Genomic DNA, 85,330 nt, shown 5'->3' with positions numbered 1-85,330 from the left:
CTCCCCCGGCATAGCAGCCGCCCCCGGAGCGGCCCCACGAGCAGCGAGTCTCTCTTCCGGCAGGTCAGCAGCTCACTGCGAACTGCTCCCCGAGCCGGTCGAGGTCTCCGAGGAGGAGATCGAAGGCATCCTCGCCCTCCTGTAGAGCATGACGCGCGGAAGGCGAGTGCACGGCAGCCGAGCAGCGCCTGAATAAGCCCTCCAGGATGCCGAGCGCGGTGTCCGGCCGGCAGGGCGGGCAGGCTGGTGCACCACCCTCGGTGAGTGCGCGCAGCGCCGTGTCCCTCGTGACGCCTTTGGAGCGCTTCCCCGCGTTCCAGCAGTCGCCAGTGTGGACGTACATCGAGTCCTGGCCGGACGGGCCGTGCTCGATCAGCCAGTCCGGTGCGGGAGGGCGGGCCGCGAGGCCGTGCTGACGCTCCGCTTCCCGCCGTTCTTCCGCAGCGATCCACCGGTCGATCTGGGTGAGCTGCTGTTCAGCGATGCGGCGTGCGAAGTGCAGCATCTCCAAACGCGACGGCGAGTTATCGTTCACCTGTTCGATCCTAGGGGGTAGGCTGCCCCTCGGCGCCCAAGAGGTGGGTGTCTTGTGGCGGCCAACCATGGCCTCGTGTTGGCCAAGGTTGACGCCTGGGACCTGTGGTCAGGCTAGAGCCGGATACCTCTGCTGCCACTCAAGCGAGAGCAGGTCGACCAAGGTGAACCGTTATCACCTCCGGGAGGGGGGTCGTCCGCCTGAGCGGGAACGACCGTGCCGAGAAGAGCAGCGAGGCTGAGCGCCGTAACTGCAATCAGTTTCTTCATGACTTGATCAACGCCACGCGCGGCGATCTGTCGCTGCATCTCACCGGTCCGACTTCGCTGGCAACCGGTCGAAGAGGCGACCGCCGCCACCCGGCAAGGCGGCGAATGCGAAGTAGGAGCCGACCGTCAGCCCGGAGAAGGTCACCAACTGGCGGGGCTTGAGGCAGGTGAAGGCCGCGTGCAGTTCGAGGGCAGCGGTCGCCTCGCCGGCGGTGTTGGTGGCGACAGGTCAGCCGCATTCCGTCGGCATCGGTGAAGCGCAGTTGGGCGCCAGGGTGCGGCCGTTCCTTGCGCACGATCAGTCGCATCCTCCTCGGCCAGCCGGTCAGGCAGTCTCCGGCGAGTTCGGCGACCCAGGCGCCGTCGCGGATGTCGCCGTCGGGTTCCACGGCCGGTGTCCCAAGCCGGGGCAGGGACCTTCAGGTTGGCCCCACGATCGTGGACCCGTGGCGACGGTGCGACCACCATCGCTGGCTTGGAGCAACTGCTAGGCGACCTGGCGTCATACCAGGTCTTGGACCCCGTAATAGCTACGCGTCGTCGCGCTTGAGGGCTTTCAGGGCCCGTTGCGTGATCTTGTCCACGGGGCCCAGGGAGGAGATCGTCACGACCAGGCCCTGCGCCTTGTAGTAGGCGATGATCGGCTCGGTCTGCGTGTGGTAGACCTCCAGCCGCGTACGTACCGTCTCCTCGGAGTCGTCTTCGCGCTGGTACAGCTCACCGCCGCAGACGTCGCACACGCCCTCCTTCTTCGGCGGGCTGTACGTCACGTGGAACACGTGGGAGGAGTCGTTACGGCAGATGCGCCGGCCGGCGATCCGCTTGACGACCTCGTCCTCGGGGACCTCCAGGTCCAGGACCGCGTCCAGCTTGATGCCCTTGGTCTCCAGGAGCTGGTCCAGCGCCTCCGCCTGCTGCACGTTGCGCGGGAAGCCGTCCAGCAAGAAGCCGCCCTCGGCGTCCGGCTGCTCCATGCGGTCCTTGACCATGGCGATGGTGACCTCGTCCGGGACGAGGTTGCCAGCGTCCATGTAGGACTTCGCTAGCTTGCCCAGCTCGGTCTGCTGGCTGATGTTGGCTCGCAACAGGTCGCCCGTGGAGATGTGCGGGATGCGCAGCTTCTCAGCGAGGCGAACGGCTTGCGTTCCCTTACCGGCGCCCGGCGGCCCGACGAGGACGATTCGCATCAGCGGAGGAACCCTTCGTAATTGCGCTGCTGGAGCTGGCTCTCGATCTGCTTCACCGTCTCGAGACCGACACCCACGATGATCAGGATGCCGGTTCCGCCGAACGGGAAGTTCTGGCTTGCCCCGAAGCCCACCAACGCCATTGTCGGTACGAGAGCGATCAGACCCAGATAAAGCGGACGCGGCCAGGTGATCCGGTTGAGCACGTAACTGAGGTACTCAGCGGTCGGCCGGCCAACCCGGATGCCCGGGATGAAGCCACCATCCTCGGGCGACCGGCGCTCCGCCATCGACATCGTGCTCTATCTCCTGTTGCTGACCGCCGTGATGTCGCGCTGATCCGGCCGGGCGTGCACAGCGCGTCGCTGTCGGCGGCGGTGCCGGACAACGCCTCCGGACTGGTCGACCCGCGGTTGATCGTGCCGGTCATGGCGCTGCGGGCTGGACCTCGATCATCCAGGGAAGCTGCCCGTATCACCACGCACCGTCATCGACGACAACGTCTGCTTCCGACAGAGGAAATGAGAGTCAGCAACGGAAGGCGGATACGTCGGCATTCTTCAAGGGCGTATCCGCTCCCAGGATGTCCCAAGCGCCCAACAAACAGCGAACGCCGGAGCGACAGGGGTCTGCTCTCCGCGGGCCAGCTCGACAAGGGGATCCATGACCGTACCTCCAACGTAGGCGGCATACACCCGTCGGACGCCTTTCACGGACCAAGAACCGGACCATCCCCGTGCCAGCGGCCCGCCCCGGCGCCTCGATGCTGGTCAGCAACGTGCATGACGTGTATCACCAGCAGACGAGGGACCTGCTGGGTGCTCCACACATGTGGCTGAGCAGACCTCTTGGCACCACGAAATTCCCGGCAACCTGCCGCCCCCACGCAGCCAGCAGACCGCCTGACCAGCGACGCAAGGTGCCTGACGACCCATCAGATCGAGTGTCGCAAGCGTCATTTCAGCGTCAAGATTTCGCCCGCAACGCCCACAGTGCACCTAACGCACATCCGTAAAAGCGGAGTTCAGGAGCCCTTCACAGCGGATTCGCCTGCCTCCGAGCGGGCGAACTGAGCCCCGGCGAGGGTGGACCACCGCCTTCCCGATACCCGCCCGCGATGCCGGTGCCGGTGGCAACGGGAAGCGCCCAGGCACTGTTCGTACGGTGCGGCTGGGTTCGTGGCGCAGGGTGAGCCAGGTCCAGTACGCGGTGTCGGCCCAGGTGTCGGCGTAGACACCGAACGGGGAGACGGCGCCCTGGCGGCGGGCCAGGCGGCCGCCGGCGAGGTCGAGGACGATCGCCAGCGGCCCGGACCAGCGGCTCGCCCTGCCGGGCAAGGCCGGCAGGATGGCGCGGATCAGCGTGAGGGTGTCAGCGCGGTGAGCTGTTCGCGCCGCTCCAGCAGGCCCAGGTGTGTCACGGCGAGGGCCCAACTGGTTGCCACCCAGCGGCGCCCGGGGCGTGTGCCTGCGGCCGGGGCGAGCAACAGACCGTGCAGGCGGGTGAGCTCGGTCAGGGCGCGTAGGCGGTTGTCTGCTTGCCGTAGTGATCTGTGGGCGGCCTGACCGATGAAGCGTGCGACCACAGGAGGGGACAGGGAGCCTTTCCTCAGGGCAGTCAGGAGGGGGTCCGTACTCCCCGCCCAGCATCACCAGGAGGTCAGTCCTGTGGATCGATGGAGCCGTGGCCGTCGACGAGATTGATCTTGCGGTGCCGGGGCAGGGCTGGACCGGTCCCGCCGTGGTCAGGATGTTTCGGCTACAGCACGCGTCAGGGGATCGAGGTCTCCGTACAGGGCGGAGTGCAGCGCGGCGGCCAGGTCACGGGCCCGCTGCTCGCTCTCCACGTCGTACTGCACGAAGTAGACCGGGCCGGCCGAGGAGTCGGCGCGGATCTGGTGGGAGCGGATGAGCCGGATGACGGCCGCGCGGATCGCGTCGTACTTGCTGTCGACGACGGTGTCCCGCGGTGAGTGTGTCGGCCTTCACCGTCCACCGCCGGCCCTGCTCCTCGACGGCGACGAACACCTGGTGCTGCCGCTTGGCCCGCCGGTAGGCGGCGTTGAAGGCGTCGACGTCGGTGGCGTCCGGGACCAGTCCGGGCGGACACGGTGTGGGCAGCGGCTGCATAAGGATCACAGTGCCAGGACCAGGAAGTACGCGGGATACCCGATGCCGGAACGGTCGCCCGCTCCGACGCGGGTGTTCGGTCAGTCGGGTGGGGGCGGGGCCGTGGCGGTACCCGTGAGGGTGTCGAGTTGGGCGGCGAGGTCGGGGTGGGTGGTGGTCAGGTGGGGGCGGGCGGCGTTGAGGGGGTGGATGAGGTCGGCGGGGTCGTTGTGGGCGAGGGCCGCGTGGAGTTGGTCGAGCGGATGACGGGCGGCGGTGGGGAGGTCGGTGAGGGCGGTGATCTGGCCGGCGACGCGGCGCAGGTCGGCGGCGTTGCGGCGGGCCCATTCGGCTTGGGTGCGGTCGGCGGCGCGGCGTTCGCGGGTGGCCTGGACGCGTTGTTCGCCGGTGGTTCCGGCGGGGCCGGGCCGGCCTCGCAGGTAGCGGCGTTCAGCGGCCTGACGGCTGGCGACCCCGAGAGGGTGGGCGAGGTCGGCCCAGCTGGCTCCCGCGTGCCGGGCCGTTTCGATCAGGCCAGTCTCCCATCCGGCGAGCTGCTCGCGGACCTGCCGCAACAGGAGCAGGGAAGCCAGGGCCTGCTCCGCACCGGGGCTGGCGGCGGGGTTGTCGGAGGTCTCCTGCCCGGCGGCGCGCAGGGCGTCGTCTATGGCGTGCAGGGCCGCCGCGGCGGCGAGGAACGAAGCCGGGCTTCGGCCGTCGGCGCTGGACGGGGCCGGCTGGTCGGCTGCTGTCACGGGCACCTCCCTCGAGCTTGTCATCGACTGGACGACACCGTGTTTGTCATCCATTGGATGACATGTTACAACGGTTTCAGTGCAGCGCATTGGCAGCAACTGCCCGAACCCGCTGGAGGTGTTTTCACGATGTTGATGCGCACTGACCCCTTCCGTGAGCTGGACCGGCTGGCGCAGCAGCTGATGAGCCCGGGCACCTGGTCGCGGCCGTCCCCTATGCCGATGGACGCCTACCGCGAGGGCGACCGGTACGTGGTGGCCTTCGACATCCCCGGCGTCAGCGCCGACGCGATCGACATCGACGTCGAGCGGAACATGCTGACCGTCAAGGCCGAGCGCCGGCCCGTGGCGAAGGCCGACGACGTGCAGATGGAACTGTCGGAGCGGCCGCTGGGTGTCTTCTCCCGCCAGATCGTGCTGGCCGACACGCTGGACACCGAGCACATCGAGGCGGACTACGACGCCGGCGTGCTCACCCTGCGGATCCCGATCGCGGAACGTGCCAAGCCCCGCAAGATCGCCATCGGCGGCGGATCCGGCCGCAGGGAGATCTCCGGCTGACCCGAGGACGACAAAGGCCGAACAACGACGGAGGACGGGGCACCGATCTCCCCCTCTCCCGTCCTCCGCACCCCATCGACCGAAGAAGGTGGCGGCGGTGAACCTGCGACGCGAGGCGTTCCTCGACCGGGTGAAGGAACGCGGTGAGTACGACAGCCTGCAGGAAGCAGAACGCGCGGCCCGTGTGGTGCTCGCCCTGCTGGGGGCGCACCTGGTCGGCGAGGTGCGCGCCCAGCTCGCGGCGCGCCTGCCGGAAGACTTCGCCCTGATCCTCCTCAACCCGCTGCAGAGCGCCGAGCCGCTGCCACCGGAGCGGTTCGTTCGGGCGACGGCGGCCTGGATCGAGGGGGCCACCGAGCAGACCGCGGCCTGGGACGTCAGCGCCGTCCTCTCCACCGCCGCCGATGCGGCCGGTGACGACCTGCTGGGGCAGATCCTGCTCCAGCTCCCCGCAGGCTACGACCTCCTCTTCGGACGCCCCCAGCCCGCCTGATCACCCGCCCACTCACCCGGTGACCACCACCCCGCCGACAGAAAGGCAACCACAGCAAGTGTTCCCCGACCCGCGCGTCCCGCTGCAGCCTGTGCCCGCGATGTCGTACGAGCAGATGCTGGAGAAGGTCCGCTACGAAGGCGCCTACCCCACCCGCGAGCGGGCCGAGGAGGCCATCCGTCTGGTCGTCGCAGGACTGGAGCGCCAGCTGACGGGAGACGAGCGCGTCGAGCTCGCCGCCCGTCTCCCCCTCGAAGCCGCACGCCTCCTCATCGCTCAGATCCCCGACACCCAGCCCTTCACCGGCTGGGCCTTCGTCAAGGACCTCGCCGCCCGCGCCGAAGCCTCCCTGGCCACCACCCACTGGGACACCGGAGCCGTCTTCGCCGCCATCGCCGCCCTGGCCGGCCCCGACCTCCTCACCCGCATCCTGCGCCAGCTCCCTTCCGGGTTCGCGCTGCTGTTCGGCCGTGCCGAACTCACCCCCGCCGCCTGAGCGCACCGTGCCCATCCGGCGCCGGGCGCGTTCGTCACGGTGCCGCGTACACGGGTTGCAAAGACCCCCACGGGACTCGTGCCACGGGCGCCGGGGCCGCAGATACCCGTCCCCCCCTTCCTGGCCGTCGATCGAGGCCCGGGTCCGCCCTGGACCAGGGCCTCGTGCTGACCCCGCGCCGCTGGGACGCGGTGGGGGCGGGGCGGGTGCGGACGTGACGCTGCCGGGCCGGCGGCAGCCCAGGACGCGGCGCCCCCACCGCGCGGTCAGCGACCAGGCCAGGGATGACCGCGCGCAAGGATCGCCCACTCCTCATCCGGCCGGCCCGGTACGAAACGGCCGTCCATCTCCCACCACAGGGCGAGTTCGGTGAAGGTCGGCCTTCAACACGCTGAACTCGACAGGGAACGCACCTGGTCCAACGACACCACCCACGATCCGCGAATCACAGACTCTGCGCATCGAGCGCGTCCACGCAGCCCACCCACGCGAGACCCCGTCCTCCCCGGTTGCCGGACGGACGACGACGGGCCGGCGGCTCTTCGTCCTGCTCGGCCTGTTGCCTGACGTCGCCGACCACCACCTGCCGCTCCCAGCGCCGCAGACGCCCGGAGCCGAGGGCGGGCAGTGCGACAGTGCTCGGGTTCGACCTCGGTGCTGACGGGGTTGCGCTCCAGCGGGCTTGGCAGGCCGATGAGGAAGACGCCGATGTCCCGGTCGCCTTCCGCCAGACGGGTGCCAGCCACGTCGGACACGTCGACCCGCTCGTCCGCCACCAGGGGCGCCGTCACGGTGTCCGCCTGCCGGCGGATGCCCCTGGCGATGCGGCGGCGCAGATCCTCCGGCAGGCGGGGGGCGACGTCCCGGGCCATCTCGGAGGGCAGGCCCGGGTCGGCGACCAGCACGAACCGCAGGTTCCTGCCGTTCGTGTCCGCGTCGGGCTGCCTCATGCACTCTCGTCCTGCCGCCGGGTAGGTCTAGGTGATGTCGTGCCTCGCCGCTTCCCCCAGGCTGTCACCACAGGGAGGGATCCGCTCGTCCACCCGTTCGTCCACCCGTTCGGCAGCACGACGCGCCCGCGGACCGGGGCACCCCTAGCATGCTGACTGTGCGACCCACTCTCCCGAAGATCGAGGGCGGCCGGGTACAGGGCCTCCTGCAGCTCATCGAGGACGGCATCCACCTCGTCGTCGCGGCGCTCCTCGTACTGCTCGCGGGGCTCCTGACCGTCGGGGTCGTCCACGACGTCATCAGGTCGATCCAGGGTCCGTACCGCGAGGAGACGGTCGTTCTCTCCGCCCTGGACAACGGCCTTGTGCTGTTCATCGTGGCCGAACTGCTCCACACCGTCCGCCTCACCATCAGGAACCAGACCCTCGACGCGGAGCCGTTCCTCGTCGTCGGCCTGATTGCCGGCATCCGCAGGGTGCTCATCGTGACGGCCGAGGCGGAGAAGTCCTTCCGGTGGAACGTCGAGGGGATCGAACTGCTCATCCTGGCAGGGCTGATCCTCGTGATGGCGACAGCGATGTACGTGTGGCGGCGCTCCACGCGGCCGGGAGACTACTTCCCGCTTCAGGAGGCGCAGCGCTCCCCGTCGCCGTCACCCACCCCGGTGCGCGGGTCCTGATCCGTACCTTCCGCCGCCGCGGCCGCCCGCACCCGCTGCTCCTCGCGAGCGGAGCCGACGTCCCGTTCCAGGGGTGTGCGGCTCACGACCGTCGCGAGGTCCTCCAAGGCTTGCTTCTGCAGTTCCGCCCCGCGCCGCACCACCGGGCTCCGGTCCCCGGCGGCGCCCTCCCACGCGTGGAGCGCCTCCTCCACGCGCCCCCAGTCCGGATTCCTGTGCTCGCGCAAGTCGACTGCCGCCTGCGCGGTGTCCGCCTCCAGGGCCTCGGCGAACCGCTCCGCCTCGGGGACGAAACGGCTGTCGGCCCGCGGGACGTGGCTCTCCATGAGCATCGCCGCCCGGCCGAACCCCTCGAGCGCCTCCTGCGCCTCCTGCGCCTCGCGCGACGTCAGACCCCTGGGGCGCACCGGTTCCTGCCTTGCCCGGTCGTATGCCTCCTGCCAGGCGGCACGTGCCTCCCTGCTCGCCAGCAGTGCCCTGCGCATGTCGGCGTGATGCTCCCGGGTCGGTTCGGCGTAGCTGCGGAGCACCGCGGCCGCGTAGCGGCCGTTGGCGGCGAGCCAGTCCGCAAGCCGGCCCGGCAACCGGGGTGTCTCCCATGCGGGGAACACCACGTACGCCAGCATTGCCAGGGCCCCGCCGAGCAGGGTGAGCACCACCCGCTCCGGGACCGTCTGCTCCCATGCCTGGCCGCCCATGCCGAGCAGGAAGACGACGTACGCGGCAGTGAAGCACTGGGAGTAGGCGTAGCCGGTACGGTTCAGCGTGTACGACAGACCCGCCGAGACCACCGCCAGCGCGCCGAACACATGGGCGTCCGGGCCCAGGGCCCGCACCAACCCGGTGGCGAGCGCGACCCCCGCCAGGGTCCCGGCGAGACGGGCCACCGCGCGCGCGTACGTCCGGTGGAAGTCCGGCCGCATCACCATCACCGAGGTGATGGGCGCCCAGTAGCCGTGGCCCAGGGGTAGCCGGGCGGCGATCAGGTAGCCGAGCGTGGCCACCGCCGCCAGGCGGACGGCGTGCCGGAACACGGGCGAGTCCCGGCGGAGCTCACGGCGGACCGCCCGGACGACGACCGGGACCAGCCGGAACATTGTCGGGCGCAGCAGGAACTGGGCGCTCGTCGAGCCGGGCGGGGTGTGCGTCCTCCCGGAGACGCTGCCGCTCCCGGCGATCTCCAACGCCTCGCCGAGCAGTTCCACGAGCCGCTCGGCGGCCTGCCGCGCAGGGCCCTCCAGCACCTCGTGCTCCTCGTCGACACGCAGGACGTCCGTGCTCCCGGGCCGCACCTCGGCGGGAGTGCCGCGGCGGATCGAACGAGCGGCCGCATCCAGGACGTCGGCGGCCGCGTCGAGCAACTCCCGCGCGCGGTCCCTCCCGGGTCCCTCCGCCGGGGCGCCGACGTCCGGGTCGGCGAGCGCGGCGACGACCGGCCGAATGCGCTCGGCGAGTCCCCGGGGGCCGTGCAGGACGGGGGGACGGGTGCGGGCCTGTGACGGCGTCACGGCGGCCGCGTCCCGGGCCGTCATCAACGGCTCCGGGTCGAACGGGGCCGCCGGGTCGTGCCGCAGTCGGCGGGCGTAGTCCGCCACGGCGGCCAGGGCGTCGGCGAGCGCGTCACGATGCGCCCCCCAACGGCGGATCGGGAACAGCAAGATCAGCACGGCCTGCACCACGCCCCCGAGCGCGATGACCCCGGCGTGCTCCAGCGCTCGCCCGACGCTCGTGGGCAGGGTGATGGTCACCAGCATGCTGCCGACCGTCGTCGCTGCGACGATCCCAGCGGTCGATCCGACGGCCCACGCCATTCCCGCGGCAAAGGCCCATACGGCCAGCAGCGGGAGGAACGTCACGAGTCGCCCCGCGGCCAGGTAGCCCACGAAGGTGCTGAGCGCCAGACCCGCGCCCGCGCCGAGCGCGATCACCTTGCGTGGACGCCAGGTGCGCTGGAAGGTGGCCCCACCCGCGGAGTAGGCACCGAGGGCGGCGGACGCGGCATACGCAGGGGAGACGAGCCACAGCGCCGGCCCGACGACGATCGCCACCCCAGCGGCCGTGCGCAGCGCGAGCAGGGGCTCCAGCCGCGTCTCCTCGATCGTGAGCCCGGATCGCACGACCTCACCGAAGGCCCGCAGCCACGTCACGGGTGTGAGCCTAGCCGGAACACCCTGCCGGGTCGCATCGGCCTGGTTGAGGTGCGGCAACCGTCGAGCAGGGAAGCCTCCCACACGCCCCGCGAACAGGCCGGGGGCCGCAGCCGCTGGACGGGGTGCAGCCACTGCGGACACTGCTGAGCGTCCGCAGTCCGTCCTACCGGGCCGGAGCGCGGGCAATCGCCGTTGGTTCAGGTCCGACCGGAGCGCGGGCCATTGCCCCCAGCCCCGGCCGGAGGACGGGCGGGACGGCGGCCCCGGGTCGCCTACCGCTTGTGGCCGTTCCCGTGTCCGTTCGGATGCAGGACCACCTTGGTCCAGCCCTCGTCACGGGCGTCGAAGTGCTCGTAGGCGGTGGGGGCCTCGTCCAGGCTGAGTTCGTGGGAGACGACGAAGCTCGGCTTTGCCTTCCCGCCGGCGATCAGATCCCGCAGCGCCCGGTTGTACCTCTTCACCGGCGCCTGCCCGGTGCCATGCGTTGGCCCTTGAACCACATCATGCCGAAGTCGATCGGGACCTTGCCTTGCGCCTCCAGTTCCCCCTGGGCCTCCGCGCCGCCAGGGTCCTGGGGCAGGAACACGCCCACCACATCGATGTCGCCCGTGAACCTGACCGAGTCGATCAGTCCGTTGAGCGTGAGGCTGGCGTCCTCATGTCCCTCGGGGTCATGTGCCTGGTAGCCGACGCACTCACAGCCGTTGTAGGCGCCCAGACCGAGGGTGGCCTCCTTGACGACCTCCGCCGGCTTATGCTCGGCGGTGTTGATCGGGATGGCCCCGATCTCCTCCGCCTTGCGCAGCCGGTCGGGCTGGTGGTCGACCACCCAGACGCGCCCGGCGCCCTTGAGGAGGGCGGAGTAGGCCGCCATCAGCCCGACGGGGCCGGCCCCGAAGACGATCGTCTGGTCGCCCGGTTTGACGTGGGCCATCTCGGTGGCGTGATAGCCGGTGGGGAAGATGTCGGCGAGCATCACGTAGTCGGTCTGCCGCTCGGCGGCGTCCTCACCCAGACGCAGCGCGTTGAAGTCGCCGTAGGGCACGCGCAGCAGTTCTGCCTGGCCGCCCTGGTAGGGGCCCATGTCGGCGAACCCGTAGGCGGCTCCGGCGAGAGCCGGTTCCGACTGCATGGTCAGGCAGTAGTTGGTCAGACGCCGCTCGCACTGCTTGCAGAAGCCGCAGGCGATGTTGAAGGGCAGGACCACATACTCGCCGACCTGGACCTTGCGGACGGCCGAGCCGACCTCCACGACCTGGCCCATGTTCTCGTGTCCCAGGGTGCGGCCGGACTCGAACGAGGTGCGGCCCTCGTACATGTGCAGGTCCGAACCGCAGATGTTGGTAGTGGTGATCTTGACGATGATGTCGCAGGGGTGTTCGATCTTCGCGTCCGGTACGTCCTTCACCGTGACCGTTCGCGGGCCTTCATATACCGCTGCTTTCCTGATCGCTTCCTTCGGTGCCGCGGCATGACCGCAGCACGGGTGCGATGGAGACGGCGTACCGAGCCTGACTCCCGGGAGTTGGTGCGACGGGGTCCATGGCTCCGGCATGCCTCTGTGGGCCGTTCACCCGGTTCAGGTGGAACGGCGGTGCCGCCGTGGGCCTGCCCGGCGGAGCTTCGACGCTCCGGCGGCGTGCCTTCCGAGTCCCGTCGGCCCTTGACGCGAAACAACCACGCACCGGTCGATCAGCGGAGTCTTCGTACACGGACGACCACCAACCACCAACCAGCAACCACCGACGACCACCAGCCACCAGCCACCAGCCACCAGCCACCAGCCACCAGCCACCAGCCACCAACGAATCTCCGACTCGGGTCACCAGCTAGTCGCCGTCGTCGTCTTGGAGTATTCGGCGGCGCTCCTGTTCGCGCTTGGAGTAGGCGGCTGCCCGGATCGCCTCGTCGCTCTCCAAACCTGATCCCAGCGCCCCGCCCACCGTGGCGACCGAAGCGACGAACCAGGACAACGTCCAGTATTCCGCGGCGTGAAGCGGGGTTCGTGTCGTGGAGGCGAACACTTGGTCGTTGAGGATGAACAGGGCCAACACCAAATTGATGACGATCAAACCCACGTAGCAGACGAGCACCCCGATACCCACGGTCATGACCGTCGAGGCGTTGTAGAGCCTCGCCCTCTGCCTCGCCTCCCGCGAGACCTCTGCTGATCGATGCCACAGCTGCGCGTCCACGATCAGCCAGCCGATCATGAGCGCGACGGACCCGACCGTGGCGATCACGAGGCGTGGCGCGCTCAGGGACTCGGCCAGGTTCCAGATGGTGGAGTTCACAGTGGCGACTGCTCCCGTGGCGAGTGCGGCCGCCAGGGCTTTCGACAAGCCCGGCACCAAGCGCCACGGCCGGTTGGCGCGGACCATACCGACGAGCACCCTCAGGTAACCGCGCGGTCCGCTGACGACGTACCGAAGATCAGCGGTCTCCTCCTCACCGACCTGGCCCGGGTGAATAGGCGCGAGGCGACTGACGAAGGGCCCCAAAAGCGGCTGACTCCGCGGAGGCCCCTCAGCCCCGGTGGCCCGCGGGCCCGCCAAGCTGAGCACGGCTTCTTCCACGGCCCGCCGGGCTCTCGTCTGCAGACGCAAGCCCCCCAGCGGAGGAAGAGACAGCAGGGCCAAACCGTGTTCGTGGCTCAGATCCACAACGAGCTTACGCCCGTGTGAGTGCAGCGGAAGGTCGGTGAGGGCCACGACGATGTCCCAACTCTCCGCTCTTCCACGGTCCATGATCCGGCGCATCAAGGTGGGCGGGTCCTCAGTCCTTGCGGTGAAGGGCTCACTGACCACCTCGACGTCGAACCGTCGTCCCTGGCCTGACTTGTCGGCGAGCCGAGCAGGAAGTGTCCGGGCCATGCGCTGCGCGATCTCCGTGGGCGCGTCCGGATCCGCCAGGAGAGCCACGACCGTAACGCCCTGAGACGACACCCGCATGACTCCTTCTCGTCGGCTGCCCCCGCGATCGCCCGTGCCCACAGGATGCCCCCGAGGTATCGCCGACGCCGCGTGACACGCTGGCCCCTGCCAGCAGGTGCAGGCGGTACGGTCAGGTCTCCTCGTCCTCCCCGCACAGGGCCTGCTCCACCACCGGGCCACGGTTGCGTGCGCCACCGCGAACACCAGCTCCGCGCCACCCCGGGCACCACGACGAGATCGATCGGCAGCAGGCCCGCCTCCTGTTCAACCTCGTCCCCGTGATCACCTTCATGGGCATCACTGCCTCTACGCCGCGCTGTTCCTGCTCGGCCATGTCACTGCGGCGTTCCTGCTCACACCGCAGTCGTTGCGTCCCCTCGTCCGACACCAGCACGATGCCGAGTGCCTCTCTACGGCCCGCCACCGCTCGGGGCCCTCGGGGCCCGCGGTGCGGTCCAGGTTGCCCGTCTTTTCCCGGTGCTCGTGCACGAGGCGGATAGCCACGGCACCCTCACCGGCCGCCGACGCCACCCGTTTGACCGAGCCGCCCCTTACGCCGCCGGCGGCGAAGACCCCGGGAAGGGTGGTCTCCAACAGCAACGCCACCTTGTCGGCATCCGCCAACAGCGGAGTGTGCGCCGCCTGGGCTATATAAAGGGTGTTGCACAACCCTCTGAGCTGGGCATCTCCCTTGTATTGCCGGGGTGTTGAGTGCTGAACAGGTGTGGGTGGAGACGTTCACAGGACTGCGGTTGACGCAGTTTTCGCGGCTGCTCAAGGCAGTGCGGGAGCGCGGTGGCAATGGCACGATGCAGGGCCGGCCGTGGAGCCTGCCGTTGGCCGAGCGGGTGCTGCTGGTCGCGGTGTACTACCGGACGAACTTGACGATGCGGCAACTGGGACCGCTTTTCGGAGTGTCCTCATCCACCGTGTGCCGGGTGATCCAATGTCTCGGGCCGCTGCCGGCGCTCGAGCCCGTCTCGCGTCCGGCCGACCCTGCGGACCGGCTGTGGATCGTGGACAGCACCCTGATCCCAGTCCGCGATGGGCAGGTCGGTGCGTCCAGCCGCAACTACCGTTTCTCGGCAAACGTGCAGGTCATCGTCGACGCCGACACCCGCCTCGTGATCGCAGCGGCCCGACCGGCACCAGGCACCACAGCCGACGCCCACGCCTGGCGCGCCTCGGACCTGGCACAGCACCGCCAGGACGTGACCGTCCTGGGTGACGGCGCCTACCTCAACTGCGGGATGGTCGTGCCGCACCGCAAACGCCCGCGCCGGGCCCTACTGGCAGGCGAAGAAGCGGACAACGCCGCCCACCGCAAGATGCGTGCCCGGGTGGAGCATGTGATCGGACGCATGAAGAACTATAAGATCCTCCGCGACTGCCGACAGCACGGCGACGGCCTCCACCACGCCGTCCAAGCCGTCGCTCACATGCACAACCTGGCCCTCGCATCATGACCAGAAGACTGTGTTCACACACTCCGACCGGCCCAAACACAGCCTTGTGCAACACCCTTTATAGGCCGTGTATCGAAAATGGATCCGGGATACTCCGAACGCTCGTGTGAGCCAGGCCCGGTGACGGCGCCTGTCGCGCGGTTCCCGGTGCGATCAGGTAATCAGGAACGGTGAACAAGGACGCGACCGACCCGTTCGTGCATGTCCGGGGCGCCAGTGAGAACAACCTGCGGAACATCGATGTCGACGTTCCGCGGGACGCGATGGTCGCCTTCACCGGCGTCTCCGGTTCGGGCAAGTCCTCGCTCGCGTTCGGCACGCTCTACGCGGAGGCCCAGCGGCGCTACTTCGAGTCCGTAGCACCGTACGCCCGAAGGCTGTTGCAACAGGTCGGCGCACCGCACGTGCAGGAAATCACCGGACTGCCACCGGCTGTGGCCCTGCAGCAGCGACGCGGGTCGCCCAGCTCGCGCTCGACGGTCGGCACCATCACCACGCTGTCCAATCTGCTGCGCATGCTGTACTCCCGCGCCGGCACCTATCCGCCCCGGGCCGCACGGCTGGAGGCCGAGTCGTTCTCACCCAACACCGCGGCCGGGGCCTGCCCGGAGTGCCACGGACTGGGCGTCGTGCACGACGTCGCCGAGGACCTGCTCGTCCCGGACCCCTCGCTGAGCATCCGCGAGGGGGCGATCGCCGCCTGGCCGGGCGCCTGGCAGGGCGCCAACCTGCGCAGTGTCGTGAGCGGCCTGGGGATCGACATCGACCGGCCGTGGCGCAGGCTCAGGAAGAAGGACCGTAACTGGCTGCTGTACACGGACGAGCAGCCCTCCGTGTACATCGAGCCGGAGGAGGACCGCGTCGACTACGGCTACCAGGGCAAGTTCTGGAGCGCCCGCAAGCACGTCATGCACGTCCTCGCCGACTCCAAGAGCGAGAAGATGCGCGAACGGGCGCTCCGGTTCGTCAGGAGTGTGCCCTGCCCCGAGTGCCACGGCAGCGGACTACGGCCCGAGGCGCTCGCCGTGACCTTCGCCGGACGTTCCATCGCCGAGATCAACGCGATGCCGCTCACCGAGGTCGTGGCGCTGCTGCGGCCCGTCGCGGGGCGGTCCGAGGCCGACGCCACCACGTCGACCGCCCGATCCGGGGAGACGACCGAGGTCGCGGTCCGGATCTGCGGCGATCTGGTCGCGCGGGTCGACGTACTGCTCGACCTGGGCCTCGGATATCTCAGCCTCGGGCGCCGCTCGACGACCCTGTCGCCCGGCGAGGCGCAGCGCCTGCGGATCGCCACCCAGCTGCGCTCGGGGCTGTTCGGCGTCGTCTACGTCCTCGACGAACCCTCCGCGGGCCTGCACCCGGCTGACGCGGAACCGCTGCTGGACGTGCTGGACCGCCTCAAGGCGGCGGGCAACTCGCTGTTCGTCGTGGAGCACGACATGGACGTCGTACGGCGGGCGGACTGGGTGGTCGACATCGGCCCCGGCGCGGGCGAGGGCGGCGGACGCGTGCTGTACAGCGGCCCGGTCGCCGGTCTTGAGCAGGTCAGGGAGTCGGCCACGAGCCAGTACCTGTTCGGGCGCGCCCAGCCGCTCGATCACCGCCCGCGCACACCGCACGGCTGGCTGCACCTGAGCGGCGTCTCCCGCCACAATCTGCACGACGTGTCCGTCGACGTACCGCTCTGCGTACTGACGGCGGTGACAGGCGTGTCCGGTTCCGGAAAGTCGACGCTGGTGACGCAGGTGCTCGCCGAGGTCGTCCGCGGCCACCTCGGACTCGTACCCGAGGAGCCCGACGAGGCGCAGCTGGAGGTCGACGTCCAGGACGCGTCGGGGGTCGAGTCGTTCGACCGGCTGGTCCGGGTCGACCAACGGCCCATCGGCCGAACTCCCCGGTCCAACCTGGCCACGTACACGGGGATGTTCGACGCGGTGCGCAAGCTGTACGCGGCGACGGACGAGGCCAGGGCGCGCGGCTACTCGGCCGGGCGGTTCTCCTTCAACGTGCCCGAAGGGCGGTGCGAGACCTGCCAGGGCGAAGGATTCGTCGCGGTCGAACTGCTGTTCCTGCCCGGCACCTACGCGCCGTGCCCGACCTGCCAGGGCGCCCGGTACAACGCGGAAACGCTGGAAGTCACCTACCGCGACAAGAACATCGCGGAAGTGCTGGAGCTGTCCGTCGACGCCGCCGCCAAGTTCCTGTCCGCCGTCCCGGCCGCCTCCCGCAGTCTGGAGACGTTGCGCGAGGTGGGACTGGGGTACCTGCGGCTGGGGCAGCCCGCGACGGAACTCAGCGGTGGTGAGGCGCAACGCATCAAACTGGCCACCGAACTCCAGCGAGCCCGCCGCGGTCACGCGCTCTACCTGCTCGACGAGCCGACGGCGGGGCTGCACCCCTCGGACATCGCGCTGCTCCTGCGACAGCTGCACCGGCTCGTCGACGCCGGCAACACGGTCGTCCTCGTCGAGCACGACCTGGACACGATCGCCACCGCCGACTGGGTCATCGACCTCGGGCCGGGCGGCGGCGACGCGGGCGGGCGGGTGGTCGCGGCGGGCCCGCCGGCCAAGGTGGCGAGGGCCCGCCGCAGCGTTACCGCGCCCTATCTCGCGGCCCGGCTCGCGCGCTCATGACGACGGCGCGAGGGGCTGAGCACCGGTCAGCCGGGTTCGGGGCGCAGGGTCGCGCGCGTCGATGATGCGTTCCAGCTTGTGGCGGATATCGCTCGCGAGGTGCCCCGTCTGGGCCCATTCCGCCGGGTCAGCTGGGCATGGGGTGGTGCGCCCGGGCGAACTGCTCCACGACGGCGGCGCAGGAGGCGGGCAGGTCGGCCGGGCTGCGGCTGGTGACCAGCTGCCCGTCGACGACCACCTCCTGATCGGCCACGACCTCCGCGCCGGCGTTGCGCAGGTCGGTGCGGATGCTGGGCCAGGACGTCAGGCGACGGCCGCGCACGGCGTCGGCTTCCGCCAGGGTCCACGGGCCGTGGCAGATCGATGCGACCGGTTTCCCGCTGGCCATGAAGTCCTTGACGAACTGCATCGCGTCGCGGTCCATGCGCGGCTGGTCAGGGTTCATGGTGCCGCCGGGCAGGAGCAGGGCGTGGTAGTCCTCGACGGAGGTGTCGGCGACCAGGCGGTCCACGGGGAAGGTTCCGGCCGCGTTGAGGTCGAACTGGCGGGCCTGGATCTCGCCGGGGTGGAGCGAGACGATCTCGGTCTTCGCCCCTGCGCCCTGCAACGCACCGCGCGGCTGGTCAAGTTCCACGCGCTCGACGCCGTCGGTGGCCAGAATCCCCACCCGCATCCCCCGGAGTTCCTGTGTCATGGGACGGCTCCCTTCACGAGTCGCTGGTTGTACGACGCGAGCGGTAGGGACATCCGGCAGGGCCTGTCCGCATCTCTTTTCCGGACCGGGGACTGCGAGGCCCGGCCGAAGGTGCCCCGAGCACTGTCTGCGCGCGGTCAGTGAAAGCTGCCGTCCGAGTGGGGACGACCTTCGTCCAGCCGTCGTCGCGGGCGTCGAAGTGCTGGTATCCGTGTATCCGTCTGCTGCCTTGTCCAGTATGAGTTCGTGGGAGACGATCCAGGACGGCTCGGCCTTCCCGACCTGGACCAGGCCGCCGGGCGAGCTCGGCGGCGTGCCAGACGGTGGGGAACATGCCGGAGAGCATCACGTAGTCGGTTCGCCGCTCCCTGGCCTCTTTTCGCCGCTCCCTTGCCTCTTCCGGCAACACCAGGCAGTTGTGGTCGCCGCAGGTAACGCGCAGCAGTTCGGCCCGCCCGCCGTTGTAGGGACCCACGTCGGCGAAACCGTAGGCGGCGTCGGCCATCCTCGGATTTGTGGGGAGTGGTCAGACAGAACGCGGTCAGGCCCTTCTTGGGCCTTCGACATGCGTATCGGGGACATTCTTCACGCTCACGGCGCGCGATCCCCCGTAGACAACAGCTTCATGAGTCTTCCCTCGGCGTGTCAGAGCATCGCGGGACGAGACAGACCCTCGAAGCGACCTTCCGAGTCAGACGCCGTTACGTGAAGGCAAGGGGGTGTGATTTTCCTGGCCAGGCGACCAGCCGCGCTGAAACCGCGATCGCGAATCCCCGAGCGCCTGCGGCGCGACCCGGGCCTCGGTGAAGGTTCCCAGTCTCCACCTTCCGCCCCCCGTCCGGCATCTCAGTTCAGTCCGGCGACATGCACCGGGGCGCGACTGCTACAGCAGCCGGTCGAACACCGCGGTCACGCCCTCCCAGTGACTGGTCTGCGGGTTCTTCACATCCGGATACATGATTTTGAACGTCTCGGCGAGGGCGACGCTGAGACCGCCGATGATCTCGGGGTAGCGCTCTTCGGCCTCCTGGGTAGGTGTCCTGTCGAGGGGAGGATGCGTGGCGAGCTGTTCCAGGATCGGCTTCAGCTCGACCTCCTCGTCGAGCCGCCGGAACCGGTGGATGCACTCCTGGAGGCCCTTGGTGATCGGCAGGTCCCACGGTTCGACGGTGTCCCTGCCGTTGGCCTTGGCCGACGCCTGGCCGACGACCAGGAGGTCGTAGAGCTTGGCGTCGACGAAGTCGCCGTACCGCTTCAGGTCGTTCCTGTCCACGTCGAGGCTTGCGGCGGCGCGGAAGAACCTCTCGAACTTCGACACACCCATCACGGTCATGCCTCTCGCCTCCTCACCGGGAACGGACGACGTCGTTCGCTCCCGCCCGCGCCGCCATCGGCTGTTACCCGGTCGAGATTCGCACAGCCCCCTGCTGAGCGCCTCCGCACCCCAGGCCGAAAAAGGGCACCCCCGCTTCCCCTGGCAGAGCAGCATGAAGTGCGCAGGCATCCCTCGGCCAGCCGTACGGCCGTCCGTCCGCAGGAGGCTGCACGGCGTTGCAACGCCTCGAACGAGAATTGCTGACCGGACGACACGACCAGCTCGGGGAAGCGGGACTGTATTAGGGCACCCCGCCGAGATTGGAACAGGACCGGGCCCGGCGCAGGGGCCGGGCTGAAGAGTGGGCAGCGGTAGCCGTCCTTCTTCAGACTGCCGGCCTCTTGGGACCCGAAGCTCGAGGACGGCTGGGACGAAGGCGTGATTCCTCGGCTGCGCCGTCGCCGTACATCTCCGCCGTGTCGACGACGGTCATGCCCAGGTCCACGCCCAGCCGCAGCGCGGCGATCTCCTGTTCACGCCGGGCCGGGTCCTGGCCCAGGTACCAGGTGCCCTGCCCGAGCGCCGCGATCTCCTCACCGGAGGGGAGTGCGACCGTTCTGGCCGATTCCGCAGACATCTCGTGCCTCCCGTCTGCCGCGGATCCGTGTCACGCGCGCCCGCACCGAGTGCCCAGGTCCGCGCCTCGGCAACCGGTGTCGCATGCGCCGCAGGGATGAGGTCAGGAGGGGCGAGCGGACTGCGCCGAGAGCGTGCCGGGACCGGGTGCGCGGTCGCGCAACGCGACGGCGACCGACACGACGGCGCCACAGGAGAGGACCGCCGCGAAGCCGATCATCGCGGTCTGCACGGCGAAGTGCCGCAGGGCGATGCTGAACAGGACGGAGGGCAGGCCCATTCCCAGGTACGCGACGACGAAGAACACGGCGAGGACCCCCGCGCGTGAGGCGGGCTCGGCCACTGAGACGGCACGTTCGACGCCTCCCTTGAACAGCAGCCCGGAGCCGGCTCCCGACAGGGACACGGCGACCAGGTAGAGCCAGAGCGCCGGGTGGTAGAGGGCGACGGCGCACAGGACCAGGCCGACCGGGAAGACCACTGCCCCCACGGTCAGGAGCCGGGGCAGTGGGAGGCGGCCCAGCACCAGCTGGGCGGCCGCCGCGGAACCGAACATGAGGAAGGCAGCCAGGCCGACCACGAGGTGCGAGTCGGTGTGCAGGGTGCCGTGGAGCACGCTCGCCCCGAGGGAGGAGATCAGGCCGAGGATCGCGAAGGCGAAGGCGCCCAGCGCGCCGGCCGCGCCGAACGTCCGTCGGCCGCCGGGGCGCAGGACGAACCTGCTGGGCGGTTCGGCCGCGGGCAGCTCCAGGTCCACGGTTTCCGGGGTGGACAGCACCAGCACCAGGCACACTGCCATAGCGAGCGTGAAGATCGCCTGGGTGGTGATCAGGGGCGTGGGAAGCCACTCGGCGGCGGCTCCGGCGACCAGGGGGCCTGAGGCCAGGCCGCCGAGGTTGGCGGCGGTGGCCACGATGCCGGGCAGCACCGAACCCGTCCGATCCGGACGGGCCTCGTGGTGGAGGTCGTGCAGGTACGTCGTCGCGGTCGAGGCCATCAGCCCCAGTCCGACACCGTTCAGGATCCTGCCCGCGATCAGCCCCGGCAGGTCCCGCCACGCGATCAGTACGACCGACGCGACGATGCCGACCAGCAGCGCCGGGACGATGATGCGCCGCCGGCCGAGCCGGTCCGACAGGTGTCCCAGTCCGAGGAAGGCGGCCGCTGCGCCCACGACCATCGAGGCGTACGCCACCGTGACCGTGGTCGCGCCGAAGTGGTCCCGGGCCTCGTACAGCGGCCACAGCGGGGTCGGCGCGGTGCCGAAGGCCATCAGCACGGTGAAGGCCACCGCCACGAACCAAAAGCCGGTCGTGTGCGAGGCACGGCGCCGGGCGGGGGCGCGGGGCGGCAGGTCGGCGGGAGCGGGTGCTGGGATCCGGTGGGTCGGGTCGTCGGAAGCGTCGGCTGTGGGACGGCTCAGCGGCGTCGGAATGGCAGGCAGGGGTACCCCTCCTCGGGCGGAAGTGGATGGCGCTTTCCATCCTCCTCACCAGCCGGGATCAGTGCCAACGAATGTTTTTGCTGGGCTCGAGCAATGCGAGTGATACTTCTCGTGTGGAGCTACGTCAGCTGGAGCACTTCATCGCGGTCGCCGAGGAGCTGAGTTTCACGCGTGCCGCCCGTCGGCTGCACGTGGTGCAGTCCGGGGTGTCCGCCGCGATCCGCTCCCTGGAGCGCGAGCTCGGCTGCTCGCTGTTCGAGCGCACGTCGCAGCAGGTCCGGCTCACCGGGGCGGGCGCGGCGCTGCTGCCGGAGGCTCGGGCCACCCTGCACGCCGCCCAGGCGGCCCAGGACGCCGTGCGTGCCGCACAGGACACGCTGCGCGGCACGGTGAACGTGGGCGCCATGGCCTCGGTCGAGGTGGTGGACCTGCCTGCGCTCCTCGGGCAGCTGCACGCGCGGCATCCGGCGATCGACGTCCGGCTACGGCTGGCGACGACCGGGTCGGCGGGACTGGCGCACGCACTGCTCAGCGGGGACCTGGACGTGGCCTTCCTGTCGCTGCCCGAGCACAAACCCGCCGGGATCGACGCACGGGAGCTGGCCACCGTGCCGCTCGTCCTGGTGGTGAGCACCGCCCATCCGCTCGCGCAGCGGGGAAAGGTGGCACTTGCGGACCTCGCGGGGGAGCCCTTCGTGGACTTCCCGCCGGGCTACGGCAACCGCGAGGTGGTCGACCGGGCGTTCGCGGTGGCGGGCGTCGTACGCCGGGTGGCACTGGAAGTGCCCGACATCGACATGGGGGCGGCACTGGTCCGGCACGGTCTGGGCATCGCCTTCCTGCCCGCGTTCGCCGTTGCCCGCACCCCCGGCCTGCACGTCCTGGACGTCCACGGCACCATGCTCCGCTGGAGCATGCATCTCGGCACGTCGTCGACCCGGCGGCCCAGCTCGGCCCTGCGGGCGCTGCTCGACCTGGTCGACCTCCACGTCATCGCCCTGTGACGCCCGGGTCGCGGCCCGGGCGTCACCCGTCAGTGGTGTCCGGCCCCCTGCCTTCGCCTCGCTCCGGCCGCGACATCTGCCGCAGCATCCGCTGACGCTCAGGCTGCCGTGGTCCACAGGCGGCGTCGGACACCTTCCCGGCCCCTTCGAGGCTGGTGCCGAAGGCCCCGCCGATCATCGCGATGGCGGTGATGAACCAAGGCCCCCGTCTTCTGGCGCGACGTTGATCAACCGAGGAAGGGCCACCCACCCACTGCAGCTCTGTAACAGGGCAGCCCGCCCAACTGCCGCTGGCATCGCTCGCACAACGGTTCTAGCGAGGCATCAGCCGGGGCCGCCCAGCACGATCTTCCACACTCGGGTCGCCACCTGGAGGTTCAGCCGGTCCTCGACGTTCGCGAGGTCGTTGCCGCTGATGTCGCGGATGCGCTGGAGCCGATAGCGCAGCGTGCTGCGGTGGATGGCTAGGGAGTCCGCGGTCTCGTCGTAGTTGCCGCCGCAGTCGAAGTACCGGGACAGGGTCTCCACCATGGCCGTGTGGTGCCGGGAGTCGTAGTCGATGAGCTGCCCGAGCCACTCCTGGACGAACGTCTCCAGTTCCCGGTAATCGTTGCCAGGCCCCAGGATGCGGTAGAGGCCGAGCTCGTCGAAGAACGTCGTGCCGTAGTGCTCGCGGGAGTGGCGGCGTACTTCCAGGGCGCGCTGCGCCTCCTGGTAGTGGTGGGGGATGTCGTCCAGGGAGTCGCAAGGGGCGCTCACCCCGATCGTCCCGGACCGTGTCCCGGTCTCCCGGGCGAGCGCCTCGTACAACGCGCGGGCGTGCGGCCTGTCGTCGGCGACCAGGACCACGTGGTCGGAACGCCGGGTCAGCAGCGAGCGCATGCCCACGGCGGAGGCCGCCCGTCCCACGGTCTGCGCGAAGGAATCGTCCGCAGTCCGGTTCGGCCACTGCACCACGACGATGTAGTGGCTGCGGTGCAGGTCGTGTCCGACTGCCTCGGACCGGGCGTAGGCGCTCCCCCCGTCCGTCCCTGCCAGGAGGTCGTCGACCAGCCCGCGGTGCAGCCTCAGCTCCACTTCGGCCAGATTGCGCAGGTGCGCCAGCTCCGGGGCGAGCGACGCGGCGGCGTGTTCCAGCGCGAGGACGGTGTGCTCGTCGGCCTCGTCCCGGGCATCGACCAGGGCGAGCACGCCCAGGATCTCGCCGTGCGGGCGGACCAGGGTGATCAGCCGGTCCTTTATCCGCGCTGGCCCGGCCTGACGGGCGACGGCGTGCAGCATTTCGTCCTGGCGCACGGGGTCAGGCTCGGGATAGGGGTCCGGGCGGCTGGGGCCGGTCCAGGACCTCAGCCGACCGAAGCGGTCCTCGACCAGCGCGGGGAATCCAGTGAGCCTGTGCAGCGCGCGGGTGATGGCTTCCTCGCCGCCGCTCGAGGCAGTGACGTCGGCCATGAGCGCGTGAACGGCCCGCTGGTACTTCAGCTCGGCCACGACGGAGATCAGCTGCCGCTGGAGGGTTGTGCGTTCGTCCCTCAGTCGGTGCAGCTCAAGCGCGTCCTCGCGTTGGCGTCGGTATGCGAAGGCGACTGACAGCGCAGCAGCGGTGTGCCGGACGAGTGTGGCGAGCAGGGAGCGCTCGGCCTCGGTGGGCCGGGAGCGGGACGTCACCACGAGGTAGCCGTGGAGTCTGTCAAGTCCGCGTAGCCCCAGGGCCCGGCCCCAGGGTCTGCCGGGTACGGTCACAGGGCCGTCCTGCCCGGCCAGCTCCCGCACCCTCCGGTTCACGGCCGAGGCATGCGTCTGCCGGTTCCTCGGGCTGGGGACCAGGTCGCCGTCCACCTTGAGGTATCCGGCCTCGGCGCTGTATGGCCCTGCGGCGGCTATGTGGTCCATGGCCAGGCGCAGGATCTCGCCTTCGTCCGGGGTGTCGAACAGGGCGCGGGAGAGCACCATCAGTTCGCGGAGGGCATGATCGGCCGGGGTTGGAGCGGGTGGCCGGGGCCCTCTCCGCGCGGCCGTGGGGTGCCGCCCACTGCTGCCCCGCGGAAGGCTGCCCTCCCGGTCGGAGCAGCGGCGGTACAGCTGGTGCGCCCGGCTGCCGGCCATGGGATCACTCCGTTCTACCCGAGCCTACAGGCGAGCGGTGGTACCCGCTCCCGGGCCGGCTCATCCGAGATGTTCGGATTCTTCCTCTCGTACTCGCAGGGCGACCGGACCCGTGCATTCCTGACTCGCCAGGCGCAGGCGTGGAGGCACCCGGTTCGTCACCCTGGGGAGTGCTCGAGACCCTCCGTGCGCACGGGTGGGAAACCGGCGGACCGCATACATCGGCGTGCGCAGCGCATCCGGCTGGCGGGCGAGGGCGGCCGCGGCAGCGGTGACGCCGCCGCGGGCGACCTTGTACCTGCGAGTGCGTATCCAGCCCCACCCCCGGTTCCGGCTGGACGGCCGCGACGTACACGTCCAGGTCCCGGTCGCCCCCTGGGAGGCGGCCCTGGGCGCGACCGTGCCGGTGCCCACGCCCGGCGGCGGCACGGCCAAGGTCACAGTGCCCGCGGGCTCGTCCAGCGGCCGGCGGCTGCGGCTGCGCGGCGAGGGCATGCCGAACCCGCGCGGCGCGAACGGCGACCTGTACGCCGAACTCCGCGTCATGGTGCCGCCCACCCTCGGCGACCGGGAGCGCGAACTGTTCGAGGAGCTCGCCGCCACCTCCTCGTACGACCCCAGGAGGACTCGATGAACGACCGACCCGCGGGAGCGGCAGGCATCGACTGGGCCGGCGTGGGCAACCGTCCGGTACGAACGGGCGCCGACGTGAGCGCCTCGACGGCTGTCCGGTACGCGCTCGTGCCCGCCCCCAGGCTCTCCCTCGACGCCGTGGCCCGTCGCTCGGGCCTCCACCCCGATCTGATCCGCCGGTTCGTCGCCCTCGGCCTGATCGACGCCGAACGCGACGCCGCGGGGCGCCTGGTGTTCGACCCCACGGCCCCGGCGGTCCTTGCCCGCATCCAGCGGCTGCGCACCGGACTCTGCCTCAACTACGCATCCATCGGCCTGGTGCTCGACCTGCTCGACCGCATCAGCCTGCTCGAAGCCGCCCTGCGCGGCTGCGGCATGAGGAGTGAAACACCCCCATGGACATGAACCGTCTCACCCAGAAGTCCCAGGAAGCCCTCCAGGAGGCCCAGACCGCGGCCGGCCGCATGGGGCACGCCGAGGTCGACGGGGAACACCTGCTGCTCGCACTTCTCGATCAGGAGGACGGTCTGATCCCGCGGTTGCTGCAACAGGCCGGCACCGAGCCGAAGGAACTGCGCGCGTCCGTCAGCGAGGAACTCTCCCACCGCCCGAAGGTCACCGGCCCCGGCGCGGCACCCGGCCAGGTCTTCGTCACCCAGCGCCTCGCCCACCTGCTCGACGCCGCCGAACGGGAAGCCAAACGCCTCAAGGACGAGTACGTGTCCGTGGAACACCTCCTGCTCGCCCTGGCTGAGGAGAGCTCTTCAACCGCCGCCGGGCGACTGCTCAAACAGGCCGGCATCACCAGGGACTCGTTCCTGAGCGCGCTCACCCAGGTCCGCGGCAACCAGCGCGTCACCTCCGCCAACCCCGAAGTGGCCTACGAGGCTCTGGAGAAGTACGGCCGCGACCTGGTCCTCGAGGCTCGGTCCGGGCGGCTGGACCCGGTCATCGGCCGTGACGCGGAGATCCGCCGCGTCACCCAGATCCTCAGCCGCAAGACCAAGAACAACCCCGTCCTCATCGGCGACCCCGGCGTCGGCAAGACCGCCATCGTCGAGGGCCTCGCCCAGCGCATCGTCCGCGGCGATGTCCCCGAGGGCCTGCGCGACAAGACGGTGTTCGCCCTCGACATGGGCTCCCTGGTCGCCGGAGCCAAGTACCGCGGCGAGTTCGAGGAACGCCTCAAGGCCGTGCTGTCCGAGGTGAAGGCCGCCCAAGGGCGCATCCTGCTCTTCGTCGACGAACTCCACACGGTCGTCGGCGCAGGCGCCGCCGAAGGGGCCATGGACGCGGGCAACATGCTCAAGCCGATGCTCGCCCGCGGCGAACTCCACATGATCGGCGCCACCACCCTCGACGAGTACCGCAAGCACATCGAGAAGGACGCCGCCCTCGAACGCCGCTTCCAACAGGTCCTGGTCGACGAGCCGAGCGTGGAGGACACCGTCTCCATCCTGCGCGGACTGCGCGAACGCCTCGAGGTCTTCCACGGCGTGAAGATCCAGGACACCGCGCTGGTCTCCGCGGCCACCCTCAGCCACCGCTACATCACCGACCGATTCCTGCCCGACAAGGCCATCGACCTCGTCGACGAGGCGTGCGCCCGGCTGCGTACCGAGATCGACTCGATGCCCGCCGAACTCGACGAGATCACCCGCCACGTCACCCGCCTGGAGATCGAGGAGGCGGCCCTGTCCAAGGAGAGCGACCCCGCCAGCAGAACCCGCCTGGAGGAGCTGCGCAGGGAACTGGCCGACCTGCGCGGCGAGGCCGACGCCAAACATGCCCAGTGGGAGGCCGAACGGCAGGCGATCCGCCGCGTGCAGGACCTGCGCCAGGAACTGGAGCAGGTCCGCCACGAGGCAGAGGAGGCCGAACGCGCCTACGACCTCAACCGCGCCGCCGAACTCCGCTACGGCCGACTCCGGGACCTGGAGCGCCGGCTCGCCGCAGAAGAGGAGCAACTGGCTACCAAACAAGGGCAGAACCGGCTGCTGCGCGAGGTCGTCACCGAGGAGGAGATCGCCGAGATCGTCGCCGCCTGGACCGGCATCCCCGTCGCCCGCCTCCAGGAGGGCGAACGCGAGAAACTGCTGCGCCTCGACGAGATCCTGCGCGAGCGCGTCATCGGCCAGGACGAAGCCGTCGAACTCGTCACCGACGCCATCATCCGCGCCCGCTCCGGCATCCGCGACCCTCGCCGTCCCATCGGCTCGTTCATCTTCCTCGGCCCCACCGGCGTCGGGAAGACCGAGCTGGCCAAGACCCTCGCCCGGACTCTGTTCGACTCCGAGGAGAACATGGTCCGCCTCGACATGAGCGAGTACCAGGAGCGGCACACCGTCAGCCGGCTCATGGGCGCACCGCCCGGATACGTCGGCTACGAGGAGGGCGGCCAGCTCACCGAGGCCGTACGCCGCAAGCCGTACTCGGTCGTGCTGTTCGACGAGATCGAGAAGGCGCACACCGATGTCTTCAACACCCTGCTGCAGATCCTCGACGACGGCCGCATCACCGACGCCCAGGGCCGCACCGTCGACTTCCGCAACACCGTGATCATCATGACGTCCAACATCGGCTCCGAGCACCTCCTCGACGGCGCCACCGCCGAAGGTGAGATCAAGCCCGACGCCCGCGCCCTGGTGATGGGCGAGCTGCGCGGGCACTTCCGCCCGGAGTTCCTCAACCGCGTCGACGACATCGTGCTGTTCAAGCCGCTCGGCGAGCGGCAGATCGAGCGGATCGTGGAGCTGCAGTTCGACGAACTGCGGCAGCGGCTCGCCGAACGCCGCATCACCGTCGAACTCACCGACGCCGCCCGGGAAGTGATCGCCCACCAGGGCTACGACCCGGTGTACGGGGCCCGGCCACTGCGCCGCTACATCTCCCACGAGGTCGAAACACTGGTCGGACGCGCCCTGCTGCGCGGCGACGTCCAGGACGGCGCGACGGTCCGCGTCGACGCCGAACACGCAGAGCTGATGGTCACCTACGACCAGCCCGAGAACGTGAAGGGAGCGCGGGCGGCATGAGCACGATGCAGGCGACGACCGTCAGTTGTCCCCACTGCGGGCGCACCAACCGAGTGCCCGTGGCCGCGGAGGGCCGCCCCAAGTGCGGCCACTGCAAGCAGCCCCTACCGTGGATGGTGGACGCGGGCGACGACAACTTCACCGAGGTCGCCGAGCGGGCCGACGTCCCCGTCGTGGTCGACCTGTGGGCCACCTGGTGCGGCCCCTGCCGCATGGTCAGCCCCGCGCTGGAGAAGGTCGCCACCGATCTCGCCGGCCGCATCAAACTCGTCAAGGTCGACATCGACAAGAACCCGCGGCTGTCGCAGCGTTTCGAGGTCCAGGCGGTACCGACACTGCTCGTCCTCGACCAGGGCGAGACGGTCGCCCGGCAGGCGGGGGCGGCACCCGCCCCCGCTCTGCGCCAGTGGGTGGAACAGTCGATCACGGCCCGGGAAGGGCGATCCGGATGACCCTGCACGCAGACCCCCATCTCGCGCTTGTCCGGCCGGTCCAGCCGCTGACCCCAGAAGGGTGTCAGGAGTGTCTGCTGCTCGGCTCCCCGTGGGTCCACCTGAGGCTCTGCCTGACCTGCGGGCACGTCGGCTGCTGTGACTCCTCGCCGAACAAGCACGCGCGTAGGCACGCAGCTGCCGACGCCCATCCGATCGTGCAGTCGTTCCAGCCCGGCGAGGAATGGCGCTGGTGCTACGTTCACGAGGCGTTCGTCTGATGTCCGGCGACCAGTCGCTGCCGGGCGGAGAACCGGTGCCGGAGGAAGCGGACGAGGCCGTCTTCTGGGAGACCCCGGACATCTACGGCGCGTATCCGCGCCTTACGGAGGACCAGATAGCACGTCTGGCGGAGCACGGGCAACGCCGGAGTATGGCTCCGAACGACGTGCTGCTCCAGGAGGGGGAGCGCTGCGAGACGTTCTTTGTCGTCCTCAGCGGTACCGTCGCCGTCGTCGAGGACTACGGCACTCCCGAGGAGCACGTGCTGCGCGTGCACGGCCCCGGTCGCTTCATCGGCGAACTCGGGCTGCTGCACGGACAGGTGGCCTTCTACACCGCTGTCGCCAGGGAGCCGGGCGAGGTCCTCGTCATCTCCTTGGACCAATTGCGCCACCTGGTGTCCCAGGACTCCACCATTGGGGACGTCGTGCTGCGCGCCTGTCTGGGCCGTCGCGCTCTGCTCGTCGGACAGGGCGCCGGCTTCCGCATCATCGGCTCGCGCTACTCGCCCGACACCCGGCGGCTGCGCGAGTTCGCCATCCGCAACCGGCTGCCGCATCGCTGGATCGACCTGGAGACCGACGAGGAGGCCGAGGAGCTGCTGCGCCGCTTCGGCGTCGGCCCGGAGGAGACACCGCTCGTCATCTGGCGGGACACCACCCTGTTGCGCAACCCCAGCAACGCGGAACTGGCCCGGCTCATCGGCCTGCCGTCACTGCCCGCCGGAAACCGTCACGGCGACGTCCTCATCGTCGGCTCCGGACCCGCCGGCCTCGCTGCCGCGGTGTACGCCGCCTCCGAGGGCCTGAGCACCACCGTGGTGGAGGCGATGGCCACCGGCGGCCAGGCCGCCACGTCGTCCCGCATCGAGAATCTGCTCGGCTTCCCCGCCGGCATCTCCGGCGCCGAACTCACCGAACGCGCCGTGCTCCAGGCCGACAAGTTCGGCGCCAGGTTCAGCATTCCGGTGGAGGCGACCGGTCTCCGTCCCAAGGACGAGGACCACTACGTGGTGGCGTTCGCCGACGGCAGCGAGATCGCCGCCCGCGCCGTCGTCCTGGCCACGGGCGCCCGCTACCGCCGGCTCCAGGTGCCCGGTATCGAACGCCTGGAGGGAACGAGCGTCCACTACTCGGCGACCGTCTACGAGGCCCAGCAGTGCCGCACCGACCCGGTGGCCGTCGTCGGCGGAGGCAACTCCGCGGGCCAAGCGGTGCTGTTCCTCGCCGGGTTCGCGCCGAAGGTGCACCTGCTGGTCCGAGGACCCAGCCTTGAGGCCAACATGTCCCGCTACCTGGTCGACCAGGTCGAGCGCCATCCGCGGGTGGAGGTCATGCTGCACACCGAGGTCACCGAGGTCATCGGCCAGGAGGTGCTGGAGGAGCTCGACGTGGTCGACAACCGCACGGGCGGGCACCGCCGACTCGCGGTACGGGGCCTGTTCGTCTTCACCGGCGCCGACCCCCACACCGAGTGGCTCGCCGACATCATCGCCCTCGACTCCCGCGGCTTCGTCCTCACCGGCCCGGAGGCCCAGGAAGCCTGCGCCTACCCCGAGGTGTGGCACGGCCGTGGGCGCTCGTGCATGACCCTGGAGACCAGCCTGCCCGGGGTCTTCGCGGTAGGGGACGTCCGTAGCGGCTCGGTGAAACGGGTGGCCTCCGCGGTCGGCGAAGGCGCGATGAGCATCCACTTCGTGCACCGCTACCTGGGCCGCACGGCCGCGCACGGCGGCACCGACAGCTCACCGCACACCCGTCCGAAGGAGTCCGCTTGGCTCGCATGACGCCCAGGAGATGCGGGACCTGCGGATCTGACGCGGTCACGGGCAGCGATGACGCAGGAACGGGCTCGGATGATCCAGCGACTGGAGAAGGTGCTCCAGGACGCCGGGATCAAGCTGACATCGGTGACCTCCCAGGCGTACTCGAAGTCCGCGCGGGCGATCCTGGACGCACTGGTGGAGGAAGAGCGCGATCCAAAGATCCTGGCCTCGCTGGTCAAGGGCCGCTTGCGGTCCACAAGAGAGAGGCTGGAGGAGGCACTCGGGCACCGTTTCCGCGTCGAACACCGCGGGGTACTCGCCCGCCGACTGCTGGCGGCCGAGATCGGCCTGGACATGTCGGTCTTCCCCACCTCCGGGCACCTTGCCTCCACACCCCCCGACGGTCTGCAACGGCTGCTGAACGGGGCAACCTGGGATGCCGACGATGTCCGTGATGACCTGCAGACATACGTTGCCGAGAAGCTCGGTGAGGACGGCGGGGTGATCGCCCAGTCCGGCAGCAGACACCTTGAACCAGCTCACGCGCGATGGCGACGACGGCTGAACTGTCCCCGGGCTACGGGACGAGAGGCGTGTGCGCCGGGCCGTGGAAGCCGTCCGAGCCTCCTCGCGCCGCCTTGACGACCATGTACGGTCGGACCTCGTTCCAACTCCTCCGGACCCGCATCCTCACTCAACCATGACCTGGCGGCAAAGCCGTCTCGTCAGCCGTCACGATGCCGGGTACGTTCACCTCGTGTGCTACTACGCCGAGAATCCCTACAAGCTGCACTACGCGTGCGTGCCCTGCCGAGTCGCGTAAGCGGCATCCCGGGCCCGACGAGCACAGATGCCCCCGATGCTCAGGGCCAATGGCCTGTGCCGGCCACGACTTCGCCCCGCCACGGCGCCGAGACACCAAGGCGTGGACCGTCGTGGCTGCGGTACTGAACGCCGGACTGCGCTACGAGGGCCGCGAACTCTGCGGCTGCGGCAAGGAACCCAAGTTCCGCCCCCGTACCGGATCCGCTCCCGCGCGGGCCCCAGGGGGTCTTCGCCCCGAAGTCCTGGGCGCCGCTACCCTTTCGCGACCCCTTATTGCGGATCGCCGGGATTCCCTCGTGAAGAAGGCGCAATGGATCGGGCGCTGGTCCTCGACCACCAGGGGGGCGGGTGCGATGCGCGCAGGCAGGCGCCTGTATACCCGCACCGGTCGACATCGCCGTGACCCAATCCTAGTATTTATTCTGTTTCCTCACGTTATTCTGCCGTGCGTAGCGCCATAGCCACGACAAGTAGGAGGCAGGCTCCGTGGTTGAGTCGCAGTTCGTGATGGCCCCGCCCGCCAAAGCCGCCCTGTTCCTCGTGTGCACCATGGCACCTGGCGGCGAGCCCGCCGTTCGCGACCTGCTCCAGGATGTGGCCGGGTTGCGACGATCGGTCAGTTTCCGCGCTCCGGACGCGGGGCTGAGCTGCGTCGTCGGCATCGGCTCCGCCGCCTGGGACCGGCTCTTCGCAGGATCCCGCCCACGCGATCTGCATCCCTTCGTCGCGTTGACGGGCTCCCGGCACCGAGCCCCGTCCACCCCTGGTGACCTGCTCTTCCATCTGCGTGCCCACCACATGGACCTCTGTTTCGAACTGGCCCAGTTGATCGGCGAACGTCTCTACGGAGCGGTCGCCGTGGTGGACGAGGTACACGGTTTCAAGTACTTCGACGAGCGCGACCTCCTCGGCTTCGTCGACGGCAGCGAGAACCCCGAGGGCCAGGTCGCGGCCGACGCCGTGTTCATCGGTGACGAGGACCCCGATTTCGCGGGCGGCAGCTACGTGATCGTGCAGAAATACGTGCACGACCTTGCCGCCTGGAACGCGTTGCCCACGGAGGAACAGGAAAAGGTCATCGGCCGCACCAAGCTGGCGAACGTCGAAATGCCGGACGACATCAAGCCCGCGGACTCACATGTCGCACTGAACACCATCACCGACGAGGACGGAACCGAACGGAAGATCGTCCGTGACAACATGCCGTTCGGCAGCATCGGGCAAAGGGAGTTCGGTACCTACTTCATCGGCTATGCGCGCACTCCCGAGGTGACCGAACAGATGCTGAGGAACATGTTCCTCGGTGACCAACCCCATATCCACGACCGAATCCTCGACTTTTCCACGGCGGTCACCGGCTGTCTGTTCTACGTACCGAGCGCCGACTTCCTCGACGACCCGCCCGCCGCGCCCACCGGAGCGGCGGCGGCCGAGGGCTCCCTGGGGATCGGCAGTCTCAAAGGAGCCTGATCACGTGTCCACGCCCAACGGTATGAACAACCTGCACCGCGAACTCGCGCCGATCACGCCCGAGGCATGGGCACAGATCGAGGAGGAAGCCCGCCGTACCTTCCAGCGCAACGTGGGGGGCCGTCGTGTCGTGGACGTCACCGGACCCGACGGTCCCGCGCTTGCCTCGGTCGGCACCGGCCATCTCACCGGCATCGAAGCGCCGGGACCGGGCGTCACCGCTCTCCTGCGCCAAGCACAGCCCCTGGTCGAACTGCGCGTCCCCTTCAAGGTCGGTCGCGATGCGGTGGACGACGTGGAGCGCGGCTCGAACGACTCCGACTGGCAACCGGTCAAGGACGCGGCGCGCTCCATGGCGTTCACCGAAGACCGGGCCGTCTTCGAGGGGTACGGGGCAGCGGGCATCGACGGGCTGCGCAGGCGCACCTCCCATCCGGTGCACGGCCTGCCGGCGGAGACACGTGATTACCCGGATGCCGTCAGCCGCGCGCTGACGACCCTGCGCCTGGCCGGAGTCGACGGCCCGTATTCGCTGTTGCTGGGCGCCGACGCGTACACCCTGGTGAGCGAGACGTCCGACCACGGCTATCCGATCACGGAGCATCTCAGCCGGATGCTGGACGCCCCGCCCATCTGGGCGCCCGCGGTCGACGGCGCTTTTCTGCTGTCCACCCGCGGCGGGGACTTCGAACTGCGGCTCGGTGAGGACCTCGCGATCGGATACACCGCGCATGACGCGAACGAGATCGAGTTGTACTTCCGCCAGAGCCTGACCTTCCTGGTGTACACCGACGAGGCTGTGGTGGCACTGGGCTCGTGACCGCACGACGTCCGAGCGGACGTGGATTGCCCTGGGAGACGGCGATACGGGTCCTACGGGGCACCCAGGGACTGCACCGTCACGGTCGTCCGTCCGTCGGGCGCCTCGTAGCTGACGGAGTCACCCGCACGGCGGCCGAGCAGTGCGCGGCCGAGGGGACTGTCGGTGGTGACCAACGTCTGGTCCAACGGCTCGGCGACGTCGCCGATCTGGACCGTCTCTTCGCCGCCGTCCGCGAACCGTACGGTGACAGTGCTTCCCAGATCGACCACATCGGTGCGCGGCGGACCGGCCTCCACCGCCCCGTCCAGCCGCACGGTGATCTGGGTGATACGGGCGTCGAGGTGGTCCAACTGAGTGGCACGCTGCAACTCGTCGGCCTGGTCGGCTGTGTCTCCCGCCGAGTCTGTTCCGCCCAGGGTTGCCGCGACCGCGTTGCGTTCGGCGTGCAGATCCGCAAGCTCCTGTTCGAGCGCCCGACGGGCTTCGGCGCTGATCGGCCCGGCTTCACTGGTCATTCCTGCTCCCGTTGTGCGGGTGGAACAGCTGGGTGACGATGGGCGATTCCGCTGTTTGCGAGCATAGTCGCGAGCTCGCCGCACCGCGTGCCGGAGAGGGCGGCAGCCTGCTCGAGCGCACGAACCGCGAGAAGCGGAACTCAATGCCGGACGTGAACGAGCCGTCGCTCAGGAACGGCAGCGCGCACCGCGTGAACCGATGTGCCCCGGGTAGGAAACGGGGGCTCGGACGGGGCCGGTCGGCCGGTCGCGCGAGAAGGAAAGGGACGGTTGAGCCATGACGCTGGAGCAGGCTGCCCGGGGCGTGGTGGACGCGGTCGTCGTGTACGACGGGCGTCTGCTGATGGTGGCCGCGCAGGACAGCTGGGGGCTGCCGTCGGGCGCCCCGCAGCTCGCCGAGTCGGCGGAGGCCAGCGCGGCGCGTCTGGTGTACGAGCTCACCGGGTACCTGGTCGACGGCACATCCGTTCTACGGCCGCAGCCAGCGGCTGGAGAGGACGCACGGCCCGCTGTGGTGTGCCAGCTGTTGAGCCAGGCCCCCTCGGCGGAGGCGCGACTCGGCCCGGAGCAGATCCGCTGGACCCGGTTCGCCGAAGCCATCGACGCGGGGCTGCCCGAAGCCGTGCGGGACTACCTGGTAGGCCATACACCCGTGTAGGGATGTAGGCGCGGCGTTTATCAGGATCGGTTCCTGATTTCAAGTCACGCTGTTCCGTGACATGACGCGAAGCCCCTCGGTGAAGTTTTCTGGATGCAGAATTTCTCAGGTCAGGAGATTCTCATGCAGATCATCACCATCACGGCCGCCGTCATCGTCGGGGCATTGTCCAGCATCACTTATGTGCGGTACGCCGCGTCACGCAGCCGAGGACGACCGATCCCTCTGTTCTCCACCCGGCTCGCGCTTTTTCCACTATGGGCCGACGTGACGTTCACGACGGGCTGGATCGTCAGCTCGTTCACGCTCATTTTCATGCTGCCGATCTGGGTGGGAGTGGCCGCTTGTTGCGGGGCCACGGTACTCCCCTTCGAGGTGATGCGCCGCCGTCACAACCGCCAGGTCAGAGGCCGAATTCTCACTCCATGAGCGCGCCACGGACACCCAGGCCACGGACACCCAATGGGAGGACGCCATGTTCAGCAGGCCCAGCAGGTTCAGCGTCGCCGTCACCATCGCTTCCAGCGCTCTGGTGCTGGTCACCGGGACCGTATCGAGCGCGATGCCGGATACCACCGACACCGCGGTCGTGGCCCCGCCACCGGTGACGGCCCCCAGCCCGCCCCCTTACAAACAGCTCGCTCTCAAAACCCTCGACCAGGTCGTGAAGGGAAACTTCGTCGCCGTCTCGGCGCGCTTCGACGAGTCGATTCGACAAGAGGGAAATCCCGCGGTTCTCGCGAACGCGTGGAAGGAATACCAGGATCAGCTCGGTTTCGGTCGCTACCAGTCGCACAGAGAGCCCCGGCAGGTCGTATCCGGCGATCGGACGGTGGTCGACATACCCCTGCGCATGGCCGAGCAGCCCGGAGATCTCCGCGTCGTCTTCGACGGAAAAGGGCACATCGAAGGTCTGTGGTTTCTCAAGAAAGGAGTTCCGGTCCCGTAGAGCCTCGTGACACGATCGCGTGGCGTGGACGTCCCGTACGTCCGGCCGCAGGCGGGACATCGTCACCCCCTGGTCCCGCTCTCGCCGTGCCGAGCAGCCACGAAGCACTACCGTTGTGGCTTGTGAGCGTGAGCATCCGTTTGTCGCTTTCCGCAGTCCCACGGCTCGCCATCGCGGTCGCCGTCGGCGCGGCGGTCGGCGTGGCCGTCGCATTGTCCAGCGACACATCGATGGCCATTCTCGCGGGCATCGCCGCGACCCAGACATTCTTCGTGGTGGTCGGCTGGATCGTGCTGTGGCCGATGGACGCCGCCGCGACCCGAGGCAACGCTCGCCGCGAGGACCTGCGTCCCGTCCTCGAGGAAATCGTCGTCGTCACAGTCGCTCTGTGCGGTCTGGTCGGCATCGTGGTATTCCTGCTCGGCAACTCCGACAGCGGCCATGCCGCGACGGCACTGCTCGGCGTGTTCATGGCCTGGGCGGCACTGCATCTGATGTACGCCACCCGCTACGCGTACCTCTACTACGTGGATTCCGGGGGCGGCATCGATTTCAACTCCGACCAGCCGCCGGCATACCGGGACTTCTTCTACTTCAGCTACAACCTCGGCATGACCTACCAGGTCTCCGACACCGACGTCTCCAGTGGGATCATCCGCTCGATGGTTCTCCGGCACACATTGCTGTCGTACGTCTTCGGCACGAGCATCCTGGCTACCGCCATCAACCTCTTCGCAGGAATCCTCGTTCACTGATCTCGAAGAAGTGGGCAGAAGTGGCAATTCCACGAGTGGATCGCGCAATTATCATGGTGTTCCGGACGGTCTCGGTACCATGTCCCGCCATCACCGCACCCATGTGACGCGCGTACTCTCGCCGCGCGGCGCGCTCACCCTGCACGCGGTGGACGGAGCGCTCCTGTTCGCTCTGCGCGCGGCGCTGGCCATGGCACTGCCCGCAGTGCCGTTGGTGCTCTCCGGACGAACCGCCCTCGCCGTCTTTCCCATGCTGGGCGCGTTCACCACCACGTTCGGGCGCAACCTGCCCTACCGCCGTCGCGCCCGCGTCCTCGCTGTGGCCTCGGTGGCCATGACGATGTGCGTCGGCCTTGGTGCGACGCTCGCCGCACTGATCGATCCGCAAGCGGGAGGTCTCGGCGCTGCTGTGGTGATCGCCGCGATGGCGGTCACGGCCGGCCTGGCGAAGTTCCTCTGCGACGCCACACGGCTGAGTGGCCTCGGCGCCGTGCTGATGCTCTTCTCGTTCGCCGTGGCGGCCAACGGCCCAGCCGACGGGCTCACCGACGTGCTCACCCAGACAGGGCTCGCCGCAACGGGCGCGGCCACGGCCTGGGCACTGGCACTGGTGGGCTGGGTCGTGCACCCGGACCGCCCGCAGCGGCTCGCGGTGGCCGTGGCCCTCCGCGAACTCGCCGACCTGCTGGAACCAGGCGGAGGAGCCGATGGCACCGGGCACACACGGCACCGGGCCACCGCCGCCGTCCTCCGGGCGTATCAGTCGCTCGGCCTGAGCCCCCTGACAACCGATCAGCGGCGCGGCGAGCGGAGCGGGACATGTGTCTTCCTGACCGACCTCGCCTGGTCGCTCCTGATCACCTCCGCACGCCGACCGACTCCCGACGCCCCGACAGCGCGTTACCTGCGTGTGCAGGCTCGGTACCTGACCGTCAGATACCGCCGTCCCCCATCCCCGCTGCCGCACCCGATGTTCCCGTCCGCCCCGTCCGCCCTGTCCGCCCCGTCCTGCCCGTCCGCCCCGTCTGCGGATACGGCAACCGGCCATCCTGACGAGGCCGGTCCCGCGGCCCGGCGCGCCGCCGAACTGACCGTGGGGAGCGGTGCCGGCAGCCCGGGGCATGTCGCGGTGCTTGTCGTCCCCGCGTTCCGGATGGCTCTCGGCACCGGGCTGGCAGGTGGCCTGGCCGCGTTCCTGAGCTTCGGACACGGTTACTGGGCCGCACTCTCCGCGGCCGCCGTCCTGCATTCGGTCAACGTCCGCTCCACCTTGGAGCGTGCACTGCAACGCACCTTGGGCACGGCGGCCGGCCTCTTGATCGCGTTCGGCGTGCTGGCCACCCACCCGGCGCCGACGGCTCTGGTAGCCCTGATCGTGGTCTTCGAATTCCTGATGGAATACACCGTGGCCCGGAACTACGGCCTCGGCGTCGTCTTCCTCACGCCGCTCGCACTGCTGATGAGCGACCTGGCATCCCCGGCCCCTGTGGGAACGCTCGTCCACGACCGGACGCTGGGCAGCGTCCTCGGCATCCTCATCGGTCTGGCATGTGCCCTGCTGGTCGTCCACGGGCGCCCGGCAGCACGTGTGGAGCGAGCACTGACCGCGTGCGACGAAGCATCCGAGCACGCCGAATCGGCATTGGGCGACTCCGCCGCCGTACCGCACCCTGCCGTTCAGACACAGCTGGCCGTGGCAGTGGTGGAGCTGCGCGAGGCGGACGACGCCGCCGCCGGGGAGCTGTACGCGGCGGATGTCGACCCCGCCCGGCTGGCAGCCGCGGAGCAGCGCGCCTATGTACTGCTCGAGCGCCTGCATCGGACCACATGAATCCCGCACATACGACCGGCGCGGACGACCGCGCGGACGACCGGCGGGCGCCGCATGACAGCAGTGGAGTGCGTATGCGCCTGTGGCCCGTTTGAGGGTGCCATCGGATGGTTGTAGCGTTTCCACATACTCCTTCGGCGGCGGATACGAAGGGCTGACCAGCATGACTACCTCGGATGCCGACAAGGCTGTCGCGGACAACGAATCGCCGCACGACGCGGAGACACCGGCTGGGGGCGAGGGGCCCACCACCGAGAAGCAGCCGTCACAGCGGGCCTACCATCATCCGGCCGCCGGCTGGGGTGCCGCCAAGAGCGTCACGCACGTCCTCCTGCGGGAACACACGCTGATCGACGGGCCACGCGCCATCTTCAAGATGAACCACGAGAGCGGGGGGTTCGACTGCCCGGGCTGCGCGTGGCCCGACGACACCAAGGGTCTCAAGCTCGACATCTGTGAGAACGGCATCAAGCACGTCACCTGGGAGATGACGCCCAAGCGTGCCGGACGTGAGCTGTTCGCCGCGCACTCCGTCTCGGAGCTGGCGACATGGACCGACTTCGAGCTGGAGGACACGGGCAGGCTGACGGAGCCGATGGTCTACAACGAGGAGACGGACCGCTACGAGCCCATCACCTGGAAGGCCGCGTTCGAGCTCGTCGGAAGTGAGCTGCGGGCCCTCGACGACCCGAACGAAGCCGCCTTCTACACCTCGGGACGCCTCGGCAACGAGGCGACGTTCCTGTACCAGTTGATGGCCCGTGAGTACGGCACCAACAATCTGCCCGACTGCTCCAACATGTGCCACGAGGCGTCCGGACGCGCCCTGCAGGCGTCGCTCGGCACCGGTAAGGGCACGGCCGACCTCGCCGACTGGGAGAGTGCCGACGCCCTGTTCATCATGGGCGTCAACGCGGCCTCCAACGCTCCGCGCATGCTGACCGCGCTCGCCGAGGCATACCGGCGGGGTGCGCAGATCGTGCACGTCAATCCACTCATCGAGGCGGCCGCCACCCGGACCATCGTCCCGCACGAGTTCGTCGACATGGCCCTGTTCAAGTCGACGCGCACGAGCACGCTCAACCTCCAGGTCCGCGCGGGCGGCGACATGGCGCTCCTGCGCGGCATGGCCAAGGCGGTCATCGAGGAGTCGGCCTCGGACCCGAAGGCACTCGACCGCGAGTTCATCGACCGCCACACCCAGGGATTCGAGGAGTACCGGGCCCTGTGCGAGGCGACACCGTGGCAGAAGCTGGAGCGCCAGTCCGGGCTGACGCGCGCGGACATCCTCAAGGCCGCCGAGGTGTATTCGCGGTCCGACCGGACCCTGATCAGCTGGTGCCTGGGGGTGTCCCAGCACGAACACGGTGTGGACACTGTTCGGGAGATCGTCAATCTCCTGCTGCTGCGCGGGAACCTGGGGCGCGAGGGAGCGGGGCCATCGCCCGTGCGTGGGCACAGCAACGTGCAGGGGAACCGTACCTGCGGCATCGACCACCGGCCCACACCCGAGTTCCTCGACCGGCTCGCCGACGTCTGCGGCATCGATCCTCCCCGTGCGCACGGGCTGGACACGATCGGCGTGGTCGAGGGGATGCACCGGGGCACGGTCAAGGTGTTCGTCGCAATGGGCGGCAACTTCGCGATGGCCGCACCCGACACCACGTACACCGCGGAAGGCCTTCGGCGCTGCGGACTGACGGTCCAGGTCAGCACGAAGCTCAACCGCAGCCACGTGATCCACGGCAAGAAGGCACTCATCCTGCCGTGTCTCGGACGGACAGAGAAGGACCACCAGCGCCGTGGGCCGCAGGCCACGTCCGTCGAGGACTCCATGAGCATGGTGCACCTGTCGCTGGGCATGAAGCGCCCGGCGTCGCCCCATCTGCTGTCCGAACCCGCCATCATCGCCGGCATGGCGCGGGCGGCTCTTCCCCGCAGCGCCGTCCCGTGGGAGCAGTACATCGAGGACTACGACCGCATCCGGGACACCATGGCCCAAGCCCTGGACGGCTTCGAGGACTTCAACCGCCGCGTCCGGCTGCCGCTGGGGTTCCGGATCAAGCAACCGGCCCGCGAACTCGTCTTCCTCACCCCGTCCGGCCGGGCCGAGTTCTCCGCCGCCGTGCTGCCGGATGTCGTGCCCAGGGACGACATGTTGGTGCTGCAGACGATGCGCTCCCACGACCAGTGGAACACGACCATCTACTCCGACGACGACCGCTACCGGGGCATCAAGAACCTGCGCACGCTCGTCCTCATGAACCGCGCCGACATGCGTTGCCGCGGGATCATCCCCGGCAGCCTGGTCGACATCACGGCCACCTCCAAGGACGGCAGCAAGCGCTCCCTCACCGGGTACCGGGCGTTGAGCTACGACATGCCCCGGGGCTGCGCGGCGGGGTACATGCCCGAGATGAACGCCCTCATCGGTGCGGCCGACTACAGCACGCAGAGCGATCAGCCGCTGATGAAGAACGTCAACGTCCGTGTCACCCCGAGCCGACTGTGACATGGGGGAACCGGGACCGTCACGGGTCTGAGTCCGGCGGGTCACCATCGAGGGCTGCGGCACGCAGGGCGGCTGCCACACGCGTCACCGGTTCGCTCGGCGGGTGGGGAAGGCGGGCCAGGAACAGACGCCGCTGCTCCTGGGGCCCACCGCGCACGGGAAGGATGCGTACGCCCGGTGGTGCCGCCGGGATGAGTGCGGGCGGCACGGTCGTCAGCCCGCACCCGGCGGCGACGAGGTGAAGCTTGGCCAGCCAGTCGCGGGCGGTGTGGGCGATCTCGGGTCGTTCGTCCAGACCGGGCCACACCCCCATCAGGCGGTCCTCGCCGGAGGAGGATCCGGCGATCCAGCGTTGCCCGCGCAGATCCGCCACGTCGACGAAGTCGCCGCGGGCGAGCGGGTGGGTGGCGGGCAGCGCCAGACACAGCGCGCGTTCGGTGAGCGTGTGCAGCGCCAGTGGAGGCGATTCGGCGTCCGGCGGCCGGAAGGGCGGCGCCGACGCCAGAAGGGCGAGGTCCAGGCTGCCGGCTCGCAGGGCGCGCACGAGCGCCGGAGTGCTGCCTTCGCGGCTGACGATGTGCAGGCCGGGGTCCGTGCGGCGCAGCGCGACCAGGGCTCGGGGCAGCAGGACGGCCCCGGCGCTGGGGAACCATCCCAGCCGGACCGTCCCTGTCTGCCCCGGCAGACCGGACAGTTCGCGCGCGGTCGCGTCGATCTCGTCGAGCACGGTCGTCGCGCGGCGCATGACGACGAGGCCGGCCGCGGTCAGCCGTACTCCGTCGCGCCGTCGCTCCAGCAGCTCCGCTCCTGCCACGCGTTCGATCGCGGCGATCTGCCGGGACACGGCCGACTGGGTGTAGCCCAGCGACGCCGCGGCCGCGGTGAAGGTCCCCTGTTCGGCCACGGCGCGGAAGACGCGCAGCGCGGTCAGTGACACATCCGTGAAGTCCATGACGCTTCCAAATCCGTGATCACTGATCACTGATCACTTGCCCATGCCCCGTGCTCCATGCCGATTGCGCATACTAGCTGTGCGTGAATCTCGTTGGACTCATGGTCGCGGCGTTTCTAGCGTGGCATGTATGAACGCTTCGCGAATCGCCCTCGTCACGGGCGCCAACCAGGGACTCGGGCGTGCGCTCGCCGAAGGGCTGGCGGCCCGTATGGACCCCGACGACCTCGTACTGCTCACCGGCCGCAACCACCAGCGTGTCTCGGACGCCGCCCGCGAAGTGGCGCAACTGCCCGTCACACGCAGCCATGTCCAGGGCCAGGTCCTGGACGTCACCGACACCGACGACATCGCCGGACTCGCCGACGAACTCCGGGCACGGCACGGCGGCGTCGATGTCGTGCTCTCCAACGCCGTCGCCCGGCTGTTGCCCGAGGAGTCCCAGGCCGAGCGCGCCAACGAGTTCATCGACGTCTCCAACACCGCCACCCACGCGATCCTGCGCTCGTTCGGCCCCGTTCTGCGTCCGGGCGGCCGACTGCTCGTCGTGGCCAGCAGCCTGGGCACCCTCGGCCACCTCGATCCGCGGCTGCACCACCTGTTCGACGGGGCGAGCCTCGACCAGGTCGAGTACGCCGTCGAGTCCTGGCGCAGTGCCGTCCACAACAAGACCGCCGAGGAGGCGGGCTGGCCACGGTGGCTGAATGTGCCCTCGAAGGTGGCCCAGGTCGCCGCCGTCCGCGCGGTCGCGGCCGAACGCCGCGAGCGCGACCTCGCCGACGGCACCCTGATCGCCTCCGTGTGTCCCGGCATGGTCGACACCGCCACCTCACGGCCCTGGTTCAGCGACTTCAGCCAGGCCCAGCCGCCTTCCGAGGCCGCCCGTGCGGTGCTCGACCTGGTCTTCACCGAGCACGTCGATCCCGCCCTCTACGGCGAGTTGATCCGCTTCGGCAAGGCCCTGCCCTGGCACGACGGGACTCCGCCGGTGGAGCAGGACCGACTGCTCAGGCCCTGACCGCGGAAGGTCGCGTGCGGAACAGCACACGGCAACTTCAGAGCCCACACCCTCGCCGACACCGGTGCGGAAGTGACCCTGGCGGTCCGGGACATGGCGGCGGGCGAACGTGTCGCCAAGGACATCACCGGGTCGACCGGCACCAGTAGGTGCGTGTCGCGCACCTGGACCTGACCGACCCCGAGTCCGTCACCGCCGCCTGGGAGGGCCCTCTGCATGCGCTGGTGAACAACGCGGGCGTCATGGCCTGCCCCGAGAAGTACACCGAACAGGGCTGGGAGTGGCAGTTCGCCACCAACCATCTCGGCCACTTCGCCCTCACCACCGGCCTGCACGGCACGTCGGCCGCCGCCGGCGCCGCCCGTGTCGTCGTGGTCAGCTCCACCGGTCATCAGCAGTCCCCGGTGGTGTTCGACGACGTCAACTTCGCTTTCCGCCCCTACGATCCGTGGCTCGCCTACGGTCAGGCCAAGACCGCGGGTGTCCTCTTCGCGGTGGAGGCGACCCGTCGCTGGGCGAGGGCGTCGAGCACGGCGGGGCTGGGGTGGGTCTCCTTGCCGCGCTCCATGCGGACGTAGTAGTCGATGCTCATGGCGGCGAGCGTGGCCATTCCTCGCGGCGCAGGCCGGGGGGCCTGCCACCTCACCACTCTCATGGCCGACGCGACCGGGAGCAGCGGACGACAGAGCCTTGCGGCGAATCGGCGTTCTCCGGGGGTACTGAGCAACGTCGTCCGGGAGCGGCACACAGCCAGGCGCCGCGTCGTAGCGGATATTCGGTTGACCGCGGTGGTGCGGGACGGGCTAAGTTCCGCGCATGGCCGAGATTCAGGGTTCGTACGACGATCTCTTCTCTGCGGTACCCGGCGCACTCGCCGATCTGCTCGACGCCGGAGACGTGGGCGCCTCGGTGGCGGTCTTCGTGGACGGTGAGCCGGTGGTGGACGTCTGGGGCGGATTCACCGACACGGACCGCACGCTCCCGTGGCAGCGCGACACGATCGCGGGCGTCTGGTCGGTCACCAAGACGATGACGGCGCTGTGTGCCCTCGTCCTGGCCGACCGCGGCGAGCTCGACCTGACCGCGCCGGTCGCCCGGTACTGGCCGGAGTTCGCCGCGGCGGGCAAGGACGGAGTGCTGGTGCGGCACCTGCTCGCGCACACCGCGGGCCTGCCCGACTGGGACGGGCCGACGACGGCCGAGGATCTCTACGACTGGCCGTCCGCCACGGCACGGCTCGCCGCGCAGGCTCCGCAGTGGGAGCCGGGCACCGCGGCCGGATACCACTCGCTCACACAGGGGTTCCTCGTCGGCGAGGTCGTACGCCGGATCACCGGCCGCGGCCTGGGCGAGTTCTTCGCCGACGAGGTGGCCGGCCCGCTGGGCGCGGACTTCCACATCGGGCTCTCCGCGGAGCACGACCACCGGGTCGCGCTCTCGATCCCGCCGCTGTCTCGCGACGAGGACTACGTCTCCAGCGCGCCCGGCAAGACCGCACCCCCTACCGCCGGAGCTGGGATACGGGTCCGTGACGGGAACAGCGTCGCCTGGCGGCGCGCGGAGATCCCGGCGGCGAGCGGATTCGGCAACGCCCGCTCGGTCGCTCTCGTGCAGTCGGTGATGGCGTGCGGCGGAACGGTGCGCGGGGTGCGGCTGCTGTCGCAGGCCGGCTCTGCTCGTGCGTGGGAGGAACAGTTCCGTGGCGAGGACCGCCTCCTGGGCATGCCGATGCGCTACGGCATGGGGTACGGCCTGTTCGGCAATACCTACGGCTGGAGCGGCTGGGGCGGCGCGACAGTCATGATCGAACCCGACGCGCGCATGGCGGTGTCGTACGTGCCGAACCAGATGCGCGAGCCCGGGGAGGACTACCGGGGACTCGAGGTCGTGATGGCGGCCTACGACGGGCTCAAGGGGCTGCGCGCCTGACTTGCCGTCGGGCACGCACCAGGACCCGGCGGGGCCGAACTGTTCGCAGGAGGGGCCCGGGTACGCGGATGGGGTGACCGTCGGATTCTGGGTGCCTGTGCCGGGGAGCGTTCCCCTATGCGGGAAGCAGCACGATCTTGCCACCCAGATGCCCCGCCTGGCTGACCTGCAGCGCGTTCGCCGCCTCCGCCAAGGGGAAGGTACGCCAGAGCGGAACCCGCAGCCGTCCCTTCTCCATGAGGTTCAGAATGTCCCGAAGGGCTTGGGCACCGCTCTCTCCCGGCGCGCTCATGTGGACCTGGATGCCGGTGTCCGCGGCGTCGAACGCCACGAGGGTGAGGACGCGCGCCGGGCCGCCCGCGAGTTCGATCGAGTCCGGGATCTCACCGCGGCCAGAGGCGTCGAGGACCGCGTCGACGCCCTGGGGAGCGATGGCCCGTACGCGGTCGACCAGCCCCGCGCCATACGTGACAGGTTCCGCGCCGAGCGAGCGCAACTGTTCGTGGTTGGACTCGCTCGCGGTGCCGATCACTCGCGCGCCACGAGCCACTGCCAGCTGCACGGCGAACGTGCCCACGCCACCGGCGGCGGCGTGAACCAGCAACGTCTCCCCCTTGGCGATCTCGAGCTTGTTGAGCACCTCCCAGGCGGTGATGCCCGGGCCTGCCAGGCTCCCCGCCACCTCCCAGGGGACGGAGGCCGGCTTGGCGACCAGCACGGCAGGGTCGGCAAGCGCGGACTGGGCGTAGGAAGGGGTGATGGACGCCCCCAGCACCTCGTCACCCACCTCGAAAGCGGTCACCCCTTCTCCGACCTGGTCGACCACGCCGGCCACGTCGGACCCGAGACCCGCCGGAAGATCGAGGGGCATCACCTGGCTCATATAGCCACGCAGGATCTTCCAGTCGATCGGATTGACACCCGCGGCTCGCACCGCGAGCCGTACCTGGCCGGGGCCCGGGGTGGGCGGCGGCACATCCACAACACTCAGCACGTCGGTGCTGCCGTATTCGGAGAACTGCACTGTGAGAGACATCTGCTTCGGCTCCAAGCTGTCAGGGGTGACTACTCGTGCGGGGCGGGTACGACGGCGTCACTCACCGCACGGCCCCGAGTGATCGCAGTGCGGCTGGTGGCCGCTTCGCCCGCAGGTGCACAGGATCGCGCTGGTCTCGGCGCGCGGGCCTTCTGCGGTGTCCACGCTCAGCTCACCGGGCACGGTCAGCTGCCCTACACGGAAGCCCACCAGACCAGGCCACCACACTAACCTCATGCGGTTGATGCATCAACTTATTCCCACCCCCTGCCACCCCGATCCAGCAGACGAGTTCGACAGGACGGCCGAGCGGTCCACCCCGGCTGCCGGCGTCCTTGCCCGCCACGTCAGTCGCCGGCTCCGGCGTGGCAGGCGAGAAGCTCTACCTCCCGGCCGGGGGCGACAACGTCGTACTCCGCCTGGGCCTGGGCCACCACCTGCATGGTCTCCTCCCACGCCCCGTCGCGCTGGAGCTCATACGTCAGGGCCGACCAGGTGATCGGAACAACGCCCGCCCGGACCATGCGCCGGACGGCCACGTCGTGGGCCTCCTTCGACACACCGCCCGAAGCGTCGGTGACGACGTACACCTCGAAACCCTCACCCGCGGCCTGTAGCGCCGGCATCGCCACACAGATCTCGGTCCACAGGCCGGCGATGATCAGCTTCCTGCGCCCGGTCACCTTGACGGCCTCCACAACGCGATCATCCTGCCAGGCGTTGATAAACGTCCTGTCGATCGGCTTCCGCTCCGGGAACACGTCCTGCAAACCCTGTACGAGACAGCCGCCGCGCTCCTCCACCATGGTCGTCAGAATCGTCGGGACACCGAATGCCTTGGCGGTCTCGGCAAGACCGATGACACTGTTGGCGATCAGCGTCGGCTCATGACTGTTCACGTGGGCGAAATGGAGCGGCTGATGGTCGATCAGTACGAGAACGCTCTCCTCGAAGGTCGGCAAAGCCTGAAGTCCGGTCCCGGCTACCGCGCTCATGGGATCTCTCTCCGAGTGTCCGTGTCTGCGGGCATAGGCAGAACGCCGTCGATCTCGATGCCGGGAATGCGGTCAGCTGCGACCTGTCCGGCATGCGCGTGGTGTTCGGCCGACCACGCCCGGCTACGGTCCACTGAGGCCCATTAGGTGATGCGCCATCTACACTAACCCGGACATTTGACGTGTCAACCAGATCTCCCGGATGACCAAGCGCGGCCTGGTGACCCGGGAGGAGTGCCCCGACGGCGGACGCGGAGCGTTCGTCGTCGCCACCCCGGCCGGTTACGCGGCGATCGAAGCCCCCCCCCCCCCGACGTGCGGAATACCGAGGCGCGGCTCCACGTTCACGGGTGCAGTTGATACATCAACCATATGGAGATGGGCGCGATGCAGTTCGGGATCTTCACCGTCGGTGACGTGACCACCGATCCGACCACCGGCCGGACACCGACCGAGCACGAGCGGATCAAGGCGATGGTGACCATCGCGCAGAAGGCCGAGGAGGTCGGCCTGGACGTCTTCGCCACCGGCGAGCACCACAACCGGCCGTTCGTCCCCTCCTCCCCCACCACCATGCTCGGCTGGATCGCCGCACGCACCGACCGCATCATCCTCTCCACCTCGACCACACTGATCACCACCAACGACCCGGTGAAGATCGCCGAGGACTACGCGATGCTCCAGCACCTCGCCGACGGACGCGTCGACCTCATGATGGGCCGCGGCAACACCGGCCCCGTCTACCCCTGGTTCGGCAAGGACATCCGCCAGGGCATCAACCTCGCCATCGAGAACTACGCCCTCCTGCACCGCCTGTGGCGCGAGGAAACCGTCGACTGGGAGGGCCGGTTCCGCACACCCCTGCAGTCCTTCACCTCCACCCCCCGCCCACTGGACGACACACCCCCCTTCGTCTGGCACGGCTCCATCCGCTCCCCCGAAATCGCCGAACAAGCCGCCTACTACGGCGACGGATTCTTCGCCAACAACATCTTCTGGCCCAAAGAACACTTCCAGAAACTCATCAACCTCTACCGCGAGCGCTACGCCCACTACGGCCACGGCACCCCCGAACAAGCCATCGTCGGCGTCGGCGGCCACATCTACATGCACCACAACTCCCAGGACGCCGTACGCGAGTTCCGCCCCTACTTCGATCACTCCCCCCAGATGGGCGGCGGCCCCTCCCTGGAGCAGTACATGGACGAGACGCCGCTGACCGTCGGCTCACCGCAACAAGTCATCGAGAAGACACTCACCTTCCGCGAGCACTTCGGCCACTACCAGCGCCAACTGTTCAACGTGGACGGCATCGGCATACCCCTCAAAACCGTCCTGGAACAGCTCGACATCCTCGGCGAAGAAGTCGTCCCCGTCCTGAGAAAGGAATTCGCCAAGAACCGACCTGCCGACATACCCGACGCTCCGACACACACCTCACTGGTCGCCGCCCGCGACGCCGAACGCATATCCCCGGCTTCGACCGGCTGAGTCCTCGGACCGGGCGAGAGGCCACTCGCGATCAACACCAGACCGAAGTCCTGCGGACCGTCGCGGACTTCAACAGCGGCCGTCCGGCCTCGCGAACGCCGGACGGCCACCGCACACGACTCCAGGAAGGGAAACGTCGTGATCGACAACCTCAACGACTACCAGCCGAACGGCGACGTCGCGGCCGACCGCTGGGCAACTGCCCGGCACCTCTTCGACCATGGTGTCGGTGTCCCCCACGAGGAGACCACTGTCGAGCGGTGGGAGCGGGCCCAGGCGCGCTTCGAGGCCAAGGACTACGCCGGGGCCGCCAAGCTGCTCGCCGCCGTCGTCGAGGAAGTCCCCGAGCAGACCGGCCCCCGACTGCTGCTGGCCCGCGCGTACTACCACTCCGCGCAACTGCGGCGCGCCGAGGAGCAGTTGCGCGCGATCATCGACCGCGACCCGGTCGAGCACTACGCCCACCTGATGCTCGGGCGCACTCTGGAACGCCAGGCACGCCACGACGAGGCCGCCCCCTGGCTCCGCATGGCCGCCGCCTTCACGGGCGAACTCCCGGCCGACACCGCCTGACCGAAGTACGTCTCGCTGACTGATGTACGTCTCACCTCCTGCCCGCGGCGACGCGTGCCGTTCGAGGCGGCCGGCCCGCCTTGCGTCGGGTGAAATCAACCAACGCAAGGCGGTCGCCGCCGACCCGTCCACATATGATCTCGGCGCCGACCTGGCCGGGCGGCGGCTCGCGACGAGGGCGGGTTCGACGCGGCCCAGGCGGTGCCGCCCACGGCCAGGAAGACGCCCGCCGCGACAGCGACGACGCCCCGTGGACGGCCTCAGGCGCCGGGCGGAATCCGGCCAACTCACCTGTCGCACAAGCGTGCTGCGTTAATCTCGCGCTCACACGCGTCACGCGAGAGACCAGGAACCCCATGCCAGTGCAGCACCGCAGCCGGTCCGAAATATTGGCCTACGCAGCGATCGGTATGGAACCGCCGCCCTCGATCGCGCTGCGGAAGAGCGATCCGAGGCAGGCGGGCCCGTACCGGTTGGAGACGGTGCTCGGCAGCGGTGGCATGGGCCGGGTCTATCTCGGCCGGGACACCACCGGCGGGGCGGGTCTGGCCGCGGTCAAGGTGATCCGGCCCGAATACGCGGAAGACCCGCTGTTCCGGAAGCGTTTCGAGCGGGAGGTCGGCGCGCTGGACCGCGTCAAGGGGGCGCACATCGTGCGGCTGATGGGCAGCGGCTGCGATGAGGACCTGGTCTGGGTCGCCACCGAGTACATACCGGGGCCCACTCTCTCGGACGTCGTCACCGAGCGCGGCCCGATCGACGCGGCGGCGGCCTGGCGGCTGCTGGCGGACGTGGGGCGTGCGATCGAGGCCATGTGGCGTGCGGGGCTCGTTCACCGCGACCTCAAGCCGTCCAATGTGATCCTGGGGGCCGACGGTGCCCGCGTCATCGACTTCGGTGTCGTCCAGGCCGGTGACGGCACCTCCCTCACCGCCACGGGCCAGAACGTGGGGACCCCCGCCTACATGTCCCCGGAACAGACCAGGGGTCTGGTGGTGACCGCCGCCTCCGACGTCTTCTCGCTGGCCTCCACCCTCACCTACGCCGTCGCGGGGCAGGCGCCGTTCGGCGAGGGCACGGGGGTCGACGTCCTGCACCGGGTGGCCTTCGAATCGCCGCGGGAAGAAGTCCTCGACAAGGTGGCGGACGTCGATGCGGAACTGGCCGCGTTCATCCGCACCTGCCTGGACAAGGATCCCGAGCAACGGCCGTTACCGGAGACGGTGTTCAGGACCGCCATCGGGCACCAGTTGTCGGCGCCGACCGGCGGCCCCTCACAAGTCGCCCGCAAACGTCCCTCCAAGCGTGCGCCCCTCCACGGCGAGCGGTCCGAGGCGCTTCCCGCCGCCGCGCCCTCCGCCCCGCCCGCCGAATCCGCCGCACCCGGCGCGACAGCCGCCCCTGCCGCGTCCAGGAAGCGCAAACGGTTGATAGCGGGGGCCGCGACAGCGGCCGTCCTGGTCGCCGCGGGCGTCACCGTGACGCTGCTGGGACAAGGCGACAGCCGGACGTCGGCGGCTCCCCGGCCGGAGACATCCCCTGCCGTGTCCGGAAACCCGACCCCGACGCCCGGTGTCTCCAAGAGCGCGCCCACCTCCGCACCGCCGACGACGGACCGGGCGGCGGGCAAGCCGTCGAGTCCGGCCGAGACGCGCAATCCCACGACCCTGGACCTTCGGTCCGCCGCCTGCACCGCCGAGATCGTCTCGGGAGCCCACGGCGACTGCGTCAAGGCCCTGCAACTGCTGCTCGCGGGCTACGGACTGCACGTCACGGTCGACGGGCAGTTCGGGGAGGCGACGGTCACCGCGCTCAAGGCCTTCCAGGCCGAGGCCGGGATCGCCGTGAACGGGAAGGCCGGCACGGCGACCAAGAAGCTGCTGTACGGCATGGCGCGCGGGCCGGTGCGGGCCGGTTCGCTGACCGTGACCGAGAGCGTCGCCGGCGCCTCGGTCGCCAGGTGTCTCGCCGCCCGCACCGGGGCCACGGGCGGGGACGGCCCGAACGTCCAGGTGTGGACGTGCAACGGCACCGCTGTCCAGAAGTGGGCTCTGCATCGCGTGCCCGGTCAGAGCTCCCAGTACATCGTCGTCAATCAGGGCAACCACCGCTGCCTGGACGCCGACCTCGGCACCGTCGGCCAGAACGGCCAGAAGATCCGCGCCAGGAACTGCGACGGGCTGAGCGCCCAGCGGTGGCGCCTCGGCGACTCCGGTCCGTCCGGCGGCCGGACGCTGGTCAGCGTCCCGGACGGCTTTTGTCTGGACGCGGAGGCCACCTCTTCCGGGAAGGACGGTCAGACGGTCCAGGGCTTCGGATGCGCGGGCAGTACCAACCAGGTGTGGAGCTGGTCCTGATACACCGTCAGGAGGGGTGGCCCGCCCTTCAGCGGTCGTCCACCACGTCGGAGGAGACCTCGCACGCGTACAGGCCCGCCGAGCCTCCGAGGACGACGCGATGCTCGTACGGGTGGAAGGAACAGGAGGACAGATGGCCGTCCACCCTGAGTCGGCACACCTCGGCCGCCGTCCCGATGTCCCACAGATGCGCCGTTCCGTCCATGGTGACGGCCACGAGATTCATTCCGTCCCATGACACGGCCACGGACCACATCGCGGATCCGTCGCCCTCCAGGACATGGCGTGGCCGTCCCGTGGTGGGATCCCACAGGAGCACATGCCCGTCGTAACCGGCGGTGGCAAGATGCCGTCCGTCGTGCGACCAGCACACCGCGCTCACCGAACTCCTGTGTCCCGGCCAGAGGTCGATCCTCCCCGTGGGACGTCCTACGGGGTCCAGGTGGATGACACGCACCTCCATCGACGAGGTGGCCGCGATCAGCCGAGAGCCGTCGGGGGCGAACGACAGCGCGTTGACACTGGCCCCCAGCGGGGTGGTGTGAACTCGTTCCCAGGTCTCGGTCTCCCACAGCACCACGTCGGTGTCGGCGGCCGCGGCCCATCGTCCGTCAGGGCTCCAGGCGACCGCCGCCGCGTAGGTCAGCTTCCTCGCGAGGGTACGGATCACCTCGCGCCGGCCGGCGTCCCACAGCAGGACCCTGCCGTCGTCACCGACGCTGAGCAGCCGGCCTCCGTCCGGCTCCCAGGCCATGGCCCTGAGGTCGCCGTCATGGGCCCGCACGGCGTACCGCGGCCATGCGGGGAGTTCTCCGATCCCCCTGTCGGTCACCATCAGTTGGCCTCCGGCGTTCCCCGCGGCCAGCGCGCCGGTGGGTGACCAGAGCACGGTGTTCACCCGCTCGGCCAGTCCGGCGTCCGGGGCGGAGTGCCGGTCGAGGATCCAGAGCCGTACCGCCGGTTGACGGCTGCCCACGGCGATCCGGTCTTCGTTCGGTTGAGGCGCGATCGCCCGCACCTGGACGCCTCGGGCGGAGAAGGTGTCCTCGAGTTCCAGGAACGGTCCGTCGGGCTGCCGGGTGAACTTCCAGACGAAGACAGTCCCGTCGTTGTCGCCCGCGAGCAGCGCGTCCCCCGACGACGTCCAGCACAGCGACTGGAACCACGCCGCCCCGGGACGCGCCTGTCCGGAGATCCGGGCCACGACCGTGGCGCTGCGGCGGTCGATGACGGTCACGGTCGCCGAGTGGCCGATCACGGCCAACAGGTCGCCGTCGGGATGCCAGTCCAGCGCCTGTACCGACGGTCCGCCCGTGTCGACCGCGGTGGGCTCGGCCTCTGTCGCCGCCCGCTCCCAGAGGTGGACCCGGCCGTCGGCGAGACCGACGGCGAGCCCTCCGCGCTCGTGCCACCGCACAGCCGTACAAGAGGTGTCACGCGGGCCGGGGAGCGGCGGTCCCAGGCCGGCCTCGTCGTAGGGCTCGTGCCACATCCGTACCTCGTTACCGAGGACTACGGTGACGGCCCGGGAGTCGGGAGTGAAGGCGACCATCACGCGCTGCTGGTCCTCTTCGGAGAGGGCGAGCCGCCGTGTGATCCGGTGCTCGGAGGGATCCACCAGGACCACCTCGCCACGGTCCGTACCCACGGCCAGGGTGGAGACGTCGGGGCTCCAGGACAGGCTGACCACGGAGCCGTCGCCTTCGCCGGCCACGTCCACCACCGCGTCCGCTCGTTCGTCGTCGACGCGGCGGATCCTCAGCGTGCCGTCTCCGCTGCCGCTGACCAGCACCCGGCCGTCCGCCCGCCAGCACAGTGCGTGCACGGGTCCCGTGTGACCGGTCAGTACCCGCCACAGCCGCCCGTCCGGATCGTCGGGGAAGGGTTCCGTAGCGACGAGCCCGCCGCGCAGGACCTCGCGCGTGTGATGCAGTCGTCGCCCGACCTCCTTCCATGCCAGACAACGGCTGTGCAGGGTGACTGCGAGATCGAGGCGCCGCACGTGACCTGCCAGGAGATGAGCCTCTCCGTGGACCAGCGCGCCGAGTTCCATGGCGAAGCGGTCCATTCCCAGGACCGGGAACATCGAGTGGTAGCGCGCCGCTTCCGCCTCCAGGGCGGCCGGACCGCTGCGCCAGACCCGTTCGACGAGAAACCGGAAGTCGGTGGTGGTGTGGTGGAGGTCGGTGGAGGCGAGGGCTCCCGCGAGGTGGTAGGTGACGTTGTCCAGGAACGCGGGATCGGCGCCAGGTGCGGCCAGGGCGTGCCAGCCCGCCCCGCCGCACAGCGCGGCCTGCCCCTCCAGCAAGGTCTGATGTGCCTGCCGGACTGCTTCTGGGTCGCGGCGGCGCAGGACGTCACGGATGACGTCGTGCAGCCGTACGCCCTCTCCGTCGTGCTGGACCAGCAGGGAGTGCTCATTCAGCCGCTCGCACTCGAGGCGCGCGGTTAGTCTGCTCACTCCCCAGAGCCTGGCGAGCCAGCGGTAGGGGATGTGCTGGTCCTCCGGGAAGCAGGCCATGGCCGCCAGCCGCCCGAGTGAACCGCGGCCGGTGCGCGGGATCCGGGCCAGTTCGTGGAGGCTGAGGTCGACCGTGGCTTCCACCGTGCGGGTGCCGGGGGCCGGATAGGCGTCGAGGGGGCCGGCCAGACCGTACCGGTCCAACTCCTCGGCCATCTCGGACACGACGTCCGGCAGGGCCATCCCGCTGCGGTGAACCATGCTGCGCAGTACGCCGTTCAGCAGTCTCAACGCCAGTGGCCAGTTGCCGGAGCGCTCGAACAGCGGGAGCAGCGTGGTGTTGTCCGCTCCCTCGACTCCCGCTGCCAGCAGGTTCAGGGACTGCGCGGAGGACATGCGGTCGATGCGGATCAGCGGCGCCGACGCGTCCAGCACCCCGGGTCTGCGGGTGGTCACCAGCCGGACGCAGCCGCTGCCGCCCCGGAGGAAGGGTTCCACGTCCTCCCGCCGCCACACGTCATCGACCACGAGCAGTACGCGGCGGCCCTCCAGCGCCGCGCCCAGGTGTTCGCCGGCCGCCTCCACCGTGGCGTAGACCGGGGGTTCGGTGCCCGTGAGGAGCGTGATGAGGTCGCGCGCCCAGGCGATGATCCGCTGGCGCGGCGGGTCCTGGCCGAGCTGCGCCCACAGCACACCGTCCGGGAAGGCGGCTCGCACCTCCGGGTGGTGACAGACCCAGGCGGCGAGCGTGGTCTTCCCGAAGCCTCCGGTGCCGTGGACACCGGTGACGGAGGAGGTCAGGCCGACGGCACGGTGTCCTTCCGTCGGTACCCGCTCCCCCGCCGCGGCGGCCGCCAGGAGGGAACGGAGCAGGTCGGTGCCTTCCGCGGGCCGGTCGACGAAGTCGGTCGGCACGGCGGGGGCCATGTGCGGGACGGGGGGCCGGTTCACCGGTGGTGCGGCGGCGTTCGCCGATGGTACGGCGGCGTGGGCGTCGGGCTCTCGTACGGCGACGGTCGTGGCCGGGGTGGTCGTGGACGCGCGCCCTGCCGTACCTGCCTGCGACGGGGGCGAGACCGCGGGCGCGGACGAGGGCGGGATCACCCCGTGCCGCGACAGCAACTCGCCGCCCGCATGGGCCGCCAGACGGAAGAACCTCCACCTGCGGGCCTCGCCCAGGTCCTCGTAGGTCGTGAAGCGCAACGCCGTCGCCAGGACGGACAGCAGCAGTTGGTCCCACCACAGAGCCTGCCAGCCGCCCGATGCCACGTCGGTACAGGCGGAGTGCAAGTCATCGACGAGAAGCGCCAGTTCGGGCACGATGCGCGCCACATACGCGTCCCTCGGATCGACCACGTGGCGCAGCAGGGCGAGCTCGTGCTCGTCGATCAGGCCGGTCGGCGCTTTCTCGGCCAGGACCGACAGCATCAGTGTCGCCACGTCCCGGGTGAGCGGGGCGTCTTCGGCGAAGGTGGACAGGTCGATGAGCCGAAAGGCGTCAGGACGCAACGTGCCCCTGCGCGCGGGTACCAGGGCGTTGTGCAGATGCAGGTCGCCGTGGGCCAGCCCGTGCACGACCGGGATCCGCGGGTCGGGCAGTTCGGCATCGGCGACGGTCATGGTCAGCGGGTTCGGCAGGACGATGTCGCCGATCTGGATCCACGCCGTGCCGGGGCGCAGGTTCTCGATCCCGGCGCCGTAGGCCCGGGTCGAACCGCCCTCGGCGACCGACGTGTCGAGTTCTCGCCGCAGGAACTCGGAGACGCTCACGAGTTCGGTGTCCTTGGACTCGAGTCCCTGGTTCCAGTGGGCGACGAGGCCGGTGACCACGGTGCGAAAGGTCGACCGCAGGTCCTCGTCGTTCAGCTGCGCCATCGTGACGACGTTACGCAGGTCGTCACCGGCGGGGCTCTGGAACGTCAGCAGCCGTCCGTCGCCCACCGGGTGCGGCGGGTAGAGCTGCTGGGTGAGGTGTTGCCGGGCGAAGTCGCCCCGGAGTTCGGAGGCACGTCGCGCCCGCGTGTGGGCGGCGTGTTCCGCGCGCTGATCGGCGGGACACAGCTTGATCACGACGATTCCCGGACCCGGTGTGATCGTCACGGCTGCCAGCACCGCTCCGGTGTACCCCTTGCCGGACGGGGCCCACTTGGGGCGCAAGGGCCGCACGGTCGCCGGCACGTTCTCGGCCCACTCGGCCAGTGCCCGCGCCGAGCGCTCGTCGCCCAGGTACTCGCTGAGCTCCTCCACTCCGCTCTGGGCGTCCTGCGCCGAAGTGCGCGCTGGCCCCGGGGCCGGTTCAGGACTCATCGTCACCCCGCGAAGGCACCGGCAGGTCGGCCTCGGCCGCCGGACAGGACACGGTGAACATCAGATAGCCTCCCCCGCCCGCGAGGTACACCATGTCGCCCTGGACGGTGACGTCGTTGACGGTGAAGGGCAGCAGCAGCCGTACCGGTGCGGTGTCGTGGCTCGATCGGTCCAGCCGGAGCAGCTCCACGCCGTCCTCGACGGCGTAGACGACGAACGGCCGACCGTCGGCCGTCCGGCCGGCCCTGGGCGGACCGACAAAGGCGTCGTGTGCACGCGACCGGTGGACCACGGCGCCCGACTGGCCGCCGGTCTCCGGGTTCCAGACCTTCAGCCCGCAGGCGTCGTCGGCGCTGTGGCCGGTGACCACGACCGGAGGCGACGCCGCCACGACGGTGGCTCCGATGACGCGTGCGTCGTCCCTCGTCAGATCGTGCACGAGCGAGCCGTCGAAGGCGTCGTACACCACCAGACCACCGTGGGTGTCGCCCGCCAGTACCCGCATGCCGTCGCCGCCGGGCACGGGCATGACGACCGTGACCATGCCCAACTTCTCGGCGAGGGGCGGCAGTGCCCGGGCGGGCCCGTCGTCGCTCCATGACCAGCGGACCAGCAGGCCGCCCTGGGTGCCCGCGACCAGGACCGGGTCGGAGCCGGGCGTGGACACCCACGCGAGGCTGATCACGTTGCGGGCGGCCTCCGACAACGGCCGACCCGAGGGTGTCGCCGCGGGCACGTCCAGGTCATGCATGTCGCCGCTGGCCGGATCCATCACGCGGACCTGCCGGCGGTCGGCCACGGCCAGCAGTACCCGCCCGGGACGTTCGAGCACCGCGAGCCGGCCGGGTGCCGTCAACTCGCGTTCCAGCAGCACTCCCGTGCCGGGTTCGAGAGCGAAGACCTGCAGCAGCGTGGCCGAGGTCACGGCGATCCGGCCGCCGTCGGGCCCGCTCCACCCGACGACCGCGAAGGGGTGGCCCGTGGGAATGGGCAACGCGCCCACGGAGCGGCCGCTGCGGGCCGACCAGAGGTGGATGCGGCCGTCGTCGCCGAGCGTGGCGAAGTCGGGCGACACCCCGTCGACCGCGATCAGATGGGCGTCGGCGTCGTGCAGGTCGTACGCCTCCGGGTCCTGGCTGACCTCGTCGAGCCGCCACAGGTCCGCGCCGCTGTTGTGCCCGACCGCCACATAGCGTCCGCCTTGGCGCAGTGCGCCCATGGCGAGGGCGTGGGCGGTCGAGCCGACCAGTGTGGTCGAGTCCCGGCCCGGGCCCCATTCCCACACCCGGATACGGCCGACGGTGTCCACGGCCACGATCGCCGGCCGCGGCACACCGGCGGGGCCGATGTGCACGGCGTGGACGGACATGCCCGCGTCCTGCAAGCGGCGCGGCGGGGTGTGCTCGTCGCCGTTCCACAGGTCGACCGCGCCGCTGACGTACCCGAGCGCGATGCCGGATCCGTCCTCGCCCTCCCAGCTCGCGGTGCAGACCGGGACCTCCGGGAAGGGCCATGGGCGCGTGCCGGTCGACGACCGCCACAACAGGGCCTCCTTCGAGTGCAGGCCCGTCGTGATCAGCAACACGCCGTCGGCGCGGTCCGGTTGCAGTGCCGCGAGCTGGATGTTGAAGGCCGCGTCGAGGTCGATCGTGTGGCGCAGGCGACCGGTGTCGGGCTCCCAGACGGTGACCCTGCCACCGGCGGCCACCGCCAGCACGTCGGTGCCGTCGCGGTCCCGCACCACGGTCGCCGTGGTGATGGGTTGACGTCCCGGCTCCCACTCCACGGGCAGCACGAGCACCTCGTCGGTCCGGCCCGGGCGCCAGATGCCGACGTGTTCGTCCGTCCATCCGGCGAGGAACGCCTCGCCGTTGCCACCGACGCCGTGGACGAGGCCGCGGCGGAAGTCCACCGGGTGTTCGGCCCGCAGCGCGCGCGTCGTCGCGTCCCAGACCCGGACGCCGCCGTCCCGGCCGGCCGTCGCGACGACGGGGAAGCCGTCGTCGTCGAGGTAGGCGGTCATGGCCCACACCTCGGCGGCCCCGGTCAGTATCGTCTCGACGAGCGCGCCCGAGTCCGGGTCGCGCACGTCGAGGAAGCGGCCGCCCGCGATGAAGAGCAACGGGTCGCCGTCGCGGCTGTCCGCACACGCCAGGGCCGACACCGGCGCGCCCTCGGCCACCGACTGCCGCAGCGCCTCGTGACGGACCCGGACATGGGTGACGGACACCGGCATGCCGGCCGCCGCGGCGAGCGCGTCGGAGAGTCCGTGCCGGTTCATCACGGTCGCGGCGACCGACAGCAGAAAGCCCCGTCCCGACGGGGAGGCTGTCCGCAGCCGGTGCAGGTAGGGGCGCAGCAGTCGGCTCAGGGAGACCAGTCGTTGTGTTCCCGAGGAGACCAGTGCCTCGTGCAGCCGGTCCGGGTCGCAGTGCGTCAGCAGCCCCGGGTCGTCGGCCAGGGACGTGAGCTCGCCGCCCTGGCGCGCGTGTTCGGGCAGCGCACGCCGCAGATAGGCCGACGCGCGCTGCCACTCGCGCATGCCGTCCGCGACCAGCGTGTCGAGCAGCGCCCCGGTGATGGCCCGGTGGGCCGCCGTGCGGTCGCCGCGTCCGGTCAGGAACGACTCGGCGAGCGCCTCGTGGTGGAAGCGGTAGGCGCTGGGGCCGCCTGCGTCGACCTCCATGACCAGGTGGGTCGCCACGCGCTGCTCCAACAGCGCGGTCACGTCCGCGTCGGCGAACGTGCGCCCGTCCGGATCCAGTCGGGTGGCCAGCAGCGCCCACAGGTCTGTCGCACCGGCCGTTTCGCGGGTGAGTCCGATGCCTTCGGCGAACGCGAGCGGGCGCAGCAGCGCCAGTTGTCGGTCGGCCTCCTCCACCCCGTAGAAGGCCTCGATCTCCTGACGCATCGCGTCCCCGATGCGCTGCGGGAACTGCCGACGCCACGCCGGGCTCTGCGCATCGGCCGGTGCGCTGTCCAGCGTGTGCCGGCGGGCGACATGCGCGGCCAGCAGGAAGGAGTGGCGGGCCTGGGTCTCGATGGAGCGGGCGAGCACACGGCGCGCCCGCGGGCCTGCGGCGTAGATGTTGGGGTTTCCTCGGTCGTTGACCTCGACCGAGAGCAGCCGCTCGCAGTACTCGGCGATGTCACCGGTCTCCAGCCACGGTGCTTCGCCCACGTCCACGACCGTGCCACCGTCCCCGACGAGGGGCCCGATCAGGTCTCCACGGGGTGCCAGTACGTCCGTGGGGTCGTGCCCGACCGGCCGGCTCCTGGTGGCGATCAGCAGACGGGGGCCGCCGGACCGGGCCTGTTGGACCAGGGGACGCAGCAGTTCGGCGACGATCCGGTGCGGGTCGTACGCCTCGTCCAGGCCGTCGAGGGCGATGACCGGCGGCAGCGCGCCCGTACCGGAGCTCTCGGTCACCTGCTCCAGGCGGGCCTTCACCTCCTCCACGGTGAGTTTCGTCAGACGCATGGTGAGGGCGAAACGGAAGTCCTCCGGCGCGGTCTCCGCGTGCCGGAAGGCGCCGGGATGCCCACGCAGCCGTTCCCGCAGGTCCGGTACGGTCGCCACCACCGTGCGCGCCATGACGGTGCTCTTGCCCGACCCCGGGGCTCCGGTGAGGACGAGCACCGGTTCGGCCGGGTCGGCGAGCCACTCGGTCACCCGCTTGTTCAACTTGCGGCGTCCGCTGAAGAACCAGGCCGACTCGCCGACTCCCGTCGAGGCCCGCGCCGTGGGCTCCCACCAGGACGACATCTCGCCGGGGTCGACGCCTGCGAGATGGTGCCGGAGGTTGGGCAGGCAGCGGTTCGGACCGGCCGGGCTCGGCGAGGCGACCCGGATCGCGTACCCGGGCGGGGCGGCCGCGCGCAGCCGGTCGGCGAACTCGTCCAACGCCAGGTAGGGCTGGTCGCGCGGCGTGTCGTCGCCGACGGTCAGGGCGTGCGCCCACGCGGTGGCGAATCCCGCGCCGGGCTCGCCCGCCGAGCGGACCGCGACCACCAGGTGCAGGCCTCCGGAGCTGCCCTCGCCCGCGCCGAGGTCCGACATCATCGCGGTGGCCTCACGCGTCACGTCGTCCGGGTCGGCGCCGCGCACGTCGAGCACGAGCAGCAGGGATCCGGCCCCTTCGCCCGGGGGCCGTTCCCGCAGGCCTTCCAGCAGCGAGGTCAGCGGCAGGGTGCCGCGTTCGTGCCCGGGCCGGGAGCGCGGAGTGTGCAGGACCAGCTGGCGCGGCCTGCCCGCCGTCGCCTCAAGACGTTCGACCACGCCGGTGACGTAGACCGTGACGGCGTCCTGCGGTCCGGTCCGCGCCAGCCGTTGCGCGATCAGGTCCCTCGGGATCTGCGGGCCGGTGAGGGGCACGACGACGTCGCCCGCGCTCTCGTATCCGATCGCGCGGAACGAGCGGACCGCCGTCGTGACCGTTTCCCGCACCGCTCCGGATTCCTCGTCCTGGTCGTCGCCAGATACGACGACCAGCAGGGATCGGTTGAACCCGTCCTCGACACGCAGCGGTTCGGCGGCCCCCTCCGGTGGGCGGCTCGCACTGGTCCTCGTGCGAGGTGCCGCCGTGACGGCCACGCGGTCGATCAGCCGCCGGACCTCGGGTGCGCGTACACCCCGGGATTCCAGGAACGCGGTGCCGGCGTGGGCGGCGAGGCGCAGCAGCCACCAGCGGGCCTCGGCGTCGACGTTCTCGAAGGACAGGTGGAGGAGGGCGGTGGCGACCAAGGAGAGCAGGAGTTGCTCGGACCAGTTCTCCTCGAACTCGGCCTGGAGGAAGGCGGGCCTGGCCGCGTAGCGCACGGCGTCGACGAGTGCGGTCGCGTCGGAGGGCGGGGCCCCGGCCGCTGTCGCGGTGCGGTCGACGAGGTAGTGCAGCAGTGCCTCGTTCTGCGCGGGCGTCCGGGCGGACAGCAGGCGGACGACGGAGGAGACCGTCAGCATGGCGAGGTCGGCGCTGAGCGGGGCGGCCTCGTCGAACGTCGACAGGTCGACGAGCCGGAAGGACTCGTGCTCCACTCTCCCGTCGACACGCGGCACGAGCACGTTGTCCTCGTGCAGGTCCCGGTGGGTCAGCCCGGCGATGAACTGCACACGGTCGTCACGGCCGACCACCGAGCCGTCGAGGAGGGCCAGCGGATTGACCAGAGGTCTGTGCGGGCCGTCCTCGGCCGTCTCGATCCAGCAGGCGCCGGGGTCGAGCAGCGTGGCATCGACACCGAGAGCGTCCGCCAGGTCGGTTCCCGCCGCGGCGGAGGTCGCGTCGAGTCCGTCCCGCAGGAAGCCGGACACCGTCAGCTCGTCCAGGTGCCAGGCGGTCTCCTCGGTCCAGTCCCGCGTCAGCGCCCGTGCGACCGCAGCGGCCGTCAGGGCCCGGTCGGCCGGGGCGAACTCCGACATCGGACGGCAGCGGGCCAGGCTCGCGCCGGCGATGTTCTGCAGCAACAGCTCGCCCCCGCCCGGCAGTCCGATCGGGTCGCCTTCCATGGAGACCAGGTGGCGGGCGGCGAAGTCGGCCGGAGACATCTCCAAGGCGGCGTGATGGCGTGCGCCTTCGCGACGTCGGCCGTCCGCGGGGCAGACCTTGACGACGTATTTGCGCGGCCGCTGCGGTGCCGGCGGCCGCGAACGCTCCACCACCGCGGCGAGCCGCGCCCCGGTGTAACCCGCTGCCGTCCAGCGGGGTTCGGCCAGATCGACCTCCCGGTTCCGGGAGCTCGCCGCGGCGCGCAGCACCTCGGCCGCCTCGGTTCCGAGCACCGCCGTGAGGCGGAGCGTCGCTTCATCCCCCATCCGGCCGACTGTATTGCAAGCCGCGCTCGCCTGCGGGGTCGTCGGGATCTCTCCCGCGGCGCCGGGGCGATCCCTGCTACCGGTTGCCCGAAGGCTTACGCCGGACGGCTCCTGGGCATGTCCCCGGAGTCCGGCCGCATCGGACATTACGGATCTTCTGACTGTCAGGGGGGACAGCATGAGTCCACGGACGCTGCCGCCGATCGTGGAGCACCAGAACGATCCGGAGATGCTGCGGCTCCTGCGTGCCGCATCCGCCTCGCACGCACGTGCCCAGCGGCTCGCCTCCGGCCATGTCGTGGTGTCCACGGTGTTGGCCGTCGGCGCGGTGGTCGGCGTCTTCGTGCCCGTGGCGCTGACTCCGCTCAGCCTCGTCGGTCTGGTGTGGGCGGTCGTCTACGCCGTGGGGGCGAGCACCTGGACGAAGAACGAGTTCCGCAGGGCGGCCCTGCTCCAGGAGACCTTCGACACCAGGTTGTTCGGGCTTCCCTGGAACCACGTGCTCGTCAGCCGTGGGCCGTCCGCCGACGAGATCAGCCGGTTGGCGCGTCACTACCGTGGATCACCCACGAGACTGCGCGACTACTACGAGATCCAGGACCTGCCCCGCCCCTTCGACGTCGTCGCCTGCCAGTTGCAGAACCTCGGCTGGGGCTCACGCATCCGCCGCCGTTACGCCGGCTTCGTACGGACGGGGCTCGTCCTGTGGTGCGCGGCGGGAGTGCTGGTCGGCGTGCTGAACCGGATGCCGCTGACCGACGTTTTGATGCACTGGTACGTCCCCTCCCTGGGACTCCTGCTGCTGGGCGTCGACACCTACCAGGCGCAGCAGGACACCGTTGCCGCGCGGGAGCACGCGCGAAAGGCACTGCTGACGCGGACCGAGCAGTACGCGCGGGCCGGAGCTCTCGAGGCGCAGGCCGCCGGGATGCTGTCGCTGGCGCGGCAGGTGCAGGACGTGCTGTTGCAGACCCGGCTGACACAGGCGCGGGTGCCGAACTGGTTCTTCAACCGCTTCCTGGACACCGACCGCGCGGACTTCGCAGCCGCCATGGATGAACTCGGCCGCCTGGTCGCCACGCCGACCACCGCCTCAGGACAGGGCTGACCCCGGAGCCGCTGTCCCGGAGCCCGCACACTGCGCGGCCGTCAGACGTGTGGCCGGTCTCCCGTCTCCTGGTGCGGGAACGACTGGTCGGCGCCCGGAAGGACGGGTGCGGGCAGTGTCGCCACTTGCGCCTTCGCCTTCTCCAGTTGCTGCGCCGTGTCGGCGGGCAGGAGCGGCGGCAGCGGCTGTGGCTGCGCGAAGCGGAAGGCCGAGGTGAAGTCGCCGAAGGCCGCGCGGCGCCAGGCGCTGATGTTCGGTTCCTGGACGCCGGTGAACTGTTCCAGGAACCGCAGGGCCGAGGTGTGGTCGAAGGCCTCCGAGGCCACCCAACCCCCCACCGTCCAGGGCGAGACGATGATCGCGGGGACTCGGAAGCCGCCTCCCACGGGCAGTCCCTGGACGAACTCGTCGGCGGTTCCGGGCGGAGGCGTAGGTGGCGGCACATGGTCGAACAGGCCGTCGTTCTCGTCGTAGTTCAGGATGAACGCGGTCTTGCTCCAGACCTTCGGGTTGGAGGCGATCGCCTCGATCTTCGACGCGACGAAATCGGCGCCCGCGGCGGGCAGGTAGTCCGGGTGTTCGGACTGAAAGCTCGTCGGCATGATCCAGGAGACGGCCGGCAGGCGGTCGTTGCGCGCGTCGTCCTCGAACGTGCCCTCCGGCTGCGGGCGTACCCCGCGCTCGTACAGGTCGGACCCCGGCACGGCCGCGCGGAAGCTCGCGAACTGCTCCAGCATGTTGCAGTCGTAGTCGTCGTTCTGCTGGTACACCTTCCAGCTGATCCCGGCCGCCTGGAGCCGTTCCGCGTACGTCGTCCACCGGTACGGCGTCGGGGCCGTGTTCCCGGTGATCGGGCCGCCCCGTGTGCCGCCGGGGTCGATCGTGCCGGTCATCCAGTACAGCCGGTTGGGCCAGGTCGGCCCGAACACCGAGCAGAAGTAGTGGTCGCAGATGGTGAACGTCTCGGCGAGGGCGAACTGGAAGGGGATGTCCTCGCGGGTGTAATAGCCCATCACATACGGCCCGTTGACGCCGTCCGCCTTGCGGTGGGCCGGCAGCCAGCGGTCCATCCTCCCGCCGTTCCACGCGTCGTGCTGCACCGACCAGGCATGGCTGGTGGAGGGGATCGCCTGGGCGCTGGAGACGTGGGTGTCGAGGTGGAAGGGGAGCAGATAGCCCTTCGGGTTCACGGCGTCGGGCTGGTAGAACACCGACCGCCCGGTGTCGAGCTGCAGCGCGTGCGGGTCGGCGAAGCCGCGGACACCGGACAGGGTGCCGAAGTAGTGGTCGAAGGACCGGTTCTCCTGCATCAGCATGACGACGTGCTCGATGTCGCGGAGCGAGCCGTGTTCCCGCGGCCCGGCCGCGACGGCCTTCTGGACGCTCGGCGGAAGCAGGGAGAGTGCCGCGGCGCCGCCCAGTACACCGGCGGCCGAACCCAGGAGTCTGCGGCGGGTCAACCCTGTCATGAACACCCCTTCTTGAGGTTGCGTCAGCTCTCCGGCGAGCAGGTCGGTCCGCACGCGGACCGACCTGCTGGATCACTCTGCTCGGAGGCACCGGCGCTGGGGCGGAGGCGCACGGTGATCATGACGACATTGTGCGGCGAAGGGTTGGCCGAGCGATGACCGGCAGGGACGCTGTCGCAGGGAGGCAGGGGTTCGCCGGACCGGCGCGGGCGGCCTCAGTCGGACGTCGGGCGCAGGATCAGGCAGACGAAGCCGAAGGCGTCCCGGTAGACACTCAGCCATTCGGTGCGGTGGGTGGTGGCCGCCGCCAGCGCCTGCGAACTGTCCGGATCGTCGGGGTGGTCCAAGGCCCATGAGGCCAGTGACCCCGTCCAAGCCCATTCGTAGTCGTCGAGCTCCCGGCGCGTGCTGATGTGCCCGTCGACGGGTGTCCATCCGTCGGAGATGACGCGGTCCACGGTGGTCGGCAGGTCGGCGAGGTCGCCGAGCATCTCCACGGCCTCGGAGGAGGGATCCTGTGACCAGAATCCGTCACCAACCAGGACGCGGCCGCCGGGAGCCAGGTGCTTGCGTGCCGCCTCGAGGGTGGCGAGCAGGCCGCCAAAGGCATGCGTGGCGCCGACGCTGATCACCAGGTCGAACATGTGCGGGGCAGCGAAGTCCGCGGCATTCTCCTGATGGAGGACGAGGCGCTCTTGCAGGCCGAGGGTGCGCGCGGCCTTCTGAGCGTGCGCCAGCGCGCTCTCGGAGATGTCGACGCCCTCGGCCCGCAGTTGCGGATCCGTGGCCAGGGCGCGCAGCAGCCACTCCCCGCCACCGCAGCCGAGGTCGAGTACACGCGCGCCACCTCGCGGAATGCCGCGTTCCAGCAGTCGGCGCACCGAGTCGTCGTCGAGCGGGGCCGCAATCGGGTGATCCGCATGGGCCAGCCTGGAGATCTGTTCACGTTTCACCGGCGGAGCCTGGCACGGACACAGACCGCACGCACCTGCTTTTTCTCCGGGCCGCACCGAACGGATCGGTCGGATCAGACGCATCACATGGATCAGCCGGGTCAGCCGGATAGACAGATGGACGGGTCAGATGGATAGACGGATCGAACCGATGGGAAGGGCGTCGACTCAGAAAAGGACGGCCGCGGCGACCGAGGTCGACCCGGCTGCCGCCCGCCCATAGGCCGACGGCCGCCGCCGATTGTAGGCTGGCGGCCGCCACCAAGACCGGTGACCAGGTCCGGCCTTGATGTCACTCCGGAAGGGCGCCGCTCACCGGCGCTCGTCCCTCGCGACACCGACTCGTCCGCTTCACCCCACACCCCCACAGAGGACCGGATGCCGACCATATATAGACTTGTCAAGTACCTGACATCAGCGACGGCGGTTCTCGCGCTGCTGACCACGGCACCGACGGCGGTGGCCACCGTCCCGGAGCCCGTCGCCACCAAGGCCCTCCCCCAGGCCACCGCCGCGGCGGCCGACACCTGGCAGCCACCGCTGTCGACCCAGGGCCGGTACATCGTCGACGCCCGGGGAGACCGGTTCCGGCTGAAGTCGGCCAACTGGGACGGCGCTCAGGGCTCATGGACCGGAAGCGGCAGCATCACCGACCCCGCCAACCACCACGCCGGCCAGGACTCCTACGGCATCCCCCTCGGCCTCGACCGTGCCCCGCTTCCCGCACTGCTCGCCGACTTCCACGCACTGGGCATCAACAGCATCCGGCTGCCGTTCTCCAACGAGATGATCCACGCGACAGCGCCCGTCCCGGACGTGGCCGTCGCCGCCAATCCGCAGCTGCGCGGCAGGACGCCCCTGCAGATCTACGACGCCGTCGTGGCCGCCCTCACCCAGGACGGGTTCGCGGTCATCCTCAACAACCACACGAACACCTCCCGTTGGTGCTGCGGCATCGACGGCAACGAACGGTGGAACAGCAGCCAGTCCACCCAGCAGTGGACGGACGACTGGGTCTTCATGGCCCGCCGATACGCCACCGACTCCCGTGTCGTGGGCGCCGACCTCTACAACGAAGTACGCCGCGACGTACTGGACGACCCCAACTGGGGCTCGGGCGACGGGCACGACTGGTACTCCGCCGCCCAACAAGCCGCGGACCGCATCCTCACCGAGGGCAACCCCAACCTCCTCATCGTCATCGAGGGCATCAACTGGACCGGCGTCCCCGTCGACGGACTGCCGCACGACCGCCCCACCCTCACACCCGTGCGCACGCTCTCGCACACCCTCGTGGACGCCCACAAGCTGGTCTACTCCGCCCACTTCTACGGCTACACCGGCCCCCGGCACAGCGGCGCCACCGGAATCGGCGAGACCCACGACGCCCGCTACCAGGACCTGACCCGCGACCAGCTGTACCAGGTCCTCGCCGACCAGGCCTTCTACGTCACCACGGAGGGACAGCACTACACCGCGCCCGTGTGGATCAGCGAGTTCGGCATCGGCGCCAACGAGACGGGTAGCGCGGCCCGCACCTGGTTCGGCAACATCACCGACTACTTCGCCGACCATGACGCCGACTTCGCCTACTGGCCCCTGGTCGGCTGGGAGGGCCACGACGACTGGGCCCTGCTGCGCTACGACACCGCGGGACGACGGTACGGCATCCTCGACCAGGGCGACTGGCGCGGCACCGCCTGGAGTCACCTCATGACCGCTCCCACCCGTACCGGAACCATCACGCCGGTCCCTGTCTGGCGCATGCTCACCACCGACCACGGCGACCAAGTGCAGTCCCTGCGCGTACGGGCCGGCGGCGACTGGGATGCGGGGGCCTACAAGGCCGCCTGCCCCGACGGCCTGCGGCTGATCGGCCTCAGCCACACCTCCGGGCGCGGCCTGTGCACCGACATTACCGCCGGCGACCTGCGGGCCGCAGGCAACGCCCAGACGGTCGTCACCGACGAACGTCACGTCCCCGCGGGCGGCGACTGGGCCAGTGGCTACACCAAACTCCAGTGCCCCGCCGGACAGTTCCTCATCGGCTACAGCCGCCGCGGTGACCGCGTGTCGGCGGCCCTGTGCGCGCCCGGCCGCACCCCGCTGGGGGCCACCGGACGGACCGTCTGGTTCGACCGCTCCGACACCCGGCCCGCCGACCTGGCGGGCGGCGACTTCGCCTCCGGCGTGTACAAGGGCCAGTGCTCCGCCGACGAGTACGCCGCCGGTATCGCCTTCACCACCCGCGTGGGCAGCACCGCGGGCCCCGCCGCCCTGCTGTGCACTCCGCTGAAGCCCTGAGCCTCTGACCGACCCTCACCTCCGAATCGCCGCAGGTGGGTGTATCAGACGCGCCGCGGCCACGGCCCGACCGGGCCGGGGCCGTGTGCGGGGTTACCGTCGGCGGCATGGACGGTGATCGCCGAGGGTGGCGCCAGTGTTTGCTCAGCGGGGCGGTGTTCGTCGTGTGCATGGCCGGCACCACGCTGCCGACTCCCCTCTACGGCCTCTATCAGGAGAAGTTCGGTTTCTCCGAGCTGACAGTCACCGTCGTGTACGCCGTGTACGCCTTCGGGGTCATCGGCGTGCTGCTGCTGACGGGGAACGCCTCGGACGCCGTGGGCAGACGTCCGGTACTGCTCTGGGGCCTGGGATTCTCCGCGGCGAGCGCCATCTGTTTCCTGTGCGCCACGGGGCTGGGCTGGCTGTACGCGGGGCGGCTGCTGTCGGGGCTGTCCGCCGGTCTGTTCACGGGGGCTGCCACGGCGTACGTGATGGAGTTGGCACCGTACGGCGGCACCTCCCGGGCCACGTTCGTGGCGACGGCCGCCAACATGGGCGGCCTCGGCTGCGGCCCGCTGCTCTCCGGAGTGCTCGCGCAGTACGCCGCCTGGCCGCTGTACCTCCCGTTCGCCGTGCATCTTGCCCTGGTGGCCTGGTCGGCCGTCGTCCTGCTGCGGCTTCCGGAGACCGTGCGGGAGCGGCGGCCGCTGAGCACCGTACGACCGCAGCGGCCCGGCCTGCCCGCGCAGGTACGGGCGGTGTTCGGGCCCGCGGCGATCGCCTCGTTCGTGGGGTTCGCGCTGTTCGGGGTGTTCACGTCGGTCAGCCCGGCGTTCCTCGCGCAGTCGCTGAACGTGGACAACCACGCCGTCAGCGGGCTGGTGGTCGCGCTGGCCTTCTTCGCCTCAACCGCCGGGCAGCTCGCCGTCGGCCGGGTCGGGATGGGGCGATCGCTGCCCCTGGGCTGCGCGGCACTCCTCGCCGGACTGGCGCTGCTCGCGGGTGCGCTGCGGTGGGACCTGCTGGTGCTGGTGGTGTTGAGCGCGCTCGTCGGCGGAGGCGGGCAAGGGCTGGCGTTTCGCGCGGCGCTGTCCGCGGTGGCCGAGGCGTCTCCCGCGGACCGGCGCGCGGCGGTGATCTCGATGCTGTTCGTGGTGGCCTACGCGGGTATCTCGGTGCCGGTGATCGGTGTGGGGCTCCTGGCGGTTCACATCGGCCTGGAGGGCGCGGGGCTGGTGTTCATCGTGTGCATGGCCGTCCTGGTCTCGACCGCGGCCGTGTACCTGCTGCGGCGGCCGGTACCGGCGAGGACATGAAGCCAAGCGAGGACGCACCGATCGCCTGCGGTCTGCTGATCTCGGACGTCCTGCACGAGGCCGGGCTGCCCGCGGGCGTGCTCAACGTCGTCACCAACGACCGTGCCGATGCCGCCGAGGTGGTGTCCGCGCTGATCGCCGACGAGCGGGTACGGATGGTCATCTTCACCGGTTCCACGGAGGTCGGACGGGCCATCGGCGTCCAGACCGCGCAGCACCTCAAGCCCGCCGTCCTCGAACTCGGCGGCAAGAACGCCCTGCTCGTCCTGGAGGACGCGGACGTCGACTGCGCGGTGGACGCCGCCGTCTTCGGCTCCTTCATGAATGCTGGGCCGATCTGCATGTGCGTGGACCGGGTCATCGTGCACCGCGCGGTCGCCGAGCAGTTCACGGCCGGGTTCGCCGCCCGGGTCCGGGCCCTGCCGTGCGGGGATCCGGCCGACCCGGGCACGGCGGTCGGCCCCGTGGTCAACGCCGGCGCGGCCCAACGGGTCGCCGCGCTCGTCACGGACGCCGTGGCCCGGGAAGCGCGGCTGGCCGCGGGCACCGGGCAGGTCGAAGAGCCCGGCACGCTCATCCGTCCGGTCGTGCTCACCGGCGTCACCAAGGAGATGCGGATCTACTACGACGAGATCTTCGGCCCGGCGACCGTGATCCACGTGGTCGACAGCGTCGACAAGGCCGTGACGCTGGCCAACGACACACCGTACGGCCTGACCGCCGGCGTGATCACCGAGAACCTGGCGACCGGTCTGGAGGTCGCCCGCCGCCTGCGTACCGGCATCGTTCACATCAACGACCAGTCGATCGCGGACGAGCCACAGGCCCCGTTCGGCGGCGTGAAGAGCTCCGGCTACGGCCGCTTCGGCGGGCAGGCGGGCGCCGAGGCCTTCACCGACACCCGCTGGATCACCGCCCAGACCTCCGGCCACGCCCACTACCCGATCTGACATCCGCCGGACGAACCGATGTCGGGGCTCACTCAGGCGCCGCGTCGGGGCTCACTCAGGCGCCGCGTGATCGGCTGAATCGGCGTACGAGTGGGGCCTCGACCAGGGCGTAGAGCGCCCAGGACAGCAGGACCGTGACGGCGGCCGTGCCGACCAGCATCGCCACGCCTGTCGCCGTGGAGTACATCTGGTGGGTGCCGAGGGCCTTTCGGAGCGTGGACAGCGCTGTGTAGTGCAGGAGGTAAAAGGCGAAGGAGATCTCGCCCAGCCAGACCATCGTGCGGTTGCGGAACAAGGTGAAGCGGCCCTCGATGTCCGCGGTGGCCGCGGCCGCGATCAGCAGCGCGATCGGCAGGATCATCGCGGCGCGCTGACCGTAGAGATAGGGCACGTGGAAGGTCAGCACGTACCCGCCGACCAGCAGCAGGCTCGACCAGAACATGCCGATGTCGCGCCAGCGCCCGTGCTTCACGGCGAGCGCCACCAGGATGCCGAGGGCGAAGTCGACCATACGGACCGGGGGCAGCACATAGCTGAACCAGTACTGCGAGACCGAGAGGTCCTGGCCGCTGGGCACCCGTGGGGTCTTCGGGAACAAGGCGTACGCCAGCGCGGGGGTGGCCCACACCGCGGCGATCGCTCCGGTGATCCAGTACTTGAGGTGACGGGCGTCGATACGCCTGAAGACGCTCAGCAGCAGGGGGAAACTCAGGTAGAAGACGGCTTCCACGGCCAGCGACCAACTCGGCGAGTCCACACTGAAGTTGGTGAAGTAGCTGGGCACCCACACCTGAACCATGAACAGGTTGGCCAGGGAGACACGGGTGGAGGTGTAGGAACTGGCGAACAGCAGCATGGCGAGCGCCCAGGCGACCACATAGTTCGGGTAGATCTTGACGAACCTGCGCCGCCAGAACCCCGTGGTGGTGTCGCCGCTGCGCGCCGACCACGTCAGGACGAAACCGCTGAGTACGAAGAAGAACGACACGCCGAGGCCGCCGGCCTGCGAGGTCCAGTCGGCCAGGCGGTACTCGGTTCGGTCGTCGGACAGCAGCCGCAGCGGGGGTATCGGGAGGAAGGCGTGGTGGGCGAAGACGGCCAGCGCGGCGGGGAACCGCAGGCCGGTGAGGGAGGGCAGCCGGGAGACGCGGGGGCGCTTGGGCTCGGCGGCTCGGCCGCTCTCGTCGGCCGGCGCGGAGCCGGTCAGTACTTGCTCAGTGGCCACGGGATTTCCTTTCTCTAGTGTCGTCCTGCAGCGGCCCGCTCTTTGTACAGTCGCGTGCTCGTGGCTCACTCAAGAGTTGTTGTTGGATTGAGCTCGTTCGGGCTGGGACGAGGTCGACTCAACCGGCCCGACCACGAAGCCTGGTCATCAGCGTCCGGAGAGGTTCCTGAATGCACCTCACAGCCGACTTCATAGCGGAGACCTACCAACTCGGCGCCGGGTCATGGGCGTTGGCGCCCGTCACCCGTGGCGCGTTGGGCCAGATCTGGAGGTTCTCCGGGAACGGCTCCTCATGGGCGGTGAAGGAGCTCCTCTTCGGCTGCGACGAGGAACAGGTCCGCCGGGAGGCCGCGTTACGGCAGTCCGCGGAGGACCTGGGCATCGCGTCACCGCGGCTCTTCACCAATCGCCACGGTGCGTACGTCTCACACGCCACCACTTCTTCGGGTTCTCCAGGTCCTTCGGGTTCTTCGGGCGGGTCCTACGTGAAGCTGTACGACTGGATCGACGGCGCCAAGGCGGACGCGTCCGATCCGGGCATCCTGGACTGGTTCGGCCGGACCATGGCGCTGCTCCACACGGCGGGAGGGGACGCGAGCGAAACACCGAATTCCTGGTACGAGCGGTCACCTCAGGACGTCGAGTGGAAGGCCCTGCACAAGCAGGTTCGTCAGGCCGGCCTGCCGTGGGCGGAGGCGCTGGGGCGGTTCATCGACACTTCCGCGGCGGAGTTGGCGCACTGGGTGACACCGGCCGACCCTGGCGATCTGGTGACATCGCATCTCGACCTGCAGCCCCAGAACGTTCTGGTCGGCCGGGACGGGCCGGTCCTCCTCGACTGGGACAACGCCGGGGTCACCTCGGCGGAACGCGAGTTCGCACGCGCCGTGTACGTATGGTCGGGCGGCAACCACGTGGACATCGATTCCGCCCGGCGGCTGGCGCGGGCCTATCGGAGTGCCGGAGGCCGCGCCGCCATCACGGGTCCTCAGTCGTTCTCGATGCTTTTCGCGACGGCCCTGAACTTCGTCTACGTACAGGCCGAGTGCGCCATCGACCAGACCGTGACCGCCGCGCAGCGCGAGTTCGCGAGCCGGCAGGTCGTCGCTTCCCTGCGCGGCATGCCGGAGTTGGAGGTCGTGTCCCGGCTGGCCGCCGAGCTCGATGCCATGCGGTGAATGGGCGTGCCCCTCAGCCGGGAGCCGCCGCAACCCGTACGCGACGGCTCTCGCTGTCGGAGAGGAACGACGCCAGTTCCTCTCCCTGTTCGGCGACGGCGGTGCGCTCGGCCGAGGAGAAGCGGCGCAGCGGCGTGACGTTCACGGTGCCTGCCTCGACACTCCAGGTCGCGGCGACCCTGGCGTCGACGAGGACGACGCGGGCGCCCGCGACCGACAGCCCGCGGTGGGCGTCGTCGACGATCCGGCCGCGGTCGTGGTAGCCGAGGAGCGCGTTGTCGAACGCCGGCAGGAACCGGACCGGGGCGGGTGTGTCGGGGTCGGGGCGCGGCATGCCGGGGAGGTCCAGCAGTTCCCGGCCTCGCTCGTCGCGGAAGGTGACCAGTTCCTCTCGTATCGCCGCCACCGCGGCCGGCAGTCCGGCGAGGCCGCACCAGGCGCGCAGGTCGGCCGAGGCGGCGGGGCCGAACGCGGCCAGATAGCGCCGTGCGAGCGCCTGGCCCACGGGATCGGAGCCGTCCTGGGTCGGTGGGTCGATCTCCCGGCCCAGCCAGGACGAGAGCGGCATGTTGCGCACTCCCGCCTTCGTGCGCCACAGGCCCCGCGGCGGCAGCTGTGCCATCGGGACGAGGGCGGCGATCAGCATCTCCCCCAGGGCCCGCGGTCCCGGTGCCGGCCAGCGCTCGGCGAGCGCCCGCGCGAGCTCGGTCATCGAGCGGGGTTCGTCGTCGGCCATCACCGCCCGGCCCGCCGCCGCGAGTTCGTCCAGATCGATCCCGTCCAGCTCGCGGCGGTAGGTGCCGAGCACCCGTTGGCGCAGCATGGCGTCGTGGCGGGACCGCCAGGCCAGGGCGTCGTCGGCGGTGAGGAGGTGGACGGTGCGGCGCATGAGATGGGTCCGCACCACGCTCCGCCCGGTCAGCAGGTCCGAGAGCCCCGCAGGGTCGAACGCCCGCAGCCGGGACCAGAGTCCGACGTACGGTTCCTGCGGTTCCTGTGCCTGGAGACCGCACAGGTGCGCGACGGCGTCGAGGACCGGTAGGTCGGCGTGGTCGAGCAGCAGTTGTCGGGCGAGTGTCGCGCGGTTGAGGGCCCGGGCGTCGAGAACGGTCATCGGGTCACGCCGATGCCGGTCCGCCTCGGTTCGCACATCTTCACGGTGACGCCGTTCCCTTCGGTTCCGTGCCGGTCTTGATCGATTCCGTGCGGGTCCCGCGGCCGGGACCGGGCGGCGGCCGGCGGGCAGCCGCCACTCGGTCGAGGTCCGCCACCGGTCAGGTCGACGTCTGCCCGTCGAGCGTCTCGCGCAGGATGTCCGCGTGCCCGGCGTGCTGGGCGGTCTCGGCGATGACGTGCATCAGCACCCGGCGCACGCTGCGTACCGCTCCGGGCTCGTGCCAGGGCGCCTGCGGCAGCGGGTGCGTCGTGGACAGGTCGGGCAGCGAGGAGATGACCTTCTCGCTCCGGGCGGCGACCTGCTCGTAGCGCTCGACGATTCCGGCCAGCGTCTCGCCGGGCAGCATTCGGAAGTCGTTCTGGTGGTCGATCGCCCACTGCGGGAACTCGCGTGCGGTACCGGCCGTGAGGTCGGCCCAGCTGACACCGTCGGGCAGGTCGTAGCGCATCGCCGACGGGCCGTCGACCGCGAAGCGTATCCATCCCTCCTCGATGGACGCGACGTGCTTGATCAGCCCGCCCAGGCACAGTGCGCTGACCGTCGGGTGCTCGCCGGCCTGTTCGTCGCTGAGCCCGCGCGTCGTGTTGGTCAGGGCGGTTCGCGCGGTCGCGAGCTGGGCGAGCAGGTCGGCCCGCTCGTCGTCGAGCGCGGGAGGCCTAGAGGGGGTGGAGGGCGTGGTGGTGGCGGTCACGGTGATCGGGTCCTTCTCTTCGTTGCTGTCGGCTGGCTGTTCGTCGCTGTTGTCCGGCACGGAAGAACAGTCGCAGGGGAAGCGGTCAGATTGTGTCCGCTTCTCGGGGCACCATGGACGTCATGCAGAAGACCTCAGCGCGGCTGCTGTCGCTGCTCTCGCTGCTCCAGGCGCGCCGGGACTGGCCGGGGGCGCTGCTGGCCGACCGGTTGGACGTCAGCCCGCGCACCGTGCGACGTGATGTCGACCGCCTGCGCGAACTCGGCTACCCCATCGTGGCCACCAAGGGCCCGGACGGCGGGTACCGACTCGACGCAGGCACACAACTGCCCCCGTTGCTCTTCGACGACGACCAGGCCGTCGCCCTCGCCGTCGCTCTCCAGATCGCCACCACCACCGGTGCCGGCATCGAGGAGGCCGCGGCGCGCGCGCTGAACACCGTCCGACAGGTCATGCCCGCGCGGCTGCGCCGCCGCGTCGAAACCCTCCGGGTCACCGCCGTCGAACGGCCCGTGGCCCGGCCGCACCCGCAGGTCGACAGCAGCGTGCTCATGACGCTCGGCGACGCCGTCCACGCCCGCGAAGTGCTGCGCTTCGACTACACCCCCGCGTCCCCTGCGGGAACCGGCGGCGGCCACCCCGTCGAGGCTCCGCCGCGCCGGGTGCAGCCCCACCACCTCGTCACGTGGGGCGGGCGCTGGTATCTCGTGGCCTGGGACCTCGACCGCGACGACTGGCGCACCTTCCGTGCCGACCGCATCAGCCCGCGCACCCCCACGGGCCCCCGTTTCACTCCGCGTGAACTGCCCGGCGGGAACGTGGCCGCCTTCGTGACCAGCAGGTTCCAGGGCTCCGACGGCTCGGACGGGTCCAGCGACTCCGAGGGCTGGCCCTGCCGAGGCGAGGTGATCCTCGACCTCCCCGCCGCCGTCGTCCTGCGCCACACCCGCGAGGGAATCGTCGAGGAACTCGGCCCAGACCGCTGCCGCCTCGTCCTCGGCTCGTGGTCGTGGGCCGGCCTGGCGGCCGCGCTCGGAAGGTTCGACGCCGACATCGAGGTCGTCGGGCCGACCGAACTCAAGGACGCCTTCGCGCACTTGGCCCGCCGCTATGCCAACGCCGCGACCGACGGACCGACACAGGAAGCCCAATAGAACAAAACCAACTATTTACGTCAAAAAGACATCCAAACAACGCCCGGGACCGTATCCGATACAAGGCACACCCCAGCGGGAGGAATGCCATGGCCATCTTCAGTGATCTCTTTCCTGCCAGACACGGTGACCACGACCATGGTCACGACCGCGGCCACGACCACGGGCGGAACGACCACTCGGATCACGACGACCACTCGATGAACAGGCACCACGGCCGTCACTCCGACTTCGAGGACCACCGGTCCGGTCACGACGAGTGAAAGCCGGAGCGGACCGGCGTCCGGAGGACCGACCGGAGCCGGTCCGCTTCGTCGTCCGAGCGACGGTCGACGCACGGATGACGGACGGATGACGGACGACGGACGGACGACAGACGGATGACGGACGCATGCGATGAAGCGTGTCCCGAGCCATGTTCTGGAGCGGCTGCTGTCGGTGGGCAAGGAGTCCCCGCCCCTCGTGACGGCCGCACCCCTCGTGACGGCCGCACCCCTCGTGACGGCCGCGCCTCTCGTGACGGCCGCTCCGCCGGTGCCGCCGCGTGAGGTGTTCCGGCGCTTTTGGCCCTACACCCGCGGCAGGCGGCGCTGGCTCGTGCCGCTCGTGCTGTTCAGCCTCGCCGGCCCCTTGGTCGACGCGGTCGAACTGTGGCTCTTCAAGGTCGTGGTCGACGACGTGCTCGTCCCGCGAGACCTACGACCGTTCCTCTGGATCGCACCGACCTACCTGGGACTGGTCGTCGCCTCCGGCATTCTGGGGTTCGCCGACGACATGACGGCCACATGGGTCGGCGAACGCTTCCTGCTGACCCTGCGCGCCGACGTGTTCCGCCATGTCCAGCAGCTCTCGCTCGGATTCTTCGAGCGGCGGCGGCTCGGGGACGTACTGACGCGCGTCACGGGTGACGTCGACGCCGTCGAGACGTTCCTGCTCTCCGGCGTGGCGGACGGCCTCTATCACGTGATCCGGCTGGGCGTCTTCCTCGGGCTGCTGTTCTATCTGCGCTGGGATCTGACGCTCCTCTCACTCGTCATCGTGCCGCTGTTCTGGCGCGCCGCCCGGCACTTCTCCCGGCAGGTCAGGGAGGCGTCCCGGGAGCGCAGGCGCCGCAGTGGCTCGCTGAGCGCCGTCGCCGAGGAGTCGCTGGGGAACGTGGCCCTGGTCCAGGCGTACAACCGGCAGGGCTGGGAGGAGCGCCGCTTCGAACGCGAGAACGTCGGCAAGTTCCAGGCCTCGATGACCACGGCCCGCATCCGTGCCGTCTACCGGCCGGTGGTCGAGCTCATCGAGGTGTCCGGTGGCCTCGCCGTCATGGGCCTGGGCACCTGGAAGCTGGCGCAGGGCCAGCTCACGCTGGGCGGACTGCTGGTCTTCCTGGCCCTGATCGGCAAGCTCTACAGCCCGATCCGCGACCTGTCCCGGCTCGGCAGCACCTTCTACGCCGCGTCGGCCTCCGCGGAACGGATCATCGAGTTGCTGGACCAGCGTCCCCAGGTCGTCGAGTCCGCCGACGCCCGCCGGATCGGCCGGGCCCGCGGCGAGGTCGAGTTCCAGAACGTGTCCTTCCGCTACCCCGGTACGCCGGCCCTTGCGCTGTCCGAGGTGTCGTTCCACGTCTCCCCCGGCGAGACCCTGGCGCTGGTCGGGGCCAGCGGCGCCGGCAAGTCCACCGCCGCCAAGCTGCTGTTGCGGTTCTACGACCCCGACCGGGGCGCGGTCCGGCTCGACGGGACCGACCTGCCGGAACTGGCCCTGTCCGACGTGCGGGATAACCTCGCGGTGGTCCTCCAGGAGACGCTGGTCTTCCACGGCACGGTGCGGGAGAACATCGCCTACGGCCGGCCCGGCGCGACGGATGCGGAGATCGTCGCGGCGGCCCGTGATGCCGACGCCCACGACTTCATCCGGCTGCTGCCCGACGGCTACGACACGATGGTCGGCCAGCGCGGCCGGACGCTGTCCGGCGGACAGCGCCAGCGCCTCGCGATCGCCCGCGCGATGATCAGGGACGCGCCCGTGCTGCTGCTGGACGAACCGACCACCGGCCTCGACGCCCGATCGGGCCTGCGCGTCATGGACCCGCTGCGCCGCCTGATGGCCGGGCGGACCACCGTCGTCATTTCGCACAACCTCCTCACCGTCCGCGACGCCACGCGGATCGTCGTACTCGACCACGGGCGGATCCTGGAGACCGGTACCCACGACGACCTGCTCGCGCGCGGCGGTGCGTACGCCGGTCTCCACCGGTTGCACGCCGTGCCCGGCCCCGTCCGGGCGGGCGGCCCGCTGCCGGGGACGGTGCCGTCGTGACCGGGAGGCGTGCTCGGGTACGGGCGCCCGCGGCGGGGGAACCGGCTCCCCCGCCCCTGGCTCCGGGCACCCGTCCCGCACCGGGCTACGAGATCCTGCGGCACCTCACGCGCACGGGATGGCTGGACCTGTACGACACGTGGAGCGAGGAGCGGGCCTGCCGGTGTGTCGTCAAGGTCGTACGTCCTGACCGCCGCGACGAGGCTGTGCCGCGGGCGCGGCTGCTTCGGGAGGGCCGGTGGCTGTGCGCCTTCAGCCATCCGCACCTGGTCCGCGCGTACGAGACCCTGGAGTGGCCGGAGCCGCTCGTCGTCCTGGAGACGCTGACCGGGGAGACGCTGTCGCATCTCGTCCACCGCCTGCGACGGCGACCGGCGGCCGGCGACGTGGCCCTCCTAGGCGTGCAGCTGTGCTCCGCGGTCCACTACCTGCATGGCCGGGGCCTGCTGCACTTGGACCTCAAACCGTCCAACGTGGTGGTGGACTGCGGCCATGCGAAGGTGCTCGACCTCAGCGTGGCTCGGCCGCCGGGGCGCGCCCCGGCCGGGTTGGGCACGTTCCGCTACCGCGCGCCGGAGCAGGCGCGCGGCGGCCCGCTGACAGCCGCCGCCGACGTCTGGGGCATCGGCATCACCTTGTACGAGGTGGCGAGCGGCGACGCGCCTTTCGACCCTCGCGGGACCGCGGAGGTCACGGACGACGGCGATCACCACCGATGTCCGCTGCCGGAGGTGAGCACACCGCCGGTCGGCTCGCGGCGCCGACTGCCCCGCGCGCTCGCGGCGGCCATCGACGGCTGCCTGGGCAGGGACCCGTCGGCCCGGCCGACGGTCACCGAACTGGCCGCGTCGCTCGGCGCGATCCTCCCGGCCTACGGCCCTCGTATGCCCTCCCCCGGAAGCCCGGGAGACGGGGACGTCGCTACGTTTCCCCGCCCGACGTGAAGTGGGTGGTGGCGAGCACGGTGCCGTCGGGCGACGTCAGGCGAGCGCCGGACAGGGTCGCGGGGTCGACGGTGGTCGGGCCGCCCCAGGACCCGCGTCCCTGGTGCAGGGTGAAGGTGCCCATCCGGACCGTGCCGCCGCCGCGCCGCTCCAGCAGGCAGGAGACCGTGCCGCTGTACGGGGTGGGCGTGCCGGTGAGGTCGACGGTCATGTAGATCCAGCCCGGGGAGCCGGTGTGGGCGTACACCTCGCCGGCCGACTGTCCGGGGACCGCGACCGAGGTCAGATCGCCCTGCAGCAGGTCGGCCTCGTTGCCGGTGGACCGGGAGGCGCCGGCCACCACGTTCTCGATCGCCGTTCCGGCCGCCCAGCCACCGAAGCCGACGGCGAGGACGAGTGCGGCCACCGTGGAGACGAGCCGGAGCCGGAACCGGCCACCGAAGCCCCTGCGCCAGGCGCCCGGAACGCGGGCGCGCGCCCGGCTGTCCTGGGCCGGCGTCCCCTGGGTCAGCGCCTGCGCCACCCGGGTCTCGAAGCCGACCGGCGGCTCGCAGCCCGGCAGCAGTCCGATCAGCCCGTCGCCGACGAGGGTCAGCTGCTCGACGTACTCGCGGCAGTCCGCACACCGGTCGAGGTGGGCGACCGCTGCGGCCCGCTCGCGTCCCGGCAGTATGCCGAGGGCGAGTTCGGCACCGATCTCCCGCAGCTTCTCGCAGGTCATGTCATTGGACATGGTCGCCTCGCTTCGGGGACGCGAGCGTGGTGCGCAGCTTCCCCATCGCGGTCCTGATGCGCGTCTTCGCGGTGCCCAGTGGGATGTTCTCCCAGTCGGCAACCTGCTGGGCCGTCATGCCGTAGATGCTCGCCATCACCAGCGCGCGGCCCTGTTCCCGGGGCAGTTCCGCCACCGCCGCCCGCAGCCGGGAGGACGCCTCGTCGGCCAGGACGTGCTGTTCGGGGGTGTCACTGACGACGCCCAGGATCACGTCGAGGTCCTCGGGCGCCACCGGTTCCGGCCGCCGCGCGCGGACGGCGTCGATGGCGAGGTTGTGTGCGATGGTCGTCAGCCAGGTCTTCACCGAGCCCCGCCGCGAGTCGTAGATCTGGGCATGCCGCCAGGCACGTTCGAAGGTCTGCTGGGCGATGTCCTCGGCGAGTTGTGTGTCCCCGGTGACGGCGACGGCGACACCGAAGACCGTGTGCTGGAACCTCCGTACGAAGGTGACGGCCAGCTCCGGGTCGCCGGTGGCCAGCCCGGACAGCAGAGCTTCGTCCGGGAGACGGCCCACTGGGAACCGGAATCTCGACATACCCATATATACGGTCCGCCCTCGCCAGGAGATTGCCCGGCTGTCACGGAACCCCACCCTCCGATTCTCCCGCGCTGCCGCCGGAACGCCACACGTCGCGCTCCCCTCAGGGTGACGACGTCGGACCCCGTGGACTGCTCAGTGGCCGAACGGTGGCTCGAAGCACCCCGTCTCCGGGTACGGGCCGTTGGTCATCACTTCGTAGTTGGACTTCTGGACAAACGCCGTGACGCAGGCGTCGTCGTGGACGCGAAGGCCGACCAACGCTCCCTCGGGTGTGACCTCGCGACCGTCCGTGAAGCGCGAGTTCATGGCCCGAACAGTCAGCGTCCCGCCGTGCGGCTTCCCGTTCGACCCGGTCCGCTCTTCCTCGTAACCGAGGTGGAGCAGTGCCGCGCGCACCGTCGCGGGGTCCCACTTCTTCTGCCCCCACAGCCGCTTCAGGACCGGCCTGATGCGATCGGCTTCCCTCGCCGCGTCCGTCGCACTGGCGGGTGACATGGCTCCCGGGCGGCGGGAGCCGTTGTTCTCGTCGTAGTGGGGAGCGCCGTCGCCTGCCCCCGGCTCCACGTACGGAGAGGCTCCCGATGCGCCGGAAGCGGCGCTCCGAGATGTGCCCGTAGGAGCTCCGGCCGTCGAGTCCGTGGCGCGCTGCTCACCGCAGCCGCCGAGACACAGGACGGCGACCAGGGCCAGACCCGTCATCGTAGGGCTGCCGGGACGGCCTGATATCGAAAGAGGCATGGCATGACTCTGCCATGCCGGGGAGGGCCATGTCCGCCGCGTAGTCGATGCGGGCCCGGCGGTCCGCCTCGGTGATTTCGGGGTGCACAGGGGGCGTCCGGGGTGCGCGCCACAGCTGGACCAGGTGGCGCTCCCCGTGGTCCCCGATGCCGGGTTCGGGGTCGTCGGTGTGACAGTACAGGCGCATCCGTACCCAGTCGGTGCCGTCCGGCGAGGGCGGGAGGTGGAGGGGAGGTTTCTCCTCCGGCCATGCGTCGAGGATGTCGCCCTGTTCGAGGGTCGCGAGGCAGAGAGTGGGAAGGTCGACCCACAGGCTGCTCTCCTCGGCGGGCTCCCATTCGGCACCGGTTTCGGGTGCCGGCGGGCCGTTGTGGACCTGGACGGTCAGCTGGAGGGGGCCGGTGTCGGTGGTGGTGAGGACGACGGCACCGGCGTCGGTGGCCGGACCGCAGCGCCAGCCGAAGGGCATCTCCCGCGGGTACTCGTAGTCGTCGGTGAAGCCGATCAGGTAACCGTTCTCGCCGAGGTCGACCGTGAACGAGGACGCACGGACCAGCATGGAGGATGTCGCTCCCTTCACTGACACGAACTCTTCCGTGACGGTACCGCTCACGCCAGTAACTGCGGCCACGGGAAAGACAGTTGATATGCGAAGCTGTCGTCAGCCGCTCGCGGGCAAGGTGGCCGGGGCAGTCGTCGAGAGGAGCGCAGCGTGAGTCAGGACGGCTTCCGCACCGAGGAGATCGACACCAGCAGGCCGCACCCTGCGCGGATCTACAACTACCTGCTGGGCGGCACGGCCAACTACGAGGTCGACCAACAGGCCGGCGACCGACTCGCCTCCGCGGCACCCGAGGTGCGGATCGGTGTGCGGGCCAACCGCGCCTTCCTGCAACGCGCCGTCCGTTACGTCGTCAGCAGCGGCGTCCGTCAGATCCTCGACGTCGGCACCGGGCTGCCCACCGCCCCGAACGTGCACGAGACCGCCCAGGAGGTGGCCCCGGACGTGCGCGTCGCGTACGTCGACAACGATCCAATCGTGAAGGCACACGGCGACGCGCTGCTCAGCCGCTCCGGCGCGACCAGTATCGTGCTCGCCGACCTGCGCGACCCGGGGGCCATCATCGACCACCCCGACGTCCGCCGAGTCATCGACTTCGACGAGCCGGTCGCCCTGCTCCTCGTCGCCATCCTCCACTTCATCACCGAGGCGGAGAAGCCCGATCAGGCCGTGGCCGCCCTTCGCGACGCGCTGCCCGTCGGCAGCTTCCTCGTGCTCTCGCACGCCACGGGCGACTTCGCCGACCGCAGCGAGGCGCAGGCCGTCTACAACAACGCCACCGCCACGATGAACCTGCGGACCCACGCCGAGGTGGAGCGGTTCTTCGACGGCTTCGAACTGGTCGAGCCCGGCCTGGCGCAGGTCCCGTTCTGGCGCCCGGACACCCCGCCGCCGGCACGATCCGGTGAGATCGGCTTCTACGGAGGCGTGGCTCGCAAGATCGGCTGAACCGGCCACTCCGGCCGTGGAGGCGGCCAGGCCCCGGCACGAGAACAGGATCACGCCGGGAGCGCCCGCTGCAGACCGGCTTGCGACCAACCGGGGCGGCCGAAGGGCGAGTTGGATGCCGGCCCGGGCGTGCATGGCTGAAGTGAGGATCGGTGCTGGGCGCCGACGCGGATCGCGGAGGTGATCCCCCGCCGGTGCGGGACGGACTACGCCCGGTCGGGGTGGATCGCATCTCCTCCGCGCTCGCGGAGGTACGCCTCCAGCTCGGCGGCCCCGGTCAGCATCGCGCGCCCGCGGGCGGACAGCCGACCGTGCCAGTCGCGCAGGGTGGCCTCCAGCGGCTCCGCCCCTCCGGCCGCCCGCACCTGAGCGATCAGCGGGGCGATCTGCTCCAACAGGTAGCCGCCTCGCCTGAGTTGATGTGCCAGCCGGGCGTCCCGCATGTCGGCCTCGTCGTAGACGCGGTACCCGGTCCGCGGGTCACGGCGCGGGCGTACCAGCCCGGCGCGCTCCCACTTGCGCAGCGTCGCGGGCCGGATGCCGAGCTCCCCTGCCAGCGGCCCGATGAACCTGCCGGCAGGCCCTGACACGGCGTTGGGCCCTGACACCGCGTCGGGCTCGGACGTCGCAGTGGGCTCCAGGCCGCGGAGGGCGCGCTCCACGGCCTGGAGGGTCCGCCGGTCGTCGAGGAGCTGGGCGTGGCTCTCGTCGATGAGGCGCAACGCCTCATCGCCCGCGCCCTGGTTCACCGCCCGCATGATCGACGTCGCCGTCCGGTGGCCGTGGCCGGGCACCAGGGCGAGGAACGCGCGCAGGGCCCCCGCGTGCAGCGAGGTATAGGTGCGGTAGCCGTGGGGTGTGCGGCCGGCGGCCGGAAGGATGCCGGCCTCCTCGTAGTTCCTGACCGCCTGCGTGGACAGACCGTGCCCGCGCGCCAGATCGACCGGCCTGAGCCGCTCACCGTTTTGAAGGTTTCGCTCCATGAGACCGACAATATCGCGTGAAAGTTTCAACCGAAGGTTCAACGATACCGTTGAAGGCATGGCGACTGACATCAAGGACACCGCCCGTGCCGTCGGGGCTGCCGCCGTCATGAGGCTGCTCCCGGCCCGGCCTCGGCTGCTCGCCCTGGGCGAGCCCACCCACGGCGAGGACACGCTGCTCGACCTGCGCAACGAGCTCTTCCGGCAACTCGTCGAGGAGGAGGGCTACCAGACGATCACGATCGAGAGCGACTGCCTGATGGGCCTGGTCGTGGACGACTACGTCACCTCGGGCACGGGCACTCTCGACGAGGTCATGGAGCACGGATTCAGCCACGGCTGGGGCACCTCCACGGCCAACCGCGAACTCGTGCGCTGGATGCGGGCCTACAACGACGGCCGGCCCGCGTCCGAACAGCTCCGCTTCGCCGGTTTCGACGGCCCGCTGGAGATCACCGGCGCCGCGAGTCCCCGGCAGGCCCTCACCGCACTCCACGGCTACCTCTCGACCCGGGTGGACGCGGACCTGCTCCCCTGCACCGGAGAGACACTCGACCGCCTGCTCGGCGCCGACGACCGCTGGACCGACCCCGCCGCGATGATGGACCCGGCCCGGTCCGTGGGACAGTCGGCCGAGGCGGACCGGCTGCGGCTGCTCGCCGACGATCTGGTGGCGCTGCTCGACGCGCAGGCGCCACAGCTGATCACGGCGACCCCGCGGGACGACTGGGACCGGGCACGCCTGTACGGACGCACCGCCACCGGCCTGCTGCGCTACCACCACTGGATGGCCCACACCTCACCGAGCCGCATGACCCGGCTGGTGGGCCTGCGGGACCAGATGATGGCCCACAACCTCCTCGCTCTCGCCGAACGGGGCCCGACACTCATCCACGCCCACAACGGCCATCTCCAGCGGGCCAAGAGCACGATGCGCATGGGTGGAATGCCGCTGGAGTGGTGGAGCGCCGGTGCGCTGGTGAGTGCCCGGCTCGGCGAGGAGTACGCCTTCGTGGCCACGGCCCTCGGCACGATCCGGCACCAGGGAGTGGACACCCCGCCGCCGGACACCGTCGAAGGACTCCTGTACGCGCTCCCGGAGGACCGCTGCGTCATCGACGCCCCGCGGCTGGCCACCGCCCTCGGCGACACGCCGCCCGCGCCCCGCGTATCCCCGTGGTTCGGCTACTCCCCGCTGGACCCGGCCCACTTGGCGGCCATCGACGGGATCGTGTTCGTGAAGGACGTCCCACAGATCGGAACGGACGTCCCACAGATCTGACACCACTGGCTTCGGCAGGCACCGCGCCGCAGGTGACGGTCAGCGGGTAGCACGGCGCGTGCTGCGCAGGACGTTGGTGGCGATGCCCTAGAGCCAGGGCCGCAGACCGTCCCTCTGCGGCGGCTCGAACGGCTCGTATCACCCGGGTGCCGTGCCCGGAGATTCGCGGTCGTAGCCCCCTTCAGCGCCGGGCGTGTGCCTGTTCCGGCTCGTAGGTCTGCGGAAGGTCACGCTCGCGGCGCATCGGGCTGATGACGAGGATGAGCCAGCAGGGCCCGACGAGGCCCGTCATGATCCACATGACCGGCCGGTACCCGACCGCGTCGCCCGGCCCCGAGCGCGGCACGCTGGTCGACGCCATGCTGGAGCGCCAGGGACGCAACGTCCGCTTCTGGCAACGGATGCGGGAGAGGACGGATACCGTCGAGACCGCTGTGCAGCAGATGGGCCTTCACCCCGGATCTTGGACACTTGAGACGTGGATCTTGAGGATCTGAGAGGGCGTTAACTGGCTCTAACAAAAGCTGTTGGTCATGTGACTGTTGGCTTGTCTGCTCGTTGGTCTGGCCGTGGGGAAACGTCAGTCGAGGCCGTGGATCGTGTCGGATGAACCGTGGTCGCTCATCGAGCCGTTGCTGCCCGCGCCGGGACCGAAGCTGGTGGAAGGCAGACCTTGAGTGCCGGACCGGCAGGCACTGTGCGGGATCCTGTTCGTGCTGCACACCGGCATCCAGCGGGAGTACCTGCCGCAGGAGTTGGGCTTCGGTTCGGGAATGACCTGTTGGCGACGGCTGGCCGCCTGGAACGAGGCCAGCGTCTGGGGCCAGTTGCATGTGCTGCTGCTGGAGAGACTGCGGTCGAAGGACAAGCTGGACTGGTCGAGGGCGGTGATCGACTCCTCCCA

General features: G+C 70.2%; 66 protein-coding genes and 10 pseudogenes. 41 read left to right on the top strand and 35 right to left on the bottom strand.

Annotated elements, in window-relative coordinates; all coding sequences use genetic code 11:
• Positions 1–64: 64 nt before the first annotated feature.
• The 7 genes and pseudogenes from AQJ27_RS36120 to AQJ27_RS36100 all read right to left on the bottom strand — a co-directional run bounded on the left by AQJ27_RS36120 (position 65) and on the right by AQJ27_RS36100 (position 4,854).
• Positions 65–505, bottom strand: a complete 441-nt coding sequence (locus AQJ27_RS36120; RefSeq protein WP_341866127.1) for a DUF6233 domain-containing protein — start codon at positions 503–505, stop codon at positions 65–67.
• Positions 506–1,031: 526 nt separating this feature from the next.
• Positions 1,032–1,199 (bottom strand): annotated as a pseudogene (locus AQJ27_RS54990) (IS1380 family transposase); the annotation flags it as partial.
• A gap of 135 nt (positions 1,200–1,334) precedes the next feature.
• Positions 1,335–1,991 (bottom strand): adenylate kinase, encoded by a 657-nt coding sequence (locus AQJ27_RS36115; RefSeq protein WP_067378182.1) that lies wholly within the window; start codon positions 1,989–1,991, stop codon positions 1,335–1,337.
• Positions 1,991–2,254: pseudogene (locus AQJ27_RS36110) on the bottom strand (preprotein translocase subunit SecY); the annotation flags it as partial. The pseudogene AQJ27_RS36110 and the gene AQJ27_RS36115, both read right to left, overlap by 1 nt.
• Before the next feature lie 735 nt (positions 2,255–2,989).
• Entirely contained in the window at positions 2,990–3,328 is a 339-nt protein-coding gene (locus AQJ27_RS60545; RefSeq protein ID WP_341866122.1) for a CDP-alcohol phosphatidyltransferase family protein, read from the bottom strand.
• A gap of 20 nt (positions 3,329–3,348) precedes the next feature.
• A complete protein-coding gene (locus AQJ27_RS54985; protein WP_096240458.1) occupies positions 3,349–3,576 on the bottom strand; it encodes a hypothetical protein in 228 nt (75 codons plus the stop codon).
• A gap of 624 nt (positions 3,577–4,200) precedes the next feature.
• Complete coding sequence (locus AQJ27_RS36100; RefSeq protein WP_067378511.1) at positions 4,201–4,854, bottom strand: type III effector protein; 654 nt, start codon at positions 4,852–4,854, stop codon at positions 4,201–4,203.
• 129 nt (positions 4,855–4,983) lie between these two features.
• On the opposite strand from AQJ27_RS36100, the gene AQJ27_RS36095 reads away from it, so the two are divergent.
• The 4 genes from AQJ27_RS36095 (at position 4,984) to AQJ27_RS36075 (ending at position 8,034) form a co-directional block, all read left to right on the top strand.
• Positions 4,984–5,415, top strand: a complete 432-nt coding sequence (locus AQJ27_RS36095; RefSeq protein WP_067378176.1) for an Hsp20/alpha crystallin family protein — start codon at positions 4,984–4,986, stop codon at positions 5,413–5,415.
• 97 nt (positions 5,416–5,512) lie between these two features.
• Positions 5,513–5,908, top strand: a complete 396-nt coding sequence (locus AQJ27_RS36090) for a DUF2267 domain-containing protein (RefSeq protein ID WP_067378173.1) — start codon at positions 5,513–5,515, stop codon at positions 5,906–5,908.
• Positions 5,909–5,966: 58 nt separating this feature from the next.
• Positions 5,967–6,404: a DUF2267 domain-containing protein gene (locus AQJ27_RS36085; RefSeq protein ID WP_096240389.1), complete on the top strand. Its 438-nt coding sequence runs from the start codon at positions 5,967–5,969 to the stop codon at positions 6,402–6,404.
• Positions 6,405–7,503: 1,099 nt separating this feature from the next.
• Positions 7,504–8,034, top strand: coding sequence for a phosphate-starvation-inducible PsiE family protein (locus tag AQJ27_RS36075; RefSeq protein ID WP_067378166.1), 531 nt, complete (start codon positions 7,504–7,506; stop codon positions 8,032–8,034).
• On the opposite strand, the pseudogene AQJ27_RS36070 reads toward AQJ27_RS36075, so the two are convergent.
• The 4 genes and pseudogenes from AQJ27_RS36070 to AQJ27_RS52870 all read right to left on the bottom strand — a co-directional run bounded on the left by AQJ27_RS36070 (position 8,008) and on the right by AQJ27_RS52870 (position 13,741).
• Positions 8,008–10,181, bottom strand: a pseudogene (locus AQJ27_RS36070) (FUSC family protein). The gene AQJ27_RS36075 and the pseudogene AQJ27_RS36070 sit on opposite strands and share 27 nt — an antisense overlap.
• Positions 10,182–10,456: 275 nt before the next feature.
• Positions 10,457–11,592, bottom strand: a pseudogene (locus tag AQJ27_RS36065) (glutathione-independent formaldehyde dehydrogenase).
• Between the two features lie 421 nt (positions 11,593–12,013).
• Positions 12,014–13,135 carry a hypothetical protein gene (locus AQJ27_RS36060; protein ID WP_201264459.1) on the bottom strand — a complete coding sequence of 374 codons (1,122 nt, stop codon included), beginning with the start codon at positions 13,133–13,135 and terminating at the stop codon, positions 12,014–12,016.
• 288 nt (positions 13,136–13,423) lie between these two features.
• Positions 13,424–13,741, bottom strand: coding sequence for a hypothetical protein (locus tag AQJ27_RS52870; RefSeq protein WP_159064465.1), 318 nt, complete (start codon positions 13,739–13,741; stop codon positions 13,424–13,426).
• 71 nt (positions 13,742–13,812) lie between these two features.
• On the opposite strand from AQJ27_RS52870, the gene AQJ27_RS36050 reads away from it, so the two are divergent.
• Together AQJ27_RS36050 and uvrA are read left to right on the top strand one after the other, a co-directional pair.
• A complete protein-coding gene (locus tag AQJ27_RS36050) occupies positions 13,813–14,583 on the top strand; it encodes a transposase family protein (protein WP_067378157.1) in 771 nt (256 codons plus the stop codon).
• 170 nt (positions 14,584–14,753) lie between these two features.
• Positions 14,754–17,222, top strand: a complete 2,469-nt coding sequence (gene uvrA / locus AQJ27_RS36045; RefSeq protein WP_067378155.1) for an excinuclease ABC subunit UvrA — start codon at positions 14,754–14,756, stop codon at positions 17,220–17,222.
• A gap of 127 nt (positions 17,223–17,349) precedes the next feature.
• On the opposite strand, the gene AQJ27_RS36040 is transcribed toward uvrA, so the two are convergent.
• From AQJ27_RS36040 to AQJ27_RS36025, 4 genes and pseudogenes are all read right to left on the bottom strand, one after another.
• Positions 17,350–17,916 carry a type 1 glutamine amidotransferase domain-containing protein gene (locus AQJ27_RS36040; protein WP_067378152.1) on the bottom strand — a complete coding sequence of 189 codons (567 nt, stop codon included), beginning with the start codon at positions 17,914–17,916 and terminating at the stop codon, positions 17,350–17,352.
• A gap of 883 nt (positions 17,917–18,799) precedes the next feature.
• Positions 18,800–19,249 (bottom strand): DUF1931 family protein, encoded by a 450-nt coding sequence (locus AQJ27_RS36035; RefSeq protein ID WP_067378149.1) that lies wholly within the window; start codon positions 19,247–19,249, stop codon positions 18,800–18,802.
• A 424-nt stretch (positions 19,250–19,673) separates the two neighbouring features.
• Positions 19,674–19,868: pseudogene (locus AQJ27_RS36030) on the bottom strand (aldo/keto reductase); the annotation flags it as partial.
• Positions 19,869–19,970: 102 nt separating this feature from the next.
• Positions 19,971–21,158 (bottom strand): MFS transporter, encoded by a 1,188-nt coding sequence (locus AQJ27_RS36025; protein ID WP_235613851.1) that lies wholly within the window; start codon positions 21,156–21,158, stop codon positions 19,971–19,973.
• Positions 21,159–21,424: 266 nt separating this feature from the next.
• Between AQJ27_RS36025 and AQJ27_RS36020 the strand changes: the two genes are divergently transcribed.
• On the top strand, positions 21,425–22,315 hold the full coding sequence (locus AQJ27_RS36020; RefSeq protein WP_067378140.1) for a LysR family transcriptional regulator: 891 nt from the start codon (positions 21,425–21,427) through the stop codon (positions 22,313–22,315).
• A 324-nt stretch (positions 22,316–22,639) separates the two neighbouring features.
• Here AQJ27_RS36020 and AQJ27_RS36015 read toward each other — a convergent pair whose 3' ends face one another.
• Entirely contained in the window at positions 22,640–24,421 is a 1,782-nt protein-coding gene (locus tag AQJ27_RS36015) for a PucR family transcriptional regulator (protein WP_067378137.1), read from the bottom strand.
• Positions 24,422–24,652: 231 nt separating this feature from the next.
• Between AQJ27_RS36015 and AQJ27_RS36010 the strand changes: the two are divergent.
• The 9 genes and pseudogenes from AQJ27_RS36010 to AQJ27_RS35970 all read left to right on the top strand — a co-directional run.
• Positions 24,653–25,055 (top strand): annotated as a pseudogene (locus tag AQJ27_RS36010) (DnaJ C-terminal domain-containing protein); the annotation flags it as partial.
• Positions 25,052–25,459 (top strand): chaperone modulator CbpM, encoded by a 408-nt coding sequence (locus tag AQJ27_RS36005; protein WP_067378134.1) that lies wholly within the window; start codon positions 25,052–25,054, stop codon positions 25,457–25,459. The pseudogene AQJ27_RS36010 and the gene AQJ27_RS36005, both read left to right, overlap by 4 nt.
• Complete coding sequence (gene clpB / locus AQJ27_RS36000; protein WP_067378131.1) at positions 25,450–28,089, top strand: ATP-dependent chaperone ClpB; 2,640 nt, start codon at positions 25,450–25,452, stop codon at positions 28,087–28,089. The genes AQJ27_RS36005 and clpB overlap by 10 nt, the downstream gene beginning before the upstream one ends.
• Complete coding sequence (gene trxA, locus AQJ27_RS35995) at positions 28,086–28,541, top strand: thioredoxin (protein ID WP_067378128.1); 456 nt, start codon at positions 28,086–28,088, stop codon at positions 28,539–28,541. The genes clpB and trxA overlap by 4 nt, the downstream gene beginning before the upstream one ends.
• The gene (locus tag AQJ27_RS35990; protein ID WP_067378125.1) at positions 28,538–28,801 is read left to right on the top strand and encodes a UBP-type zinc finger domain-containing protein; all 264 of its coding nucleotides are present in this window, start codon (positions 28,538–28,540) and stop codon (positions 28,799–28,801) included. Before trxA ends, AQJ27_RS35990 begins: the two co-directional genes overlap by 4 nt.
• Entirely contained in the window at positions 28,801–30,588 is a 1,788-nt protein-coding gene (locus AQJ27_RS35985; RefSeq protein ID WP_067378122.1) for an FAD-dependent oxidoreductase, read from the top strand. The genes AQJ27_RS35990 and AQJ27_RS35985 overlap by 1 nt, the downstream gene beginning before the upstream one ends.
• 69 nt (positions 30,589–30,657) lie before the next feature.
• Positions 30,658–31,209 (top strand): hypothetical protein, encoded by a 552-nt coding sequence (locus AQJ27_RS58005; RefSeq protein ID WP_067378119.1) that lies wholly within the window; start codon positions 30,658–30,660, stop codon positions 31,207–31,209.
• A 669-nt stretch (positions 31,210–31,878) separates the two neighbouring features.
• Positions 31,879–32,862 (top strand): Dyp-type peroxidase, encoded by a 984-nt coding sequence (locus AQJ27_RS35975; protein ID WP_067378116.1) that lies wholly within the window; start codon positions 31,879–31,881, stop codon positions 32,860–32,862.
• Between the two features lie 22 nt (positions 32,863–32,884).
• Positions 32,885–33,682, top strand: a complete 798-nt coding sequence (locus tag AQJ27_RS35970; protein WP_067378113.1) for a family 1 encapsulin nanocompartment shell protein — start codon at positions 32,885–32,887, stop codon at positions 33,680–33,682.
• 53 nt (positions 33,683–33,735) lie between these two features.
• Here AQJ27_RS35970 and AQJ27_RS35965 read toward each other — a convergent pair whose 3' ends face one another.
• Positions 33,736–34,200 carry a GreA/GreB family elongation factor gene (locus tag AQJ27_RS35965; RefSeq protein ID WP_067378110.1) on the bottom strand — a complete coding sequence of 155 codons (465 nt, stop codon included), beginning with the start codon at positions 34,198–34,200 and terminating at the stop codon, positions 33,736–33,738.
• Between the two features lie 277 nt (positions 34,201–34,477).
• Here AQJ27_RS35965 and AQJ27_RS35960 point away from each other — a divergent pair, with 277 nt between their 5' ends.
• The 6 genes from AQJ27_RS35960 (at position 34,478) to AQJ27_RS35935 (ending at position 40,905) form a co-directional block, all read left to right on the top strand.
• Positions 34,478–34,858, top strand: coding sequence for an NUDIX domain-containing protein (locus AQJ27_RS35960; RefSeq protein ID WP_067378107.1), 381 nt, complete (start codon positions 34,478–34,480; stop codon positions 34,856–34,858).
• Positions 34,859–34,981: 123 nt separating this feature from the next.
• Positions 34,982–35,287: a hypothetical protein gene (locus AQJ27_RS35955; protein WP_159064464.1), complete on the top strand. Its 306-nt coding sequence runs from the start codon at positions 34,982–34,984 to the stop codon at positions 35,285–35,287.
• Between the two features lie 46 nt (positions 35,288–35,333).
• Positions 35,334–35,807, top strand: a complete 474-nt coding sequence (locus AQJ27_RS35950; RefSeq protein ID WP_067378100.1) for a DUF3887 domain-containing protein — start codon at positions 35,334–35,336, stop codon at positions 35,805–35,807.
• A gap of 128 nt (positions 35,808–35,935) precedes the next feature.
• A complete protein-coding gene (locus tag AQJ27_RS35945) occupies positions 35,936–36,562 on the top strand; it encodes a DUF1345 domain-containing protein (protein WP_235613850.1) in 627 nt (208 codons plus the stop codon).
• 79 nt (positions 36,563–36,641) lie between these two features.
• Positions 36,642–38,393 (top strand): FUSC family protein, encoded by a 1,752-nt coding sequence (locus tag AQJ27_RS35940; protein WP_067378096.1) that lies wholly within the window; start codon positions 36,642–36,644, stop codon positions 38,391–38,393.
• 163 nt (positions 38,394–38,556) lie between these two features.
• Complete coding sequence (locus AQJ27_RS35935; protein WP_067378093.1) at positions 38,557–40,905, top strand: FdhF/YdeP family oxidoreductase; 2,349 nt, start codon at positions 38,557–38,559, stop codon at positions 40,903–40,905.
• A gap of 19 nt (positions 40,906–40,924) precedes the next feature.
• Here AQJ27_RS35935 and AQJ27_RS35930 read toward each other — a convergent pair whose 3' ends face one another.
• Positions 40,925–41,857 carry a LysR family transcriptional regulator gene (locus AQJ27_RS35930; protein WP_067378090.1) on the bottom strand — a complete coding sequence of 311 codons (933 nt, stop codon included), beginning with the start codon at positions 41,855–41,857 and terminating at the stop codon, positions 40,925–40,927.
• 130 nt (positions 41,858–41,987) lie between these two features.
• On the opposite strand from AQJ27_RS35930, the gene AQJ27_RS35925 reads away from it, so the two are divergent.
• Both AQJ27_RS35925 and AQJ27_RS35920 read left to right on the top strand, forming a co-directional pair.
• Positions 41,988–42,875 carry an SDR family NAD(P)-dependent oxidoreductase gene (locus AQJ27_RS35925; RefSeq protein ID WP_067378087.1) on the top strand — a complete coding sequence of 296 codons (888 nt, stop codon included), beginning with the start codon at positions 41,988–41,990 and terminating at the stop codon, positions 42,873–42,875.
• A gap of 42 nt (positions 42,876–42,917) precedes the next feature.
• Positions 42,918–43,411: pseudogene (locus AQJ27_RS35920) on the top strand (SDR family NAD(P)-dependent oxidoreductase); the annotation flags it as partial.
• Here the strand turns inward: AQJ27_RS35920 and AQJ27_RS59060 are convergent.
• Positions 43,387–43,511, bottom strand: a pseudogene (locus AQJ27_RS59060) (helix-turn-helix domain-containing protein); the annotation flags it as partial. The pseudogenes AQJ27_RS35920 and AQJ27_RS59060 sit on opposite strands and share 25 nt — an antisense overlap.
• Positions 43,512–43,691: 180 nt before the next feature.
• Here AQJ27_RS59060 and AQJ27_RS35915 point away from each other — a divergent pair.
• Positions 43,692–44,804 (top strand): serine hydrolase domain-containing protein, encoded by a 1,113-nt coding sequence (locus tag AQJ27_RS35915; RefSeq protein ID WP_067378084.1) that lies wholly within the window; start codon positions 43,692–43,694, stop codon positions 44,802–44,804.
• A gap of 115 nt (positions 44,805–44,919) precedes the next feature.
• Here the strand turns inward: AQJ27_RS35915 and AQJ27_RS35910 are convergent, their stop codons facing one another.
• From AQJ27_RS35910 to AQJ27_RS35905, 3 genes are all read right to left on the bottom strand, one after another.
• Complete coding sequence (locus AQJ27_RS35910; protein ID WP_067378081.1) at positions 44,920–45,840, bottom strand: NADP-dependent oxidoreductase; 921 nt, start codon at positions 45,838–45,840, stop codon at positions 44,920–44,922.
• A 57-nt stretch (positions 45,841–45,897) separates the two neighbouring features.
• On the bottom strand, positions 45,898–46,077 hold the full coding sequence (locus AQJ27_RS52855) for a CDGSH iron-sulfur domain-containing protein (protein ID WP_079065487.1): 180 nt from the start codon (positions 46,075–46,077) through the stop codon (positions 45,898–45,900).
• A 110-nt stretch (positions 46,078–46,187) separates the two neighbouring features.
• Entirely contained in the window at positions 46,188–46,835 is a 648-nt protein-coding gene (locus AQJ27_RS35905; RefSeq protein ID WP_067378078.1) for a hydrolase, read from the bottom strand.
• 187 nt (positions 46,836–47,022) lie between these two features.
• Here AQJ27_RS35905 and AQJ27_RS59055 point away from each other — a divergent pair.
• The 4 genes and pseudogenes from AQJ27_RS59055 to AQJ27_RS35890 all read left to right on the top strand — a co-directional run.
• Positions 47,023–47,145: pseudogene (locus AQJ27_RS59055) on the top strand (MarR family transcriptional regulator); the annotation flags it as partial.
• A gap of 77 nt (positions 47,146–47,222) precedes the next feature.
• Positions 47,223–48,326 (top strand): LLM class flavin-dependent oxidoreductase, encoded by a 1,104-nt coding sequence (locus AQJ27_RS35900; protein ID WP_067378496.1) that lies wholly within the window; start codon positions 47,223–47,225, stop codon positions 48,324–48,326.
• A 138-nt stretch (positions 48,327–48,464) separates the two neighbouring features.
• Positions 48,465–48,899: a tetratricopeptide repeat protein gene (locus AQJ27_RS35895; RefSeq protein ID WP_067378075.1), complete on the top strand. Its 435-nt coding sequence runs from the start codon at positions 48,465–48,467 to the stop codon at positions 48,897–48,899.
• Between the two features lie 410 nt (positions 48,900–49,309).
• Positions 49,310–51,256, top strand: a complete 1,947-nt coding sequence (locus AQJ27_RS35890; RefSeq protein ID WP_067378073.1) for a protein kinase domain-containing protein — start codon at positions 49,310–49,312, stop codon at positions 51,254–51,256.
• A 28-nt stretch (positions 51,257–51,284) separates the two neighbouring features.
• On the opposite strand, the gene AQJ27_RS35885 is transcribed toward AQJ27_RS35890, so the two are convergent.
• Together AQJ27_RS35885 and AQJ27_RS35880 are read right to left on the bottom strand one after the other, a co-directional pair.
• On the bottom strand, positions 51,285–56,024 hold the full coding sequence (locus AQJ27_RS35885; protein WP_096240387.1) for an NB-ARC domain-containing protein: 4,740 nt from the start codon (positions 56,022–56,024) through the stop codon (positions 51,285–51,287).
• Positions 56,014–61,833, bottom strand: coding sequence for a hypothetical protein (locus AQJ27_RS35880; RefSeq protein ID WP_159064463.1), 5,820 nt, complete (start codon positions 61,831–61,833; stop codon positions 56,014–56,016). The genes AQJ27_RS35885 and AQJ27_RS35880 overlap by 11 nt, the downstream gene beginning before the upstream one ends.
• A 178-nt stretch (positions 61,834–62,011) precedes the next feature.
• Between AQJ27_RS35880 and AQJ27_RS35875 the strand changes: the two genes are divergently transcribed.
• On the top strand, positions 62,012–62,941 hold the full coding sequence (locus AQJ27_RS35875; RefSeq protein ID WP_067378064.1) for an S-4TM family putative pore-forming effector: 930 nt from the start codon (positions 62,012–62,014) through the stop codon (positions 62,939–62,941).
• Between the two features lie 41 nt (positions 62,942–62,982).
• Here the strand turns inward: AQJ27_RS35875 and AQJ27_RS35870 are convergent, their stop codons facing one another.
• Entirely contained in the window at positions 62,983–64,410 is a 1,428-nt protein-coding gene (locus AQJ27_RS35870; RefSeq protein WP_067378492.1) for an alkaline phosphatase family protein, read from the bottom strand.
• Positions 64,411–64,625: 215 nt separating this feature from the next.
• On the bottom strand, positions 64,626–65,363 hold the full coding sequence (locus tag AQJ27_RS35865) for an SAM-dependent methyltransferase (RefSeq protein ID WP_067378062.1): 738 nt from the start codon (positions 65,361–65,363) through the stop codon (positions 64,626–64,628).
• A 378-nt stretch (positions 65,364–65,741) separates the two neighbouring features.
• On the opposite strand from AQJ27_RS35865, the gene AQJ27_RS35860 reads away from it, so the two are divergent.
• The 3 genes from AQJ27_RS35860 to AQJ27_RS35850 all read left to right on the top strand — a co-directional run bounded on the left by AQJ27_RS35860 (position 65,742) and on the right by AQJ27_RS35850 (position 69,915).
• On the top strand, positions 65,742–67,667 hold the full coding sequence (locus AQJ27_RS35860; protein ID WP_067378059.1) for a glycoside hydrolase family 5 protein: 1,926 nt from the start codon (positions 65,742–65,744) through the stop codon (positions 67,665–67,667).
• Positions 67,668–67,774: 107 nt separating this feature from the next.
• Complete coding sequence (locus AQJ27_RS35855; protein ID WP_067378056.1) at positions 67,775–68,965, top strand: MFS transporter; 1,191 nt, start codon at positions 67,775–67,777, stop codon at positions 68,963–68,965.
• Complete coding sequence (locus tag AQJ27_RS35850; RefSeq protein ID WP_067378053.1) at positions 68,962–69,915, top strand: aldehyde dehydrogenase family protein; 954 nt, start codon at positions 68,962–68,964, stop codon at positions 69,913–69,915. Before AQJ27_RS35855 ends, AQJ27_RS35850 begins: the two co-directional genes overlap by 4 nt.
• A 55-nt stretch (positions 69,916–69,970) precedes the next feature.
• Here the strand turns inward: AQJ27_RS35850 and AQJ27_RS35845 are convergent, their stop codons facing one another.
• Positions 69,971–71,140, bottom strand: a complete 1,170-nt coding sequence (locus AQJ27_RS35845; RefSeq protein WP_067378050.1) for an acyltransferase family protein — start codon at positions 71,138–71,140, stop codon at positions 69,971–69,973.
• A gap of 170 nt (positions 71,141–71,310) precedes the next feature.
• Here AQJ27_RS35845 and AQJ27_RS35840 point away from each other — a divergent pair, with 170 nt between their 5' ends.
• A complete protein-coding gene (locus AQJ27_RS35840; RefSeq protein WP_067378047.1) occupies positions 71,311–72,318 on the top strand; it encodes a phosphotransferase in 1,008 nt (335 codons plus the stop codon).
• Positions 72,319–72,331: 13 nt separating this feature from the next.
• Here AQJ27_RS35840 and AQJ27_RS35835 read toward each other — a convergent pair whose 3' ends face one another.
• Both AQJ27_RS35835 and AQJ27_RS35830 read right to left on the bottom strand, forming a co-directional pair.
• On the bottom strand, positions 72,332–73,432 hold the full coding sequence (locus AQJ27_RS35835; protein WP_067378489.1) for a winged helix DNA-binding domain-containing protein: 1,101 nt from the start codon (positions 73,430–73,432) through the stop codon (positions 72,332–72,334).
• A gap of 160 nt (positions 73,433–73,592) precedes the next feature.
• Positions 73,593–74,186 carry a DinB family protein gene (locus AQJ27_RS35830; RefSeq protein WP_067378487.1) on the bottom strand — a complete coding sequence of 198 codons (594 nt, stop codon included), beginning with the start codon at positions 74,184–74,186 and terminating at the stop codon, positions 73,593–73,595.
• A 122-nt stretch (positions 74,187–74,308) separates the two neighbouring features.
• Here AQJ27_RS35830 and AQJ27_RS35825 point away from each other — a divergent pair, with 122 nt between their 5' ends.
• From AQJ27_RS35825 to AQJ27_RS35815, 4 genes are all read left to right on the top strand, one after another.
• A complete protein-coding gene (locus AQJ27_RS35825; RefSeq protein WP_067378484.1) occupies positions 74,309–75,340 on the top strand; it encodes a helix-turn-helix transcriptional regulator in 1,032 nt (343 codons plus the stop codon).
• 89 nt (positions 75,341–75,429) lie between these two features.
• Positions 75,430–75,603, top strand: coding sequence for a hypothetical protein (locus AQJ27_RS56625; protein ID WP_159064462.1), 174 nt, complete (start codon positions 75,430–75,432; stop codon positions 75,601–75,603).
• Between the two features lie 133 nt (positions 75,604–75,736).
• Positions 75,737–77,653: an ABC transporter ATP-binding protein gene (locus AQJ27_RS35820; protein WP_079065486.1), complete on the top strand. Its 1,917-nt coding sequence runs from the start codon at positions 75,737–75,739 to the stop codon at positions 77,651–77,653.
• Positions 77,650–78,597: a serine/threonine-protein kinase gene (locus tag AQJ27_RS35815; RefSeq protein WP_067378044.1), complete on the top strand. Its 948-nt coding sequence runs from the start codon at positions 77,650–77,652 to the stop codon at positions 78,595–78,597. The genes AQJ27_RS35820 and AQJ27_RS35815 overlap by 4 nt, the downstream gene beginning before the upstream one ends.
• On the opposite strand, the gene AQJ27_RS35810 is transcribed toward AQJ27_RS35815, so the two are convergent.
• The 4 genes from AQJ27_RS35810 to AQJ27_RS35795 form a co-directional block, all read right to left on the bottom strand.
• Positions 78,575–79,330: a zf-HC2 domain-containing protein gene (locus tag AQJ27_RS35810; RefSeq protein WP_067378041.1), complete on the bottom strand. Its 756-nt coding sequence runs from the start codon at positions 79,328–79,330 to the stop codon at positions 78,575–78,577. The two genes, AQJ27_RS35815 and AQJ27_RS35810, sit on opposite strands and share 23 nt — an antisense overlap.
• The gene (locus AQJ27_RS35805; RefSeq protein ID WP_067378038.1) at positions 79,320–79,907 is read right to left on the bottom strand and encodes an RNA polymerase sigma factor; all 588 of its coding nucleotides are present in this window, start codon (positions 79,905–79,907) and stop codon (positions 79,320–79,322) included. The genes AQJ27_RS35810 and AQJ27_RS35805 overlap by 11 nt, the downstream gene beginning before the upstream one ends.
• Before the next feature lie 138 nt (positions 79,908–80,045).
• Positions 80,046–80,477, bottom strand: coding sequence for a hypothetical protein (locus tag AQJ27_RS35800; protein ID WP_235613849.1), 432 nt, complete (start codon positions 80,475–80,477; stop codon positions 80,046–80,048).
• Between the two features lie 85 nt (positions 80,478–80,562).
• Positions 80,563–81,210, bottom strand: coding sequence for a hypothetical protein (locus AQJ27_RS35795; protein ID WP_235613848.1), 648 nt, complete (start codon positions 81,208–81,210; stop codon positions 80,563–80,565).
• A gap of 153 nt (positions 81,211–81,363) precedes the next feature.
• On the opposite strand from AQJ27_RS35795, the gene AQJ27_RS35790 reads away from it, so the two are divergent.
• Positions 81,364–82,161 (top strand): SAM-dependent methyltransferase, encoded by a 798-nt coding sequence (locus tag AQJ27_RS35790; protein WP_067378035.1) that lies wholly within the window; start codon positions 81,364–81,366, stop codon positions 82,159–82,161.
• 206 nt (positions 82,162–82,367) lie between these two features.
• On the opposite strand, the gene AQJ27_RS35785 is transcribed toward AQJ27_RS35790, so the two are convergent.
• The gene (locus AQJ27_RS35785) at positions 82,368–83,144 is read right to left on the bottom strand and encodes a TioE family transcriptional regulator (protein ID WP_067378033.1); all 777 of its coding nucleotides are present in this window, start codon (positions 83,142–83,144) and stop codon (positions 82,368–82,370) included.
• Between the two features lie 58 nt (positions 83,145–83,202).
• Between AQJ27_RS35785 and AQJ27_RS35780 the strand changes: the two genes are divergently transcribed.
• Entirely contained in the window at positions 83,203–84,426 is a 1,224-nt protein-coding gene (locus AQJ27_RS35780) for an erythromycin esterase family protein (protein WP_067378030.1), read from the top strand.
• 181 nt (positions 84,427–84,607) lie between these two features.
• Here AQJ27_RS35780 and AQJ27_RS52845 read toward each other — a convergent pair whose 3' ends face one another.
• Positions 84,608–84,787: a hypothetical protein gene (locus AQJ27_RS52845; RefSeq protein ID WP_079065485.1), complete on the bottom strand. Its 180-nt coding sequence runs from the start codon at positions 84,785–84,787 to the stop codon at positions 84,608–84,610.
• Positions 84,788–84,965: 178 nt separating this feature from the next.
• Here AQJ27_RS52845 and AQJ27_RS60915 point away from each other — a divergent pair.
• Positions 84,966–85,330, top strand: a pseudogene (locus AQJ27_RS60915) (transposase); the annotation flags it as partial.

The organism is Streptomyces olivochromogenes (assembly GCF_001514115.1).
Taxonomy (GTDB): Bacteria; Actinomycetota; Actinomycetes; order Streptomycetales; family Streptomycetaceae; genus Streptomyces; species Streptomyces olivochromogenes.
The sequence above is the reverse complement of the archived record's forward strand: the minus strand, read 5'-3'. Positions and strand labels throughout refer to the sequence as shown.

What these genes read in the sequence shown, in the direction of transcription:
- AQJ27_RS58005 (WP_067378119.1), top strand. Translation starts at nt 30,658, where the DNA reads ATGATCCAGCGACTGGAGAAGGTGCTCCAGGACGCCGGGATCAAGCTG.
- trxA (WP_067378128.1), top strand. Translation starts at nt 28,086, where the DNA reads ATGAGCACGATGCAGGCGACGACCGTCAGTTGTCCCCACTGCGGGCGC.
- AQJ27_RS35990 (WP_067378125.1), top strand. Translation starts at nt 28,538, where the DNA reads ATGACCCTGCACGCAGACCCCCATCTCGCGCTTGTCCGGCCGGTCCAG.
- AQJ27_RS35780 (WP_067378030.1), top strand. Translation starts at nt 83,203, where the DNA reads ATGGCGACTGACATCAAGGACACCGCCCGTGCCGTCGGGGCTGCCGCC.
- AQJ27_RS35860 (WP_067378059.1), top strand. Translation starts at nt 65,742, where the DNA reads ATGCCGACCATATATAGACTTGTCAAGTACCTGACATCAGCGACGGCG.
- AQJ27_RS35850 (WP_067378053.1), top strand. Translation starts at nt 68,962, where the DNA reads ATGAAGCCAAGCGAGGACGCACCGATCGCCTGCGGTCTGCTGATCTCG.
- AQJ27_RS35900 (WP_067378496.1), top strand. Translation starts at nt 47,223, where the DNA reads ATGCAGTTCGGGATCTTCACCGTCGGTGACGTGACCACCGATCCGACC.
- AQJ27_RS35880 (WP_159064463.1), bottom strand. Translation starts at nt 61,833, where the DNA reads ATGGGGGATGAAGCGACGCTCCGCCTCACGGCGGTGCTCGGAACCGAG.
- AQJ27_RS35955 (WP_159064464.1), top strand. Translation starts at nt 34,982, where the DNA reads ATGCAGATCATCACCATCACGGCCGCCGTCATCGTCGGGGCATTGTCC.
- AQJ27_RS36120 (WP_341866127.1), bottom strand. Translation starts at nt 505, where the DNA reads ATGCTGCACTTCGCACGCCGCATCGCTGAACAGCAGCTCACCCAGATC.
- AQJ27_RS35905 (WP_067378078.1), bottom strand. Translation starts at nt 46,835, where the DNA reads ATGAGCGCGGTAGCCGGGACCGGACTTCAGGCTTTGCCGACCTTCGAG.
- AQJ27_RS35910 (WP_067378081.1), bottom strand. Translation starts at nt 45,840, where the DNA reads ATGTCTCTCACAGTGCAGTTCTCCGAATACGGCAGCACCGACGTGCTG.
- AQJ27_RS36115 (WP_067378182.1), bottom strand. Translation starts at nt 1,991, where the DNA reads ATGCGAATCGTCCTCGTCGGGCCGCCGGGCGCCGGTAAGGGAACGCAA.
- AQJ27_RS36035 (WP_067378149.1), bottom strand. Translation starts at nt 19,249, where the DNA reads ATGACCGTGATGGGTGTGTCGAAGTTCGAGAGGTTCTTCCGCGCCGCC.
- AQJ27_RS36015 (WP_067378137.1), bottom strand. Translation starts at nt 24,421, where the DNA reads ATGGCCGGCAGCCGGGCGCACCAGCTGTACCGCCGCTGCTCCGACCGG.
- clpB (WP_067378131.1), top strand. Translation starts at nt 25,450, where the DNA reads ATGGACATGAACCGTCTCACCCAGAAGTCCCAGGAAGCCCTCCAGGAG.
- AQJ27_RS35950 (WP_067378100.1), top strand. Translation starts at nt 35,334, where the DNA reads ATGTTCAGCAGGCCCAGCAGGTTCAGCGTCGCCGTCACCATCGCTTCC.
- AQJ27_RS35965 (WP_067378110.1), bottom strand. Translation starts at nt 34,200, where the DNA reads ATGACCAGTGAAGCCGGGCCGATCAGCGCCGAAGCCCGTCGGGCGCTC.
- AQJ27_RS35890 (WP_067378073.1), top strand. Translation starts at nt 49,310, where the DNA reads ATGGAACCGCCGCCCTCGATCGCGCTGCGGAAGAGCGATCCGAGGCAG.
- AQJ27_RS35925 (WP_067378087.1), top strand. Translation starts at nt 41,988, where the DNA reads ATGAACGCTTCGCGAATCGCCCTCGTCACGGGCGCCAACCAGGGACTC.
- AQJ27_RS35970 (WP_067378113.1), top strand. Translation starts at nt 32,885, where the DNA reads ATGAACAACCTGCACCGCGAACTCGCGCCGATCACGCCCGAGGCATGG.
- AQJ27_RS56625 (WP_159064462.1), top strand. Translation starts at nt 75,430, where the DNA reads ATGGCCATCTTCAGTGATCTCTTTCCTGCCAGACACGGTGACCACGAC.
- AQJ27_RS35820 (WP_079065486.1), top strand. Translation starts at nt 75,737, where the DNA reads ATGAAGCGTGTCCCGAGCCATGTTCTGGAGCGGCTGCTGTCGGTGGGC.
- AQJ27_RS35785 (WP_067378033.1), bottom strand. Translation starts at nt 83,144, where the DNA reads ATGGAGCGAAACCTTCAAAACGGTGAGCGGCTCAGGCCGGTCGATCTG.
- AQJ27_RS35940 (WP_067378096.1), top strand. Translation starts at nt 36,642, where the DNA reads ATGTCCCGCCATCACCGCACCCATGTGACGCGCGTACTCTCGCCGCGC.
- AQJ27_RS52855 (WP_079065487.1), bottom strand. Translation starts at nt 46,077, where the DNA reads ATGAGGTTAGTGTGGTGGCCTGGTCTGGTGGGCTTCCGTGTAGGGCAG.
- AQJ27_RS36005 (WP_067378134.1), top strand. Translation starts at nt 25,052, where the DNA reads ATGAACGACCGACCCGCGGGAGCGGCAGGCATCGACTGGGCCGGCGTG.
- AQJ27_RS36075 (WP_067378166.1), top strand. Translation starts at nt 7,504, where the DNA reads ATGCTGACTGTGCGACCCACTCTCCCGAAGATCGAGGGCGGCCGGGTA.
- AQJ27_RS35810 (WP_067378041.1), bottom strand. Translation starts at nt 79,330, where the DNA reads ATGTCCAATGACATGACCTGCGAGAAGCTGCGGGAGATCGGTGCCGAA.
- AQJ27_RS35795 (WP_235613848.1), bottom strand. Translation starts at nt 81,210, where the DNA reads ATGCTGGTCCGTGCGTCCTCGTTCACGGTCGACCTCGGCGAGAACGGT.
- AQJ27_RS35805 (WP_067378038.1), bottom strand. Translation starts at nt 79,907, where the DNA reads ATGTCGAGATTCCGGTTCCCAGTGGGCCGTCTCCCGGACGAAGCTCTG.
- AQJ27_RS35985 (WP_067378122.1), top strand. Translation starts at nt 28,801, where the DNA reads ATGTCCGGCGACCAGTCGCTGCCGGGCGGAGAACCGGTGCCGGAGGAA.
- AQJ27_RS36040 (WP_067378152.1), bottom strand. Translation starts at nt 17,916, where the DNA reads ATGACACAGGAACTCCGGGGGATGCGGGTGGGGATTCTGGCCACCGAC.
- AQJ27_RS35960 (WP_067378107.1), top strand. Translation starts at nt 34,478, where the DNA reads ATGACGCTGGAGCAGGCTGCCCGGGGCGTGGTGGACGCGGTCGTCGTG.
- AQJ27_RS35915 (WP_067378084.1), top strand. Translation starts at nt 43,692, where the DNA reads ATGGCCGAGATTCAGGGTTCGTACGACGATCTCTTCTCTGCGGTACCC.
- AQJ27_RS35840 (WP_067378047.1), top strand. Translation starts at nt 71,311, where the DNA reads ATGCACCTCACAGCCGACTTCATAGCGGAGACCTACCAACTCGGCGCC.
- AQJ27_RS35935 (WP_067378093.1), top strand. Translation starts at nt 38,557, where the DNA reads ATGACTACCTCGGATGCCGACAAGGCTGTCGCGGACAACGAATCGCCG.
- AQJ27_RS35825 (WP_067378484.1), top strand. Translation starts at nt 74,309, where the DNA reads ATGCAGAAGACCTCAGCGCGGCTGCTGTCGCTGCTCTCGCTGCTCCAG.
- AQJ27_RS35875 (WP_067378064.1), top strand. Translation starts at nt 62,012, where the DNA reads ATGAGTCCACGGACGCTGCCGCCGATCGTGGAGCACCAGAACGATCCG.
- AQJ27_RS36095 (WP_067378176.1), top strand. Translation starts at nt 4,984, where the DNA reads ATGTTGATGCGCACTGACCCCTTCCGTGAGCTGGACCGGCTGGCGCAG.
- AQJ27_RS36060 (WP_201264459.1), bottom strand. Translation starts at nt 13,135, where the DNA reads ATGCGGGTGTCGTCTCAGGGCGTTACGGTCGTGGCTCTCCTGGCGGAT.
- AQJ27_RS52845 (WP_079065485.1), bottom strand. Translation starts at nt 84,787, where the DNA reads ATGGCGTCGACCAGCGTGCCGCGCTCGGGGCCGGGCGACGCGGTCGGG.
- AQJ27_RS35855 (WP_067378056.1), top strand. Translation starts at nt 67,775, where the DNA reads ATGGACGGTGATCGCCGAGGGTGGCGCCAGTGTTTGCTCAGCGGGGCG.
- AQJ27_RS35930 (WP_067378090.1), bottom strand. Translation starts at nt 41,857, where the DNA reads ATGGACTTCACGGATGTGTCACTGACCGCGCTGCGCGTCTTCCGCGCC.
- AQJ27_RS35870 (WP_067378492.1), bottom strand. Translation starts at nt 64,410, where the DNA reads ATGACAGGGTTGACCCGCCGCAGACTCCTGGGTTCGGCCGCCGGTGTA.
- AQJ27_RS35835 (WP_067378489.1), bottom strand. Translation starts at nt 73,432, where the DNA reads ATGACCGTTCTCGACGCCCGGGCCCTCAACCGCGCGACACTCGCCCGA.
- AQJ27_RS35885 (WP_096240387.1), bottom strand. Translation starts at nt 56,024, where the DNA reads ATGAGTCCTGAACCGGCCCCGGGGCCAGCGCGCACTTCGGCGCAGGAC.